109 protein-coding genes, 2 tRNA genes and 10 pseudogenes (1 of these 121 only partly in view) are annotated in these 114,447 nt (G+C 61.1%); 38 read left to right on the forward strand and 83 right to left on the reverse strand.

All coding sequences use genetic code 11. The annotated features are described in order from the left end of the window. Both E4P82_RS23490 and E4P82_RS02575 read right to left on the reverse strand, forming a co-directional pair. Positions 1–132 (reverse strand): transposase (locus tag E4P82_RS23490; RefSeq protein ID WP_169247436.1); only part of this gene is annotated, 132 nt, incomplete at its 3' end. Then, positions 80–277: a transposase gene (locus E4P82_RS02575; RefSeq protein WP_169247437.1), complete on the reverse strand. Its 198-nt coding sequence runs from the start codon at positions 275–277 to the stop codon at positions 80–82. The genes E4P82_RS02575 and E4P82_RS23490, both read right to left, overlap by 53 nt. Positions 278–441: 164 nt before the next feature. Here E4P82_RS02575 and E4P82_RS02580 point away from each other — a divergent pair. After that, positions 442–1,227, forward strand: a pseudogene (locus tag E4P82_RS02580) (IS5 family transposase). Positions 1,228–1,502: 275 nt separating this feature from the next. On the opposite strand, the gene E4P82_RS02585 reads toward E4P82_RS02580, so the two are convergent. From E4P82_RS02585 to ttcA, 6 genes are all read right to left on the reverse strand, one after another. Then, positions 1,503–2,129 carry a Uma2 family endonuclease gene (locus E4P82_RS02585; RefSeq protein ID WP_169247438.1) on the reverse strand — a complete coding sequence of 209 codons (627 nt, stop codon included), beginning with the start codon at positions 2,127–2,129 and terminating at the stop codon, positions 1,503–1,505. A 26-nt stretch (positions 2,130–2,155) separates the two neighbouring features. After that, complete coding sequence (locus E4P82_RS02590) at positions 2,156–2,968, reverse strand: ABC transporter ATP-binding protein (RefSeq protein WP_169247534.1); 813 nt, start codon at positions 2,966–2,968, stop codon at positions 2,156–2,158. Then, on the reverse strand, positions 2,968–3,921 hold the full coding sequence (locus E4P82_RS02595; RefSeq protein ID WP_169247439.1) for a branched-chain amino acid ABC transporter permease: 954 nt from the start codon (positions 3,919–3,921) through the stop codon (positions 2,968–2,970). Before E4P82_RS02595 ends, E4P82_RS02590 begins: the two co-directional genes overlap by 1 nt. A gap of 36 nt (positions 3,922–3,957) precedes the next feature. Further along, positions 3,958–4,863, reverse strand: coding sequence for a branched-chain amino acid ABC transporter permease (locus E4P82_RS02600; protein WP_169247535.1), 906 nt, complete (start codon positions 4,861–4,863; stop codon positions 3,958–3,960). Positions 4,864–4,973: 110 nt separating this feature from the next. Next, a complete protein-coding gene (locus tag E4P82_RS02605) occupies positions 4,974–6,104 on the reverse strand; it encodes a branched-chain amino acid ABC transporter substrate-binding protein (RefSeq protein ID WP_169247440.1) in 1,131 nt (376 codons plus the stop codon). A gap of 108 nt (positions 6,105–6,212) precedes the next feature. Continuing rightward, positions 6,213–7,163 (reverse strand): tRNA 2-thiocytidine(32) synthetase TtcA, encoded by a 951-nt coding sequence (gene ttcA / locus E4P82_RS02610; protein WP_169247441.1) that lies wholly within the window; start codon positions 7,161–7,163, stop codon positions 6,213–6,215. A gap of 209 nt (positions 7,164–7,372) precedes the next feature. Between ttcA and E4P82_RS02615 the strand changes: the two genes are divergently transcribed. Beyond that, complete coding sequence (locus E4P82_RS02615) at positions 7,373–7,579, forward strand: YdcH family protein (protein ID WP_169247442.1); 207 nt, start codon at positions 7,373–7,375, stop codon at positions 7,577–7,579. 124 nt (positions 7,580–7,703) lie between these two features. Here E4P82_RS02615 and E4P82_RS02620 read toward each other — a convergent pair whose 3' ends face one another. Then, on the reverse strand, positions 7,704–8,339 hold the full coding sequence (locus tag E4P82_RS02620; RefSeq protein WP_169247443.1) for a phasin family protein: 636 nt from the start codon (positions 8,337–8,339) through the stop codon (positions 7,704–7,706). A 279-nt stretch (positions 8,340–8,618) separates the two neighbouring features. Between E4P82_RS02620 and E4P82_RS21690 the strand changes: the two genes are divergently transcribed. The 3 genes from E4P82_RS21690 to E4P82_RS02630 all read left to right on the forward strand — a co-directional run bounded on the left by E4P82_RS21690 (position 8,619) and on the right by E4P82_RS02630 (position 12,398). Continuing rightward, positions 8,619–9,911: a hypothetical protein gene (locus E4P82_RS21690; protein WP_246327321.1), complete on the forward strand. Its 1,293-nt coding sequence runs from the start codon at positions 8,619–8,621 to the stop codon at positions 9,909–9,911. 76 nt (positions 9,912–9,987) lie between these two features. Continuing rightward, positions 9,988–11,487, forward strand: coding sequence for a DUF349 domain-containing protein (locus E4P82_RS02625; RefSeq protein ID WP_246327328.1), 1,500 nt, complete (start codon positions 9,988–9,990; stop codon positions 11,485–11,487). Between the two features lie 38 nt (positions 11,488–11,525). Beyond that, positions 11,526–12,398, forward strand: coding sequence for a DMT family transporter (locus E4P82_RS02630; protein WP_169247445.1), 873 nt, complete (start codon positions 11,526–11,528; stop codon positions 12,396–12,398). A gap of 12 nt (positions 12,399–12,410) precedes the next feature. On the opposite strand, the gene E4P82_RS02635 is transcribed toward E4P82_RS02630, so the two are convergent. The 24 genes and pseudogenes from E4P82_RS02635 to E4P82_RS02750 all read right to left on the reverse strand — a co-directional run bounded on the left by E4P82_RS02635 (position 12,411) and on the right by E4P82_RS02750 (position 35,323). Continuing rightward, complete coding sequence (locus E4P82_RS02635) at positions 12,411–13,280, reverse strand: phosphoribulokinase (protein ID WP_169247446.1); 870 nt, start codon at positions 13,278–13,280, stop codon at positions 12,411–12,413. Between the two features lie 240 nt (positions 13,281–13,520). Next, entirely contained in the window at positions 13,521–13,829 is a 309-nt protein-coding gene (locus E4P82_RS02640; protein ID WP_246327322.1) for a DUF2818 family protein, read from the reverse strand. A gap of 25 nt (positions 13,830–13,854) precedes the next feature. Further along, on the reverse strand, positions 13,855–15,294 hold the full coding sequence (gene nuoN, locus E4P82_RS02645; protein ID WP_169247448.1) for an NADH-quinone oxidoreductase subunit NuoN: 1,440 nt from the start codon (positions 15,292–15,294) through the stop codon (positions 13,855–13,857). A 42-nt stretch (positions 15,295–15,336) separates the two neighbouring features. Continuing rightward, positions 15,337–16,850: pseudogene (locus E4P82_RS02650) on the reverse strand (NADH-quinone oxidoreductase subunit M). A gap of 18 nt (positions 16,851–16,868) precedes the next feature. Continuing rightward, positions 16,869–18,830 (reverse strand): NADH-quinone oxidoreductase subunit L, encoded by a 1,962-nt coding sequence (gene nuoL / locus E4P82_RS02655; RefSeq protein ID WP_169247449.1) that lies wholly within the window; start codon positions 18,828–18,830, stop codon positions 16,869–16,871. Positions 18,831–18,834: 4 nt separating this feature from the next. After that, entirely contained in the window at positions 18,835–19,140 is a 306-nt protein-coding gene (nuoK, locus tag E4P82_RS02660; RefSeq protein ID WP_169247450.1) for an NADH-quinone oxidoreductase subunit NuoK, read from the reverse strand. Between the two features lie 99 nt (positions 19,141–19,239). Then, positions 19,240–19,842 carry an NADH-quinone oxidoreductase subunit J gene (locus E4P82_RS02665; protein ID WP_169247451.1) on the reverse strand — a complete coding sequence of 201 codons (603 nt, stop codon included), beginning with the start codon at positions 19,840–19,842 and terminating at the stop codon, positions 19,240–19,242. A 43-nt stretch (positions 19,843–19,885) separates the two neighbouring features. Next, positions 19,886–20,383 (reverse strand): NADH-quinone oxidoreductase subunit NuoI, encoded by a 498-nt coding sequence (nuoI, locus tag E4P82_RS02670; RefSeq protein ID WP_169247452.1) that lies wholly within the window; start codon positions 20,381–20,383, stop codon positions 19,886–19,888. Between the two features lie 12 nt (positions 20,384–20,395). Beyond that, on the reverse strand, positions 20,396–21,421 hold the full coding sequence (nuoH, locus tag E4P82_RS02675) for an NADH-quinone oxidoreductase subunit NuoH (protein WP_312914014.1): 1,026 nt from the start codon (positions 21,419–21,421) through the stop codon (positions 20,396–20,398). Between the two features lie 16 nt (positions 21,422–21,437). After that, entirely contained in the window at positions 21,438–23,798 is a 2,361-nt protein-coding gene (gene nuoG, locus E4P82_RS02680) for an NADH-quinone oxidoreductase subunit NuoG (RefSeq protein WP_169247454.1), read from the reverse strand. A gap of 37 nt (positions 23,799–23,835) precedes the next feature. After that, positions 23,836–25,128 carry an NADH-quinone oxidoreductase subunit NuoF gene (gene nuoF, locus E4P82_RS02685; protein WP_169247455.1) on the reverse strand — a complete coding sequence of 431 codons (1,293 nt, stop codon included), beginning with the start codon at positions 25,126–25,128 and terminating at the stop codon, positions 23,836–23,838. A 6-nt stretch (positions 25,129–25,134) separates the two neighbouring features. Further along, positions 25,135–25,633, reverse strand: a pseudogene (locus E4P82_RS02690) (NADH-quinone oxidoreductase subunit NuoE family protein). Beyond that, positions 25,633–26,892, reverse strand: a complete 1,260-nt coding sequence (locus E4P82_RS02695; protein ID WP_169247456.1) for an NADH-quinone oxidoreductase subunit D — start codon at positions 26,890–26,892, stop codon at positions 25,633–25,635. Before E4P82_RS02695 ends, E4P82_RS02690 begins: the two are co-directional and overlap by 1 nt. A 12-nt stretch (positions 26,893–26,904) precedes the next feature. Continuing rightward, a complete protein-coding gene (locus E4P82_RS02700) occupies positions 26,905–27,618 on the reverse strand; it encodes an NADH-quinone oxidoreductase subunit C (RefSeq protein WP_169247457.1) in 714 nt (237 codons plus the stop codon). 11 nt (positions 27,619–27,629) lie between these two features. Further along, complete coding sequence (locus E4P82_RS02705) at positions 27,630–28,106, reverse strand: NuoB/complex I 20 kDa subunit family protein (protein ID WP_169247458.1); 477 nt, start codon at positions 28,104–28,106, stop codon at positions 27,630–27,632. Next, positions 28,097–28,454: pseudogene (locus tag E4P82_RS02710) on the reverse strand (NADH-quinone oxidoreductase subunit A). The gene E4P82_RS02705 and the pseudogene E4P82_RS02710 overlap by 10 nt, the downstream one beginning before the upstream one ends. Before the next feature lie 301 nt (positions 28,455–28,755). Continuing rightward, positions 28,756–28,840 (reverse strand) — tRNA-Leu (locus E4P82_RS02715). Between the two features lie 12 nt (positions 28,841–28,852). Beyond that, entirely contained in the window at positions 28,853–29,200 is a 348-nt protein-coding gene (gene secG, locus E4P82_RS02720; protein WP_169247459.1) for a preprotein translocase subunit SecG, read from the reverse strand. 9 nt (positions 29,201–29,209) lie between these two features. Continuing rightward, positions 29,210–29,962, reverse strand: a complete 753-nt coding sequence (tpiA, locus tag E4P82_RS02725) for a triose-phosphate isomerase (RefSeq protein ID WP_169247460.1) — start codon at positions 29,960–29,962, stop codon at positions 29,210–29,212. Positions 29,963–30,024: 62 nt separating this feature from the next. Then, entirely contained in the window at positions 30,025–31,362 is a 1,338-nt protein-coding gene (gene glmM, locus E4P82_RS02730; RefSeq protein WP_169247461.1) for a phosphoglucosamine mutase, read from the reverse strand. Positions 31,363–31,458: 96 nt separating this feature from the next. After that, complete coding sequence (gene folP, locus E4P82_RS02735; protein ID WP_169247462.1) at positions 31,459–32,289, reverse strand: dihydropteroate synthase; 831 nt, start codon at positions 32,287–32,289, stop codon at positions 31,459–31,461. A 110-nt stretch (positions 32,290–32,399) separates the two neighbouring features. Beyond that, a complete protein-coding gene (gene ftsH, locus E4P82_RS02740; protein ID WP_169247463.1) occupies positions 32,400–34,325 on the reverse strand; it encodes an ATP-dependent zinc metalloprotease FtsH in 1,926 nt (641 codons plus the stop codon). A 118-nt stretch (positions 34,326–34,443) separates the two neighbouring features. After that, positions 34,444–35,064 carry a 23S rRNA (uridine(2552)-2'-O)-methyltransferase RlmE gene (gene rlmE / locus E4P82_RS02745; RefSeq protein ID WP_169247464.1) on the reverse strand — a complete coding sequence of 207 codons (621 nt, stop codon included), beginning with the start codon at positions 35,062–35,064 and terminating at the stop codon, positions 34,444–34,446. Then, positions 35,051–35,323 (reverse strand): hypothetical protein, encoded by a 273-nt coding sequence (locus E4P82_RS02750; protein WP_169247465.1) that lies wholly within the window; start codon positions 35,321–35,323, stop codon positions 35,051–35,053. Before E4P82_RS02750 ends, rlmE begins: the two co-directional genes overlap by 14 nt. Here E4P82_RS02750 and yhbY point away from each other — a divergent pair. Both yhbY and E4P82_RS02760 read left to right on the forward strand, forming a co-directional pair. After that, entirely contained in the window at positions 35,322–35,633 is a 312-nt protein-coding gene (yhbY, locus tag E4P82_RS02755; RefSeq protein ID WP_169247466.1) for a ribosome assembly RNA-binding protein YhbY, read from the forward strand. The genes E4P82_RS02750 and yhbY overlap by 2 nt on opposite strands. 652 nt (positions 35,634–36,285) lie before the next feature. Continuing rightward, positions 36,286–37,191: a transposase gene (locus tag E4P82_RS02760; protein ID WP_169247467.1), complete on the forward strand. Its 906-nt coding sequence runs from the start codon at positions 36,286–36,288 to the stop codon at positions 37,189–37,191. 197 nt (positions 37,192–37,388) lie between these two features. Here E4P82_RS02760 and E4P82_RS02765 read toward each other — a convergent pair whose 3' ends face one another. Continuing rightward, positions 37,389–37,988 carry a GGDEF domain-containing protein gene (locus E4P82_RS02765; protein ID WP_246327323.1) on the reverse strand — a complete coding sequence of 200 codons (600 nt, stop codon included), beginning with the start codon at positions 37,986–37,988 and terminating at the stop codon, positions 37,389–37,391. Beyond that, positions 37,889–38,980, reverse strand: coding sequence for a PAS domain-containing protein (locus tag E4P82_RS02770; protein WP_169247468.1), 1,092 nt, complete (start codon positions 38,978–38,980; stop codon positions 37,889–37,891). Before E4P82_RS02770 ends, E4P82_RS02765 begins: the two co-directional genes overlap by 100 nt. On the opposite strand from E4P82_RS02770, the gene E4P82_RS02775 reads away from it, so the two are divergent. Both E4P82_RS02775 and E4P82_RS02780 read left to right on the forward strand, forming a co-directional pair. Then, complete coding sequence (locus tag E4P82_RS02775) at positions 38,928–39,458, forward strand: hypothetical protein (RefSeq protein WP_169247469.1); 531 nt, start codon at positions 38,928–38,930, stop codon at positions 39,456–39,458. The genes E4P82_RS02770 and E4P82_RS02775 overlap by 53 nt on opposite strands. A 257-nt stretch (positions 39,459–39,715) precedes the next feature. Next, on the forward strand, positions 39,716–39,952 hold the full coding sequence (locus E4P82_RS02780) for a sulfurtransferase TusA family protein (protein WP_169247470.1): 237 nt from the start codon (positions 39,716–39,718) through the stop codon (positions 39,950–39,952). Positions 39,953–39,989: 37 nt separating this feature from the next. On the opposite strand, the gene pmbA is transcribed toward E4P82_RS02780, so the two are convergent. From pmbA to leuS, 13 genes are all read right to left on the reverse strand, one after another. Then, positions 39,990–41,366 carry a metalloprotease PmbA gene (gene pmbA / locus E4P82_RS02785; RefSeq protein WP_420887058.1) on the reverse strand — a complete coding sequence of 459 codons (1,377 nt, stop codon included), beginning with the start codon at positions 41,364–41,366 and terminating at the stop codon, positions 39,990–39,992. A 16-nt stretch (positions 41,367–41,382) separates the two neighbouring features. Next, on the reverse strand, positions 41,383–42,828 hold the full coding sequence (gene tldD / locus E4P82_RS02790; protein WP_169247537.1) for a metalloprotease TldD: 1,446 nt from the start codon (positions 42,826–42,828) through the stop codon (positions 41,383–41,385). A 7-nt stretch (positions 42,829–42,835) separates the two neighbouring features. Further along, positions 42,836–43,657 carry a carbon-nitrogen hydrolase family protein gene (locus E4P82_RS02795; RefSeq protein ID WP_169247538.1) on the reverse strand — a complete coding sequence of 274 codons (822 nt, stop codon included), beginning with the start codon at positions 43,655–43,657 and terminating at the stop codon, positions 42,836–42,838. Positions 43,658–43,671: 14 nt separating this feature from the next. Next, positions 43,672–47,556 carry a YhdP family protein gene (locus E4P82_RS02800; RefSeq protein WP_169247471.1) on the reverse strand — a complete coding sequence of 1,295 codons (3,885 nt, stop codon included), beginning with the start codon at positions 47,554–47,556 and terminating at the stop codon, positions 43,672–43,674. Then, on the reverse strand, positions 47,553–49,046 hold the full coding sequence (gene rng / locus E4P82_RS02805) for a ribonuclease G (RefSeq protein WP_169247472.1): 1,494 nt from the start codon (positions 49,044–49,046) through the stop codon (positions 47,553–47,555). The genes E4P82_RS02800 and rng overlap by 4 nt, the downstream gene beginning before the upstream one ends. Before the next feature lie 34 nt (positions 49,047–49,080). Next, positions 49,081–49,665, reverse strand: coding sequence for a Maf family protein (locus E4P82_RS02810; protein WP_169247473.1), 585 nt, complete (start codon positions 49,663–49,665; stop codon positions 49,081–49,083). Between the two features lies 1 nt (position 49,666). Then, positions 49,667–50,137 carry a 23S rRNA (pseudouridine(1915)-N(3))-methyltransferase RlmH gene (rlmH, locus tag E4P82_RS02815; protein ID WP_169247474.1) on the reverse strand — a complete coding sequence of 157 codons (471 nt, stop codon included), beginning with the start codon at positions 50,135–50,137 and terminating at the stop codon, positions 49,667–49,669. 24 nt (positions 50,138–50,161) lie between these two features. Next, positions 50,162–50,506 (reverse strand): ribosome silencing factor, encoded by a 345-nt coding sequence (gene rsfS, locus E4P82_RS02820; RefSeq protein ID WP_169247475.1) that lies wholly within the window; start codon positions 50,504–50,506, stop codon positions 50,162–50,164. Positions 50,507–50,521: 15 nt separating this feature from the next. Next, positions 50,522–51,211 (reverse strand): nicotinate-nucleotide adenylyltransferase, encoded by a 690-nt coding sequence (nadD, locus tag E4P82_RS02825; RefSeq protein WP_169247476.1) that lies wholly within the window; start codon positions 51,209–51,211, stop codon positions 50,522–50,524. A gap of 131 nt (positions 51,212–51,342) precedes the next feature. Continuing rightward, entirely contained in the window at positions 51,343–52,626 is a 1,284-nt protein-coding gene (locus E4P82_RS02830) for a glutamate-5-semialdehyde dehydrogenase (RefSeq protein WP_246327324.1), read from the reverse strand. 50 nt (positions 52,627–52,676) lie between these two features. Then, positions 52,677–53,711: a DNA polymerase III subunit delta gene (gene holA / locus E4P82_RS02835; RefSeq protein WP_312914018.1), complete on the reverse strand. Its 1,035-nt coding sequence runs from the start codon at positions 53,709–53,711 to the stop codon at positions 52,677–52,679. A 15-nt stretch (positions 53,712–53,726) separates the two neighbouring features. Then, positions 53,727–54,320, reverse strand: a complete 594-nt coding sequence (locus E4P82_RS02840; protein ID WP_312913988.1) for an LPS-assembly lipoprotein LptE — start codon at positions 54,318–54,320, stop codon at positions 53,727–53,729. After that, a complete protein-coding gene (gene leuS / locus E4P82_RS02845) occupies positions 54,245–56,836 on the reverse strand; it encodes a leucine--tRNA ligase (protein WP_169247540.1) in 2,592 nt (863 codons plus the stop codon). Before leuS ends, E4P82_RS02840 begins: the two co-directional genes overlap by 76 nt. A gap of 103 nt (positions 56,837–56,939) precedes the next feature. On the opposite strand from leuS, the gene purM reads away from it, so the two are divergent. Both purM and purN read left to right on the forward strand, forming a co-directional pair. After that, complete coding sequence (gene purM / locus E4P82_RS02850; RefSeq protein WP_169247479.1) at positions 56,940–57,995, forward strand: phosphoribosylformylglycinamidine cyclo-ligase; 1,056 nt, start codon at positions 56,940–56,942, stop codon at positions 57,993–57,995. After that, positions 57,992–58,660, forward strand: a complete 669-nt coding sequence (gene purN, locus E4P82_RS02855; RefSeq protein ID WP_169247480.1) for a phosphoribosylglycinamide formyltransferase — start codon at positions 57,992–57,994, stop codon at positions 58,658–58,660. Before purM ends, purN begins: the two co-directional genes overlap by 4 nt. Here purN and E4P82_RS02860 read toward each other — a convergent pair. From E4P82_RS02860 to E4P82_RS02875, 4 genes are all read right to left on the reverse strand, one after another. Further along, positions 58,650–59,261: a Uma2 family endonuclease gene (locus E4P82_RS02860; protein ID WP_169247481.1), complete on the reverse strand. Its 612-nt coding sequence runs from the start codon at positions 59,259–59,261 to the stop codon at positions 58,650–58,652. The genes purN and E4P82_RS02860 overlap by 11 nt on opposite strands. A gap of 26 nt (positions 59,262–59,287) precedes the next feature. Continuing rightward, a complete protein-coding gene (gene dcd, locus E4P82_RS02865) occupies positions 59,288–59,890 on the reverse strand; it encodes a dCTP deaminase (RefSeq protein ID WP_169247482.1) in 603 nt (200 codons plus the stop codon). 11 nt (positions 59,891–59,901) lie between these two features. After that, positions 59,902–60,990, reverse strand: coding sequence for an iron-sulfur cluster carrier protein ApbC (apbC, locus tag E4P82_RS02870; RefSeq protein WP_169247483.1), 1,089 nt, complete (start codon positions 60,988–60,990; stop codon positions 59,902–59,904). 79 nt (positions 60,991–61,069) lie between these two features. After that, the gene (locus E4P82_RS02875; RefSeq protein ID WP_169247484.1) at positions 61,070–61,366 is read right to left on the reverse strand and encodes a hypothetical protein; all 297 of its coding nucleotides are present in this window, start codon (positions 61,364–61,366) and stop codon (positions 61,070–61,072) included. Between the two features lie 118 nt (positions 61,367–61,484). On the opposite strand from E4P82_RS02875, the gene metG reads away from it, so the two are divergent. Continuing rightward, the gene (gene metG, locus E4P82_RS02880; RefSeq protein ID WP_169247485.1) at positions 61,485–63,515 is read left to right on the forward strand and encodes a methionine--tRNA ligase; all 2,031 of its coding nucleotides are present in this window, start codon (positions 61,485–61,487) and stop codon (positions 63,513–63,515) included. Here the strand turns inward: metG and E4P82_RS02885 are convergent, their stop codons facing one another. Then, positions 63,516–64,913, reverse strand: coding sequence for a TIGR03013 family XrtA/PEP-CTERM system glycosyltransferase (locus tag E4P82_RS02885; RefSeq protein WP_169247486.1), 1,398 nt, complete (start codon positions 64,911–64,913; stop codon positions 63,516–63,518). 201 nt (positions 64,914–65,114) lie between these two features. Between E4P82_RS02885 and tviB the strand changes: the two genes are divergently transcribed. Both tviB and E4P82_RS02895 read left to right on the forward strand, forming a co-directional pair. Further along, positions 65,115–66,392: a Vi polysaccharide biosynthesis UDP-N-acetylglucosamine C-6 dehydrogenase TviB gene (gene tviB / locus E4P82_RS02890; RefSeq protein WP_169247487.1), complete on the forward strand. Its 1,278-nt coding sequence runs from the start codon at positions 65,115–65,117 to the stop codon at positions 66,390–66,392. Between the two features lie 20 nt (positions 66,393–66,412). After that, complete coding sequence (locus tag E4P82_RS02895; protein WP_169247488.1) at positions 66,413–67,420, forward strand: NAD-dependent epimerase; 1,008 nt, start codon at positions 66,413–66,415, stop codon at positions 67,418–67,420. Here the strand turns inward: E4P82_RS02895 and dnaQ are convergent. The 4 genes from dnaQ to E4P82_RS02915 are packed head-to-tail and all read right to left on the reverse strand — an operon-like array spanning position 67,417 to position 71,375. After that, a complete protein-coding gene (gene dnaQ, locus E4P82_RS02900) occupies positions 67,417–68,154 on the reverse strand; it encodes a DNA polymerase III subunit epsilon (RefSeq protein WP_169247489.1) in 738 nt (245 codons plus the stop codon). The two genes, E4P82_RS02895 and dnaQ, sit on opposite strands and share 4 nt — an antisense overlap. A 14-nt stretch (positions 68,155–68,168) precedes the next feature. Next, on the reverse strand, positions 68,169–68,642 hold the full coding sequence (gene rnhA, locus E4P82_RS02905) for a ribonuclease HI (protein WP_169247490.1): 474 nt from the start codon (positions 68,640–68,642) through the stop codon (positions 68,169–68,171). Then, a complete protein-coding gene (locus E4P82_RS02910) occupies positions 68,642–70,270 on the reverse strand; it encodes an ABC transporter ATP-binding protein (RefSeq protein ID WP_169247491.1) in 1,629 nt (542 codons plus the stop codon). The genes rnhA and E4P82_RS02910 overlap by 1 nt, the downstream gene beginning before the upstream one ends. Before the next feature lie 34 nt (positions 70,271–70,304). Further along, entirely contained in the window at positions 70,305–71,375 is a 1,071-nt protein-coding gene (locus tag E4P82_RS02915; protein ID WP_312913996.1) for an aminopeptidase, read from the reverse strand. Between the two features lie 152 nt (positions 71,376–71,527). Here E4P82_RS02915 and E4P82_RS02920 point away from each other — a divergent pair. From E4P82_RS02920 to ahr, 5 genes and pseudogenes are all read left to right on the forward strand, one after another. Then, a pseudogene (locus E4P82_RS02920) lies at positions 71,528–72,771 on the forward strand (multifunctional CCA addition/repair protein). A gap of 352 nt (positions 72,772–73,123) precedes the next feature. Beyond that, positions 73,124–73,197: transfer RNA gene (locus E4P82_RS02925), tRNA-Met, on the forward strand. 441 nt (positions 73,198–73,638) lie between these two features. Then, entirely contained in the window at positions 73,639–74,787 is a 1,149-nt protein-coding gene (locus E4P82_RS02930; RefSeq protein ID WP_169247493.1) for a slipin family protein, read from the forward strand. Positions 74,788–74,865: 78 nt separating this feature from the next. Continuing rightward, the gene (locus E4P82_RS02935) at positions 74,866–76,125 is read left to right on the forward strand and encodes an MFS transporter (RefSeq protein WP_169247494.1); all 1,260 of its coding nucleotides are present in this window, start codon (positions 74,866–74,868) and stop codon (positions 76,123–76,125) included. Between the two features lie 59 nt (positions 76,126–76,184). Then, entirely contained in the window at positions 76,185–77,195 is a 1,011-nt protein-coding gene (gene ahr / locus E4P82_RS02940) for an NADPH-dependent aldehyde reductase Ahr (protein WP_169247495.1), read from the forward strand. On the opposite strand, the gene E4P82_RS02945 is transcribed toward ahr, so the two are convergent. Further along, on the reverse strand, positions 77,192–77,926 hold the full coding sequence (locus tag E4P82_RS02945) for a 16S rRNA (uracil(1498)-N(3))-methyltransferase (RefSeq protein ID WP_169247496.1): 735 nt from the start codon (positions 77,924–77,926) through the stop codon (positions 77,192–77,194). The genes ahr and E4P82_RS02945 overlap by 4 nt on opposite strands. 109 nt (positions 77,927–78,035) lie before the next feature. Beyond that, positions 78,036–78,302, reverse strand: a complete 267-nt coding sequence (locus E4P82_RS23055) for a hypothetical protein (protein ID WP_312914000.1) — start codon at positions 78,300–78,302, stop codon at positions 78,036–78,038. Here E4P82_RS23055 and glgA point away from each other — a divergent pair. Then, positions 78,234–79,382 carry a glycogen synthase gene (glgA, locus tag E4P82_RS02950; RefSeq protein WP_312914020.1) on the forward strand — a complete coding sequence of 383 codons (1,149 nt, stop codon included), beginning with the start codon at positions 78,234–78,236 and terminating at the stop codon, positions 79,380–79,382. The genes E4P82_RS23055 and glgA overlap by 69 nt on opposite strands. Before the next feature lie 200 nt (positions 79,383–79,582). After that, positions 79,583–80,383 carry a DUF2189 domain-containing protein gene (locus tag E4P82_RS02955; RefSeq protein ID WP_169247497.1) on the forward strand — a complete coding sequence of 267 codons (801 nt, stop codon included), beginning with the start codon at positions 79,583–79,585 and terminating at the stop codon, positions 80,381–80,383. A gap of 56 nt (positions 80,384–80,439) precedes the next feature. Here E4P82_RS02955 and E4P82_RS02960 read toward each other — a convergent pair whose 3' ends face one another. From E4P82_RS02960 to E4P82_RS21695, 4 genes and pseudogenes are all read right to left on the reverse strand, one after another. Further along, a complete protein-coding gene (locus E4P82_RS02960) occupies positions 80,440–80,871 on the reverse strand; it encodes a DUF1841 family protein (protein ID WP_169247498.1) in 432 nt (143 codons plus the stop codon). After that, positions 80,871–81,540: pseudogene (nth, locus tag E4P82_RS02965) on the reverse strand (endonuclease III). Before nth ends, E4P82_RS02960 begins: the two are co-directional and overlap by 1 nt. Next, positions 81,515–81,781: an META domain-containing protein gene (locus E4P82_RS02970; RefSeq protein WP_312914022.1), complete on the reverse strand. Its 267-nt coding sequence runs from the start codon at positions 81,779–81,781 to the stop codon at positions 81,515–81,517. Before E4P82_RS02970 ends, nth begins: the two are co-directional and overlap by 26 nt. After that, entirely contained in the window at positions 81,667–81,993 is a 327-nt protein-coding gene (locus E4P82_RS21695; RefSeq protein ID WP_246327335.1) for a hypothetical protein, read from the reverse strand. The genes E4P82_RS02970 and E4P82_RS21695 overlap by 115 nt, the downstream gene beginning before the upstream one ends. A 271-nt stretch (positions 81,994–82,264) precedes the next feature. Here E4P82_RS21695 and E4P82_RS02975 point away from each other — a divergent pair, with 271 nt between their 5' ends. The 8 genes and pseudogenes from E4P82_RS02975 to E4P82_RS03010 all read left to right on the forward strand — a co-directional run bounded on the left by E4P82_RS02975 (position 82,265) and on the right by E4P82_RS03010 (position 88,905). Further along, positions 82,265–82,888: a DUF2934 domain-containing protein gene (locus E4P82_RS02975; protein WP_169247500.1), complete on the forward strand. Its 624-nt coding sequence runs from the start codon at positions 82,265–82,267 to the stop codon at positions 82,886–82,888. 45 nt (positions 82,889–82,933) lie between these two features. Further along, the gene (locus E4P82_RS02980; RefSeq protein ID WP_169247501.1) at positions 82,934–85,846 is read left to right on the forward strand and encodes an ABC transporter substrate-binding protein; all 2,913 of its coding nucleotides are present in this window, start codon (positions 82,934–82,936) and stop codon (positions 85,844–85,846) included. Positions 85,847–86,329: 483 nt separating this feature from the next. Next, the gene (locus E4P82_RS02985; protein ID WP_169247502.1) at positions 86,330–86,797 is read left to right on the forward strand and encodes a hypothetical protein; all 468 of its coding nucleotides are present in this window, start codon (positions 86,330–86,332) and stop codon (positions 86,795–86,797) included. 99 nt (positions 86,798–86,896) lie between these two features. Next, positions 86,897–87,124: a hypothetical protein gene (locus tag E4P82_RS02990; RefSeq protein ID WP_169247503.1), complete on the forward strand. Its 228-nt coding sequence runs from the start codon at positions 86,897–86,899 to the stop codon at positions 87,122–87,124. 192 nt (positions 87,125–87,316) lie between these two features. Beyond that, positions 87,317–87,538 (forward strand): type II toxin-antitoxin system HicB family antitoxin, encoded by a 222-nt coding sequence (locus E4P82_RS02995; protein WP_169247504.1) that lies wholly within the window; start codon positions 87,317–87,319, stop codon positions 87,536–87,538. Position 87,539: 1 nt separating this feature from the next. After that, entirely contained in the window at positions 87,540–87,749 is a 210-nt protein-coding gene (locus tag E4P82_RS03000; protein WP_169247541.1) for a type II toxin-antitoxin system HicA family toxin, read from the forward strand. Between the two features lie 24 nt (positions 87,750–87,773). Beyond that, positions 87,774–88,449 (forward strand): annotated as a pseudogene (locus E4P82_RS03005) (MarC family protein). A gap of 113 nt (positions 88,450–88,562) precedes the next feature. Next, positions 88,563–88,905: pseudogene (locus tag E4P82_RS03010) on the forward strand (low molecular weight protein tyrosine phosphatase family protein). Positions 88,906–88,961: 56 nt separating this feature from the next. Here the strand turns inward: E4P82_RS03010 and E4P82_RS03015 are convergent. The 7 genes and pseudogenes from E4P82_RS03015 to argF all read right to left on the reverse strand — a co-directional run bounded on the left by E4P82_RS03015 (position 88,962) and on the right by argF (position 95,352). After that, positions 88,962–89,651, reverse strand: a complete 690-nt coding sequence (locus E4P82_RS03015) for an electron transport complex subunit E (protein WP_169247505.1) — start codon at positions 89,649–89,651, stop codon at positions 88,962–88,964. A 45-nt stretch (positions 89,652–89,696) separates the two neighbouring features. Continuing rightward, positions 89,697–90,356: an electron transport complex subunit RsxG gene (rsxG, locus tag E4P82_RS03020; RefSeq protein ID WP_246327326.1), complete on the reverse strand. Its 660-nt coding sequence runs from the start codon at positions 90,354–90,356 to the stop codon at positions 89,697–89,699. Continuing rightward, positions 90,353–91,384, reverse strand: a complete 1,032-nt coding sequence (gene rsxD / locus E4P82_RS03025) for an electron transport complex subunit RsxD (protein WP_169247506.1) — start codon at positions 91,382–91,384, stop codon at positions 90,353–90,355. Before rsxD ends, rsxG begins: the two co-directional genes overlap by 4 nt. Before the next feature lie 6 nt (positions 91,385–91,390). Then, positions 91,391–92,968, reverse strand: coding sequence for an electron transport complex subunit RsxC (rsxC, locus tag E4P82_RS03030; RefSeq protein ID WP_169247507.1), 1,578 nt, complete (start codon positions 92,966–92,968; stop codon positions 91,391–91,393). Then, the gene (gene rsxB, locus E4P82_RS03035; RefSeq protein ID WP_169247508.1) at positions 92,965–93,537 is read right to left on the reverse strand and encodes an electron transport complex subunit RsxB; all 573 of its coding nucleotides are present in this window, start codon (positions 93,535–93,537) and stop codon (positions 92,965–92,967) included. Before rsxB ends, rsxC begins: the two co-directional genes overlap by 4 nt. A gap of 4 nt (positions 93,538–93,541) precedes the next feature. Next, a pseudogene (gene rsxA / locus E4P82_RS03040) lies at positions 93,542–94,124 on the reverse strand (electron transport complex subunit RsxA). 306 nt (positions 94,125–94,430) lie between these two features. Beyond that, a pseudogene (argF, locus tag E4P82_RS03045) lies at positions 94,431–95,352 on the reverse strand (ornithine carbamoyltransferase). 223 nt (positions 95,353–95,575) lie between these two features. On the opposite strand from argF, the gene E4P82_RS03050 reads away from it, so the two are divergent. Then, the gene (locus E4P82_RS03050; RefSeq protein WP_169247509.1) at positions 95,576–96,067 is read left to right on the forward strand and encodes an NUDIX domain-containing protein; all 492 of its coding nucleotides are present in this window, start codon (positions 95,576–95,578) and stop codon (positions 96,065–96,067) included. Positions 96,068–96,144: 77 nt separating this feature from the next. Here E4P82_RS03050 and ptsP read toward each other — a convergent pair whose 3' ends face one another. The 13 genes from ptsP to ppdK all read right to left on the reverse strand — a co-directional run bounded on the left by ptsP (position 96,145) and on the right by ppdK (position 109,010). Further along, entirely contained in the window at positions 96,145–97,902 is a 1,758-nt protein-coding gene (gene ptsP / locus E4P82_RS03055) for a phosphoenolpyruvate--protein phosphotransferase (RefSeq protein WP_169247510.1), read from the reverse strand. 12 nt (positions 97,903–97,914) lie between these two features. Continuing rightward, positions 97,915–98,184, reverse strand: a complete 270-nt coding sequence (locus tag E4P82_RS03060; RefSeq protein WP_169247511.1) for an HPr family phosphocarrier protein — start codon at positions 98,182–98,184, stop codon at positions 97,915–97,917. Between the two features lie 45 nt (positions 98,185–98,229). Next, positions 98,230–99,096: an RNase adapter RapZ gene (gene rapZ, locus E4P82_RS03065; protein WP_169247512.1), complete on the reverse strand. Its 867-nt coding sequence runs from the start codon at positions 99,094–99,096 to the stop codon at positions 98,230–98,232. Beyond that, entirely contained in the window at positions 99,087–100,031 is a 945-nt protein-coding gene (gene hprK / locus E4P82_RS03070) for an HPr(Ser) kinase/phosphatase (protein WP_169247513.1), read from the reverse strand. Before hprK ends, rapZ begins: the two co-directional genes overlap by 10 nt. Next, the gene (locus tag E4P82_RS03075; protein ID WP_169247514.1) at positions 100,028–100,501 is read right to left on the reverse strand and encodes a PTS sugar transporter subunit IIA; all 474 of its coding nucleotides are present in this window, start codon (positions 100,499–100,501) and stop codon (positions 100,028–100,030) included. Before E4P82_RS03075 ends, hprK begins: the two co-directional genes overlap by 4 nt. A gap of 9 nt (positions 100,502–100,510) precedes the next feature. Then, positions 100,511–100,834, reverse strand: a complete 324-nt coding sequence (gene hpf, locus E4P82_RS03080) for a ribosome hibernation-promoting factor, HPF/YfiA family (RefSeq protein ID WP_169247515.1) — start codon at positions 100,832–100,834, stop codon at positions 100,511–100,513. Positions 100,835–100,996: 162 nt separating this feature from the next. Continuing rightward, complete coding sequence (locus tag E4P82_RS03085) at positions 100,997–102,451, reverse strand: RNA polymerase factor sigma-54 (protein ID WP_169247516.1); 1,455 nt, start codon at positions 102,449–102,451, stop codon at positions 100,997–100,999. A gap of 114 nt (positions 102,452–102,565) precedes the next feature. Beyond that, on the reverse strand, positions 102,566–103,291 hold the full coding sequence (lptB, locus tag E4P82_RS03090; protein ID WP_169247517.1) for an LPS export ABC transporter ATP-binding protein: 726 nt from the start codon (positions 103,289–103,291) through the stop codon (positions 102,566–102,568). Between the two features lies 1 nt (position 103,292). After that, on the reverse strand, positions 103,293–103,817 hold the full coding sequence (lptA, locus tag E4P82_RS03095) for a lipopolysaccharide transport periplasmic protein LptA (RefSeq protein WP_169247518.1): 525 nt from the start codon (positions 103,815–103,817) through the stop codon (positions 103,293–103,295). Then, the gene (gene lptC, locus E4P82_RS03100; RefSeq protein WP_169247519.1) at positions 103,798–104,388 is read right to left on the reverse strand and encodes an LPS export ABC transporter periplasmic protein LptC; all 591 of its coding nucleotides are present in this window, start codon (positions 104,386–104,388) and stop codon (positions 103,798–103,800) included. Before lptC ends, lptA begins: the two co-directional genes overlap by 20 nt. Positions 104,389–104,400: 12 nt before the next feature. After that, positions 104,401–104,922 carry a 3-deoxy-manno-octulosonate-8-phosphatase KdsC gene (gene kdsC / locus E4P82_RS03105; protein ID WP_169247520.1) on the reverse strand — a complete coding sequence of 174 codons (522 nt, stop codon included), beginning with the start codon at positions 104,920–104,922 and terminating at the stop codon, positions 104,401–104,403. 24 nt (positions 104,923–104,946) lie between these two features. Next, on the reverse strand, positions 104,947–105,918 hold the full coding sequence (locus tag E4P82_RS03110; RefSeq protein WP_169247521.1) for a KpsF/GutQ family sugar-phosphate isomerase: 972 nt from the start codon (positions 105,916–105,918) through the stop codon (positions 104,947–104,949). 323 nt (positions 105,919–106,241) lie between these two features. Then, positions 106,242–109,010 (reverse strand): pyruvate, phosphate dikinase, encoded by a 2,769-nt coding sequence (gene ppdK, locus E4P82_RS03115; protein WP_169247522.1) that lies wholly within the window; start codon positions 109,008–109,010, stop codon positions 106,242–106,244. A 343-nt stretch (positions 109,011–109,353) separates the two neighbouring features. Between ppdK and E4P82_RS03120 the strand changes: the two genes are divergently transcribed. From E4P82_RS03120 to hisG, 8 genes are all read left to right on the forward strand, one after another. Then, positions 109,354–110,199 carry an ABC transporter ATP-binding protein gene (locus tag E4P82_RS03120; protein ID WP_169247523.1) on the forward strand — a complete coding sequence of 282 codons (846 nt, stop codon included), beginning with the start codon at positions 109,354–109,356 and terminating at the stop codon, positions 110,197–110,199. Beyond that, positions 110,196–110,981: a lipid asymmetry maintenance ABC transporter permease subunit MlaE gene (gene mlaE / locus E4P82_RS03125; RefSeq protein WP_169247524.1), complete on the forward strand. Its 786-nt coding sequence runs from the start codon at positions 110,196–110,198 to the stop codon at positions 110,979–110,981. The genes E4P82_RS03120 and mlaE overlap by 4 nt, the downstream gene beginning before the upstream one ends. Before the next feature lie 2 nt (positions 110,982–110,983). Then, positions 110,984–111,466, forward strand: coding sequence for an outer membrane lipid asymmetry maintenance protein MlaD (gene mlaD / locus E4P82_RS03130; RefSeq protein WP_211203002.1), 483 nt, complete (start codon positions 110,984–110,986; stop codon positions 111,464–111,466). A 131-nt stretch (positions 111,467–111,597) separates the two neighbouring features. Then, a complete protein-coding gene (locus E4P82_RS03135) occupies positions 111,598–112,209 on the forward strand; it encodes an MlaC/ttg2D family ABC transporter substrate-binding protein (RefSeq protein ID WP_169247525.1) in 612 nt (203 codons plus the stop codon). Further along, entirely contained in the window at positions 112,209–112,505 is a 297-nt protein-coding gene (locus tag E4P82_RS03140) for an STAS domain-containing protein (RefSeq protein ID WP_169247526.1), read from the forward strand. The genes E4P82_RS03135 and E4P82_RS03140 overlap by 1 nt, the downstream gene beginning before the upstream one ends. 88 nt (positions 112,506–112,593) lie before the next feature. Continuing rightward, positions 112,594–112,839, forward strand: coding sequence for a BolA family protein (locus E4P82_RS03145; protein ID WP_169247527.1), 246 nt, complete (start codon positions 112,594–112,596; stop codon positions 112,837–112,839). 19 nt (positions 112,840–112,858) lie between these two features. Next, positions 112,859–114,118, forward strand: coding sequence for a UDP-N-acetylglucosamine 1-carboxyvinyltransferase (murA, locus tag E4P82_RS03150; RefSeq protein WP_169247528.1), 1,260 nt, complete (start codon positions 112,859–112,861; stop codon positions 114,116–114,118). 6 nt (positions 114,119–114,124) lie between these two features. Continuing rightward, a protein-coding gene (gene hisG, locus E4P82_RS03155; RefSeq protein ID WP_169247529.1) for an ATP phosphoribosyltransferase crosses the window boundary here: on the forward strand, positions 114,125–114,447 show its 5' portion. 310 nt of this gene lie beyond the right edge of the window; the window shows 323 of its 633 coding nt (coding positions 1–323); it begins with the start codon at positions 114,125–114,127; its stop codon lies off the right edge, out of view.

The raw sequence follows: 114,447 nt of genomic DNA on the forward strand, positions 1-114,447 counted from the left end.
TGTGTTGATTTGCTCGATAGTATGATTGTCAACCCATTTGTGATAATAGTAACTAATTAAGGTATAGTGGGGAAAATCTTTAGGCAAATGCCGCCATTGACAACCCGTCTTGTTCAGGTAAAAAAATGGCATTTATCACTTCGCGGAGATCGACTTTACGGGGCCGACCTGTCGTATAAGGATCGGCTTTTTTTAAAATCGGCTCCAAGATTTCCCATTCTTCATCTGTCAAATCACTGGGATACCTCTTACCAGGAATTTCTTTTGGCCAAGCCATGCAGCACCTCGAATAGAATCTCTGAAATTAAAATAATCGCCGGATTTTGGCTTATTTTATCAAAAATACTATAATAATATCAATTTGTTAATTTTTTGTACAGCTTCTAAGAAGCTGTTTGGAAATTCGCTCGTGTAAGTTAGCGTAGCGGCATTTTGACGGACATGAGCCAAAAAAAACGCAAGAAGCGCTATCCGAGCAACCGAGGGGGGCGTGGCGCTGCCTGAAGCCCCTGTTGCCGGCTTTCTCGGTCGGTAGGCCCAGGGAGGTGAGCTTGCGCCAAGTAGTGAACGCGATCCTCTACGTACTGAAGACCGGCTGCCAATGGCGGCAGATGCCCCGCGAGCTCCCGGCGTGGAATGCGGTCTACTACTACTTCCATCGCTGGTTGCGCGACGGGACCTGGGAGCGTCTCAACCACGCCCTGCGTTCGCGGCTGCGGCGGAAGGGCGGTCGGCACAAGCACCCGACGGCGGGCTGCTTGGACAGCCAGAGCGTCAAATGCACGACGGTGCCGGGGCCGAGGGGCTACGACGCCGGGAAGAAGGTCAACGGGCGCAAGCGCCACCTCCTGGTGGACACGCTGGGGCTGTTGCTGGCGGTCGTGGTGACCGCCGCCCGCGTGCAAGACCGCGACGGCGCCCGTCTGCTGCTGCGCCATCTGCCGGGCGGCTGCAAGAAGCTGAGGAAGGTCTGGGTGGATGGAGGCTGACGCGGGAGCGTTGGTGGACTGGGTCGCGGCGCGGTTCAAATTCCGCTTGGCGGTGGTGCCGCGCCCCAAGGAGAGCCGGAAGTTCGTGCTGCTGCCCCGGCGCTGGGTGGTGGAACGCACCTTCGGCTGGCTGAACCACTCCCGCCGCCTGAGCAAGAGCTACGAGCGACTCACTCGGACGGACGAGGCTTGGATCTGCATCGCCATGACCCGCATCATGTTGAAGCGCCTGGCTTGAGGCGGACATTTCCAAACAGCCTCTAAGATCAGGAATAACCGCCGGCTCTCCATCTTCGGTACGTTCGGAGTTCTGAGTTAAAACATCAACTTCGACTACTTTTACGGTACGGTCAAGCATTAGCGAAAACCACGCCTCCGCTGCGAATGGTTCCGTCTTCAGAATGTAAGCTATCGCTTCCGTGAGAAAATTCTCCCGAGGAGCATATCCATCCCGAGGATGATATTTAAAAAGAGCGTTGAAGAGATTTGGAGATTCGCCAACCATGATCTGCCTCAGTTCAGTGGCACCCAGCAAAGCCAAGAGACTATCAGGTGAACCATCAAGAAAGGGAGTAAAACGGTCACGTCCACAACACCCCCAACGAAAAACGAGATCGCTTCAAAAGGTGGGGCGCGCACTTCATCATCCTGCTGATAAACATGCTCCAGCAACCAGTACCCGTCGCGCAGTACAAATATCTCCAGGGTACATGGGGTCGGATCGACCAACCATAGAAACGAGATGCCCTGCACAGCATAAATAGGCATTTTATCCGCCCGGTCGATTCGGGCCGTGCCCGGCGAGAGCACTTCGCACACCCAGTCGGGGGGCAAAGTAAAGTAGGCCATGTCAGGCAACTCCGGCATCCGCTCCCGCCGCCAGCCGGCCAGATCGGGCACCAGGATATGCGGTCCCAAGTGCAACTCCGGCTCGAACAGGATCCACCAGCCACCGGGACCTCCGCGCCCTTTGTGGAAGGGACTGATCAACTCGTCGCCCATGGAAGAACTGGCCAAGGCATGTCTCGGCGCGGGGCGCGGTTGCGTGATCAATTGCCCGTGAATGATCTCGCCCACCAGATTCTCAGGCAGATCGAACAGGTCTTCGTAAGTCGCGAATTTGAGGGCGGTTGCGGTCATGGTCAGGGCTCCTTCACGGGTTCGCGTTACACCTCGTCCTCGGTGCCCAGATAAGCCTCGATCACCTTGGGATCGCGGCGCACCTGCTCCGGTGCGCCTTCGGCGATTTTGCCGCCGTTTTCCAGCACCACCAATTTTTCGCAGGCGCGCATCACCAAGCGCATGTCGTGTTCGATCAATAAAATGGTAATTCCGCGCTCTCGAATGCGGGCGATCAAGCCAATCAACGCCTCGGTTTCCTGTTCGTTCATGCCGCCGGCCGGTTCGTCCAGCACCAGCAATCGCGGTCGGGTCGCCAACGCCCGAGCAATTTCCAACCGCCGCTGATCGCCGTAGGCTAGATTTTTCGCCAAGGTCAGCGCCTGCTGGCGCAGGCCGACAAATTCCAGCTCCTTCAAGGCCCGGCCCATGGCGTCGTTTTCCTCGCGTCGCTGGGTTGGCAACCGCAACATGGCGGCGAGGATTCCACCCCGCATCTGGTAATGGCAACCGGCCAGCACGTTCTCCAGCACGGTCAAGCGCTGGAATAACCGAATGTTCTGGAAGGTGCGGGCAATACCAAGGGCGATGATGCGATGGGTGCGCAACCCGGCCAGCGAGGTGCCGGCGAATTCGATTCGCCCCCGGTCGGGTCGATAGTTGCCAGTAATCAGATTGAATACCGTGGTCTTGCCGGCGCCGTTGGGGCCGATCAGACCCACCACCGAGCCTTCCTCGACGACGAAGGACACCGCATCGACAGCCGTCAGACCACCAAAAGTTTTGGTCAACCCCTGGAGCGTCAGTAACGGCGTTACAGTAGCGGCCGGCCGACCGGATACAACAGAGGGCGCCCCCATCATCCACGCCCCCTAGCCAGGGTTATCGGTGAAAATCGCCCTCCCCTCGCCGGCAACAAACCCTGCGGTCGGAACACCATCATCACGACCATCACCAGACCGAACACCAACATGCGGGCGCTGGCAAACTCGCGGAATAATTCCGGCAAGCCGATAACCAAGAAAGCCGCCAGCAGGACGCCGACGATATTGCCTGCTCCGCCAAGAATCACGATCATAAACAGCACCACCGATTCCCAGAAATTGAACGACTCTGGGGAAATGATGGTCATTTTGGCCGCGAACAGGGTACCAGCCATGCCCGCCCAAGCCGCGCCTAGGCCAAATGCGGCCAGCTTGTAGTACGCGGTGTTGATGCCACTGCCCTCCGCCGCCACCTCGTCCTCACGCAGGTAGTTGAGCGCCCGTCCGAACCGCGACTGCTTCAGCCGCAGAAACAGAACAATGGTCAGCGCCACACAACCCCAAATCAGGTAGAAAAACTCCTGTGGCCGACGGATGACGATACCGAACAACTGGGGGCGGCTGATGCCAAAAATACCGTTGGCGCCACCGGTCATGCCGAAGATGTCATTCACCAGGGCGATGCGCACGATTTCGCCGACGCCGATGGTGACGATCAGCAGATAATCGCCACGCAGATGCACCACCGGCCGCGCCACCGCCAGCGCAAACAGACCGGCGGCCAAACCGCTCAGCGGCAAGGTCCACAAGATCGGAATCTGATAGCGAGTGTTCAGAATGGCGGCGGTATAGGCGCCCACCGCGTAAAAGGCGGCATGGCCCATATTGAACAAGCCAGCCTCACCCAGAATGAGGTTGAGACCCAGTGCCAGCAGCCCGTATAGACCGATGCTGTTGAGTACGTCCACCTGGTAGGCGTTGAGAAACAGCGGCGCGGCGGCCAATAGCGCGGCAAGCACCACCACGACGAATGGTTTACCGTGCTTCATCGGTTTTATCCGCCATGGCCTGTTCCCCTGCCCCCTTCATATCTTGTCCGCCACCCGTTCGCCCAGCAAACCGGTGGGTCGAACGATCAGGATCAGGATCAATACCAGAAAAGCAATGGCATCCTTCCAGGCGATGGAAATATAGGCCGCGCCAAGTGCTTCGATCACACCCAGCAACAGCCCGCCCACCATCGCGCCGGGGATATTGCCGATACCGCCCAGGATCGCGGCGGTGAAGGCCTTCATACCGTAGACCCAACCCATGGTGAAATTGATCTGGCCGTAGTACAGCCCCACCATCAACCCGGCGGCGCCACCCAGCGCCGGCCCCATCAGGAACACCAGCAGGATCACCCGGTTCACGTCGATACCCATCAGCCGCGCCGCGCCCTGATCGATCGCCGCCGCGCGGATGGCGGCCCCGATCCGGGTCTTCTGAATGAACAGATACAACGCAACCATCATCAGCACCGAGGCCAATACGATCAGCACCCGCATCAACGGCAGGTACAAGCCGAATACATTCAGCGTGGCGGTGGGCAGGATGTCGTCGGGATAGACCTGGAAACGTGCGCCATAAAGCAGCATCAACGCATTTTGCAGAAAGATCGACGCGCCCAGCGCCGACACCACCGCCGACAAGCGGGGCGATTCCCGTAAGGGACGATACGCGGCTCGCTCCAGAATCGCGCCGAGAACCGCCACCAACCCCATCACCATCAGTGCCAGCACCAGTACACCCAGGGCGAAACCCAAGCGGTCGGTGAGCGCCAGCGAAGTCAGCAGAGTCAACCCCAGGTAGGCCCCATAGGTGAACAGGTCACCATGGGCAAAGTTGATCAGTTTGAGCACACCATAAACCATGGTGTAGCCCAAAGCGATCAGGGCATAGATGCCGCCCACGGCAAGGCCATTGGTGAGTTGCTGGAAAAATTCTTCCACGAGTTCGCTGGGATTCAGGTTGGAGAACAGGGAACGTCGCGATGACGACAACTATTCGCGCGGTCGTGGCGGTTCCCTCCAAGCCAGGAGGAAGGAACCGCGACAACGACTTACAGCTTCTGCAACACGAAATTGCCTTCGGCATCCACCTTGTAGACCCGATACACCTCACCCTCGCGGTCGCCCTTGGCGTCGAAGGAGATCGGCCCACTCAAGCCTGGATAATCCTTGAGATCCTTATGCAGGTATGCGGCGATCTTGTCGCTATCGGTGGACTTGGCACCGGCGATGCCGGCCACCATCACCCGGAAACCGTCTCCGGCCAGCATCGCCCAGATCGAGGGAGGCAACTCGTTATATTTTTTCTGGTAATCGGCCAGAAATGCCGCCGCATCCGGCGTATCCAGATCCCGCGGTTGCGGCGGGCTGAGGAAGTAGAAACCTTCGGCGGCCTCCTTGCCGGCAATCTTGACCAGATCGACATTATTGGTGGCATCACCACCCAGAAACGGCACCTGCCAGTTCATGTCCTTCTTCTGGCGCAGCAGCAGACCGGCTTCGGGATAGTAGCCGGTGAACAGCACCACGTCGGGATTGGCGCCCTTCAGCTTGGTCAAAATAGCGGTGTAATCGCGTTCGCCGGGAGTCAGCGCATCGAAAAACACCACCTCCGCGCCTTGATCCTTCAGCAAGGCATTGGCTTCATCCGCCAAACCCTTGGCGTAGGAGGTATTGTCGTGCAGAATGGCGACCTTCTTGAAACCCAGCTTGTCGATGGTCCGCGCCGCCATGCGACCCTGTTCGTCGTCGCGCGGCGCGGTGCGGAAGAAATGCTTGAAGCCTTTTTCGGTCAGGCGGATAGCGGTGGAACCATTGGCGATCTGGGGTAACTTGACTTCATCGTAGATCGCCTGGCTGGCTTCAGTCACCGAAGAACCGTAGGTACCGATCACCCCCACCACGCCCCGAGTGGTCAGGCGTTGCGCGGCCAGCGAGGCGGTGCGCGGGTCGCCGCCATCGTCTTCGGTCACCACCTCGATCTGCTTGCCCAACACACCACCCTTGGCGTTCTGCTGTTCGGCCAGCAGTTCGACGATCTTCTTCATGCCCTGGCCTTCGCTAGCCCAGGATCCGGTCAACGGCGCCATCAGGCCGATCTTGACGGTATCGGCCGCCTGTGCGGTTACGCCACCCACGGCCAGACCGAGCGCCGCGACCAACGCCAACAATTGCTGCTTCATAGAGGGTGATCTCCTTGTGTGGAACCGGCTAACGGGGCGGGAAGGATGCGATCAGGCCAAGCCGGCGTGTCATAATCGGTGAAACATAGCAGCGAATTTCAAACAGCGTCAAACTCGCCGCAGGGTCGGCAAGGGCAATCGCACTTCCTTGACATGCGATTTAGCGCTCCCATCGACCAACAATGCCTCATTTTCCTCCTCATTCCATTCTTCCGCGGCGCCATCGCCTCCGCCGGGCAACCACTCCGGTACCCGGCCGCCGTTGCGCGCGCCCAACCCGGCGAAATCGAACAAGCCGGTATCGGCCAGATGCGAAGGCACCACGTTCCGCAGCGCGGCGAACAGGTTCTCGATCCGTCCCGGAAACTGCTTTTCCCACTGCCGCAGCATGGCTTTGATCGCTTGGCGCTGTAGATTGGGTTGCGAACCGCATAGGTTGCAGGGAATGATCGGAAATTGCCGGGCCTCGGCGTAGGCGGCCAGATCACGCTCCCGGCAATAGGCCAACGGCCGGATCACCACATGTCGACCGTCGTCGCTCAGCAGTTTGGGGGGCATGGCCTTGAGTTTGCCGCCGTGAAACAGGTTCAAGAACAGGGTTTCCAGAATATCGTCGCGGTGATGACCCAACGCGATCCGCGTCATGCCGTGCTCCTTGGCGAAGGTATACAGGGTCCCGCGCCGCAACCGCGAACACAAGCCGCAAGTGGTTTTGCCCTCCGGGACCACCCGCTTGACCACGCTGTAGGTATCCTGCTCGATGATATGGAACGGCACACCGATGCCTTGGAGATATTCCGGCAGCACATGCTCGGGAAAGCCGGGCTGCTTCTGATCGAGATTGACCGCGACCAGTTCGAAGCGCACCGGCGCCCGCGCCTGTAGCTTGCGCAGAATGTCGAGCATGACAAAGGAATCCTTGCCGCCGGACAGGCAGACCATCACTCGGTCGCCATCCTCGATCATGTTGAAATCCTGAATTGCCTGACCGACGCTCCGCCGCAACCGCTTCTGAAGCTTGTTGAAATTGACCTGCTGTTTCTTGATCGCAACCGTCATCGCCCCATCACCTCGGAAACCATGTTCAGCGCGCTGACTTTACCTGAAATCGACACGGTTGCGCCAAGTCGGACATCTTGCCGGTCGTTCGGCGTAGGACTAGACTCCCCCGGTTGTGATCACGATCAGCGCCGCGCGTCGGGAGCCTGCCCGGTCCCGCTTTGCCGCGCCTGACAAAAAAAAACCGCCCTGCTTCGGAGAACACCACAATGGAGAGCAGTGACATCGAACACTACAAACACCGGCTCGTCGAACTGCGGACAGAGCATCGCGATCTGGACGATGTGATCGCCCGCCTGGCCAAAGATCCGCTGGTCGACGAGCTTGAATTGAAGCGATTGAAAAAGCGCAAGCTAATGCTCAAGGACATGATCGCACATCTGGAAAGCAGGCTTATTCCCGACCTCAACGCCTGATCTCATTCCGTCAAATGCGGCTGCCCCAGCCCAATGGCGGGGCAGTTCTGGTCCCCGCCATTCGGGCCGACTTACGCGGACCGGATTGTTTCATCCAAGATCGGCGCTCCGATCGGACCAGGCCCTACAGTGCTTCGTCCCCGTATTTTCGAACGTGTAACGCCTTAGCCTGGCCGATCCAGTCATCGCGGTGAATCCGGCCACTGAGATGGATCACCTCGGCTTCCAAGCGATTGACGTCGGCATCGGTCAGATTGGCGATCTGCCGATAAGCGCAAAAGCCAGCAGCGTTCAACTTGCCTTCCAGCGCCGGGCCGATGCCGTTGATCATCTTAAGATCATCTTTCTCCTCCTCCGTACGGGTGGTCATCACGGCCACTTTCCGCTGATTGGCGATGGCCTGAATACGCTTATTAATACCCTCCAAACGCTTGGCGATAACCTGCAACTCATCGCGGGTCGGCACGCCTAACCGCGTCAGCGCCCGCGCCACCCGCTCCTCGAACAATTGCTCCAGGCTATCCAGCGTACTGCTCGTCTTATCCTTGGCATCTCCGAGCCGGCCACGGGCCTCACCAACCCATCTCTTGATCTTGCCAGTCTTCTCTTCGGTCATCTTCAACGCCTGACCCCGAAGCTTCTCGCCTTCCCTGACCAGCGAATCCACCAAATGGCCGGTTTCCCGCTGTGCCTGGTCCACCGCCGCCCTGACCGGACTGGTCATGGAGTCGGACTCATTCTCGTGGGTCTGCTCGCTCATGACATGCTCCTCAATCGGCTATCACCTTAATATCATTTCACTTTGCGCTTTCCGTGGATTTCACTGTATAGCAAACGCAAGTAGTGCAAACATCCTAAAGCCAACATCCGGCGCCACGCCGACCTTAAGAGGGTTGCGATACGGCAATACCTATCGCACCGCAGCACCAAATCCGAGCCGGTATGCTAAAGTAGGTGGCAAAATTAGCTGCCGGATATCGATCGAACCCACCCGAACCGGCAGGGCTTCACCCCACCCCCGAGCCATATCGATCTCCTCATGATCCTGAGCCGTTTCCTCAAACCCAAGTGGCAACAAGCCAACCCTGAAAGCCGTAAGCAATCCCTGCGGAATCTGGACAGCAATGATCCGAAACTGCTCGATCTGGCTCGACAGGACCCTGATCCGGCCGTCCGCCGCGCCGCGCTGGAGCGACTCGGCGATCTTGAGCTATTGCGCCGCATCGCCGACGAGGATACCGACGTGGACCTTCGGGATGCTGCCCAGGCGCGCTACCATGCGTTGTTAGCGGGCAAAGTCGCCGGTGGCCCGACACTGGCCAGCCGCTTGGAACGGCTGCGGGGCGACCCGGATGTCAACCTGGTGGAATTCTTACTGCAACAGGCGGTCGAGCCCGAATTGCGGTTGGCGGCGCTGGAGCGGATTGACCTGGAACCCACACTGGCCGACATCGCCACGCAGAATTCCTATCCAGACTTACGGCTGGCGGCGCTGGAACGCGTGCATGCTCCTGAACTGCTCGATCGGATCGCCCGCCAGAGCCGTAACCGCGACAAGCGCCTGCACCGCCGGGCACGGGAACGCTTGGATGCCCTGCACACCGAACAGGCGCGCACCTTGAGCCTGGAGCGACTGTGCGTCGAAATGGAATGTCTAAATTGGGATGGCGAAAGTGGCCTCAACGCGGGCCGATTTCCCAAACTGGAACAGGAATGGCGTGAGCAGGAAATCGACGCTTCGCCCGAACTTCAGGCACGCTACACGCAAGCTCGCGGCCGGTTTCTGGCCGAACGCCAAGCCAGCGCCAACCGCCGAACTCAACGGCTGGAACTGCTCGCCACGCTGGAATCCTTGCTGGAACGGCTGCGCCAACACAGCGAATCCAACTCAGAATTGGACGCGGAGATCCAATACGCCACCACCGAGGCCCCCACCACCTGGACCCCGTCACGGCCCTGCCCAAGACAGCGAAAGCCGACGGCAAACAACGCGGTTCCAACAACTGGTTCAAGACATCGAAGAACAAGAACGCCTCCTGCAGCGCAACCATGTTCGCACCGAACGCTTACGCGAAATGCTGGCGCAAGGCGAAACCTTGCTCCAGCAACCCAGCGAAGTGCGCGATACCGATTTGAAGCAACTGCGTCAGCGCTGGGAAGGACTGGAACGACCGGAGTCGCCGGCCCTCGCCAACGATCTGCAAAGCCGTTTCGACGGCCTACTCGACAAACTGCGCGCCCGCCAGCAACGACAGGTTCAGCATCGCGATCAGGAATGGCAAGACATCCAGGACCGAGTGAGCCAGCTCGAAACGGCGGTCGAGGATGGTGAATTGCAGCAGGCCACCCAATTGCAGGAACAAGTGCGCCACCAGATCAAACACAACATCGGCCTGAGTCGGGGGCAAATGGCGGCGATCGAGGAACGGTTGCAATCCTGCGCCGCGCGCATCGGCGAACTGCGCGGCTGGCGGCGCTGGGGTGCCAGTCAGGCTCGGGAGCAGCTTTGCGTTGCCGCCGAAAACCTGATCGACCTCGACATCGATCCGGCCGACATTGCCCAGCGCATTCAACAAATCCGTACGGCCTGGAAAGAACTGGATCATCACGAAGGCGGTGCGCCCAAGGGGCTGTGGAACCGTTTCAACAACGCCTGCGAGCGTGCCTACGCCCCGTGCCAAGCCTATTTCGAGGCCCAGACCCGCGAGCGCCAGCACAATTTCGACCAGAAAGTGGCGCTTTGCGAGCAACTGGAACAGTTCGAGGCGGCAACCGACTGGCGGCAAGTGGACTGGCGCGAGGCCGATCGACTGTGCCGTCGTGCCCGCGAACAATGGCACCAACTCGGACCGGTCAACCGCGCCGACCGCAAGACCATCGACCGTCGTTTCCAACAGCTCCTGCGGCGCTTGGACGCGCACCTTGACGTCGAACGTCAACGGGAGCTGGCACGGCGCCAGCAATTGATCCAACAGGTTCAGGACCTAGCGGACAACCCCGATCTGCGCGTCGCCGTCGAAACCGCCAAGCTCGCACAAGCCCAATGGCAGCCCACCGTGCAAGGCTCTTACCGGCAAGAACAAGCGTTGTGGAAAGCTTTCCGCACCGCCTGCGATGCGATATTTGCCCGCCGTCACACCGAACAGCAAGCCGCCGACGCCGAACGTCAAGCCAATTTGACACACAAGTTAGGCTTGTGCGAAGAGATCGAGTCGCTCGCCCTGATCGACCGCGAACAACTGGCACAGGCAAACACCCGACTGCAGGAAGCGCAACACGAATGGCAGATCATCGGACCGATTCCCAGAGCCGAACAACGCGCGCTCGACCAGCGCTTCGAAGCAGCCGTTCGGCGGTTCGGCCAACGAGAGAAACTCCTGCGCCAGGCCGATGTCCAGGAAAGCTTCCAGCACTTGCAACAACGCGGCCAACTATGCGCCCGGCTGGAGGCCGCGTTGGAAGCTCAGCGGGACGATACCCTGCTTCCATTGGCCCGCCAGGAGTGGGCGACCTTGCCGGATCCGCCAACGACGCTGGCGGCGGCGCTGCAACAGCGCTTCGACGCCGTCTGTCAGGCACTGGAGGGTACTCCCGAGCAAATGCAGGCCGCGCGCGCGCACCTGTCGCACAACCTGGAGCGCAAGCAAACCTGGTGTGTCTGCATGGAAATCGTGGCCGGCGTGGACTCACCGCCCGAGTTCGCGTCACTGCGGATGGAGTATCAGGTCGCTCGCCTGTCGGCCTCGCTGGCCGGCGGCGCCGTCAAAACCGAAACAATCTACGACCCTCGTCAATTGCAGGAACAGTGGTGGCTCACCGGCGCGCTGCCGGCTGAAGCGGCGGCGGAACTGGATAGCCGATTCCTGCACGCCGCAAGGGTCTGGTGGCAGCGGGAGGAAGAAGCCTGAACCCGTCGTCCGGCGACGACGCTCCAGCTCGTTACGGCATGCAGCCTGGAGATCTGCTGCTGGCGCTGCTCGCGAACACCGCTTGGGCGTTCAACTTCATTGCCGGCAAGGCGGGAGTCACCCACTTCCAGCCCTTCCTATTCACCAGCCTGCGTTTTGCCGTCCTGTTGCTGCTATTGCTGCCGTTTCTGCGCCGAATTCCGGGTCAGATGGGTGGTGTACTGGGCATTGCCCTGGTGCAGGGCGTTCTGCACTTCAGCCTGATCTTCGCCGGTCTGGAAGCTAGTGGCGACATCGCCTCGGTCGCCATCGCCAGCCAGCTCTACGTACCGTTTTCGACCGTGCTGGCCCTATTCCTGTTGGGCGAAACCCTGGATGCTCGGCGGGTGGTCGGTATTGCCCTGGCATTCGGCGGCGTGCTGGTGATCGGCTTCGATCCGGTGGTATTCCGCCATCTCGATGCCCTGCTACTGGTCACCGCCGGCGCGGCGGCGATGGCACTCGCCACCATCCAGATGCGGCGGTTGCGCGGGGTCGGCGTGTTCGCGCTGCAAGCCTGGATCGCGCTGTGCGCCACGCCGGCACTGGCACTGCTCTCGCTGCTGTTCGAACAGGGACAGTGGAGCGCCCTGCGCACGGCGAGCACCCTGGAACTGGCCGCGCCGGTCTATTCCGCCGTGGGCGCATCCCTGATCGGTCACGGCATCGTCTATTACCTGCTCGGCCGTTATCCGGTCGGGGTCACCACGCCACTACTGCTGCTGAACCCCGTGCTGGCGGTCGCCTTCGGCGTGCTGTTGTGGGGCGATATCCTGACCTGGAAGCTGGCTTTGGGCGGCGCGATGACCTTGGCCGGTATCGCCGGCATCACCATATCCCTACCGAACCGCAAGGGCGTGCGTACCGCCTGAGTGGGCCTTCCTTCATAGTTCCCGGCGAACCAACCGTTCGATCAACGGTTGCAGGATGATTTCCATGGCGAAACCCATCTTGCCACCCGGCACCACGATGGTGTTGCGGCGCGACATGAATGAGTCGTGAATCATGTGAATCAGATGAGGAAAATTCGGCTGGGTTTTACGGGCGTCCTTGAAACGAATCACCACAAAGCTTTCATCCAGCGTGGGGATATCGCGCGCGGTGAAGGGGTTGGAAGTATCCACCGTCGGCACCCGCTGAAAATTAATGTCGGTGCATGAAAACTGCGGCACGATATAGTGAGTGTAATCGTACATCCGCCGCAGAATGGCGTCGGTTACCGCTTCGGCGCTGTAGCCCCGCTCAGCGGTATCGCGGTGAATTTTCTGGATCCATTCCAGATTGACGATCGGCACCACCCCGATCAACAGATCCACATAGCGGGCGACATTGACCTTGTCGGTCACCACCCCGCCGTGCAAGCCTTCGTAGAATAGCAGGTCGGTCCTGGGCGGTAATTGCACCCAAGGCGAAAACGTTCCCGGCTCCTGGCCATAACGTCCAGCTTCTTCCCGGCTGTGCAGGTAATAGCGCCGCAGTCCGCTGCCACGCTCGCCATACTCCATGAACAGCGCTTCCAAGCGGTCGAACAGATTTCCCTCGGGGCCGAAGTGGCTAAGATTGCGGCCCTCCTGGTAAGCTTGTTCGCATTGCCGTTGCATTTCCAGCCGATCATGGCGATGGAAGCTGTCGCCTTCGACGATGACGGCATTGATCCCATCCCGGCGAAAAATATGCTCCATCGCGACCCGAACCGTCGAAGTGCCGGCGCCAGACGAACCGGTAATGGCGATAATCGGATGCTGTTTTGACATGACCGCCCTGACAGTGACTGAAAGGCACCGAAGACAGCCCCGCCTATATCGCGGTGCGGCAAATCAATGCGGAGGCACTCGCTCAGGGGCTGATCTGTTCCAAATTAGCGAAATCGTCGGTTTGACGAACGACAATAGCAAAAATCGGGGAAAACCAAGAATATCGGAGAGAAGTCAGGCGTCAGGCGGGTTTGCCAAGCATCGTCCGGCAGCGAAATGCCTGATCCAAATGCTTTGGTCTCATTGCCCATTCTGCCGTAATAAGCGCCGCAGTTGGTGACGATAGATAAAGCCGGGCATGGCGCTCACCGCAAACAGGCACAAAGTTACTACATAGAACTCCCACCCCTGCGTATGCAGGACACCGGTCGTCTTGTATTCGAAACCGAAGCCTATACCAACGACCAAGCCGTAGAGCAATCCCCACTCGACCAGCCTCAACCAAAAGGGCTTAGTCCGCTGACACGGAATCGCGAACAGCCAGCGCTCACTCAGCCAAGGCAGGTTGGCGGCCACCACCGCCAACCCCAGCCAAAACCCAACCAGCAAGCCTTGCGACACGCCCGAACGATGCCTAGTTCAGCAATGCCGTGGCACACCAACTCATCAGCGCGGTCGGATACAACCCCAGCACCACCAACAGCAACCCATTGGCACTGATGACAATTTCAGTGTCGCGACTGAGCTCGATCGGCGCGCTCTGTTCAGGTTTATCGAAGTAGAGGCACTTGACCACCCGCAGATAATAGAATGCACCGATCACCGAGAACACCACGCCGAGGATCGCCAACCACACCAGCCCCACATCAACCACCGCCTGCAACACGACCCACTTGGCGTAGAAACCGGCCATGAACGGGATACCGGCCATGGACATCATGACCACCATCATCAGGAAAGCCAGCCATGGATTGCGGTCGTTCAGCCCCTTGAAGTCATCGATATTTTCGGCTTCGAAGCCAGTCCGACTTAGTATGATGATCAGACCGAAGGCACCAACCGCCATCAACACGTAAACGATGGCGTAAAACATGGCTGCGGCGTAGCCCTCCGGAGTACCGGCCAGAATGCCCAACAGCAGAAATCCAACATGGGAAATAGTCGAATAGGCCAACATCCGTTTGATATTGGTCTGGACGATCGCAACCAAGTTGCCCAGCGCCATGGATAGTGCCGCCAGGATGATCAGCATCTGCTGCCAATCGCCCTGCAACGAACCCAAGCCATCCACCAGAACCCGCATGATCAAGGCGAAAGCCGCCAACTTGGGCGCCGAGCCGATGTACAGGGTCACCGAAGTGGGCGCACCTTGGTAGACATCCGGCAACCACATATGGAAAGGCACCGCGCCCAGCTTGAACGACAATCCGACCACCAGAAACACCAGTCCGAACACCAGGACCAGGTTGTCCGCGCCTTGCCTGGCAACGGCGTCGGCTACTACCTGGAGATCCACGCTGCCGGTCGCGCCGTAGATCATCGAGATACCGTACAGCAACATGCCGGACGCCAGCGAACCCAGGACGAAATACTTCATGGCGGCCTCGGAGGAAACCGGAGAATCCCGATCGGTCGCCACCAAAGCGTAAAGCGATAACGACAGCAACTCCAACCCCAGATACACACTGAGCAGGCTGTAGGCGGATACCATGACCATCATACCGAGCACACCAAACAGACCCAGTACATAGTATTCGCCCTTGAACAGATCACGCTGGCGCAGATAGTCGCGCGAGTAGAGAAAACCAGCGGCGGTGGTCAGGTAGATGAACAGCTTGAGCAGATCGCCCATCGCATCCTTGACATAGTGACCGAACATTGTGGTCACCGGCGCCTGCGCGTAGGTCAGCAACGTCAGCAGGGCCGCGCCCAGCAAGGTCAATTGCGCCAATCCATAGCTAATGTGGCGTTGCCGCTGTTCCAGGAACACATCGACGACCAGCACCAAACACGCCATGGCCAGCACGAACAGTTCCGGCAACACCGGCACGAAATCAGGGGCGACGAAGTTCATGGGGTTTCCCTATTCTCCGATTCTTCTCTGCGACAGGAGGCCTTACAGCTTGGAGGCAGTGACATGCTGCAGTAGGTTCTCCACCGAGGCATGCATCACGGATGTCAGTGGGTCGGGCCAGACGCCGAGCAACAATACCGCCGCCGCCAGCAGGCTCAGTATGATAATTTCCCGGCTATTGACATCCTTCAGCTCGGCGACGTGACTGTTGCCGATGTCGCCGAAGATCACCCGCTTGATCAGCCACAGCGTGTAAGCCGCGCCGAGAATCAAGGTGGTCGCCGCCAGGAAAGCAATCCAGAAACTGGCCTTGAAACTGCTCAAGATCACCAGAAACTCGCCGATGAAACCCGAGGTGCCCGGCAAGCCCGCGTTAGCCATGCCGAACAGCACCATGAACGCGGCGAACACCGGCATGGTGTTGACTACCCCGCCGTAGTCCTTGATCTGGCGGGAATGCATCCGGTCGTACAACACGCCCACGCAGAGGAACAACGCGCCGGAGATAAACCCGTGCGACACCATCTGCACCATGCCGCCCTCAACACCCATGGCCGCGCCGCTCAGGCTGCCGGTGTGGCGGTAGATGCCGAACACGATGAAGAAACCCAAGGTGACGAAACCCATGTGGGCAATTGAGGAATAGGCGATCAGCTTTTTCATATCCTGCTGAATCAGCGCCACCAAGCCAATGTACACCACCGCCACCAGCGACATGGTAATCACCAACCAGTCCAGCATGCTCGCCGCGTCCGGGGTGATCGGCAGGGCGAAGCGCAGGAAGCCATAACCGCCGATCTTCAAGGTAATTGCCGCCAGAATCACCGAACCACCGGTGGGCGCTTCGACATGGGCGTCCGGCAGCCAGGTATGCACCGGCCACATCGGTACCTTGACCGCGAAGCCGAGCATGAAGGCGAAGAAAATCAGCACCTGCTCGGTCAAGCTGAGCGGCAATTTGTGGAAATCGAGAATTTCGAAACTACCGGCCTGGTTGTACATGTAGATCAGAGCGATCAACATGAACACCGACCCCAGAAATGTGTACAGGAAGAACTTGAGGGTGGCGTAGACCCGGCGCGGCCCTCCCCAGATCCCGATGATCAGGAACATCGGGATCAACATCGATTCGAAGAGACGTAGAACAGAATGGCGTCCAGCGCGGCGAATACACCGATCATCAGGCCTTCCATGATCAGGAAGGCAGCCATGTATTGGGCAATCCGATACTGCACCACCTCCCAGCCGGCGATCACCACCAGCAGGGTCATGAACGCGGTGAGCAGGATCAGCGGCATGGAGAACCCATCCACGCCCAAGTGATAATTGGCATTGAGGGCCGGAATCCAGGGTATGAATTCCTGAAACTGCATCGCCGCTGTCGCGGGGTCGAACGACGAGTACAAGGGGATACTGATCAGCAAGCTCAGGATTGCCACCGTCAGCGCCAGCGCCTTGGCGCGCCCGGGGTTTTCATCGCCCACGAACAACACCGCGACGCCGCCCAGAATCGGGAACCAGATGACAAGACTCAGCAGAGGCAGTTCCGACAGCATGGTTTTTCTTCTTCCAGGTTAGCGGGTGACGAACCAGGTCAACAGGACCAGCAGGCCGACGATCATGGCAAACGCATAGGTATATAGATAACCGGTCTGCACCTGCCGAGTGATGGCGCCGAACCAGCCCACCAGCCGTGCCGTACCGTTCACCATCAGACCATCGATCAAGCCTGCGTCAGCGTACTTCCACAGCGCGGTACCCAAGCTCCGACTACCGCGCATGAACACCGCCTGGTAAATCTCGTCGAACAGATACTTACGCACCATGATGTCGTACAGCGTGGCGAACTTCCGTTGGATCAGATCCGGCAGATCCGGCCGTATCATGTACAGATAGAACGCCGAACCAAGCCCGATGAGAACCAAGATGAAGGGCAGACCAATCACGCCATGCAAAGCGAAATTGAATGCTCCACCGACTTCATGAAAGTGTTCCCTGAGATGCTCCAGCACGTTATGTGCAGGGGATACCACGATGGGTCCGTCGAACACCGTTCCAAACAACAACGGTCCGATCGCCATGGCACCGATCACCACCGAGGGAATCGCCAGCAGGATCAGCGGCACGGTCACCACCGCCGGCGTCTCGTGCAAATGTTCCTGGGTGTGATGGTCCATGCGCTCCTTGCCGTGGAACACGAGGAAGTACAACCGGAATGAGTAGAACGAGGTCACGAACACGCCCAGCATCACCGCGAAGTAGGCAAAGCCGGCACCAGCGATATGCGAGTAATGCACCGCTTCAAGGATACTGTCCTTGGAGTAGAAACCGGCGAATCCCGGCGTGCCGATCAGCGCCAAGGTACCCAACAGAAAGGTGAACCAGGTAATGGGCATGTACTTCCACAATCCACCCATCTTACGGATATCCTGCTCATGGTGCATGGCGATGATCACCGAGCCGGCACCCAGGAACAGCAACGCCTTGAAGAAGGCGTGAGTCATCAAGTGGAAAATAGCGGCGGAATAGGCGGACACACCCAGCGCCACAGTCATATAGCCTAGCTGCGACAGCGTCGAGTAAGCCACCACCCGCTTGATGTCGTTCTGGACGATACCAAGGAACCCCATGAACAAGGCGGTGATCGAACCGATGACCAGCACCACGCTCAGCGCCGTTTCCGACAACTCGAACAATGGCGACATGCGAGCCACCATGAAGATACCGGCGGTCACCATGGTGGCGGCGTGGATCAGCGCCGAGATCGGGGTCGGGCCTTCCATCGAATCCGGCAGCCAAACATGCAGCGGTACCTGCGCCGATTTACCCATCGCGCCGATGAACAGCAGGATGCAGATCAGGGTCATCAGCGACCAATCGACGCCAGGAATCACCTGCACGGTCATATCGGCCATCAGCGGCGCGGCGGCGAACACGTCGGCGTAGTCGATGCTGTTGAAAGCCATCAGCACCGCGGCGATGCCCAGCATAAATCCAAAATCGCCAACTCGATTAACCAGAAAAGCCTTGAGACTGGCGAAAATGGCGCTCTCGCGTTTGTACCAGAAGCCGATCAGCAGGTAGGACACCAAGCCCACCCCCTCCCAGCCGAAGAATAGTTGCAGGAAATTGTTGGACATCACCAGCATCAGCATGGCGAAGGTGAACAAGGCGATATAGCTGAAGAAGCGTTGATAACCGTCGTCGTCGTGCATGTAACCGATGGTGTAGATATGGACCATCAACGACACGAAGGTTACGGTGGAAATCATCACCGCTGTCAGGTTATCCACCAGAAAGCCGACTTCCATGCGAATGCCTTCGACCACCATCCAGGTGTAGAGCGATTCGTTGTAGGGCTCGGCGCCGTTCAAGACATGATGGCGGAGCACCACCAGCGACAGCAGAAAGGAAACCGCCACGCCGATGATGGTCACCCAGTGGGCGCCGGCTCGGCCGATTTTCCGGCCGAACAGACCGGCGACGATGGCGCCAAACAGTGGGGCAAGCACAATCCCGAGATAGACGTTTTGCATGCGGCTAACCCTTCAGCGTATCAAGGTCGGCGACGTTGATGGTACGGCGGTTGCGGAACAGCACCACCAGGATGGCCAAGCCGATAGCCGACTCAGCCGCCGCCACCGTCAAAATGAAAAAGACGAAGACCTGGCCGGTGGTATCGCCGAGAAACCTTGAAAAAGCGATGAAATTAAAATTCACCGCCAGCAGCATCAACTCGATCGACATCAGCAGGATAATGACGTTCTTCCGGTTCAGAAAAATGCCGGCCACGCTGAGACAAAAGAGGATCGCCCCCAGCACGAGATAATCAGTCAGCGCGATCATCTATCCCCCGCCTTGTATTTTTGAAATGGGTGAAAATAGGTCAGACAACTGAGCGGGTACACGGGCGACACCGGATCTCCCCGCCAAAAAACCACACTACTACTTCTTCTCCGGCGCCATGCGCACCAACCTCACCCGGTTGTCGCGCGACGATACCCGAACCTGCTGGCCAGGATCTTGGGACTTGGTTCCCTCGCGACGACGCATCGTCAGCGAGATGGCGGCAATGATCGCGACCAGCAAAATCACGGATGCGATTTCGAACGGATAGACGTAGAAAGTGTATAAGACACTGCCCAGTTCCTTGGTATTGCTGTAATCGGCCGTGTGCGAAATCAGATGGTACTGCTCGGTGGTAAAGTAGCCGGATCCGACCACCAACCCCATTTCGATCACGATCAACAACGCCACCGTCGCGCCGACCGGCAAGTACTTGATGAAACCCTCTCGCACTGGGTCGACATTGAGATCCAGCATCATGACCACGAACAGGAACAGCACCATGACCGCGCCCACATAGACCAGCACCAAAGTGATGGCCAGGAACTCGGCCTCAATCAGCAACCACAGGGCAGCGCTGGTAAAAAAGGCCAGCACCAGGAACAACGCGGCATGTACCGGGTTCCGGACCGTGATCACCCGCACCGCCGCGAATACCAGGATCAGCGCGAAGACGTAGAACAGAAACTTTTCAAATCCCATGAGCGAACCTGTCTTCTTCTTTGCTTAGGCAAGTGGGAGTCGGCTAGCGATAGGCCGCGTCGGCGGCCCGATCGGCGGCGATTTGCGCTTCCCAGCGGTCGCCGTGAGCAAGCAACTTCTCCTTGGTCATGATGTGCTCGCCACGCTTCTCAAAATGGTAATCGAATACCCGGGTCTCCACGATCGAGTCCACTGGGCAGGCCTCTTCGCAAAACCCGCAAAAAATACACTTGAATAGATCGATATCGTAACGGGTGGTGCGGCGGGTGCCGTCCTCTCGTTGCTCGGACTCGATGGTAATCGCCAACGCCGGGCAGACCGCCTCGCACAACTTGCAGGCAATACAGCGTTCTTCACCGTTGGGATAACGGCGAAGCGCATGCAGGCCGCGGAAGCGCGGCGACAGCGGGGTACGCTCCTCGGGATACTGCACCGTGATCTTTTTGGCAAACAGATAACGGCCGGTGACTCCCAAGCCGAGCAATAGCTCCCACAGCACAAAACTCTTGAAATAGTGCCGAAGGGTGTTGAGGGTATTCATCGCTTTCTCCGCTCAATCGAACCACGGGCCAACCTGCGCCAACACACCCAATCCAATCACCAGCAACCAAACCAGCGTCACCGGGATAAAGACCTTCCAACCCAAGCGCATGATCTGATCGTAGCGATAGCGCGGGAAGGTGGCGCGGAACCACAGGAAAAACAGCAGCAGGACCGAAATCTTGATCACCAGCCAAAGCGCGCCGGGCACGAAAGAGAACAATTCGCCGAGCACCGGGATACCCTCGAACGGCGACAGCCATCCACCCAGAAACAGGGTGGATGCCAACGCCGACACCAGGATCATGTTGGCGTATTCCGCCAGAAAGAAAACCGCGAAGGCCATGCCGGAATAATCCACATGGAACCCGGCCACGATCTCCGATTCGCCCTCGGCCACATCGAAGGGAGCGCGGTTGGTCTCGGCCACGCCGGAGATGAAGTACACAAGGAACAAGGGCAACAGCGGCAACCAATACCAGTGCAACAGACTGCCCTGCTGGGCCAGCACAATCTGATTGAGATTGAGGCTGCCGGCGGCCATCAGCACGCCGACCAAGGCGAAACCCATGGCGATTTCATAGGAGACGATCTGGGCCGCCGAGCGCATCGCGCCCAGGAAAGCGTATTTGGAATTCGAGGACCAACCGGCGATGATCACACCGTACACACCGAGTGACGTCAAGGAAAGCAGGTAAAGCAAGCCGGCGTCCAAATGGGAAATCTGCATGCCATCGCCGAAGGGGATCACCGCCCAAGCCGCCAGCGCCGGCCCGAACGCAGTCACCGGCGCCAGCAGGAACAGGAATCGATCGGCGCGGGTGGGGATAATGATCTCCTTGAACATCAGCTTCATGGCATCGGCGATGGGCTGCAACCACCCCTTGGGACCAACCCGGTTCGGACCGATCCGAACTTGCATGTAGCCAATGACCTTGCGCTCGGCGAAAGTTAGATACGCCACCCCTAGCAACAGAGGTGCCAGCAGGGCGACGATTTTCAGCAGGATAATAACGAGCGTCAGCAGCGTTTCCACGATCCAGGATTCCTTGTTGTTATTGGATAGCCACCGGGCCAACCGCCGGACCGAGTGCCACGCTGGCGTACAATCCCGCCGGAATCCAGGCACAACCCTTGGGCACGCTTTCATCCAATACCAGCGGTAGGTCGACCGCCGCGCCGTTCTGGCGTACCTGGACTTGTTCGCGCTCGGCCACGCCCAGATCCCGCGCCACATCTGGATGCAGCCGCACCTCGACCGGCCGCACCAGCGGGCTTAGTTGCAGAGATCGCGCACGCCGGACCAACGAATCAGCGGCATAAATCGGCACTTCCGCTACCCGATATAACCCTTCGGACTTGAAGGGGACCAAGGATTTACCGGAATCCAACGTATTGTCAGGCTGAACCCGAGTACAGGCATTCTCAGCTTCGGCTCGTATTTCTTCGGAACTGACGTAATCGAAACCGGCCACGCCAGCCAGATTGCCCAAAACCCGCAGCACTTTCCAGGCGGGTCTTGCCTCGCCAAACGGTTTGCTGGCTCCCGAAAAACTCTGCCAGAGACCTTCGGCATTGACATAACTACCGGAAGTTTCAGCGAAAGTAGCCACCGGCAAAACGACATGAGCATAAGTCTTACTGGCGGCACTGGCGAACGGACTGAGCGACACCACCCATTCAGCCGCTTGCAGGGCCTTCAGCGCCGCGGCGCCATCCCAGCAATCCAATTCCGGCTCCACTCCCAGCAGCACATAAGCTTTGCGGGGTGCCTCCAACATCGACCGCGTATCCAGACCCACCGTTGGTGCCGACGCCCCCCCTGGCAAGCGATGCGGCAGCGCGCCGGCCAGCCACCCACCTGCCGAGTTGGCGGCTTCGGGCAGATACCCCAGGCGCGCACCACTGCAAGCAGCCACGAAGCTGGCCAACGCCCGCAGTTGCGCGAAGGCTGGATGGGCGACGGCCAGATTGCCCAGTAGCACGGTGGCGGGCGCCTGATTGACCAGATGCTCGGCAATGGCGCGCTCGGTTTCCCCGGCGGACACGCCGCCGGCTAGGGCAGCGAGTTCCGTCGGCAGGTCCTGGCCTTTCAATTCCGCGACCGCCAGCGCCACGCCAACCAACGCCGCCACCATGCCGGCGGGATCGGCGATCACTTTGGCGGCGACTGGGAAAAGAAACTCAAAGTCACGGGGATTGATCAACAGGATTCGACCACCCGCCAACGCCGCCTTGCGCAAGCGATGGCCAGCCAGCGGTTGTTCCATCCGTACGTTGGAGCCAATCAGCAACGCCGCTCCGACCTTCTCCAAGTCCGCCAGCTCCTGCCCCAGCCAAGGGAATACCGGCGCCGCGTCCTGATCGCTGAAATCGGCCTGCCGCAGCCGGTGGTCGATATTCGCCACACCCAAGCCACGCGCCAGCTTCTGCGCCAGATACAATTCCTCCACGGTGGCGGTCGGCGACAACAGGAATCCAACCGCTTCGGCACCATGCTGGGCGATCACCTCCCGCAAACCCTTGCTCGCCGTTTCCAAGGCCACTTCCCAATCGGCTTCCCCGCCTTTTACCCAAGGACGGACCAAGCGATCATCGCTGTAAATGCCTTCATAGCTGAATCGGTCGCGATCGGAAATCCAGGTTTCGTTGATTGCCTCGTTCTCGCGCGGCACCACCCGCATGACTTGACCACGCAAGGTGTGAATGAAGATATTGGACCCGACGGAATCGTGCGGCGCGATGGCGGGATGCTGCACATATTCCCAGGAACGCCCCCGGTAGCGGGACGGCTTGGCGGTCAGCGCGCCCACCGGACATAGATCGATGACGTTGCCGGACAGTTCCGAACCGACGCTATGAGCCACGTAGGTACCGATTTCCACGGATTCGCCTCGCCCGGTGGCGCCCAATTCGCGCAGGCCGGCGACTTCCTCGCCAAAACGCACACAGCGAGTGCAGTGAATGCAGCGTGTCATGTCGGTGGCGATCAATGGCCCGATGTTCTTGTCCCTGACCACCCGTTTGCGTTCGGCGAACCGCGATACATCGGCACCGTAGCCCAGCGCCATGTCTTGCAATTCGCATTCGCCACCCTGGTCGCAAATCGGGCAATCCAGCGGATGGTTGATCAGCAAGAACTCCATGGTGCCCTTTTGCGCGGCGAGCGCTTTGGGCGACTCGGTATAGACTTTCATGCCTTCCATCACCGGCGTGGCGCACGCGGGCAAGGGCTTGGGCGCCTTCTCCACCTCGACGAGGCACATCCGACAATTCGCGGCAACGGACAGCTTCTTGTGATAGCAAAAACGGGGGATGGCAATACCCGCCGCATCGGTGATTTCGATGAGCATCGCGCCTTTACGCGCCTTCAGCGGGATGCCGTTGACTTCGATGTTGACCTGTTCCTCGCTCATCTCTTATCCACTGCAACCGTGTTATGGATTTTGTGGCTCAGGCGGCCAACGCCGTCGCGCCGGCGATCATGCTGCGCTTGTGCTCGATGTAGTAGGCAAATTCGTGGCGGTAGTGTTTGACGAAGCTGCGCACCGGCATGGCCGCGGCATCGCCCAGAGCGCAGATGGTGCGTCCTTCGATTCGGCTGGCCACGCTGTCCAGCAACTCCAGATCCTCGGGGCGACCCTTGCCTTCGACGATGCGGGTCACCATCCGGTACAGCCAGCCGGTGCCTTCGCGGCATGGAGTACATTGGCCACAGGACTCGGAGTAGTAGAATCGGGAAACACGCTGCAGCACCCGCACCATATCCGTGGTTTCGTCCATCACGATCACCGCGCCCGAACCCAGCATCGAGCCCGCCTTGACCACGGAATCGTAATCCATGTTGGCCTTCATCATGACCTCGCCCGGCACCACCGGCACCGAGGAGCCGCCTGGAATCACCGCCTTGAGCCGACGCCCCTTCCAGATTCCGCCGGCCATGGCCAGCAGATCGGCAAAGGGCGTTCCCAGGGCGATTTCGAAGTTGCCCGGTTTGTCGACGTGGCCAGAGACCGAGAAGATCTTGGTACCTCCGGCATTGGCGGTACCAAGCCCGGCAAACCACTCACCGCCGTTGCGGATGATCGACGGCACCGAGGAAAACGATTCGGTGTTGTTGATGGTGGTCGGCCGGCCGTAGAGGCCGTAGTTAGCCGGAAACGGCGGCTTGAAGCGCGGTTGGCCCTTTTTGCCCTCCAGCGATTCCAGCAGGGCGGTTTCCTCGCCACAGATATACGCACCGGCGCCCAGAGTTGGGTACAGATCGAAATCGATGCCGCTGCCCTGGATGTTTTTACCTAGCAATCCGGCGGCGTAGGCTTCCTTGACCGCGTTTTCGAAACGCTGGTAGGGTTCGTCCAGGAATTCACCGCGCATATAGTTATAGCCGACCGTGGAACCGGTGGCGAAACCGGCGATCGCCATACCTTCGACCAGGGCATGAGGGTTGAATCGTAGGATATCGCGATCCTTGCAGGTGCCCGGTTCGGACTCATCGGAATTGCAAACCACATACTTTTGGACGGGTGCGTTGCGCGGCATGAAGGTCCATTTCAGGCCGGTCGGGAACCCCGCGCCGCCGCGACCACGCAGACCGGATTTCTTGACCTCGTCGATCACCTGCTCGAATGTCAGTTGTCCGGCAAGAATCTTCTTCCAAGCCTCATAACCACCCAAGCCAGTGTAAGTCTCGATCGACCACGGCCGGTCCAAACCGAGCGTCCGGTAACAAACCTCATTGGCCATCGCGGTTCACTCCAGGCTATCAAGTACCTGATCCACTTTCTCGGGGGTCAGGTGCTCGTAATAAACGTGATCGACCTGCATCATCGGCGCCCCACAGCATGCCGCCAGACATTCTTCTTCCCGCTTCAGAAAAAAACTTGCCATCCGTCGTGCTTTCGCCCAGTCGAATACCTAGTTTCTTCTCGATATGCGCCAGGATGGCATCGCCCCCACGCAACATACAGGAAATATTGGTGCAAACCGAAATGCTGTGTCGACCAACTGGTTTCAATTCGAACATCGAATAAAAGGTCGCCACCTCATAGACGGCGATCGGCGGCATCTCCAGATATTCGGCCACCGCATCCATCAATTCAGTGGTGAGATAGCCGCCATTCTCGTGCTGGACCTCGCGCAGAGCCGCCAATACGGCGGACTGTTTCCGATCGGCGGGATAGCGGGTAACCCATTCATCGATTTCCGCGCGGGCATGAGCGGACAACAAATCACTCTTAGGTGCGCTCATCAGCGGTCGACCTCCCCAAACACGATATCCTGGGTACCAATGACGGCGACGACGTCGGCCAGCATGTGGCCGCGAGTCATCTCATCCATGGAGGACAAATGGGCGAAACCCGCCGCCCGAACCTTGAGCCGGTAAGGCTTGTTGGCGCCGTCGGAAATCAGGTAGACCCCATACTCGCCCTTGGGATGCTCGGTCGCCACGTAAACCTCGCCCTCGGGCACGCAGTAGCCTTCGGTGAAGAGTTTGAAATGATGAATCAGCGCCTCCATATCCTCTTTCATCTTCTCCCGTGGTGGTGGCGCGACCTTGTGGTCATCCAATATCACCGGACCGGGGTTTTCCTTCAGCCATTGCATGCACTGTTTGATGATGCGATTGGATTGGCGCATCTCCTCGACCCGCACCAGATAGCGATCATAGCAGTCGCCGTTGACGCCAACCGGAATGTCGAAATCCATCTGATCGTAGACGTCGTAAGGCTGCTTCTTACGCAAATCCCAAGCGATGCCGGACCCCCGAAGCATGGGACCGGAAAAACCCAGTTGCAAGGCACGTTCGGGAGTCACCACGCCGATACCGACCGTCCGCTGCTTCCAGATGCGGTTGTCGGTCAGCAGGGTTTCATACTCGTCCACACGACCGGGAAAACGCTCGGTAAAGGCTTCGATGAAATCCAGTAATGATCCTTGGCGTGTGGCGTTCCGCGCATCCACATCTTTCTTGCTGTGGCACTTGGAATGCTCGTACTCGTACTTGGGTATCGCATTCGGCAGATCGCGATAAACACCACCGGGCCGGAAATAGGTTGCGTGAAACCGCGCCCCGGATACCGCTTCGTAGCAATCCAGCAAATCTTCCCGCTCGCGGAAAGCGTAAATGAACATGGTCATGGCACCGATATCCAGACCATGCGCGCCGATCCACAACAAGTGATTGAGAATTCGCGTTATTTCCGCGTACATGACCCGAATATATTGGGCTCGCGGCGGTGGCTGGATACCCAACAGCTTTTCGACGGCCAGTACGTAACCATGCTCGTTGCTCATCGCCGACATGTAGTCGAGCCGATCCATGTAACCAATGCTCTGGTTGAACGGCTTGCTCTCCGCCAGCTTTTCGGTCCCGCGATGCAACAGGCCGATATGCGGATCGGCGCGCTGCACTACTTCGCCATCCATCTCCAGCACTAGGCGCAGCACGCCATGGGCGGCCGGATGCTGCGGCCCAAAGTTCAAAGTGTAATTGCGAATCTCAGGCATCAGCGGTTTTCCTCAGTGAGACTCGGACAGATAACGGCTGTCATTGCGAATGACGCGGGGCACCAACACGCGCGGTTCGATGCTGACCGGTTCGTACACCACGCGACCGCGTTCGGGGTCGTAGCGCATTTCGACGTGACCGATCAATGGGAAATCCTTGCGGAACGGATGACCGATAAACCCGTAATCGGTCAGAATGCGCCGCAGGTCCGGGTGACCTTCGAACACGATGCCGTACAGATCGAACGCCTCGCGCTCGTACCAGTTGGCCGACGCCCACAACGCCACCACCGAGGGTACCACTGGCAGTTCGTCATCCGGCGCGAATACGCGTGCGCGTAGCCGCTGGTTGCGCGACACCGACAGCAGTTGGTAGACGGCGGCAAAGCGCCCCTTGCCGGAGAACCGGCGATCGGCAACGACGTGCTGGATGGCTGCGGCGGCACGCCCGGTCGCCCGTTCGACCACCCCACGGCTAAAACCTTTATTGGAGGATTCGCCGGTCGCCCATTCCACGGCACCGTAAGCCTGATAGTCGACACCGCAAATATCCATGACCTGCTCGAACACAAAATCCGGTTCGTCGCGTAGCGCGGTAAACACTTCGATCAGCCTTTCTGGCGGAACTTCGATGGTCACTTCCCCATTATCCAGTTTACATTCCAACAGAATGTCGCCAAACCGGGCTTGGAGTTTTTCCACGAGATTTTGGAGAGCGTCGGCCATGGGGCATTATCTCAACGGGCTATGGTATTGGTGCGTCGTATTTTATCGTGTAATTGCAGGATTCCGTACAACAACGCCTCCGCCGTCGGCGGACAGCCAGGCACGTAAACGTCCACCGGCACGATACGATCACAACCGCGCACCACGGAATAGGAATAGTGATAATAGCCACCTCCATTGGCGCAAGATCCCATGGAGATCACCCAGCGAGGCTCGGCCATCTGATCGTAAACCTTACGCAAGGCCGGCCCCATTTTGTTGCACAGGGTACCGGCGACGATCATCACATCGGATTGGCGAGGACTGGGCCGGAACACAATGCCGAATCGGTCCAGATCGTAGCGAGACGCGCCAGCGTGCATCATCTCCACCGCGCAGCAAGCCAAACCGAAGGTCATCGGCCACATCGAACCCGTGCGTGCCCAGTTGATCAGTTTGTCGGCCGTGGTGGTCACCACGCCTTTTTCAAGAATACCTTCTATTCCCATTCCAAGGCTCCTTTTTTCCACTCATAAATGAAACCGATCACCAGGATGCCGAGAAAAACTGTCATCGCCGCAAAACCGAACAAGCCGATTTTGTCGAGCACGACCGCCCAAGGAAACAGAAACGCAATTTCCAGATCGAAGATAATGAAAAGAATTGCCACCAGATAATAGCGGACATCGAATTTCATCCGGCTATCTTCGAACGATTCAAAACCACACTCGTAGGCAGACGATTTTTCGCTATCGGGGCGACGTGGTCCGAGGAAAAAAACCGAGGCTGATGGCAATCGTGGCGATTGCAATGGCGATGACGACGAAAATCAGGACTGGGAGATAATTGGACAACATCAGGATCGCACCTTCGACATGGCGGGCCGGAAGAAAGCGCTGCGGCAGCTAGTTAGGGTTTTGGATCGGCGACGAAGGTTCCGACAAGCTCAGCGGTACGGTTCCGGAATATTTCGTGGGCGCTATACGCAAGACAGTCGAGGCGTGTCGCTTATTGTAGTTAAAACGCCGCATGACTCATAAACCTCATGGTGATGGCCGCACTTCATTCCCTAGCGTGAGCCAATAAACAACATCAAGGTGTCCAGAAATATCGAAAGTATCTTGGCTGCGGTCCTAAGATACTTTCGCCCTGTAATTTTGGTACCGATGGCCGGACTCGAACCGGCACGGCTTGCGCCACTACCCCCTCAAGATAGCGTGTCTACCAGTTCCACCACATCGGCACGAGCAAGTCGTTATTTTCGCGGCAACTGAGGCACATCCGCAGGACCGCCGCCCACATCGGACCGTGGCTGTGGGGCCTTGGCTTCCTCAACCTGCAACCGTTCGACGACGCTCTTGGGGACACTGGTCTGCGTGGCAAAGTAAGCCAGTGTCAGGCTGGTCAGAAAGAACACGGTCGCCAACACGGAGGTCGTCCGACTCAGAAAGGACGCGGCACCGCGCGCCCCAAACATCGTCGCGGACGACCCACTACCGAACGCCGCGCCGGCATCGGCGCCCTTGCCCTGTTGTAGCAGCACCAAGGCGACCAAGGCGACGGCGGCGATGATGTGCGCGACGAGAATCAGAGTGTGCAGCATGGCGGCAGTTTAACAGCCTGCCTTGGCAATCGCCAGAAACTCCTTGGCTTCGAGCGAAGCGCCGCCGATCAAACCTCCGTCGATGTCCGGCATGGCCAGCAGCTCCGCAGCATTGGCGGCTTTCATGCTGCCGCCGTACAGAATGCAGACCTGGCTCGCCAGCGCCGAATCCAGTTGCGCCAACTTGGCGCGAATGAAGGCATGGACCTCCTGAGCCTGTCCGGCGGTGGCGGTCCGACCGGTACCGATCGCCCATACCGGCTCGTAGGCAATCACCGCATCGGCAAAACCACTGATGCCTTCCAGATCCAACACCGCCTTGATTTGCCGTTCGACCACCGCCTCGGTCACCCCCTGCTCGCGTTCCTGCAGAGTCTCTCCGACGCAGAGGATGGGCTTGAGTCCAATCTTGCGGGCGGTGGCAAACTTCCGCGCGACGATCTCGTCGGTTTCGCCGTACAGGGTGCGCCGCTCCGAGTGACCGACGATGACGTAGTCGCAATGAAAATCCTGCAACATCGAACCCGCCACCTCTCCGGTGTGCGCCCCCGAAGCATGCTCGGACAGATTCTGCGCGCCCCAGCCGACCGAGGAGTCAGACAACTGCTGCTCGACCAGCCCCAAATACACGAATGACGGAAACACCGCCAGTTCGACGGCCGCAACCTCGGCGGCGCCTTCACGAATGCCTTGCAGCAACTCGCGAATGCTGTTGGCCGAGCCATTCATTTTCCAGTTTCCAGCCACGAACTTACGGCGCATATCGCTATCTCTCCCACTTTGAAAATCCTAAAGAGTTTACGTTTTTTGCCCTCGAAAATCAATCACACCGACAATGCGTCCCGCACCACGTCGGCCAATTCGCGGGCGTGGCGTTCGACGATTCCAGCATCCATGCCCTCAACCATCACCCGAACCACCGGCTCGGTTCCGGAGGACCGCAGCAGTACTCGGCCGTTGTCACCCAACTGATTCTCGACGGCCCGGACCGCTTCCTGGATCGATGCTCGCTGCAAATCCACGCGCCCGGCAACCGACACATTGATCAGCGTTTGCGGGCACTTGCTCATGCCGGCCTTGAGATCGTGCAGACTCTTGCCGGAACGCAGCATCGCCGACAAAACTTGCAGCGCGGAGATGATGCCATCGCCGGTCGTGGTCCGATCCAGACAGATGATGTGGCCGGAGCTTTCGCCTCCCAAAATCAAATTCTCAGCCAGCAGGCATTCCATCACATAACGATCTCCAACCCGGGCGCGGCGCAGTTCGAGCCCCAGAGCCCGCAGCGCCACCTCAAGACCCAAATTGGTCATCAATGTGCCGACCACGGCGTTGAATCGGGCACCGATGCGTAAACGGTCGCGAGCGATGATGAACAGCAGTTCGTCGCCATCCAAAATTTCACCGCGATGATCCACCATGATCACACGGTCGCCATCTCCGTCAAAGGCGATGCCCAGATCGGCGCCCTGCTCCTTCACCGTCGCGCAGAGCGCCGCCGGCTTGGTGGAGCCGCAGTCCAGATTGATGTTGAGCCCGTCGGGAGCGACACCCAGGGGAATCACGGTCGCGCCCATTTCCTCAAAGACGCTCGGAGCGATATGGTAGGTCGCGCCGTGCGCGCAATCCACCACCAGCCTGATACCCGCCAGACTGGTATAGGCGGGAATCGTGCTCTTGCAGAACTCGATGTAGCGGCCGGCGGCATCGACGATGCGTTCGGCCTTGCCCAGGGCATCGGGTTCGGCGGTTTCCAGCGGTTGCGCCAGCAACTCCTCAATCCGCTCCTCGACCGCATCGGGCAATTTTTGTCCGTCGCGGGAGAAAAACTTGATGCCATTGTCATAGTAGGGGTTGTGTGAGGCACTGACCACGATGCCCGCGCAGGCGTGCAGGGTGCGGGTCAGATAGGCGATACCTGGCGTGGGCATCGGACCCAGCAGAGCGATATTGACCCCAGCCGCCGACAGCCCCGCCTCCAGCGCCGATTCGAACATGTACCCGGAAATACGCGTATCCTTGCCGACGACGACCTTGTTGAAACCTTTGGTCTGGAGCACTCGCCCGACCGCCCAGCCCAGCTTCAACACGAACTCCGCCGTAATCGGATATTCGCCGACCCGTCCCCGAATACCGTCCGTACCAAAGTAACTCTTCTCCATGCGATTTCCTCTAAAATCAGCAACATTAAACTATTGTAGCGATGAGCATGGGCAAGGCGCACATCGCTGGGCGGTCGGCGGAAACCGCTTCGCCCTCTAGTCGACCGCCAGCACGGCGGCACAGATGCGCAAGGCTTGGACCGTCTCCCGAACATCGTGAGCACGAACGACACGAGCTCCCCGCCAAACGGCGATCGTCGCTGCCGCCAGACTGCCAACCAGCCGCTCGCCCACAGGCACATCCAGCAACGCGCCGATCATGCTCTTACGCGAGATGCCGACCAGCACGCTGGCCGCCAGGTCGGTAAACCGATCAAGGTGGCGAAGCAGTTGTAGGTTGTGCGCCAAAGTCTTGCCGAAACCGAAACCGGGATCGACCAAAATCCGCTCGCGGGCAATGCCGGCCGCTTCGCAGGCACCAACCCGTGCTGCTAAATAATCGCGGACCTCGGCGACCACATCAGCGTAAACAGGCCCTCGTTGCATGGTGATGGGTTCACCCCGCAGGTGCATCAGACAGACCGGCAGGCCACTGGCCACTGCCGCCGCCAGCGCTCCAGGCATCTGTAGTGCTCGCACGTCGTTGATCAAGCCAGCGCCGGCTCGCGCCAGCTCGCGCATAAGTTCAGGTTTGCTGGTGTCCACCGAAATCGGCACGGGCAACTCGCGCGCCAGCCGTTCCACCACCGGCAGCACCCGATCCAGCTCTTCCTGTACCGATACCGGCGCCGCGCCCGGCCGGGTGGACTCCCCGCCGACATCGACCAGCGCCGCGCCCTGCGCCACCATGATTTCCGCGCGACGCAACGCTGCATCCAGCTGCAAATAGTGCCCGCCGTCGGAAAACGAATCGGGGGTGACGTTGAGCACCCCCATCACGGCCGGCTGGCTCAGATCAAGCGTCTTTCCCGCGCAATTTATTAGCATGGTTGACACACTCCCACAAAAAAAACCCTCTTCCGTTAGCGAAAGAGGGTTTTCTCCACAAAGAGCCCTGCTCCCGTTGGGGAGAAGGGCAAAAAGAACCAGCGGAAAACTCAATGCTGCTGGGCAGGTCCGCCAATCGGCTTTTCGCCTCGCCGATCCTTGTCCAGACTCACCGACGAACCGGTGCTGGGCGGGTCCGAATCGGCATTCGAATCCGTCGGCTCGCGCGGCGGCCGACCAGCCATGATGTCGTCGATCTGCTCGGAATCGATGGTCTCGAACTTGATCAACGCCTCGGCCATGGTGTGCAGCTTGTCGAGATTATCGCGTAACAACTGTTCGGCACGCCGGTAATTGCAGTCGATGATCGAGCGAATTTCCTCGTCGATGACATGGGCGGTTTCATCAGATACGTTCTTATGCCGGGTCACCGACCGTCCCAGAAACACCTCGCCATCGTCTTCGCTGTAGGTCAGCGGTCCCAGCCGTTCAGACAATCCCCACTTGGTCACCATATTGCGGGCGATGTCGGTGGAGCGTTCGATGTCGTTCTGCGCGCCGGTGGTGACGAAATCCGCTCCGAAAACGATGGCCTCGGCGATCCGCCCACCGAACAGGCTGGAAATCTGGCTTTCCAGCCGCTGCTTGCTGAAGCTGTAACGGTCGCCCTCCGGCAAAAACATGGTCACGCCCAACGCCCGGCCGCGCGGGATGATGCTGACCTTGTATACCGGGTCATGCGCCGGCACCAGTCGTCCAACGATGGCATGGCCGGCCTCGTGATAGGCCGTGAGCTTCTTTTCCTCCTCGCTCATCACCATCGACTTGCGCTCAGCGCCCATCATGATCTTGTCCTTGGCCTTCTCGAAATCCTCCATGTCCACATCGCGCTTGTTGGCGCGAGCGGCGAACAGCGCCGCCTCATTCACCAGATTGGCCAAGTCCGCTCCGGAAAAACCGGGAGTGCCACGAGCGATAACCACCGGTTTGACATTGTCGGACAGCGGCACCTTGCGCATGTGGACCTTAAGAATCTGCTCGCGGCCCCGCACGTCGGGCAACGGGACCACCACCTGCCGATCAAATCGGCCAGGACGCAGCAGTGCCGGATCGAGCACATCGGGACGATTGGTGGCGGCGATGACGATGATGCCTTCGTTACCCTCGAAGCCATCCATTTCCACCAGCAACTGGTTCAGGGTTTGCTCGCGCTCGTCGTGACCGCCACCCAGACCGGCGCCGCGATGCCGGCCCACGGCGTCGATTTCGTCGATGAAGATAATGCAGGGCGCGTGCTTCTTGGCTTGTTCGAACATATCGCGCACCCTGGATGCGCCGACGCCGACGAACATTTCCACGAAGTCCGAACCGGAGATGGAGAAGAACGGTACCTTGGCCTCGCCAGCGATGGCCTTGGCCAGCAGCGTCTTGCCGGTGCCGGGCGAACCGACCATCAGCACCCCGCGCGGAATCTTGCCGCCAAGTTTCTGGAATTTGCCAGGATCACGCAGGAATTCCACCAATTCGGCGACTTCTTCCTTGGCCTCGTCCACGCCAGCGACATCCGAGAACGTGACCTTGATCTGATCCTCGCTCATCATCCGGGCACGCGACTTACCGAACGACATCGCCCCTCGGCCAGCACCACCCCCCTGCATCTGCCGCAGGAAGAACACCCAGATCCCGATCAATAACAACATCGGGAACCAGGAGATGAAGATCTGCATCAACAGCCCCTGTTTCTCCGGTGGTTGCCCCTCGATATCGACACCGTGCTTGAGCAGCTCGCCGATCATGGCGCTGTTATCAGTTTCCGGGCTATATGTGGTGAAGCGCTCGCCACCACCAGTCCGACCCTGAATGGCGCGCCCGTCGATCATCACCTGCGCAATTCGCCCTTCCTTGGCTTCCTGCAGGAACTGCGAGTAAGACATTTGGGCGGATGGCGCCACCTTCGGACCAAAACTATTGAAGACGGACATCAGCACCACCGCGATGACCACCCACAGAAGGATGTTTTTTACCATGTCATTCAAGGTGCGCACCTCAACGCTGCAAAAGCGCTTGTAATCTTGATACTGGAAAGAGAGATTGCTCGCTTCTCCCGAGCTTAAGAGCTTAACGGGTTAAAAAAATACCAGATTTTAGACTCGCTCACCCACGATAGTTCCTAGCCAGCCAGTACCGTTCGGCACTGCGGGCGCGTGACGCTTTGGGCTTGCGGGGCAAAACAGCGGCAAACGCGGCACGCAGTTCCCCAAGAAACGGATCGATACCTTCGCCCTGAAACGCCTTGACCAGGAAATCTCCGCCAGGCCGCAAACATTGTCGGGCAAAATCCAGCGCCAGCTCAGCCAAGTACATGCCGCGCGGCTGATCCACCGCCTTGATGCCTGTGGTATTGGGGGCCATATCGGATATTACAAGGTCCACGGGCCGGCCGTTCAGCACATTCAACAATCCTTCCAGCACCGCTGTCTCGCGGAAATCGCCCTGGATGCATTCCACGCCAGCCAGCGGCTCGATCGGCAGTACATCCAACGCGATCACCACGCCCCGAGGACCAACCAGCCGCGCCGCTAGCTGCGACCAGCCTCCGGGTGCCGCGCCCAGATCCACGACTGTGGCGCCAGGCCGCAAAAACCGGTCTTTTTCCTGTATTTCCAGCAGCTTGTAGACCGCACGGGAACGGTAACCTTCCGCTTGGGCACGGCGCACGTATTCATCGGTGAAATGCTCCCTTAGCCAGCGGGTGCTGCTCTTACTGCGGGCCATCCTGATTTCGTTCCCTTTCGTGGTTGAATTGGGCCATGATCCGGTGGACCCGGATGACGATCCAAAGCATGCCCAACAACCCATAGCTCAGCAGCAGCAACAATTGCAGGGACAGGCTTTCAAGCGCCCGCCCCTGCACCAGCAGCAGCAACACACCGATCGCCAGGATAATCCCTAGATCCAGCTTCACCTCGTTCAAAGGGCTCGGGGCTACCGTCAAACCCTTGCCGCCAGTTACACTGTCGAAATCTTTCGCCATGTCCGATTATCCCGTGCCCATCCTGACCAACCCGCAAAAGCGTCATCTCAAAGCCTTGGCCCATCACCGCAAGCCGGTTGTGATCATCGGCGACAACGGCATCACACCGGCGGTCATCCATGAAATCCTGCTGGCTCTCGACCATCACGAACTGATCAAAATCCGAGTTAATGCCGAAGATCGCCAAGCGCGGGAAGCGATGATCGCGGAGATTTGCGCGGCGACCGACGCGGCACTGATCCAGCGGATCGGACATATTGCCACGCTGTTCCGCCAAAATCATGAAAGCCCATGCATCGAACTACCGTGAACCATCGAAGGATTGTCAACGGTTCAGCGGCGTGGCGTCAATTGCGGATCGTGCGTTTTTACGCGCTGGCTCGAGCGAACCGCCGAACCATTCAGGGCTTACGAGCAAGAACCGCTCTTTTTGCTCGCCGCCGCCATCGGCCCGCGCCCTGCCCCGTTGGCTTCGCCAAGCTGAAGCATCTTGCTAATCAGGATGGCAAATACTGAATGATGCATTGCTACCGGAACCAATGGAGCGTGCGGGCACGGTGGGGAGGGACCCGGGCTTACAAGTGTAGGTTTTTCCAGAAAGAGCAAGCGAGACATAAAGTTGCGATAAAATAGCTGATAGGGAAATCGCCTGATTACCGGAGGAACCGTCATGCCTCGCGCCCCCGAACTGGAGCAATGGCGCACCGAAATTGCCAAACACTTTCCCCATCTCAGCCAGCCAATGGTGATGGGATTGGCTCTGTGGAGTTTGGGCATGATCCTTGTGCGCTCCTGTAGTTTGACGGCGATCACCGACTGGTGGTCGTGCCGACTCGGTCAGCCCTCCCACACCGTGCGGGAACGCTTACGCGATACCTATCGCGAAGCGGAGGCGAAAGCCGGGGGGGCATCGGGCCGAGCTCGACCTGAGTGCCTGTTGGGCGCCGTGGTGCACTTGGGTCTTGGGCGGGTGGTCCGGCACCCAACTGGCCGTGGCTTTGGATGCGACCACCCTGGGCCAACGCTTTGTGCTCTTGGTCATCAGTGTGGTTTATCGGGGGTGTGCCGTGCCGCTCATCTGGAAGGTTTTGCCGGCGGGCGGCAAACACCCGTGGAAGCCGGAGTGGCTGGCGTTGTTACAGGCTTTGCGCGGGCGGGTTTCACCGACTTGGACGGTCATCGTCCTCGCCGACCGGGGGTTGCATGCGAAGTGGTTGTTCGAGACCCTCTTTCAGATGGGATGGCATCCGATGCTTCGGGTCAATGTCGGCGGTTCGTTTCGCCCCGAAGGGTGGTATCACTGGGTGCCGTTTCGCCAGTTAGTCCTGGCGGTCGGTGATCGCTGGCAAGGCTCCGGGACCGCCTTTACCCACCCCAAGACACGCTTGAACTGTACGCTGTTAGGCTGCTGGGAGGCCGGTCACGACGCCCCATGGCTGATCTTAACCAACATTCCGCCACAAGCGGCCGAGGCGTGTTGGTACGGGTTGCGCGCATGGATTGAGCAAGGCTTCAAAAAGATCAAGGGCGGCGGGTGGCAATGGCAGTATACGCGGATGACCGACCCGAACCGGGCGAAACGCCTGTGGTTGGCGATCGCCATCGCGACGTGGTGGTTGCTCTCCATCGGCGGTGAGGCCGAAGCGGCCCTCCCGAGCGCAACGTTTCCGCCCGTGCCCGGTTCGCCTCGACAGCAAGGTCGACGCTGGCGGCTGGTGAGCGTCTTCCGGCATGGTTGGTCGCTCATTATGGCGGCACTCTTCAAGCATCAAGCTCTGCCCACCGGCCATGGCCGCCCTGAACCATGGCCCACCTGCTCCACCGTCCCTCATGGCCCACCGTTGGCTATGTCCGTAGGAGAACCATGAAAAAACCTACACTTGTAAGAGGGACCCGGGGAGGCATGCGAAGAGTACGTAACGCTGTTCCGGCTTGTCGACATCATCAACGAGCGTTTCGGCTTGGCGGTTCGAAGGGAAACAGGGTTCTCCGTAAATCGCGATAGCGGCGCCAAATCGAACGAAGCCAGTCCTTGTGCCCATCGCTCCCATCGGCTCTTGCGTTTTCAGCCATCGTCCTGCAACGCATCTTCCAGCGGCTGCTCGAACAGCATTTTTTCTCCCGCGATCTGTTTCCTCCATACCACCGCTGGTGGCGAATATGGCGCTTCGGTCCGATCCACCGCCACGATTTCTGACCCAGGCATGGTCTCCACCGGCCACACGCACACCCGATTCCTACCGGCCCGTTTAGCCGCGTACATGGCGATATCGGCGTACTGGACCAAGGTTTCGGCTTCAACGGCGTGCTGAGGATACCAGGCCATGCCGATGCTGGCCGAAATCCGCGCCGGGCCTTGCGGCAGATCGAAAGGCTCGGACAAACTGGCCACCAGTTCGGTCGCCACCCCGACCACCGCCTCGGAATCGGTGACATCCGGCAGGATCAGGGCAAATTCATCGCCGCCTACTCGCGCCACGGTATCGCTGTCGCGCATGCGGTGGCATAACCGTCGGGCCACCGCGCGCAGCAGCGCATCGCCGGCGGCATGGCCCAGTCGGTCGTTCACGGCCTTGAAGCCGTCCAGATCGACCCACAATACGGCCACGCTCCGAGCCGTGCGCTTGGCGCGGAGCAACTCCTGTTCGAGCCGATCCCAATACAATGCGCGGTTAGGCAGCCCAGTGAGCGCGTCGCAATGCGCCAGCAACCACAACCGCTCGTCCTTTTCCCGACGCTCGGTGGCGTTGGCCAACACCAAAATCGCACCCTCCGCCGATCGATCGCGCCGCAACGATTGATCCAGTGAGCCGCGCACCACAGATCGGTGTCGTTGAGACGGAATTCCAGCCAGTGCGTTTCCTCGCTATGGCGATTGATCTGCCAAACAAACCCAAAGTAGTCGCGGTCGTTGGGATGCACGAACTCCAGCACATTCCGTCCCATGGCTTGCTCTAGCGTACAACCGCACAGGGTGCAGCCAATGGCGCTGATGTAGCGACAGCGCTCGCTGGCATCGAACTCCAGGATCCCGACCGGCGCTGCCCTCAGTAATACTTGCAGGTGTTGCTCCGTGGTCACCAGTTCGCGTTGTAAAGCTTCGTTGTAACTACGCAAACGTCCGAGCGCTTGGTTGCGGGCCTCCATTGCGCCACCCAGTAACAACCCGGTCAGGGCGATGGCGATCATGCCCATCTGGTATTGCAGTACTGCGTTGGGGTTGCCGTACAGCGCGACCAACAGCACCAGTCCGCCCTCCAGCACCACCGTCCCCAATACCGCGCCACGCAGGCCGCCGCGCAGCGCCACACCAGCCAGCGGCAACAGGAGAAACAACGGGGCGAACGGAAAATACTGCTCCAGATCGAAACCCCATAACATCCCCACCCACCCCAGCAGCGCGGCGCCCAACAGTGCCGCGCTCAACAGTAGGCTATCGATCAGACACGCGGAACATGGTCGCGCCAATACAACATAAGGAGCGCGTCGCTCGCGCCAGTGGCCTTGGCGTAGATACCGATCGAGCCCAGGCAACACCCACACCAGCAACAACGGCGCAAGGGTAATGATGGCGATGAAATTGCCGATCAGCCAGGACAGAAAAATGGCCTGGGCTTGGGTTTGGTCGAGCAGAGTCGGGACGGCACCAAAAGCCATCAGCGCGCTGACGATCAAGGAGGCGGAAAAAAAACAGGGCAAAATGGCTGGGCATGGCGAAATTTCGGATCTCGGGAACCCATCGCCGCAGTGGCAGAATGACGGCGGCACAAGCAAGGAGCGCAAGTATCTGTTGCCAATCCCAGAACCGGAACGGCTCATCACCCGCATCCAACAACCACGACAACACGCCATACGCCACGAGGGCAAGCAATTCCAACAGCACGCCGGCCCAACCAAACGCCAGCAGCAGAAAGAAACGCAACCCTGCCGGGGGAAACCACAGGTTGGCCACATCGGACCCAAACGAATCGAGCAGGGAAGAACCGGCAAAAGTTGCCGCCCACAAAGCAAGGTAAACGCTGCCAGCAAGCAAAACGCGCCCGCTTCCATTCAATGGTGGAAATGGTGCCCGGCTCGTGCTCGTTGGTTTTTTTGTCATATTCTTCAACCAATCGCCATCCTTGCCAAAAAATAGGCCGAATTGTGCTCGATTTGATTTTGTGATGGAAACACCATTAACAAAAATTGTCTCTTTAGACTACCAAAAAAAATCGTTAATGTTACACTCAACACGCGATAACCCCAAAGACACCAAAGTGCCTATTATTAGAGAATATTGTCTTATCAAAGAAACGTTCAACCGAGAATCTGTAGACGGCGCGCCGTGGATCCAAACGAAAACATGATTCGATCCGGTAAGCTAAGAGCATCTTGAACCACTGGATAATCGCCATGACCACGATCGATGCCGAACTCGATACGTCCGGATTGAGCTGCCCGCTACCGATTCTCAAAGCCAAAAAGGCCCTGGCTGGCCTACGCGGCGGTCAGGTGCTGCGCGTGATCGCCTCCGACCCGGAATCGGTCCGGGATTTCGAGACCTTCAGCCAACAGATGGGCCACGTCTTGCTGGAAGCGCGGGAAGAGCTTGGACAATTCTACTTTCTATTGCGCAAGCGGGAGGATTGAAGCCCGGTCGGCTGGAGCCAGTCGCCGGTGTTCGCTTCTACTCCCCGGCCACTGTCATCCGCTCTAGCAGCAGCGAACCGCAGCGGATACCGCCGCGCATATCCACGTCAGCACCGACCGCCACCACACCTCGGAACAGATCATTCAGATTGCCGGCGATGGTGATTTCGTGGACCGGATAGCGAACCTGGCCCTGCTCCACCCAAAACCCGGACGCCCCGCGCGAATAGTCGCCGGTCACCAGATTGACCCCATGGCCGAGCAATTCGGTCACCCACAAGCCGGTATCCAGTTGCCGCAGCAGCTCCTCCTGCCCCAACGAACCGGGCTCGACGATCAGATTGTGGGTACCGCCGGCGTTGCCGGTAGTTTGCATCCCCAAACGGCGTGCCGAATAGCTATCCAGCACGTAACCCCGCAATACCCCATCGCTGACCACATCCCGGTCGGCGGTGGCCACGCCTTCGCTGTCGAACGGGGCGCTGCCCAAGGCCTTGGGCAAGCGCGGCCGTTCGCGCAGGGTCACGAAATCCGGGAACACGGGCGTGCCGAGTCGATCCAGCAGGAACGAGGACTTGCGATACAGCGCCCCACCCCGAATGGCGGCGATAAAGTGCCCGATCAAGCCGCGCGCCAGTTCTGGCGCGAATAAAACCGGCACCTGCCGGGTACCTAGTCGGCGGCTGCCTAGCCGGCGCAGCGCCCGCCGACCGGCCTTTTGCCCAACCGCGACCGGCGTTTCCAGTTCAGTGCGGTCGCGCGCCACGGTATGCCAATGATTGCGCTGCATACCCTCCGCATCCTGAGCGATCACCGAACAACTCAGCGAATGGCGGGTGGTCGGATAGCCGCCACAAAACCCGTGCGAGTTGCCGTACATGACCAGCCCGGCACGGGTGGCGACGCTGCCACCTTCGGAGTTGCGGATACGTGGGTCCAACGCCAGCGCCGCCGCTTCGCACTCACGGGCCAAGTCGATCGCTTCCTCGGCGGACAGCGCCCAGGGATGGTATAGGTCGAGATCGGGAATCTCCCGCACCAGCCGTTCGGGATCGGCCAATCCCGCGTACGGATCGGCGGCGGTATGACGAGCGATGGCGCAGGCGCTTTGCACGGTGTCGCGAATCGCCTCCGGTCGCCAGTCGGCGGTACTGGCCGAGCCGCGACTCTGACCGAAGTAGACCGTGACCGCCAAGCCGCGCTGGCGATGATGTTCCAGGGTCTCGACCTCGCCCAGCCGGACGGTCACCGACAGGGCACTGGCGAAACTGACCGCCGCTTCGGTGGCGGTGACGCCCTGGACCTGCGCCTCGGCCAGAATGTCGGCGATCAGGGTTTCCAGTCGTTCGCGCGCCGGCATTGGCGCAATGGTGGGGGCAATGGCTTCGGGCATGGATTGGAATTCGGGGTTCATGATTCGGGATTCGAGCTCAGGCTTGCGTACCGCCCACGGTCAACGATTCGATCTTCAGGGTCGGCTGACCGACCCCCACCGGCACGCTCTGCCCGTCCTTGCCGCAGGTGCCGACCCCGGCATCGAGCTTCAGATCGTTACCGACCATCGAAACCTTGGTCAGCACGTCCGGACCGTTGCCGATCAGGGTGGCGCCCTTGACCGGGCGGGTGACGCGACCGTTTTCGATCAGATAAGCCTCGCTGGCCGAGAACACGAACTTGCCGGAGGTGATGTCCACTTGGCCGCCACCGAAGTTGACGGCGTACAGCCCTCGCTCCACTGAGGCGACGATCTCCGCCGGGTCGTGCTCGCCCGGCAGCATGTAGGTGTTGGTCATCCGTGGCAGCGGCAGGTGGGCGTAGGACTCGCGGCGACCGTTGCCGGTCGGCGTAGCCTTCATCAATCGGGCATTGAGCTTGTCCTGCAAATAGCCCTTGAGCACCCCGCGCTCGATCAGCGTGGTGCACTGAGTCGGGGTGCCCTCGTCGTCGATGTTCAAGGAGCCGCGCCGGCTGGCCAGGGTGCCGTCGTCCACCACTGTGCACAGCGAGGTGGCGACCCGCTCGCCGATCCGCCCGCTGAAGGCCGAGGTACCCTTGCGATTGAAATCGCCCTCCAGCCCGTGACCGATGGCCTCGTGCAGCAAGACACCCGGCCAGCCCGGTCCCAGCACCACGGTCATGGTTCCGGCCGGAGCGGGAACGGCCTCCAGGTTGATCAGCGCCTGCCGCACCGCTTCCCGCGCGTGCCCCAAGGCGCGATCCTGATCGAGGAACCAGCCGTAGCCGACTCGGCCACCGCCACCGGAACCGCCCTGCTCGCGACGGCCGTCGTGTTCGACGATCACGCTCACGTTCAGCCGCACCAGCGGTCGCACGTCGCCGGCCAGCGTGCCGTCGCTGCCGGCGATCAGGATCGTGTCCCGCACGGCGGCCAGGCTAACCATGACCTGGGTCACGCGCGGGTCCTGACGACGCGCCTCGGCGTCCACCGCTTCCAGCAAGCAGACCTTGGCGTCGGCCGACAGCGTTTCCAGCGGATCGAGCGGTTCGTAAAGCGCCGGCCGTTGGGTGGAACGCCAGACCTGCAAGCGAGTACCGCCGCCATCCCGAGCGATGGCGCGGGCGGCGGTGGCCGCTTCCAGCAACGCCGGCAACACGATCTCGTCGGAATAGGCAAAGCCGGTTTTCTCGCCGCTTGTCGCCCGGACACCGACACCCTGCTGGATGGCGTGGCTGGCGTTCTTGACCTGTCCGTCCTCCAGTCCCCAGGATTCGGCGCGGCGCTGCTGAAAATACAGGTCGCCGCCGTCGATGGCGTGGCCCAACAGACAGGACAGGGTTCGATGCAAGGCGTCCTCGCCGAGACCGGCGGGTGCGAGCAGTTGTTGGCGGGCGAGGGCCAGCGTATCGGTCGTCATCATTTCCTCAAGTTTCGCAGTGCACACGATGTTCTAGGACCGGGAATTGCCGTCGAACGTTCTCCAGCCGCTCCCGGTCGAATTCGGCCAGCACCACGCCCGGCCCGTGTGGCAAGCGGTCGAGGATCGCACCCCACGGGTCGATGATCAGACTGTCGCCATGGGTCTCGCGGCCGTTGGCGTGCCGGCCACCCTGGGCGGAGGCGATCACGTAGCATTGATTTTCGATGGCGCGTGCCCGCAACAGCGTTTCCCAGTGCGCCAATCCGGTGGCGGCGGTGAATGCCGCCGGCAGGGCCAGAATTTCCATGCCGCGCTCCATCAGGGCGCGAAACTGCTCGGGAAAGCGCAGGTCGTAGCACACCGCCAACCCCAGCCGACCCAATGGCGTCTCGGCAAAAACGTAGCGGTCGCCCGGTTCGATGGTGGCCGACTCGGCGTAACGCTCCCGGCTGCCCACCACCTGCACGTCGAACAGATGCACCTTGTCGTAGCGGGCCACCCGCTGGCCGCGATCGTCGAACAGCAGGCAGGCCGCGCGCACTCGCCGCGCGTCGCCGGCGGTCCGCAGCGGGATCGTGCCTCCAATCAGCCACAGCCGGTGACGAGCGGCCTGTTCGGCCAGAAAAGATTGAATCAGCCCATCGCCTTCCGTTTCCCGCGCCGCCACTTTTTCCTCTTCGCGACGGCCCATCAGGGCAAAATTCTCTGGCAGCACCGCTAGTCGAGCGCCTTGGTCGGCGGCTCGGGCCAGCAGTTCGGCGGCGGTAGCCAGATTTTCGGCGACATCGGGTCCGGAAACCATTTGGATGGCGGCCATGCGCGGCATGTCGGGCACCTCGTTCATTGGTCGCCCACGAGCTTTTTGGGCGAGGTGGCGGGCGATGGTTCCCGCAGCGGTTCCAACACCGGATCTTCCCAGGAGCCGGTCAGCGTATAACGGTAGCGGGTTGCTTGTTCGATGCCTTTTTGCAGCAAGCGTTCAGCGACCAGCACCGCCGCGCCGATCGCCGGGCCACCAGCCAACGCACCCGCGACCGGCAAAGCGCCACCCAAATTCGGCGTCACCGTGATCTGCTGGTCGTAATCACGGTCCCGCAATCCGGTCCGGCCCCGGATATCGATCCGCGCGGCCGGCGCTTCGACCGTGAGATCGTCGGTGAAGGCTTGCCCATGCTTGAAAACGAATTCGCCGGTGATCTGATCGAAACTGGTCCCTGGCTGGAACAGATCGCTGAAATCGAGACTTAGGCGCCGCATGATGTTCTGCAAACTAAATAACCCGACCACCCGACCCAAACCCGGATCGATGTTGAGCAACTGTCCTGAGTCGATGTGAAATTTCAGACTGCCATCCATGCGCTCCAGAGTGAAGGCGGGCAACTCCCCCGCCCACTCGGCGCGTAGTTCCGCTTCGGTCTCACCGCCGGTGATACCGGTATCCCGATAGCCGAATGCCGCCAGGGTTTCTCCCAACGTCTGGCTCCACAAGGTCGCTCGCAACTGGGCAAGCTGACCGCCGAGGGTCCAGTGCCATTCGCCACTGGCGGTGAAATGCTGCCATTCGGAATTCAGGTCCATCTCGGACAGGCGAACACCGCTCTCCATCGGCATGACGACCACCCGTAACCGGCCCAGAGCTTTGTCGTCCAATCGAAACTCACTGGCGGTCAGCACCAGCGGCGGCAAGTGACGCGGATCGGAGGCAACGGACGGGCGGGCAACGGCGTCCTTCTCCAGCTCTCGCCGCCACGATAAGCGCTGCAACGCCGCGTTGATCGGCTGCGTTGGAGTCGGCTGATCTGGCAAGGTAAGACGCCCAGCCAGCTCATTGCTCTCCAGTTCGACTTGTAGGCCGCCATTCCGGCGGGTCGCTCCCATTTTCAGCCGGGTCACCGAATGATCGCCGATCGTCAACTCACCGATTTGAGCATCGATACCCTGTAACAAGCCCCACCATGTCGCAGGTTTTCGTTCATCACCGGCGGTGGAATTGGTCGAATCGGGAGTGGCGTTGGGCCAATCCAGTCGCCAACGCGGCAGATCGGCGACAATGAACAAGCCCGACGCCTCCGGCAATTGAGCCGCGCCAGCATTGATGCGGAGCTCACCCCGATCCAGTCGAAGTTGTTGCGGATAACCGTCCAAGGCCAACACCGCCCGCACGTTCGCGTCGTATTTCAGGTCCAATTCCAGGGTATCACGCTCGCGCGGACGCACGGTCAGGGCGAAGGGGCGAGCCTGGTCGGCATCCTTGCCAAAGGGTTCCGGCAACCGGATAGCGGTGCCACGCAAATCCGAACTAAGGCTCAAAGTAAAAGCGGATTTCAGATTGTTCTGCTTGTCCTGACCGGTTGGAACCGTCAGCACGGCTTTCCAGAGGCTCTTGCCGTCGATAAACGACTCCACTCCCACAGGCTTTCCGGTGAAGGTTTGCGGTTCCAAGCAGCCTTGCAATTGGCCACGCAATTCGCGGTGACCCACATCGTCGATCAAATCCAGGTCGATCCGAACCGGCTCTCCGCGCAGCAGCGCCCGCACGTCCTCGGCTTTCAGGTCGGTTTCCGTAAACGCCACTTCGCCCTTCAGCCGACTGAATTCGAGCGTCCGGGATGGCAAGGCCACGCTATTGTCCGACAAATCGATCCGCCCGCGCGCGTGGCTGGGCCGCGAGTCGGCTGGAACGGCGAGTTCGAACTCCACGGTATTGCGGCCGGCGATCCGCAAATCCGGCAGATCGTCGCCCAGCTCCTGGCCGATCGGACTCTCTCTGAGCCCGCGCCACAAACTGGCGCCGGGTCCATCGATCCGCCCCTTGGCCTGGGCAACCACCTTCTCAAGATCGTCGATCCAGACCGCGAGATTTTCGATCTTGGCATTGAGCAGGCGACCGGCGCCGGGCTCCATCTCGATCCGCATGCCGCGATTGCGAAACGTCACGCTCCCCCGCAATCCTTCCAACCGGGGCCAACCGGGCGCGTAGTTCACCACCGCATCCTCGATCCGAAAGTGGGTCTCGAACAAACCTTCGTCGCGGTCGAAAGGGAAATGGGCCGGCGGGCCGCGCAAAAGCAGATCGCCGGCCACCACCCGACCGCCGACCAGCGCCTGATCCAGCCAGGCGATCCCCGCGGGCGGAATCACCGTCACCGGCAGGTAGCGCCGCGCCTGGTCGCGCCCGATGCGGACATCCCGATAATGCCCACGCAAATCCAGCACCGGCTCGCCCCGATCGGGCAAGGTGACGCTACCCCAAAACCGCCCGTTGAAATCGGGGTTGGCCATCTCCAGACTGGCGCTGTCGAGCCGCAATCCGTCCATATCGCGTTGCCAGACGATCGTCCCGTGCAAGCGGTCGAGGTCAAGCGGGAGCCGTAGCAAACCGGCGGTATCGATCCGGACCCGCTGGCTGTCCAGCTCAAGCTGGCCTCGCGCCGGGGAAAAGGTCAACAGGCCGGTCAGGTTGTCGAATCCCGGCAAGCCATGGGTCGATCGTCCGGCCACTCCGTGCAAGCGCGCGGTCGCCGCATAGGTATCGAAACCGGACTCGGCTTCCAACGCGATTTCCGGCAAGTCGCCACGCGGATCAAGCGACGCCAGCCAGTTTCGGGCCGACTCGTCCAGCCACGGCGTCACCCAGGCCAGCACGTCCTGAACACGCCAGTCGCGGCCTTCCCCGCGCCAGCGCTCACCGGCGCGGCTCAGCTCGAAACAGGGTTGCGCCTCGCCCTGGGAATGACCATCGCCAAACCGGGTCTGGCCCCGCAAGCGCCAACCGGCATCCTGTGTATTCCACTCGAAATCCAGTTCACTGTCCGGCGTCGCCGCCAACCAGGACGCCAACAAAGCGGTACGCGGCTCGGGCTTCAAACGCGCTTGTCGCACGCGCAACTGACCTTGTAAGCGGACGGGACGCCAGTCCCGCCAGTCGCCGCTGACCACCAATCCGACTTGGCCGGCGCTGAACGGTAAGGGTAACGGCCAGCCCGCCAGACTCAAACGACCGGCCTCGAACCGAAAGGTCCCTCGCCCAGCCTCGGGATCGGCATCGTCGACGCGTTGCCGCTCCACATTCAATTGCAAGCGGTCGCCCAAGCCGGACGGCAACTCGGCGGTGAAAGTCAGTCGCTGACCTTCGGCGGTGTCCCGCACCTGAAAATAGGGACGCAGAATGTTGATCGCCCCGCCATCCAGGCGGCGCACGGTCAACCGCTCGCCGATGATGTCCAGCCGATGCACGGCGAACAGCCAGCGGGCGGCTTTCTCCAAGGGTGACGTGGCATTTTCGGAATCGGCATTCGCCCGCAGTCGCAAGGCTCCATCCGGCCCCTGCTCCAAGGTCAGGTTCAAACCCTCCAGCCGGACTTGGCCGAACGCCGGCCGCCATTCCCGCAGCGAACGCCACAGGTTCAGGCTCACCGTCGCCTGGGCGAAACTGGCCCAGGCAGCGCTGCTGTCGGGATCGCGCAGGCCGACGTCCCGCAATCGCAACCGAAGCCGCCAACCATCCCGAACCGCATCCACCGACCCGATCCGTACCGGTGTCCGCAGCGCTTCTCCCAAAGCATCCGCCAGTGGCTCACGGTAGTCGTTCAAACGCGGCAGCAGCCACCATTGCCCGAACGCCAGCAATAGTAGCAACGGCAACAACAGCGCCAGAATCAGCCGACGCGCCCACCGCAGGGTCCGCCGCGTCGTGCCGGCCGCATGCCAAAACCCTTGGCTCACATCAACACCACGTCATACTGCTCGCGGGTGTAGAGGGCTTCCGCCTGGAATTTGATGGGAATACCGATAAAGGCCTCCAGTTGCGCCACGCTGGTGGATTCCTGGTCCAGCATGGCGTCCACCACATCCGGCGCGGCCAGCACCATGAACTGACGCGGCGAATATTGGCGGGCTTCGCGCAACAGTTCGCGGAAGATGTCGTAGCATACCGTCTCGGCGGTCTTGATCGAGCCCCGACCGTTGCACAAGGGGCACGGCTCGCACAACACCTGTTCCAGGCTCTCCCGGGTGCGCTTGCGGGTCATTTCCACCAGACCGAGCGGCGATACCTGCGAGATGTGGCTCTTGGCGCGATCTTTTTCCAGATGTTTCTCCAACGCCTTGAACACCGCCTGACGGTGTTCCTCGCTGGCCATGTCGATGAAGTCGAGGATGATGATCCCGCCCAGATTGCGCAGCCGCAATTGCCGGGCGATGGCGGAGGCGGCCTCCAGATTGGTCTTAAAGATGGTTTCCTCAAGATTGCGATGTCCCACGTAGGCGCCAGTGTTGACGTCGATGGTGGTCATCGCCTCGGTCTGATCGACGATGAGGTAGCCGCCGGACTTGAGCGGCACCTTCTTGCTTAGCGCCCGCTGGATCTCGTCCTCGATGCCGTACAGTTCGAAAATCGGCCGTTCGCCGGGATAGTGCTCCAGGCGCGGCACCATCTCCGGCACGAACTTGTCGGCGAACTCCAGCATCCGCTGGCAGGTTTCGCGCGAATCGACGCGCATTCTCTCGACACTGTCGCCGACGAAATCGCGCAACACCCGCAGGATCAGGGGCAGATCCTCGTACAGGGTCGCAATGCCGCTGGTCTCCTTGATCCGCTCCCGGATCGAACCCCACAAGCGTTGCAGAAACTGCATATCTGCCCGCAGCGCCCAGGGCTCCGCGCCTTCTGCGGCGGTGCGCACGATGTAGCCACCGCCGAACTCGGCCCGGAAAACATTGATCATTTCCTTGAGCCGCTGCCGCTCGCGCTCGCCGTCGATCTTGACCGACACCCCCGCCATGTCCGAATCGGCCAGGAACACCAGGAAGCGGGACGGCAGAGTGATATGCGTAGTCAACCGCGCGCCCTTGGTGCCGATCGGGTCCTTGATCACCTGCACCACCAATTCCTGATTCTCGCGCACCAGTTCGGTAATGACCGGCCAGCGTTCGCCGGCGACCGCTCCCCCTTCGACCATGGTTTCTGGACGGATATCGGAAACGTGCAGGAACGCGGCTCGCTCCAGGCCGACGTCCACGAACGCCGCCTCCATGCCGGGCAATACCCGACAGACTCGCCCCTTGTAGATGTTACCGACCAACCCGCGCCGGCCGACTCGTTCGAGCAGGATTTCCTGCAGGACGCCGTTCTCGACCACGGCGACTCGGGTTTCGCGGGGCGTCACGTTGATCAGAATTTCGTCGCCCGTGCCGCCTTCGGCGCGTGTGGCCATGAATGGTCGTTCCCGTCAGGAGATGAAAGTAATGTTAGAGAGGGAGGATGCCGAACTCTCGCAGCAGTTCGGCGGTTTCGAACAGCGGTAGTCCCATCACCCCGGAGTAGCTGCCGCGCAACTCCACGACGAAGGCCGCCGCTCGCCCTTGAATGCCGTAGCCGCCGGCCTTGTCCCTCGGTTCGCCGCTGTCCCAGTAAGTCTCGCATTCCGCCGGCGACAGATCCCGGAAGCGAACCCGGCTTTCCTGGATCTTGAACGCGTCGCGCGCCTCGGTGGCCAAGGCCACCGCGCTCAAGACCCGATGCTCCCGCCCGGACAAGCGCGCCAGCATCGCCAAGCCCTCGTCCCGGTCGTCGGGTTTACCGAGAATCGCGTCGTCCACCACCACCGCTGTGTCCGCGCCCAGCACCGGCGCGGGTCTGCGTCGGCCCAATGCGCACACGCCCGCTTCCGCCTTGGCCCGCGCCAGTCGAGCCACGTAGGCGTGGGGTGTCTCATTCGGCAGCGGCGTCTCGTCCACCGCAACCGGCAACAAACGGTAGGCAACGCCGATCTGACGCAGCAGTTCGCGACGGCGAGGGGAAGCGGAAGCCAGATAGATTTGGAAGGTGGCCATGTCAGGCACGGTGGTAGGGATGATGATGCAGCAGGCTCCAGGCCCGATAAAGCTGTTCGGCCAGCACCACCCGCACCAGCGGATGCGGCAAGGTCAGCCGCGACAGCGCCCATAATCGCCCGGCGCGGGCATGACAGGCCGGGTCCAACCCGTCAGGACCACCGACCAGCAGACTGAGATCGTGGCCCTCTCGCAGCCAACCGGCCAATTGTTCAGCCAGTTGCACGGTGCTCCATTCCTGCCCCCGTTCGTCCAGGGCGATCACCTGGGACCCCGCCGGTATCGCCGCCAGCAAGCGTTCGCCCTCGGCGCGGACCAGACGCGCCAAATCGCTGTTCGCGCCACGCTTGCCGGGTGGAATTTCGACCAGGTTCAGCGCGCACTCCCGCGGCAACCGCCCGGCATATTCCTCATAACCGGCCTTGACCCAGCTCGGCATGCGGGTTCCCACGGCGAGCAGATGGATCTTCATGGGCACCGCGCCAGAATCGATTGCTCAATGTTCCAACGCCCTGACGGCATCCACCGACCACAACTTCTCCAGATTGTAGAAATCGCGGGTCTGCGGCAACATGACGTGCAGCACGATGTCGTTCAAATCCACCAGCACCCATTCCGCCTCCCGCTGGCCTTCGACGCCCAAGGGCCGTACGCCGACCGCCGCGCATTTTTCGATCACCTTATCAGCCAGCGCCTTGACCTGGCGGTTGGAGGAACCGCTAGCGATAACCATCAAGTCAGTGAAACTGGCGATCTCGCGCACATCCAGAATTTTGATGTCCTGAGCTTTCACCTCTTCCAGGGCAGCCACAACAATGTCTCGTAAAGCCTCAAGTTGCATGAATTTCATTGATCCTCATGAAGTCACGGAGGTCAGGGTAGGCAACGACCGGTACAGCGCCCGCTCGTGGATATGGGCCAGTGCCGTCTCCGGCAACAGAAAACGAGGCGACTGGCCACGCGCCAGCAAAGCGCGAATGTACGTCGCGGAGATGTCCAACTGGGTCACTGGCTGGAACAAGATACCGCCGGCAAGCCGCTGGCGTAGGGCGGCGGAGTCCGCCATGCGTGGGGCGATGAATTCCTCCAGTACCGGCACGAACGACTTCGACGGCCCAGGCCGTTGCATCACCACGATGTGGGCGAACTGGCTCAATTCCCGCCAGCGATGCCAGGTGTGCAGTTCGCGGAAGGCATCGACGCCGACGATCAGACACAGGGGGATATCCTCGAAGTCCTCGCGCAACGAGGCCAGGGTATCCACCATATAGGAAGGTCCCTCCCGACGCAGTTCCCGATCGTCGACCACGAAGCCCGTTTGCCCGGCCGTGGCCAAACGCACCAGCGCCAGCCGCTGCTCGGCGGTGATTTGCGGCGCACCGCGATGCGCCGGAATCCGGCAGGGCACGAAGCGGATTTCCGCCAGATCCAGCGCCTCCAGCAACTCCAACGCCGGTCGCAGGTGACCGTAATGGATCGGGTCGAAGGTACCGCCCAGAACGCCGATGGGATGTGGACACGGCGGAAAACGGGGGGCCACCGGCATTGAATTCACGGTTTATCTCGCTCGCCTGGTATTTCGCGCGCCGTACCCGCAAAAAATTCGATGGATGATCGGGTCATGATGACATCGTGGTCAGCCATGACCGTTCGCCCGGTGCTCGCAAATTTCACCCCTTATTCTCGAACATGCCCATCACCCAGCACCACGAACTTCAGGGTGGTCAAGCCCTCCGCGCCGACCGGGCCACGGGCATGCAGCTTATCGGTGCTGATGCCGATTTCCGCGCCCAAGCCATACTCGCCACCGTCGGCGAAGCGGGTGGAGGCGTTCACCATCACCGAGCTGGAATCCACCTCGCGCAGAAAACGCCGTGCCCGACTGTAATCCTCAGTCACGATGGCGTCGGTGTGGGCGGAACCGTAGACGGCGATATGGTCCATGGCCTGGTCGATATCGTCGACGATCCGAACCGCCAGAATCGGCGCCAGATATTCCGCATACCAGTCTTCCTCGGTGGCCACCCCGATCTCCGGCAGCAGGTCGCGGGTCTGCGGACAACCGCGCAATTCCACGCCGGCCTCCCGGTAGCATCGACCCAGTTCGGGCAATACCCGGCCGGCGATACCCGTCGCCACCAGCAGGGTTTCCATGGTATTGCAGGTGCCGTAGCGTTGGGTCTTGGCGTTGTAGGCGATCGACACCGCCTTATCGGGATCGGCACGGTCGTCGATGTAGACGTGGCAAACCCCGTCCAGATGTTTGATCACCGGCACCCGCGCCTCGCGGCTGATCCGCTCAATTAGGCTCTTGCCACCGCGCGGCACGATCACGTCCACGTATTCGGCCATGCCGATCAGCACACCGACGGCGGCGCGATCGGCGGTATCGACCACCTGTACCGCGTCGGCCGGCAAGCCAGCAGCGGCCAACCCTCGCTGGATGCAGGCAGCAATGGCGCGGTTGGAATGCAGTGCCTCGGAACCACCGCGCAGAATGGCGGCATTGCCGGCCTTCAAACAAAGCGCGGCGGCGTCGGCGGTTACGTTCGGCCGCGACTCGTAGATGATGCCGATCACCCCCAGCGGCACCCGCATTTGTCCCACCTGGATTCCCGATGGGCGGTATTTGAGGCCGGTGATTTCACCCACGGGATCGGGCTGGGCTGCGATTTCCCGCAGACCCTGGGCCATCGCCCGAATACCCTTGGGCGTCAGCTCCAAGCGGTCCAGCAGGGCAGCGTCCAACCCGTTGGCGCGGCCGGCGTCCATGTCCAGGCGATTGGCCGCCAGCAACCGTTCCTCGTCCACCTCCAGGGCGGCGGCGATGGCGAGCAGGGCGCCGTTCTTGGTCCGGGTCTCGGCGCGACCGACGACGCGGGACGCGGCACGGGCACGGCGGCCCACATCCAGCATGTAGCGCTCGATGGCGTTGGCGGTTTCCATGTGGGTATCGTTCATCGGCAAAGCGTCCTCATGACCGACGCCGCCTCAAGCGCCGGGCTATGACATTACAATTCGTCGGGCAACAATCGCCGACCGGCCAGCCGCAAACCTGCCATCAGCAGCGCATCCCACGGCGAGCCGGGCTCGATGCCCTTGATCGCGCGGTCGGTGCGGGCGCACGCGTCCAGCAGCGACCGGCAATCGGCCAGCGTCAGCCGTTGCAGCGCCTGAAGCAGGGACGGCTTACGTTTGTCCCAGACGATTTCCTTGCGGGCGGCGAACGCGGCAAACACGGTTTCGGGCGGTTGGCGCTGGTCGCGGGCGAAAGCCAGTGCGTTCAGTACCCGCAGTTCCCGGTGCAAGGCCCAGTTCGCCAACACCGGCTCCACGCCTTCGCCGCGCAACCCGTTCAGAATCCGCGCGACGCGCTCCGGCTGGCCGCGCAGGGCGGCATCCACGAAATCATAGATGCTGTATCGGGAGCTGTCGCCGACCGCCGCCAATACCCTGTCGACGGTTAGCGGCTGGTCGCCGGCCAACAACGCCAGCTTCTCGATTTCCTGGGCGGCGGCCAACAGATTGCCCTCCACCCGCTCGCCCAGCAGCAGCACCGCTTCAGGGGTAGGTTTCAGACCACGTTCCCGTAGCCGGCGTTCGATCCAGACCGGCAATTGTCCCGACTCCACCGGCGCCGCTGGCACCACCACCCCAGTCGCATCCAGGGCGGCGAACCAGCGGCTTTTCTGGGTATTCCAGTCGAGCTTGCCGGCGGTGACCAACAACACCGCGTCGTCGGCGGGACGGGCCGCATACTCGCTCAGCGCCTTGGCGCCGGCGTCGCCCGGTTTGGCGTTGCCCAGGCGCAGTTCCAGCAGCCGCCGGTTGGCGAACAGCGAAGGGCTGGCCGCCAGTTGGCGCAGCGCGTTCCAGTCGAAGCCGGCATCGACCGTCAGGCATTCCCGCTCGGCATGGCCGCGTTCGCGGGCGGCGGCGCGGAGTGTGTCGGCGGATTCCTGCGCCAGCAAGGTTTCTTCGCCAAAGACCAGATAGAGCGGCGCCAGAGTCTTGCGCAAATGCGCGGCAAGCTGTTCAGGACGCACTCGCAAGCGACGTCCTCAAGAACCGATGGTTTGCAAGCGGCGGACAATCTGCCAAGCCAGATCCTCGGCCATGCTGTCCACCAGGATTTCCTGCGCGGCCTCGAAACCGAGCACTGCGTTCTCGTCGAACAACAGGGTGCGGTTGGCGCTGAGTCCTTCCAATGGAATCAGGGTCTTGCCGTTGGCCAGCGTCACCTGGTAAGCGGCATCGTAAGCCAGGAAATACTGTCGCTTGACGTTGATACGGTCGACGGCGACCACGCGGCGACCACTGCCCTCGCGCAAGATGGTAATGGTCGCCTTGGCCTGGGCCGGATCGCGGGTGACGGTCACGCCGTTGTTCGCCAGCAGCAACCGCAGCTTGCGGCTCAGGGCGCCGGGCGGTGTTCCAATCGCGGTCTGGCTTTGCAAGTACACCACCGACAGTTCTGGCGGCAGTTGGGCTTGCCCGCGCAACTGGAAGCCGCAGCCACCCAACAACAACACCCATAACCCCAAGCCGCTCAGTACGATCCGGCGCATGTTCGCCTCGCTCAGCACACCAGGTTGACCAGTTTGCCGGGCACGATCACGATCTTGCGCGGTGGCTTGCCCTCGACGAAGCGCCACACGTTCGGCTCGGCCCGCGCCGCCTGTTCGATAAACTCGCGGTCGGCGCTCACCGGCACCTCGATCTGGCCACGCAACTTGCCGTTGACCTGCACCACCAGCGTCATCAGGTCACGGGCCAGCGCCGTTTCGTCGGGCGCCGGCCAAGCGGCGTCCAGCACGTCGTCGCCATAACCCAGTTCCCGCCAAAGCGCGTGAGTGACGTGCGGCACCACCGGCGACAGCAGCCGTAGCAGGATGCTCAAGCCCTCGCGGCGCACGGCGGCGGCGCACGGATCGCCATCGGACTCGATCCTACTCAGCGCATTCAGAATCTTCATGCCGCCGGAAACCACGGTGTTGAACTGGTGGCGACCGAAGTCGTACAGCGCCTGCCGCAGCGCTTCATGCACCTCGCGGCGCAGCTCGCGCAACGGCCCGGACAGCGCGGCGGCGTCCGGGTCACCGGCGACGCGGATCGCCTCCTGATGCTCGGCGGCATGGAACCACAACCGGCGCAGAAAGCGATAGGCGCCGGCCACGCCGGCATCGGACCATTCCAGCGCCTGATCGGGCGGCGCGGCAAACATCATGAACAGGCGGGCAGTATCGGCGCCGTACTGTTCGATCAGTGACTGCGGATCGACACCGTTGTTCTTGGACTTGGCCATTTTCTCGATGCCGCCGATCGCCACCGGCTGGCCGTCGGCGCTCAGCGTCGCGGCCAGCGGTCGGCCCTTGTCGTCGGTCTGTACCTTGACGTCGGCCGGATTGATCCATTGCTTGCGGCCGTCCGAGGTCTCCCGGTAGAAGGTGGGCGCCACCACCATGCCTTGGGTGAGCAACTTGGCGAACGGTTCCGCCACCGGGGTTAGGCCCAGGTCGCGCATTACCTTGGTCCAGAACCGCGAATAAAGCAGGTGCAGGATGGCGTGCTCAATGCCACCGACGTACTGATCGACTGGCATCCAGTAATCGGCGCGGGCGTCGGTCATCGTCGTCGCACCCGGTGTGCAGTAGCGGAAAAAGTACCAGGACGAATCGACGAAGGTGTCCATGGTGTCGGTTTCGCGCCGGGCCGGCTTGCCGCAGCGCGGGCAGGCACAGTCCAAGAATTCGGCGTATTTGTTGAGCGGGTTGCCGGAACCGTCTGGAATCAAGTCGCCCGGCAACACCACCGGCAGATCCGCGTCCGGCACTGGCACCGCGCCGCAATCTTGGCAATGGATGATCGGGATCGGCGTACCCCAGTAGCGCTGCCGGGAGACACCCCAGTCGCGCAGCCGCCAGATTACCTTCTTTTCGCCCAAGTCCTTGGCGCTCAGATCGGCGGCAATGGCATCCACCGCCTGCTCGAAGCCCAAGCCGTCGTATTGGCCGGAATTGATGCACACGCCGTAATCGGCGTAGGCGTCCTGCCACGGCGCGAGTGTTTCGTCGCCAGCGCGGGTGCGAATCACCGGCTTGATTGGCAACTCGAATTTGTGCGCGAACTCGAAATCGCGCTCGTCGTGGGCTGGCACCGCCATCACCGCGCCCTCGCCGTAGCCCATCAGCACGTAGTTGGCGACCCACAGCGGTAGCAGCTCGCCGGTCAGGGGATGGGTGACGGTCAAACCGGTTGGCATACCCTTCTTTTCTTGGGTGGCCAACTCCGCTTCGGTGACACCGCCGTGCCGGCATTCTTCGATGAACGCAGCCAGATGCGGATTGGTTTGCGCGGCGTGCAGGGCCAGGGGATGTTCGGCGGCCACGGCGACGTAAGTGGCGCCCATGAGCGTGTCGGCGCGGGTGGTGAACACCCAAAGAGTGCCTCCCTCGCCCACCATATGCGGAAAGCCGATCCGTACCCCGTGGCTCTTGCCGATCCAGTTCTTCTGCATCAGCTTGACCTGTTCGGGCCAATCGGGCAGTTGATCCAACGCCGCCAGCAGTTCCTCGGCGTACTGGGTGATCGCCAGGTAATACATCGGGATTTCGCGCTTCTCGACCAGCGCGCCGGTGCGCCAACCACGACCATCGATCACTTGCTCGTTGGCGAGCACGGTCTGGTCCATCGGGTCCCAGTTGACCACGCCGGTCTTCAGGTAGGCGATGCCCTTTTCCAACATCCGCAGGAACAACCATTGGTTCCAGCGGTAATACTCCGGCTGGCAGGTGGCTACCTCGCGTTCCCAGTCCACCGCGAAACCCAGCAGCCGCAACTGTTTTTTCATGTAGGCGATATTGTCGAAAGTCCACTGCGCCGGGGCGACCCCGGAAGCCATGGCCGCGTTCTCCGCCGGCAGGCCGAAAGCGTCCCAGCCCATCGGTTGCAACACGTTCTTGCCCAACATGCGCTGGTAGCGGGCGATCACGTCGCCGATGGTGTAGTTGCGCACATGGCCCATGTGCAACCGCCCGCTGGGATAGGGGAACATCGACAGACAATAGAACTTTTCGCGGCCCGGCTCTTCGCGCACGGCGAAGGTCCGCTGCTCGTCCCAATAGCTTTGCGCTTCCGCTTCAATGGCTTGCGGGTTGTACGACTCGGCGATCACGGCTGTTACCTGGCTTTAAAACGAAGTGCGGTAAGATAGCATAACTTTTCAGCCGCCCGCATGGTCTGGACCGGACCGCGCCATTGAGGTCAATCAATCCGTGAACGACTCCCATCCGCACTCCCCCACCCTCAGCTACCGCGACGCCGGCGTGGACATCGAAGCCGGTAACCGGCTGGTGGACCGCATCAAGCCGCATGCCAAGCGTACCCACCGGCCCGGCGTACTGGGCGGACTGGGTGGCTTCGGCGCGTTGTTCGAACTGCCGCTGGACCGCTATCGCCAACCGGTGCTGGTGTCCGGCACCGACGGGGTCGGCACCAAGCTCAAACTGGCGCTGGAGCTGCGCCGCCACGACACCATCGGCATCGACCTGGTGGCGATGTGCGTCAACGACGTGCTGGTGGTCGGGGCCGAACCGTTGTTCTTCCTCGACTATTACGCCACCGGCCATCTGGATGTGGAGGTAGCCGCCGCCGTGATCCAGGGCATCGCCGACGGTTGCGAACAAGCCGGCGCGGCGCTGGTGGGCGGCGAAACCGCCGAGATGCCGGGAATGTACGGCGAGGGCGATTACGACTTGGCCGGCTTCTGCGTTGGCGTGGTGGAAAAGAGTCGGATCATCGACGGATCGCGAGTCGCGCCGGGCGATGTGTTACTGGGACTGGCCTCCTCCGGGCCGCATTCCAACGGCTATTCGCTGATCCGCAAGATCCTGGCGGTCGGCGGCGCGAAGCTGGATCAGCCATTCGAGGATCGCACGCTAGGCGAAACCTTGCTGGCCCCGACCCGGATCTACGTCAAGCCGGTGCTGCAACTGCTGACGCAAGTCGAAGTTCACGCTATCGCCCACATCACCGGCGGCGGCCTGACCGAAAATCTGCCGCGTGTTCTCCCGCCTCGCACCAAGGCGATCATCGACACCGCCAGTTGGCCACGACCAGCCATTTTTCAGTGGTTGCAACAACAGGGTGGCGTGGCCGAAACGGAAATGTGGCGTACCTTCAATTGTGGAGTGGGCATGGTGATCGGCGTCGCGGTGGAAGACGTGGAGCGGGCACAAGCGATCCTGCGCGATGCCGGCGAAACGGTCTGGACGCTGGGCCGGATCGCTGGTGGCGTGCAAGATGAACCATTCGTGGAGTTTCAAGCGTGAGCGCCATTCAAAAAATCCGGCTGGTGGTGTTGATCTCGGGGCGCGGCAGCAATTTACAAGCGATCCTGGATCAAGCTGTCAGCGGAGAATTACCGGTCGAGGTGGCGGCCGTCATCAGTAACCGGCCCGGCGTTCACGGCCTGGAGCGGGCACGGCAAGCCGGCGTTCCCGCCCTGGTACTGGATCATAAGCGTTTCGCCGACCGGCCGGAGTTCGAGGTGGCCCTGATCGAAGTGATCGACCGTCAGCAACCGGATTTGGTGGTGCTAGCGGGCTTCATGCGGGTACTGACCGCCGGTTTCACCGAACACTATCGAGGACGGCTGCTCAACATCCATCCCTCGCTACTACCCAAGTTTCGCGGCCTGCACACCCATGAACGGGCCATCGCGGCCAGCGAAACCGAACATGGGGCCAGCATCCACTTCGTCACCGCCGAACTGGATGGCGGGCCGGTCATCGTGCAGGCGCGAGTCCCGGTGCTGCCAGGCGACGACCCCGACGTGCTGGCGGCGCGGGTTCTGGAGCAGGAACACCGGTTGTACCCCTTGGCGATTCGTTGGTTCGCGACAGAGCGGGTACGGCTGGAGGGAAAGCGAGTATTCTTCGATGGCATGCCGCTGACGGAGCCGTTGAGGCTGGAGGAAACACCACTCAGCCGATGAACAACTCATCCAGGTGGATTTCCACCGTTGGCAACAAAGTAGGCACCAGCACACCTTCTCGTAGCTGCGAACGGCTTCGATAAGTGCCGCACTCCGGCTGTGGATCGCGGTAGATCTCGACATGACGGCGGCGCGGCCCCATCACCAGCCAAACTTCGGGGATACCGTGCCGGGCGTAGAGCGGCACCTTGGTCTTGCGGTCGAATTGCGCCGTGCTGTCGGAAACTTCGATGAGCAGCAGCACATCTTGGGCACGAGGATGTTCGTTCAGGTAATAATCCGCGCGCGGACGCAGCAGGACCAGATCGGGCTGAGGTTCGGAATGGTCGTCCAGCACAACGGGATTTTGCGAATCCACCAGTGCCGCGTTACCTGCTCCAAGCCTCAGCTTCTCCGCCAGGATACGGACAATACCCGCGTGAAAACTGCCGATCGGCGCCATCTCGAACAACTCCCCCTCGATCAATTCCAGTCGCGCCTCGGGATCGAGGAAACCGGTCTCTCCCATCCGATGAAAATCGGCCACGCTCCAAAGACGCCGAACGGGACTGGTCCTGGCGGTGGGCTGACTTGTTGGCGACAACGACGCAGACGCGGACATCACTTTCTCCTCAATCGACGATTCGTTCACGACCCCTTGTCGAGCGGCTCGTCATCGCCGATCCGGCTCGGAGTCGGGCCACTCTGCCGCTTGTACTTGGCATCCTGCCGCTTGTGGTAGGGGCGAATGGCGGGACCGGTCAGGGTCTCGAAGCTAATGGCGCAGATCGCCATGCCGGGACGCAACGCCAGCGGCAGCTTGCCGCTGTTGAAGCATTCCAGCACGATGGCGCCGCTCCAGCCGGGATCAATGCGATGGGCGGTAACATGCACCATCAATCCCAACCGGGCCAGACTGGAGCGACCATCCAGCCAACCGACCAAATCGTCCGGCACGGTAATGGTCTCGACGGTGGCCGCCAGCGCCAACTCGCCGGGATGGATGAAAAACGCACCATCCGCGCCGATGCGGATCTCCTTGCCCATGATCTGGTTGATGGCGTGATCGACTTCCTCCCTCGGCCCGCTGAGGTCGATATGCGACGCGGCGTGATCGTTGAACACCCGGAACCGGTTACCCAGATGCAGATCCACGCTGACTCCGTTGATCCGGCCGGACGAGGGGCGCGGCTCGATACGGATCTTTCCCTCGTCCAGACAACGTTCGATATCGCGGTCGCACAGCCGCATGGGACGAAACCTCAGGTGTTTTGAATCACGATGTTGGGGAACTTGTGACTGTAGTTTCGGGCTTGCAACGACAGTCGGGCGGCGGCGCGGCGGGCGATCTCCCGATACAGACTGGCGATGCGGCTGTCCGGCTCCGCCGCCACCGTGGGCCGGCCGCCATCGGTTTCCTCGCGGATACGAATATCCAACGGCAAGGACCCCAGGAAGGGCACCTCGTATTCTTCCGCCATCCGCTGGCCGCCGCCCGCGCCGAAGATGTGTTCCTCGTGACCGCATTGCGAACAGATGTGAATACTCATGTTCTCGACGACACCCAATACCGGTACCTCCACTTTCTCGAACATCTTCAGTCCCTTGCGAGCGTCCAACAAGGCGATGTCCTGCGGCGTGGTGACGATGATCGCGCCGCTGACCGGCACTTTCTGCGACAGGGTCAACTGAGTGTCGCCGGTGCCCGGCGGCAGGTCGATGATCAGATAATCGAGATCGTGCCAGCGAGTATCGCGTAGCAATTGTTCGAGGGTCTGGGTCACCATCGGTCCGCGCCAAACCATCGGCGTGTCTTCCTCGATCAGATAGCCGATCGACATGGACTGCACGTTGTAGCTGACGATCGGATTCAGCGTCTTGCCGTCCGGTGATTCCGGCTGTTGGCGCGCGCCCAGCATGCGCGGCTGACTGGGACCGTAGATGTCGGCGTCCAGCAAGCCGACCCGCGCCCCTTCGACGCTGAGCGCCAGCGCCAGGTTGACCGCCGTGGTGGATTTGCCGACCCCACCCTTGCCGGAGGCCACGGCGATGATGTTGCGCACGCCCGGCATCGGTTTCAGCCCCTTTTGCACTTCGTGGGCGATCACCTTGCACTCCACCCGAACCACCGCCTCACCGGCGCCCAGCGCCGCGAGCCGCTCGCCCAGGGCCACGACCAACGCATCCCGATAGCCCGCCGCCGGGAATCCCAGTTCCACATCGATCTCAATGCGATCAGCTCCGATTTGGATGTTCTTGATGCATTTGGCGGTCACCAGATCCTGTTCGAGATAGGGGTCCACATAGCCTTTGAGGGCGGTTTCCACATCGGCGCGTGATACAGCGGTCATAAGCGAGGTTTCTCCTGCAAGATTAAGTTCGATTCAGTATCGGAAAATCGGGCGCTTCGGTTCGTGCCCGGCACCGCGTTCAATAGCCGACCAAGCACTTCTGTCGGGCCACTTCCAACTTGAGGCGGGCATCCGCCTTCAGGGCCGCGAGCACGCATTGCCAGTACGAGGGCTGGTAATTATCCGCCATTCCCTGGCAATTGACCTGATTCAAGGCTTGCGGCGATTCACCATGCTGTTGGGCCAGGGATACCGCTTGCTGGCAAAAATTCGCGCTCCAAATTTCCTCCGCCAGCGCCCCCTGGGAGTGGGCTGGACCTGCGGCCATCAGTCCCGCAACCGCCACGATCCCGCTGAAAGCCAGGTTGATTCGCATAAATACCTCCTCGTTTCCACCCAAACTCGCATGGCGGACACTCCGCTCGGCGGATGACAGCCATGCGGCAATACTGCTAACGTAGCGGCCTTTCCGAGCGACCGCAACGATCCCGACCATGAGCGACCAAATCCGCCGCATCCTCGTCACCAGCGCCCTGCCCTACGCCAACGGCCCGATCCATATCGGCCACCTGGTCGAATACATTCAGACCGACATCTGGGTCCGCTTCCAGAAACTGCGCGGCCATGAATGCTACTACCTTTGCGCCGACGACGCTCACGGTACGCCGATCATGTTGCGCGCCGAACAGGATGGTGTGACCCCGGAACAACTGATCGAGCGGATCTGGCGCGAGCATCACGCCGATTTCACCGATTTCCTGATCGAGTTCGACAACTATTACTCCACGCATTCACCGGAATGCCGTCATTACGCCGAACTGATCTATCAGCGGCTGAACGAAGCCGGGCACATCAGCCGCCGGGTCATCACCCAGGCCTTCGACCCGGAAAAGCAGATGTTCCTGCCGGACCGTTTCATCAAAGGCGAATGTCCGCGCTGCGGCACGCCGGACCAGTACGGCGACAGTTGCGAGAACTGCGGCGCCACCTATTCCCCCACCGACCTGAAAAACCCGCGCTCGGTCCTGTCCGGCGCGACGCCGATCACCAAGGAATCGCTGCATTTCTTTTTCAAGCTGGTCGATTTCGAGACCATGCTGAAGGACTGGATCGCCAGCGGGCCGATCCAGCCGCAGATGATCAACAAGCTCAACGAGTGGTTCACCGCCGGCTTGCAGGAGTGGGACATCTCCCGCGACGCGCCGTACTGGGGCTTCGAAATCCCCGACGCGCCCGGCAAGTATTTCTACGTCTGGCTGGATGCGCCGATCGGCTACATGGCCAGCTTCCAAAACTTCTGCGACCGCGCCGGTCTGCGTTTCGACGATTTCTGGGGGCCGAACAGCGACGCCGAGGTCCATCATTTCATCGGCAAGGACATCGCCTATTTCCACATCCTGTTCTGGCCGGCCGAGTTGACCGGCGCCGGCTTCCGCAAACCGACCGCTGTGCATTGCCACGGTTTTCTGACCGTGGACGGCCAGAAAATGTCGAAGTCGCGCGGCACCTTCATCAAGGCCCGCACCTATCTCAATCATCTGCGGCCGGAATATCTGCGCTACTACTTCGCCACCAAGCTGAGCGACGGCGTCGACGACCTCGATCTCAACTTCGAGGACTTTCTGCAGCGGGTCAACAGCGACCTGGTCGGCAAGCTGGTCAATATCGCCAGCCGCAGCGCCGGCTTCATCACCCGCCGTTTCGGTGGCCGACTGGCCGACCATCTGGCCGAACCGGCGTTACATGCCGAATTCGTCGCTGCCGCCGACTCCATTGCCCAAGCGTACGAACGGCGGGAATTCGGCCGGGCCATGCGCGAGATCATGGCGCTGGCCGACCGCGCCAACCAGTACATTGACGAGAAGAAACCCTGGACGCTGGCCAAACAGCCCGGCGCCGAGGCCGAAGTACAGGCCGTTTGCAGCCTAGGATTGAACCTGTTCCGGGTGCTGACGCTGTATCTCAAGCCGGTGCTGCCCGGCCTGGCGGCACAGGTCGAACAGTTCCTGCAAATCCCGCCGCTGCGCTGGAGCGATGTCGACCACCCGCTGCTCGGCCATGCCATCGCCGAGTTCAAGCCACTGATGCAACGCGTGGAGATGGCGCAAATCGCGGCGATCATCGAGGAATCCAAGGAAGGCGCTCCAAGCGGCGAAGAGACGCCCGCGCCGAGTGGGCCGCTGATCGACGACCCGATCGGTCCCGTCATCACCATCGAGGATTTCGCCAAGGTGGACTTGCGGGTGGCGCGGATCATCAAGGCCGAAGCGGTGGCGGGGGCCGATAAGCTGCTGCGGCTGGAACTGGACCTCGGCGGCGAAACCCGCCAAGTTTTCGCCGGTATCAAATCCGCCTACCCGCCGGAAGCGCTGCAAGGTCGGCTAACCGTGTTGGTCGCCAACCTTGCCCCGCGCAAGATGCGCTTCGGTGTTTCAGAGGGCATGGTGCTGGCGGCTGGCGGTGGGGACGGTATCTACCTGCTCGGCCCGGACACCGGCGCGGAGCCGGGCATGCGGGTCAAATGATCAGCGCGCCCCCCGACCCCACAGGATGGTGTGCACGGTCTGCAGCAGGATGACGACGTCGAAGAAAAAGCTGTAGTTCTTGATGTAGTACAGATCGTACTGCAATTTCTCGCGCGCATCCTTCTCGGACGCACCGTAGGGATAGCAAATCTGCGCCCAACCGGTGATGCCCGGCTTGACCATATGCCGCATGGAATAGCAGGGGATTCCCCGGCGCAGATCGGCCACAAACTGCGGCCGTTCCGGCCGCGGGCCGACGAAGCTCATATCGCCGCGCAGCACGTTGAATAACTGGGGCAGTTCATCGATGCGGGTTTCGCGCAGCACCGCGCCGACTCGCGTGATCCGCGAATCATTTTTTTGCGCCCAGACTGCCTTCCCTCCTTTCTCGGCGCCGACCACCATGCTGCGAAATTTGATGACCTCGAACAAGCGATCCTTGAACCCAACCCGGCTCTGCCGGTACAAAATCGGTCCGTGACCACCCGACTCCAGCCAAATGGCCAAGACCGCCACCAACATCAGCGGCCAGGTCAATGCCAGCAACAACAGGCTCACGGTGACATCGAACATCCGCTTTACGGTACTTCTGAGCCCCATTCCCTGAAAACCTTCGGCAAAGATGATGCTGCTCGGCCTTAACGCCTCCAGTTGAACCTTGCCGGTCTGCCGTTCGAAAAAACCCAGAAAATGACTGATCGCAACTCCATTGATTTTGCAACTCAGAATCTCGTCGATGGGAAACCCCTTGCGTCGGTCGTCCATGGCCACCACGATCTCATCGACACGCAACTCATCCGCCAGATTGGCCAGGTTGCTGGTCACCTGCAACATGCGGCCAGCCGGCACTCTCGGCGTTTCGTGCTCGTGGACCTGAATATAACCGGGGACCAGGAAACCCATGGTTCCCTGCTGCTGCAACGCTTCGATCTCGGCCGCATGTTCGCCCACGCCCAATACCAGCACCCGCTGCTTGAGCTGATCGTGCCTGGTGATCTTGAAGAAGATGAAGCGCAACGACAGCACGCTTAGAAAGGCGATCCCAATCGCGAGGCTGAACTCACCGCGACCGAGAGCAAGATCGGGAACCAGGTAGTACAGCAAGGTCATCGCGAATAGCCCGAACAGGAAGCTGACGCCGACCCGCAGCAACATCTCGCCCTTGCCGCTCCAGAAATTGCGCTCGTACAAGCCCAGCGAGATCATGATCGTCAACATGACGAACATAAATGCCGACGCGCTCGGAATCATCTCATCCACGCGCAACCCAACTTTGCCCTGGATCAGCATAAAATGCAGCGCGCGACCGAGATAGATCGACCCAAACAAGCTGAGCGCTTCCACCCCCAACAAGGTCAGCAACGCCTGAGAAATATAGTGTCTGAGCAGGCGCATCATAATGGGGGGATATCCATAACCGGATGTGTCTTTGCTTTTTCCATAAGGCATGGAAGGCCGAATTCAATCTCTAAGTCCATATTGCCCGAAACGTAACGACAGTAGAGCTTGCGCCGCGATAAAAGTACGCTCACCAGTTCCGGTTCCTCCTCTATACTTGCCAGCATTTGCAGCTTTTCCCCGCGAACGGAGCACCCATCCATGTTTGATCTCGCCAATACTCGCATCGGCATCGTCGGCCTCGGTTATGTGGGCTTACCTTTGGCGGTCGAATTCGGCAAGCAGTTCCCGACGATCGGTCTGGATATCAACGCCGCCCGCATCCGCGAACTCCAGGTCGGTCACGACAGCACGCTGGAAGTCGCGGCCGAGGAACTACGGCAAGCCAACCATCTGCGTTATACCGATCGCGCCGAGGATCTGGCAGCCTGCAACGTCTACATCGTTACGGTGCCAACTCCGGTGGACGGCTACAAGCGTCCTGATTTTAGCCCACTGATCGGCGCCAGCACCACGGTGGGCCGGCTATTGAAACCGGGCGACGTGGTGATTTACGAATCCACGGTCTACCCCGGCGCCACCGAGGAAATCTGCGTGCCGATCTTGGAACGGGAATCCGGCTTGCGTTTCAACGCGGATTTTTTCGCCGGCTATAGCCCGGAACGCATCAACCCCGGTGACAAGGATCACCGGGTTACCAGCATTCTCAAGGTCACTTCAGGCTCCACACCGGAAGCGGCGGCGTTCGTGGACGCACTGTACAGGCGCATCATTACCGCCGGAACTCACCGCGCCTCCAGCATCCGCGTGGCGGAAGCCGCCAAGGTGATCGAAAACACCCAACGCGACGTCAATATCGCCTTGGTCAACGAACTGGCGCTTTTGTTCGAGCGCTTGGGAATCGATACCGAAGAAGTGCTGCTCGCCGCCGGCACCAAGTGGAATTTCCTGCCGTTTCGGCCGGGCCTGGTGGGCGGCCATTGCATCGGCGTCGATCCTTATTATCTGACCCACAAGGCCCAACAGATCGGTCATCACCCGGAAATGATCCTGGCCGGGCGACGCATCAACGACGGCATGGGCACCTACGTGGTGCAACGGGTGGTGAAACTGATGAATCAGCGCCGGATCGCGGTGATGGACGCCAAGATACTGGTGCTGGGTCTGACCTTCAAGGAGAATTGCCCGGATCTGCGCAACACCCGAGTGGTGGACATCGTTCGGGAATTTGGCGACTACCACGCCTGTGTCGATGTATATGATCCGTGGGTGGACCCTCAGGAGGCCCGGCATGAATACGGCATCGACCCGGTCGCGGAACTGAAGTCGGGACATTACGATGCCATCATCCTGGCGGTGGGACATCGCCAGTTTCGCGAAATGGGGGCGAAGGGCATCCGCGCCGCCGGCAAACCCAACGCGGTGTTGTTCGATGTCAAATATCTGCTGCCCGCCGGCAGCGTGGACGGTCGCTTGTAAGGACCGATGCGGAGTCCGCCATGAAAATTCTGGTCACGGGCAGCGCCGGCTTCATCGGCTCGACGCTGTCTCAACGGCTGCTGGAGCGCGGTGACGAAGTCATCGGTTTCGACAATCTGAACGATTACTACGACGTGAACCTGAAACGGGCGCGCTTGGCCCGTCTGCAACGGTATCCCGGATTTACCGAGATGTGCGCCAACTTGGAGGATCGACCAGCGCTTACCGAGACTTTCGTTCGACATCGGCCGCGGCGGGTGGTGAATCTGGCCGCCCAAGCGGGAGTGCGCTATTCGATCCAGAACCCGCATGCCTATGTCGATTCCAATCTGGTCGGCTTCGTCAACCTGCTGGAAGCCTGCCGCCACCATGAGGTCGAACACCTGGTCTATGCCTCGACCAGTTCGGTGTACGGCGCCAATACTCGGATGCCGTTCTCGGTGCACGATAACGTCGATCATCCGCTCAGCCTGTACGCCGCCACCAAGAAAGCCAACGAACTGATGGCGCACACCTACAGCCATCTGTACCGGCTACCGACCACTGGCTTGCGCTTCTTCACCGTGTACGGTCCCTGGGGCCGGCCGGACATGGCGCTGTTCCTGTTCACCCGCGCCATCCTGGCCGGCGAACCGATCGATGTATTCAATCATGGCCATCACCGCCGTGACTTCACCTACGTCGACGACATCGTCGAGGGGGTGATCCGGGTGTTGGATCGGGTGGCGACGCCGAATCCGAATTGGTCGAGCGACGCGCCGGACCCGGCCACCAGCACCGCACCTTATCGCCTCTACAACATCGGCAGCAACCGGCCGGTGGAACTGCTGCGCTATATCGAAGTGCTGGAACAATGCCTGGGGCAGGTGGCGATCAAGAACATGCTGCCGATGCAAGCCGGTGACGTGCCGGATACTTATGCCGATGTCGATGACCTGGTCGAAGACGTTGGTTACCGGCCGTCCACGCCGGTCGAGGAAGGCGTGGCCCGCTTCGTGGCCTGGTATCGGGACTATTATCGGGTCTAGGCTGAGCCGGCCGCCTCATCCAATCGCCGCCACACGCAGGCACCGCCGCTTTTCTTATCCAGCATGTCGAGATACTGGTCGTGAGCGGCACGCTCCTCGGCGCTGGCGCGGAGCACCGGCAGCGGCGGCCGGCTTCGAGGCACCGCCGCCCGTCGGCTCTCCTGCTTGCCCCGCACCGTGGCCGCGCTCTCCTGAACGAACAGCGAATCCTGCTGGCGGGTCATCGCCAGATAGACGTCGGCCAGAATCTCCGCGTCGAGTAGGGCGCCATGCAGGGTACGCTGGGAGTTGTCGATGCCGTAGCGCTTGCACAGCGCGTCCAGGTTGTTGCGCTGACCGGGATGACGCTGGCGGGCCAATAGCAAAGTATCCTCGACCGTGCAAAGCTGCTCCAGCGCGCTGTGGCCGCGCCCGCAGCGTTGCAGCTCGCGGTTGAGAAAGCCCAGATCGAAAGGCGCGTTGTGGATGATCAGTTCGGCGCCCCGGACGAATTCCAGAAATTGCTCGGCGATCTCGGCAAAGCGCGGCTGATCGGCGAGGAATTCGTTGGTGAGACCGTGGACTCTGATGGCCCCTTCGTCGATGGCGCGCTCCGGTCGCAGGTAGACGTGGAATTGACGCTCGGTCAGCCGCCGGTTCCGCAGTTCGATGCAGCCGATTTCGATGACCCGGTGCCCTTGGCCGGGATCGAGACCGGTGGTTTCGGTGTCGAGTACCACTTGACGTTCGCGCATGCCCTTCGCTCCGTTCAAACCTTGCTTGACTTGAGGCGGGTAATCGCTTCCCGCGCCAGTTGATCCACTCGTTCGTTTTCAGGATGGCCACTGTGGCCGCGCACCCATTCCCACTCCACTTGATGCGGGGTCAGGGCCGATTCCAGCCGTTGCCAGAGATCGACATTCTTGACTGGCTGACGGTCGGCGGTTTTCCAGCCGCGCCGCTTCCAGGACGCCAGCCATTCGGTGATGCCGCGCATGACGTACTGGCTATCGGTGCAGATCCGCACCTGGACCGGGCGTTTCAGGGCCTCCAGGCCATGGATGACCGCCAGCAACTCCATGCGGTTGTTGGTGGTGTCCGCTTCGCCGCCAGACAGTTCCTTTTCATGCCCCTGGTAGCGGAGTAAGGCACCCCAACCGCCAGGGCCGGGATTGCCGGAGCAAGCGCCGTCGGTGAATAGTTCCACCCATTCCGGCTCGGTATTCCTGGTTCCGTTCGTCATCAGACCGCCACCACCCCATTACCCATCGCTTCCAGATTCAAGGCCGCCGCCAACAGCGCCTGGGTGTAGGGATGTTCTGGATTTGCAAACACCCGCCGCGCCGGACCCGCTTCCACCACCCGGCCGTTCTTCATCACCAGCAGATGATTGGCCAGCGCCCGCACCACCCGCAAATCGTGGCTGATGAAGATGTAAGCCAGCCGATAACGACGCTGCAACTCGCGCAACAAATCGACGATCTGGGCCTGCACCGACACATCCAAGGCGCTGGTCGGCTCGTCGAGCACCAACAGTCGGGGCTGCAAAGCCAGGGCGCGGGCGATGGCGATGCGCTGGCGCTGGCCACCGGAAAATTCGTGCGGATAACGGTCCTGGGTGTCCGGGTCCAGCCCCACTTCCTCCAGCGCCCGAGCGATCCGGGCACGGCGGGCGGTGCGGTCCCCGGCCAAGCCATGCACCAACAAGCCTTCCTCAACGATTTCGCCCACCGACAACCGAGGACTGAGCGAACCGAACGGGTCCTGAAACACGATCTGCATGGACTTGCGCAACGGCCGCAGCGTCTTGCCGGACAGCTCATCGATGCGCTGACCTCGGAAACAAATCGCGCCCTTACTGGACAACAACCGCAGCAGCGCCAATCCCAAGGTGGTCTTGCCGGAACCGCTCTCCCCCACCACGCCCAAGGTTTGTCCTTCCCTCACCCGGACATTGACCCCATCGACCGCCTTGACATGATCGGCCACTCGCCCCAGCCATCCGCGCTTGAGTGGAAACCAAACCTTGAGATCGTCGCCGGCCATGACTTCCGGCGCATCGTCGCTTTCCGGTGGTGGCTCGCCCCTGGGTTCGGCGGCCAGCAATTGCCGGGTGTAGGGATGTCGCGGGTTGGCGAACAACTCGGCGACCGCGCCGGTTTCCACCACCTCGCCGGCCTGCATCACGCACACCCGGTCGGCCATCTTGCGCACGACGCTCAGATCGTGGGTGATAAATAGAATGGCCATGCCGAGCCGCCCCTGCAATTCCTTGAGCAGCTTCAGGATTTGCGCCTGGATGGTGACATCCAACGCCGTGGTCGGCTCGTCGGCGATCAGGATATCGGGATCGTTGGCCAGGGCCATGGCGATCATCACCCGTTGACGCTGGCCACCGGACAATTCATGCGGCAAGGCGTTCAAGCGCTGCGCGGCGTCGGGCAAACCGACCAGGTTCAGCAGCTCGACGATCCGCCCCTTGAGCTTGTCGCCGCTCAATCCCTTATGCAACCACAGCGTTTCCCCGATCTGCTTTTCGATGGAATGCAGGGGGTTGAGCGAGGTCATCGGTTCCTGAAACACCATGGCGATCTGATTGCCGCGCACCTCGCGCAGGCGTGCCGGCGCCGCACCCAGCAATTCCTCGCCACGCAGGCGGATGCTCCCGCCGGGATGGCGAGCGTGCGGATATGGCAGCAATTGCAGGATGGAAAGCGCCGACACCGACTTACCGGAACCGCTCTCCCCGACCAGCGCCAAGGTTTGGCCACGCTCCAAGGTGAACGACACCTGCTTGACCGCCGTGGTCGCGCCGAAAGCGACGGCCAGATCGCGAACTTCGAGAAGGGGTACCACGTCGCTTGCCTGCATGTTCGATCCAGTGGGCTTTATGAATGGGCCGTTATCAGTCCGATGAAACCAGCGGGACCGGTTTTCCCGCGAGCCGGAACGGCGCCGACAACATCCGCAACCGCGCTTCCCGTTCCGGCGGCGGCAACTGTCCGATGGCTTCCGCCACCCGATAAAACGCCGCGAAATCCCGTCCTTCCCGCTCGAACAGGGTCAGAAACGCCGGCACTTGTCGATAGTAGGTACTGACCCCGGCCAACTTGGCGTTGTTCAGATCCTGTTCGAACCAACGATCATAGCCCGTGTAGCCGCCCCAACCTTGCTTGAGTTCCCGATACTGCTCGCGCAGTTGCGTCAAGATACGTTGTTTATCGGTCCGTTTCGCCGCTTCGTCGCCAGACGAAGCATAGACTGCCGCCAATCGTTCGCGGGCGTCCGCCGTCAGTCGCAGAAACTGCTCGCGGCGGCGGATATCGGTGGCATATTCCTCCCGCTCACGCGGCGTGCCGTGCCGTTCCAGCCAGCGTTCCGCGCCCAAGCGGCCCATCGCGGTCGCGAATGCTTCGTTGAAGGCGGTATCGTCGGCCACGTACAAACGCTGGTGAGCCAGTTCGTGAAACATCAGCTCCGCCAGCCGCCCGACCGGCCAGCCGATGAAGGTGTTCAGCAGCGGATCGTCGAACCAGCCCAGCGTCGAATAGGCGGAAATATCGGCGACGTATACATCGTCGCCACCGGCCCGCAGCTCCTCGGCCAAGCCTTGCGCGGCCCCGGCCTCGAAATAACCGCGATAGCTCAGGCAACCAGCCACCGGGAAACACCAGCGGCGTGGCTCCAGACTTAATTCAGGCGCGGCGAAAACGTTCTTGACCACCCAGGGTCGCCCGAGATCGGCGTAGCTCCGATAGCTGCCGTTGTCGGGAAGGGCCAGATCGGTGCTGGCGAACGCGCGCAAGTCACGGGCGGTTTCCAAGCGCTGGCGCAGTTCCACGGAGAGCGTCGGATCGGCCAGCACCGCCGCCACCGGCTGGCTGGCTTGGAACAAGGTCCACTGCCCCACCGCCGCCTGCCGGTAATAAGCCAGTTCGGCGCAACCGGGCAACCCCAGCGCGAACCCGGTTCTCACCGCCAGTGTCCAGAGTATCGATCGTATCGTTCGCGGCCGCATTGCATTTCCGAAAATTCGCCGGGCCAGCGGACCACAAAACCCGCATGACGGCCCATCAGGTATCATGACAACTGTCCAACATGATCGAACAAGCGATGCGCATGAACAACGTGGAAATTTATCTGGTCGGCGGCGCGGTGCGCGACGAGTTGTTAAAGCTGCCGGTCCGGGAACGCGACTGGGTGGTGATCGGCGCCACGCCGGACGCATTGCTGGCGCGCGGCTTCCGGCCGGTCGGCAAGGATTTTCCGGTGTTCCTGCACCCGGACACCCACGAGGAGTATGCACTGGCCCGCACCGAGCGCAAGACCGCGCCCGGTTATCACGGTTTCAGCGTTCATGCCGCGCCGGAGGTCACGCTGGAGGACGATCTCCGGCGTCGCGATCTGACCATTAACGCCATGGCTCGCGACGCTGACGGCCACCTGATCGACCCTTACCACGCGCCCGCGATCTCGAAGCCCGCTGGTTGCGCCACGTCTCGCCGGCTTTCGCCGAGGACCCGGTGCGGATTCTCCGCGTCGCCCGTTTCAGCGCCCGCTACGCGCCGCTGGGCTTTCGGGTCGCGCCGGAAACCCTGGACCTGATGCGGGCCATGGTCGCCAATGGCGAAGTCGATCATCTGGTGCCGGAGCGGGTCTGGACGGAAACAGCGCGCGCCCTGAGCGAATCGCGGTCGGAGCGCTTTTTCGAAACCCTGCGCGACTGCGGCGCACTGGCGCGAATCTTTCCTGAACTGGACCGGCTGTTCGGCGTTCCCCAACCTCCCGTCCATCACCCCGAGATCGACACCGGTATTCATACCTTGATGGCGCTGGCCCAAGCTGCACGGTTGGGGGCGGACATGGTCACCCGCTTCGCCGTGCTAGTCCACGATCTCGGCAAGGGCACCACCCCGCCCGAGGAATGGCCTCATCATCATGGTCATGAACAGCGCAGCGCCGATCTGGTCCAGTCGTTCTGCCAGCGCTTGCGGATTCCGCATCTGTATCGCGAACTAGCTGTGGCGACCGCTCGCTACCATACGCATTGCCATCGCGCGCTGGAGTTGCGTCCGCAAACCCTGCTCAAGACCTTGCTGGGTTTGGACGCCCTGCGCAAACCGCAACGCTTCGAACAGTTCCTCCTGGCCTGCGAAGCCGATGCACGCGGCCGGCTGGGACTGGAAAACCGAGACTATCCGCAGGCCGACCTGCTGCGCCAGGTTCACCAGGCCGCCGCCGCCGTACAGGCGCGACCGCTGGTGCAACAGGGTTTGAGCGGACTGGCGCTAGCCGAGGCGCTGCGGCGGGAACGGCTGGCGGCGGTCACCGAGGCGCGGCGGGCCTTTGAAACTTGTCAACGCAATGCTTGACCGGAGTTTTTTTCCGGCTATAATCCGCCACCCTATGAACCAGAAACTTCGTAATCCCCATTTCTCATCCATCGCCGACCGGCGTTTGCCGGCCCCGCGCGGTTGCGCGCCAGCGGTGGACCCGACGTAGACCCCACGAGATTCAGCTCGAAGGGTTCGCGCCAGGCAACCCTTCGAGCGGGAACATAAAGAACCCCGGTCGGCGGTGCGCCTTCCGGGGTTTCGTTTTTTTCGTAACCAGTTCGAAGCAGCCCCACCGCCGCACAGCGGTACCGGTTCCGAATGCCGGTCCGGCGCGCTCAGGCTAACCATCGCACGGCGTGTATCGGGCAGTGGTGGGACTTCGAAGCGAGGAAATGTAGCTCAGTGGGTAGAGCAGCTGACTCATCATCAGCCGGTCGAGGGTTCGACTCCCTCCTTTTCACTGGATAAAGCCCTGTCACGGCTTGCGGTTCGAATCCGCCCATCCTCGCAGTACCCAGGGACCGCCCCGGCGGGCGGTCGCCGCTCCGACGCTTCGGCAAGGGAACGGTGATCGACCCGCAACGACCGCGTGATCTTGCGCAATGGGCTACGGACCGACGCCGATCATCGGCCAGCCGGTTGCGATGACAAATCAGGATGATGCGTCTCGCCGCTGGTCCGCCGATGATCCGCTCGGTCCGCCCCATGGCCCGTCATGCGGGCGTGGGGCGCTCCCACTTTCTTCAACCTGAATTTCATGCAACCGGCAGGAGCCTCGACACGATGACCTTTTGAACTTCGGCGGTGGCGGACCGGATTCGGTGCCGATAGCAACACGCCACGCTCACCCGCCGGATGCGGCGGAACAGGAAGACTGAGAATATACCCACAAGGAGAATCAACATGTTGGGATTCCAACGAATCGTCATTGCCCAAAACGAGCGTGGGCTTCACCTGTACGACCGCCGGCTGGCGGCCATTCTGGAACCGGGAGTCTACCGCTGGTTCGATCCGCTGCGCCGCCACGAGGTACAGCGTTACGACCTGAGCGTGGCCGAGTTCGATCACCCGTGGCTGGATGTACTACTACGGACCGAACCGGCTTTGGTGGCACGACACTTCCAGGTCGTGGAAACCGGCGAACATCAGGTCGGCCTGATTTACAAGAACGGCCGCCTGGCAGGCGTGTTGCCGCCGGCGACCCGGCAGGCGTACTGGCGCGGTCCGGTCGAGGTCAAGGTGGAGCTGCTGGACATCGGTAGCGATTACGCCCTGTCGCGGGCACACGCCGCACTGCTGGCGCGACCCTCGGCCACGCTGGCCAAGACCCTGAACGGCTTCACTCTGGCCGCCGAGGTCGAAGACCAGCACATCGGTCTGCTGCTGGTGGATGGCGAACTGGTCCGCACCCTGCCACCCGGTCTGCACGCCTTCTGGCGCTTCAACCGGTCGGTCAAGGTGGAAACCGTGGATCTGCGTTTACAGACCGTGGAAGTCTCCGGCCAGGAAATCCTGACCAAGGATAAGGTCAGCCTGCGGGTCAACCTGTCGGCGGTCTACCGCATCGCCGACCCGGTCAAGGCGCGCGGCGACCTGGGCAACATCGCCGAGTACCTGTATCGGACCTTGCAGTTCGGTTTGCGGCAGGCGATCGGCACCCAGCCACTGGATGGCCTGCTCGGCGACAAGGACCAACTGGATCGGGTCGTGCGGAACTACGTGGCGGAACGGGTCGAACCGCACGGGCTGGCGCTGGAAACCGTCGGCATCAAGGACGTGATCCTGCCCGGTGAGATGAAGGATATTCTCAACCAGGTGGTGACCGCCGAAAAGGCGGCACAGGCCAACGTCATCCGCCGGCGCGAGGAAGTCGCCGCCACCCGCTCGCTGCTCAACACGGCGAAGCTGATGGAAGAGAACCCGATTCTGTTGCGCCTGAAGGAACTGGAGGCGCTGGAGAAGGTGGTCGATAAGGTCGAACGGCTGACCGTGTTCGGCGGCCTGGATGGCGTGTTGCGCGATACGGTGCGCATCGACCTACCGACTCATTGAGGGATGCTTCCCTTACCCATGCCCCTCTCCCTCAGCCGGGAGAGGGGCCTTAATTCCACCGCCAAAAGTTGAACTTGCATGTCCGGCACCATCGCCATGCTGTTATTGGGCCTGGGCACCTTGCTGGTGGGAAACGGCCTGCTGGGGACTCTACTGGGCATCCGGGCACGGCTGGAAGGTTTTACCAACACCGCCATCGGCGCATTGATGGCGGCCTATTTCCTGGGCTATGTCATGGGCACCTTTCTGGTGCCGGCGTTCATTCGCCGGGTGGGTCATATTCGCAGCTTTGCGGCTCTGGCGGCGATCGGCTCGGCATCCGTGCTGTGCTATGGATTGATAGTCCATCCGTTGGTCTGGGCGGCGCTGCGCGTGATCACCGGCATTGCGGTCGTCGGCGTCTACACGGTGGTGGAAAGCTGGCTCAACGAACAGTCCTCACCCCATACGCGCGGCCGCATCTTCGCCATCTACATGATGGTGACGCTGGCTAGCCTGGCCGCTGGACAATACCTGATCCTGACCGGCGACACTGGCGCTCTGACACTTTTCGCCGTTGCATCCATGCTGTTCACCTTGGGACTGGTGCCCATCGCCGCCACCCGCATCCATGCTCCGCAACCACTGGCGACCCCGCCGGTGCGCCTGACTCGTCTGTTCTGGCTGGCGCCGCTGGCCGCCGGCGGCGCGTTCATCGCCGGCATCGTCAGCGGCGCTTTCTGGAGCCTGGGCGCCGTATTCGCGCAACGGGTGGGATTGTCGGAGGAAAGCATTGCCTTGTTCATGAGCGCCACCATTATCGGCGGCGCACTGCTGCAATGGCCGATCGGTCGATTGTCCGATCATTACAGCCGGCGCTTCATGCTGACTCTGGTCAGCTTCGCCGCCGCCCTGGTCGCGTTGCTGGTGCTGCGGGTCATGTATGCGTCGCTGGTGGCGCTGACCGCCTGCGCTTTCTTGTACGGCGGCCTGATGTTTTCGATCTACAGCCTGAGCGTGGCGCATATGAACGACCGTTTGAGCGCCCCCGGTGATGTGCTGGACGCCACTCGCGGCTTGTTGCTGATCTTCGGCATGGGTTCGATTGCCGGTCCGGCGATCGGCGGCCCGCTGATGGACGGGTTTGGACCCGGCACCCTCCCCGCCTACTCCGCGACCGTACTCGGTCTATTGGGCCTGTTTGGGTTGCTGCGCTTGATCTGGGCCGTGCCGATTCCGCTGATCGAGCAAGGCCGGTTCGTGCCGATGGTACGTACCACACCCGTGGTCCTGAAAATGCTGCCGCGGACTGACACTCAAACGGAACTGGACCTGCCGTCGTCGTCTAAGCATCTTTGAAAGCGATCACCATTGCCCTCTCCATTCGAAACGTCGTTCACACTTTCGGAGGACCTCCCATGATTCGAGCCTATGCCGCCCATGAAGCCAAGGGCAAACTCACTCCCTTCGAGTACGATCCGGGCGAACTGAAGCCGGATCAGGTCGAGATCGACGTCATCGCCTGCGGCGTCTGCCATTCCGATCTCTCCATGCTGCACAACGATTGGCATAACAGCAGCTATCCACTGGTGCCGGGTCATGAAGTCGTCGGCACCATCGCCCAAATCGGCAACCACGTCACCCACCTCAAGGTCGGTGACACGGTCGGCCTGGGCTGGTTCAGCGGCAGTTGCATGACCTGCGACCAGTGCATGGGCGGCGACCACAACCTGTGCCCCAGCGGCGAGCAAACCATCGTCGGCCGCCACGGCGGGTTTGCCAACAAGGTGCGTTGCAACGCCGAGTGGGCCACCCTGTTACCGCCTGGCCTGGATATAAAGAAGGCAGGGCCCTTGTTCTGCGGCGGCATCACCGTGTTCAATCCCATCGTCCAATTTGACGTAAAACCCACCGACCGGGTCGGCGTGGTCGGCATCGGCGGGCTGGGTCACTTGGCCATTCAGTTCCTGAATAAATGGGGTTGCGAAGTAACGGCCTTCACCTCCAGCGATTCCAAGCGGAACGAAGCCTTGGGCATGGGCGCGCATCAGGTCGTCAATTCCCGCGACGACGGACAACTTGACAAGATCGCCGGTTCGCTGGATTTCGTCCTCTCAACCGTCAACGTCGATCTGAACTGGCCGGCCTTTCTGAACGTTCTCAGGCCGAAAGGACGACTGCATACGGTCGGAGCGGTCCTGTCTCCGATCCCGGTCGCCGCTTTTTCCCTCATCGGTGGGCAAAAGAGCCTCTCGGGTTCTCCACTCGGTTCGCCAGCCACCGTCCGCAAAATGCTGGATTTCTGCGCCCGGCATCAAATTGCGCCCGTGACCGAACACTTCCCGATGAGCCAGGTCAACGAGGCGCTGGCGCATCTGGAAGCCGGCAAGGCCCGTTATCGGATCGTGCTCGAAAACGACTTTGCCTAATCCCAATCACCCCACAGCGCTTGCACCGCCGCCAGCGCCGCCACGCCGGCGGTTTCGGTCCGCAAGACGCGCGGTCCCAGACGGACGCCGCTGAATCCCGCCGTCCGCGCCTGGGCGATTTCCGCCGGACTCAAGCCGCCCTCGGGACCGATCAGCAACGTGATCGCCCCTGTGGGCGGATCCAGATCACGCAAGCCTTGTTCCGCCAAGGGATCGAGCAACAAGTATGGACCCGGCGCCATCGGCGACGTCAACCAGGCGGCCAGCGCCAAGGGCTCCCGCAATTCCGGTAATCGGTTGCGACCACATTGCTCGCAGGCGCCGATCACGATGCCTCGCCAATGCTGGATCTTGCGCGACAAGCGCTCGCCGGACAGACCGACTCCGCCGCGTTCCGCAAACAACGGCTGGATCGCGGCGACGCCCAATTCCACCGCCTTTTGCACCGTGTGATCCATCTTCTCACCGCGCGAGACGCCTTGCGCCAACACGATCCGCAGCGGAGGCTCCGCCTCCTCGGGCAGCGCTTCCGCCACCCGCGCCCATGCCTCCCGTTTGCCGACCTCGCCCAGCGTCGCCGCGAACGCCTCGCCTTCGCCGTCGAACAACACCAGCGGCGCGCCGGGCTTGAGTCGCAAGACGCGCACGGCGTGGTTGAACGCATGCTCGTTTAGCGGCACGGTCGCACTGGTCACTAGCGACATGGGCAGATAAAATCGGGGAACGCGCATTCGATCCGACCTTGCGGGTTTATCGTTAGCCTGAAGTTTACGCCTTGCGAGCAAGCTGTTGGCGTTCCGAATCCCGCCCGCAACCGCCGCCGATCACGACACCGCCCTTTCAAAAACCGTGCTGGGCTTGGCATAATTCACCGTCAAACTCGTTCCGACCAAACGCACCGTCGGAATCCCTCCAATTTCCGCCGCCCGCCCGACCAAGGGAGCACAACAACAATGCGTGTCCTGCTGACCACCAACGAATACCCCCCCCCACGTTTACCGGCGCGCCGGCGTTCACGTCGAATATCTGTCGCGCGAGCTGGCCAAGCTGACCCCAGTCGAGGTGCGGAGTTTTCACGACCAAACGGTCGACGAAGGTCAGTTGCATGTACGTGGCATCAAGATGGATACCACCCACTTCGCCGGTTGTCCGCAATCCTTCGTCTCGCCGCTCAAGGCCCTGAGCACCTGTCTGGCCTTTGTAGGTCAGGGGCTCGGCGACGATCTGGACGGCTGCGCCGAGATCATCCACTGCCACACCTGGTACGCCCACTTCAGCGGTATCCTTGCCAAGATCCTCTACAACATCCCGATGGTGATCACCGTCCATTCGCTGGAACCGTTGCGCCCCTGGAAACGCGACCAACTCGGCCACGGTTACGATCTCTCATGCTGGATCGAGAAAACCGCGCTGGAAATGGCCGATGCCATCATCGCCGTTTCGCGCAGCACCCGCGACGATATCCTGCGTCTATTCGACGTCGAACCGACCCGGGTGGTGGTGATCCCTAACGGCATCGACACCGAGGAATACCATCCGGTTCACGAACCCGAAACTCTCGCTCAGCTCGGCATCGACCCCGATCGCCCCTTCGTGCTGTTCGTCGGTCGAATCACCCGGCAAAAGGGGCTGTACTACCTGCTGCAAGCCATCCCGCGACTCGATCCGAAACTGCAAGTGGTGTTATGCGCCGGCGATGCCGATACCCTGAGCATGCAGCGCGAGATCGAGGAAATCGTGCAGGAATTGCAAGCCCAGCGCTCCGGCATCGTCTGGATTCCCAAAATGCTGCCGCGTTCGGCCACCATCGCGCTGTACTCGCATGCCACCATCTTCTGCTGCCCCTCGATCTACGAGCCATTCGGCATCATCAATCTGGAAGCCATGGCCTGCGGCACGCCGGTGGTGGGCAGCGCGACCGGCGGGATCTGCGAGGTGGTGGTCGAGGGCGAAACCGGCTTGCTGGTGGACCCGCACCTGTCGCCCGCGCCGCCGCACGATCCCGTCGCTCCCGCCAAGTTCGAACGCGGGCTGGCTGACGCCATCAACCGTCTCGCCAACGACCCGGAGCTACTGCAACGCATGGGTCAGGCGGGCCGCGAGCGGGTCGAACGGCACTATAGCTGGCGCAGCATCGCCCAGCAGACTTACGATCTTTACCGCCGGCTGCGCCCGCAGCGGAGCTAGCCCGAGCCGGCGGTTCCACGCGGTTTCCCGACCTTCCCAGTCCCAGGGGCTCCACCGAGCCCCTGTTCCATTGTTGCAACTCTTTTGCCTTCATATAGTCTTTGCTGTATGGAACCACAGCCGCGATATGTGGCGCCATCCACGCTTGAACCTAATAACAACTCATTGTTTTGCATTGCAACATCATTGAGGAGGATTTGATGGTGACTTCCATTCCCGTTGTCGAAAGTTCCCTGACCACACCCCGGGTACGCCTCGTCTCGTTCGACCAGCCTTGGGAGTGGCTCGCCGCCGGCTGGAAGGACCTGTGGCGGGCACCCGTCGCCAGTATCCCTTACGGCTTGCTGTTCGTGGTCATGGGCTATGTCCTGGTCTACCTGGTCGAGTCGAGCTTCCAGTACGCGCTGGCGCTGACCACCGGCTTCCTGCTGGCGGGTCCGTTCCTGGCCATGGGTTTGTACGATATCAGCCGCCGCCTGGAAGCCGGCCAACCGGCGACCTTGGGCCGCGCACTGACGGCTTGGCGGCGCAACGTGCTGCCGATCGCGCTGTTCGGCATCCTGATCGGCATCCTCATGATCATTTGGGCTCGGCTATCGACGCTGCTGTTCGCCTTGATCATCGCGGGCCAAAGCACGACCCTCGACACCTCGACCGCGCAACTGTTTTTCTCGGGCAGCGGCCTGACCTTTCTGATCGTCTTCACCTTGGTGGGCGCGGTCATCGCCGCCGCCGTGTTCACGATCAGCGTGGTGTCGATTCCGATGATGCTGGATCGGAAAGTCGATTTCATCACCGCCGTGTTGACCAGCATTACCGCCGTGAAAGCCAATCCGGCGCCCATGGCCTTGTGGGCGGGGCTGATCGTGATCTTCACCGGCATCGGACTGGTCACCTTCTATCTCGGTCTGGCCGTCACCCTGCCGCTGATCGGTCACGCCAGTTGGCACGCCTACAAGGATCTGGTCGAGGATAACGATCTCGAACAACAACCGCTGTAACCCTTCGCAACCATGAAAAACGCCAGCCGATGCTGGCGTTTTTTCATGCGCGACCATCAGGTTTTCCGTGCCAGTCGCCGCAATCGTTCCAGGTAAACCCGTTCGTCCGGTTCGCCGCCGCCACGCTGCGCCTCCCACAAGGTTTCGCCCAGACATTCCATCATCAGATGTTCGGCGGCGTGGCTGTCCAGCCGCCGACAAAGCCGCTGGTGAACCGCGAGAATGCCGGCCGGGCGGTCGCCACCCAGTTGCTCCCGAATCGCGATGTGCATGCCCATGTGCAGGAAGGGGTTGGTTTGCCCCATCTCCGGGGTGTAGTCGCGCGACAGGGCGCTCTCGCCGCCGGCCAATACCGGCTGATATTCGGGATGCTCGCGGATCACCTCGGCGATGAGGCGTTCCAGCGGTTCCAGCGGCTGATCGGAGCCGGCTTTTTCCCACACCGTGCGGTAGTAGCGACGCAGGCCGTCGCGGTCGCTGCCGAACATCAATTCACCTCGCTCTTGTCGGGATAGGCACAGAGATCGCGGATCGGGCAGGCCCAACACCGCGGCTTGCGGGCGGTGCAGACATAGCGGCCATGCAGGATCAGCCAGTGATGGGCGTCGTGCCTGAACTCCTCCGGCGTCGCGGCCAGCAAGCCTTCTTCCACGGCCCGCACGGTTTTGCCCGGCGCCAGTCCGGTGCGGTTGGCGACCCGGAAGATATGCGTATCGACCGCGATGGTCGGTTCGCCGAAGGCGGTGTTGAGGATGACGTTGGCGGTCTTGCGGCCGACACCCGGCAACGCCTCCAGCGCCGCCCGGTCGCGCGGCACCTCGCCATCGTACCGTTCCAGCAACAACGCGCAGGTTTTGAGAATGTTGGCGGCTTTGCCGTTGTACAGGCCGATGGTCTTGATGTGCGCCTTCAATGCCGCCTCACCCAAATCCAGCAACGCTCGTGGAGTATTGGCGAGCGGAAACAGCCGGGCGGTGGCCTCGTTGACTTTTTTTATCGGTGGATTGCGCCGACAGGATCACCGCCACCAGCAATTCGAACGGGCTGAGATAACGCAGTTCGGTGGTCGGCTTTGGGCAGGCGGCTTGCAGGCGGCTGAAGAGTAGATGAACTTGCGCGGCCTCCACCCCTTCACCTCGGCATCGGCTCGAACTCATAGACGCCGCCGTCCGCCATCAGCGACAGATAGAGCCGCCCGCCCCGGAACAGATAGGAGCGCACGTCGCCCAAGCCACGGATGAAGCGATCGGACAAGGACTTCGACGGGCACATCACCCGCGTGGTTACCAGCCGACCGAAGCGCAGTTGGCCCGGCGCTGGCTCGGACCAGCTACCCTGACCGCGATTGCAATCCGCCCGCAGCTCGACCCGCCCGTCCGCCGCAGAAGCATGGTGTATTTCGAGCGCTCGTCCGGCGTATAGACCCGATCGTCCATCATCAGAATCCTGACCAGACGCCACGAGGTACCGGCCAGACCATCGCCCGCCGTGGAATCCGCCGGCCGAGTGTCGTCCATCGTCCCGTGATCGGGCGCGCTCGAACACGCCACAGACAGCGCCAACCAAGGGAAAAACACCAGCATGAAAACCATCGCCACTCGATTTCTCATCGGTATTTCCTCGCATGTTCGCCCAGATTGCGTTCCGCTCGAACCCTCCGCTCGGTTCAAGCACCGTTCCATCGGAAGATAGCAAACTCGCCCGATCCGCCGGCAATTTTTATACGGGATTTACCCGTCAAATATTACTTCCCAATAGAGGGTGCCGTTGCCATCAGCTAAAGTTGTGAGGGTAACCGCTCGGGCCTCAACCGCCTCGTTGACCTGTTGGCGAGGCCGATTGATCCCATGTAGACCGACAACGAACAGGCGTATCAGGCTCATGGAAAACGATCTAGAACAAGAAATTCACAACCTTGCTTATCATATCTGGCAATCGGCTGGCAACGAGGTCGGCCGTGCTCTCGATTTCTGGTTGATGGCGGAACGGATGGTCATTGAGCTGGCGGCCGACTCGGCCCGGCTGGCGAATACCACCGCGACCTCGGCCTGGGAAGCAACGACTAATTGGCCCTCGGCCTTGCGCAGCCTTTATTTCTACCGTATCCGCGATCTCGCTCGCCAAATGTGGCTGGCCAGCAACGAGCGGCAAGAGCGTTCGCTGGATTACTGGCTTGCCGCCGAAAAACACCTGCGACTCCTCATGCATTCCACGCTGCGCGCCGCCGGCGCCAGCATCGGCAAGGAGGAAGCCCTGGCCAAGACCTTCGAGGCATTTTCGCCGGCGGATTACCTGGAGCAAATCCGCAAGACGGCCTACCAGCTTTGGGAGGCGGCGGGACGCCAGTACGGTTCGGCGCTCGATTTCTGGCTGGCGGCGGAAGAAAAGACCCTGGAGTCGGCGGGCGCAAGCGCGACGACCGCCACCGCCAACAGTGCCAATCCCCCCGTGCAAGCCAGCCCGGCCCCAACAAAGTCGCGACGACGTTCGTCCAAGCAGAAATAGGAACGCATTCAGATCGAACCAATCCCCTGGGTTTCCTTCCGGTCATTGCCGCGCAAGACGCTGTTCGTCGCCGTGTTTGCGGCGATGTTCGTGCTGGTCGTGGCGCTACTGTTGTGGCGGTTCAGCGCTTCGCTGGCCGGCCTGTCTTCGCGTCAAGTATCCCTGGAAGCGGAACCGATCAGGATCGCCGTCGCCAATGCCTTCAGCGGACCCAATGCGCCTTCCGGCATCGCCATGCTGCGCGGCGCTCAACTGCTGGCCGACAAAATCAACGCCGAAGGCGGTATCCACGGCCATCCACTCGTTCTTCAACCGTTCGACGATCGGCGTAACGCCGAACAAGCCGAGAAAGTCGCCGAACAGATCGGCACCAGCAAGGATATCGTCGCCGTGATCGGCCACGGTTCCAGCACCGCTTCCCGCGCCGCCGGCAATCTATACCGACTGTACAAGGTACCCGCCGTCACGCCGACCTCGACCAACCCCAACGTGACCCTGTTCAACCCTTGGTATTTCCGGGTCATTTTCAACGATGACCTGCAAGCAAACATTCTCGCCCACTACATCAGATCGGTGCTGAATGATTCCTCCATAGCCGTGGTGCATCTGGAGGATCTCTACGCCACCACCTTGAACCGGACTTTCACACTGACGGCGGATGCCATCGGATTGCGCATCCGCCACCAGATCGCGCTGCCCAGCCAACCCAGCCCGGAAGACATCGAGACGGCGGCGACGCTGCTGGCGGCGGACGGTAAGACCCAGGCCATCCTGCTGATCCTGCGTCCGCCGCAAGCCAAGCCCCTGGTGCAGGCGCTGCGCAAGCGCGGCGTCAAAGCCCAGTTGCTCGGCACCGATTCGCTGGCGCTGGCCGGCTTTGCCGCCGAGCAGGATGAAGCGCCGATGGCCGACCTGGACCCTCCCCCGCATTTCACCGACGGCATGTACATCGCCGCGCCGTTCATCCCGGATACGGCGACGGCGGCGGCCCGGCAGTTTCTCGACGATTACGCGGCGATCTACCGGGAAGATCCGATCTGGAGCGCCATTTACGCCTACGACAGCGCGCTGGCCATCGCCGAAGCCCTGCGACGCTTGCCCAGCGTCGACTTGGACGATGTGCCCGGCCTACGCAACGCCGTGCGCGAGCAGCTCGCGGTCATGAATACTCCGGCGCGTGCCGTGTCGAGTCTGATGGGGCCGCTGTATTTCGATGCGGAGGGCGACGCGATTCGGCCCATCTACATCGCTCGCGCCAAAGACGGGCACATCACCCCCGCCACCCGGCAGTTGCGACTGGTCAAAGACCCGGAATTGATCAGCACCCTGCGGGCACAGGGCGAGAACATCATCGATCTAGGCAACAGCTTGTTGCAGATCGTGCAGGTGGTCTACACCGGCATCCATTTGAACAAGCTGCACGCCATCGACGAAAAAGCACGCACCTTTCAAGCCGATTTCGATTTGTGGTTCCGCTTTAGCGGCGAATTGGATACCGAGAACATCGTGTTTCCCAATGCCGTCACCCTCCTTCGGCTGGCAAAGCCCCTTGTCGCTCGGGAGCTGCTGGGGGAACAGTATCGCGCGTTCCGGGTACAGGGCACCTTCCGTTACACCACCACGCACCGCAATCTGATCGACGGCAACGAAGATTTCATGATCCAGTTCCGCCATGCCCACCTCGACCACAGCCGGCTGGTGTTCGTGACCGACAGTCGGAACATGGGCTTGAGCGAGGGCCGCAGCGGTTGGGGCCGAATCCTGCGGGCGGAACAGGTGTTGGCGGCGGATTCGGGCTGGGTGATCAGGGACGCGACCGTGTATCAGGAAATCCATAATCGCAGTACCCTCGGCGATCCTTTGTTTCCGATGATCGCGCTGCCGTATTCCTATTTTTACGCCAACATTCAGGGGCACCATGGCGAAGTTTCCCTGCAGCGCCAGCTTGCCCGATTCTTACCGGATCGCTTCAGTTGGCCATGGTTCCTCTTTTTCGGCGCGCTGTTCCTGATTACCTGGACACCCTGGCTGCAACACCGCTATCCGGTGCCGATGGCCTTGGTGCGCCTAGTGGCCAGCGCCTGCCTGCTGTATCTGCTGGAAAACCTGTTCAACGCGCTGTATGCCGAACGCCTGGAACTCTACCAACTCGAATTGATGCTGCTGTTCTTCAAGAGTCTGTGGTGGCTGCTGCCGGCGCTGTTCGTGGTGGCCCTGTTGCCCCCACTGGTCTGGCGTCCCATCGAGCGGCGAACCCGCTATCCGGTGCCGAACGTCGCTCGAACCTTCGTCAATCTGGTGGTGTTCGGTGTTGCCGGCGTGTGCATTCTGGCGTTCGTGTTCGAACGACCACTGACCACGATCTTGGCGGCTTCCGGGTTATTGACGTTGATTCTGGGTATCGCCCTGCAGAATCTGATTCTCGATGCATTCAGCGGTTTGGTGTTGAATCTGGAGCAACCCTTCGCTTTGTCGCAATGGATCGGTATCGCCACCCGCTGGCATGGTCGCCAGTTCGGCCGGGTCGAGGAACTGAACTGGCGCACCACCCGCCTCTGGACCCGGGACAATAACCTGGTGGTCATCCCCAATAGCATCATCAGCAATGCGGCAATCACCAATTATTCCCGCCCCACCTATCCCAGCCGGATGGAAATTCCGGTGGTGCTGGAGTTTTCCGTGCCGGTCGAACGTGCCCAGCAAGTATTGGAGGAAAGCGCCCGCCAAGCCGTGATGACCGGGGCGGTGCTGGGAGAACAGCCGATTCGCGCCGTGGTCGATACGCTGGAAAGTTATGGGGTTCGCTACAAGATTCAGGTGTACCATCATCCCGAGATCGTTTCGCCGGAGGTGGTGAAGACCGCCGTGAATCGGGCGGTGATGACACGCCTCCAGACGGAAGGACTGAAAGTGGCCGTACCGTTGGAACCTCTGGTAATACGACGAAGAACAGATTGAAAGCGTGGCTTCGATGTTACACCATTTTCCGGAGCCTGACACGTAGCGCTTGATCCTGCCCAACCGGCTTGCTCAATGCGGATACCGTCATGTTTCAGAAATGACGCTTTCGATAAACCGATTATAGTTATTGCTAGAATGCAACTTATTAGATTTAACAATGAGTTGGCGTTGATTTATCATAACTATACGTCGAATTTGACGTAAAATAAGGCGTCATTTATGAGGTCTACTTCTTGTTCATCGGCGCTACGCGCCGATGAACGGCCGCGAGTTGTTCCCAATAGCGGGTTCTCGGCGCGCAGCGCCGTCGAACCCTCATTGGAGCGTCACCCCTTCGGGGCGACTTCGTCGTCCCGTACTCACGTCCCCGCCGCCCATCACCGCCCGGAAAAACTCCAGCGTTTTTTCGGCGAGGCGGTGGCTCCGCTCAGTGCGGGATGACGCTCAACTCGCGCCCGTTATGTGTAAAAAGGAAGTCACATGACCATCCATCAATTCGAACTCTTCGCTGATTATTTTCAGCTGTACTTGATGGATGACAGTGCAAACGACGACACCTCCGAGATTTGGTCAGATTCGGCTTTGGAGGCAAAGCTAGCCGTCTCTTCAAACACACTTGCCGTAGGTACTTTTCGAAATGTCGATGTAAATGTCGAAGTGGAGGTTCTCGAAAAGGAGCCTAGTATCGATCTCGAAGGCTGGGATCACGCGTCTATAGGCTATATCGATCTCCCAACAGGAAGATGCGCAGTTTTCGGGTGTACTGATTACCTGTCAGATGCAAAGCGTATCGAATTACCGAAAGGCTCTTATGCTGCATTGTCGTTAGCGAAAGGTCTCGATTCAATCGAAACTGAATGGGAAGAGGCGGATGATTTCTATAAGGTTATCTTGTGGCCATCAAAAGTCAGAGAGTTGAAAATACTCAAACGCTATGAAAACACATAACAAGGCGTTCAAGGCGCTCGCTATGCTCGCTGGGACGCCCAGTTAAGCGGCGCCTCACAACCTGCTAACCATCTGCTTTTAGCATACAGAGGACTGAATGTGAACTGGACATCTATCGCAATTGGCGCGGCTGCAATTGGGTTCGGTCTGTTCGCCGCCTACGCTCGCCACTTCGCCCCACATCTGGTGAGCAAACTCGGCCACATGCAGCAGCAATATGGCAACACGGCCGGCTACGTTGTTCATTTTGTTGCTTACTCACTTATCCCGATTGTGATCGGTGCCACCGCACTCTACATGGGATTTCACGGAAGGTCGTTTTTATGATCACATCACCGTCTAACCAGCCGCCCCATCAAACGCTTCGCCCTAGCGCGCTCGGCTCGGGTGAGCGCCGCTCATCACCGCCGGAGAAACTCCAGTGTTTCTCGGCGAGGCGGTGGCTTCGCTCCGTGCGGGATGACCCTCAACTCGCGCCCGTTAGGCAGACAAAGAATGAACCTTAGAGAAGCAAAAAAGATGAACAGACGGCTAACTATAATTATAGAAAAGGAGGATGATGGTTATGTTGCACTGTGCCCCGAAGTAGATATAGCAAGCCAAGGAGACTCTATTCTTGAGGCGAAAGATAATTTGAGAGAAGCCCTAGAACTCTTTTTCGAAACTGCTTCAGCACAGGAAATCAGCGCGCGATTACGCAAAGAAGTCTATATAACGCAATTAGAGGTGGCAGTTAGTTAAGCTGAAGGCCTTACCCGGAAAAGAAGTCTATGTGATCCTTGAAAACCACGGATTCAATAAAACGCGCCAACGTGGAAGCTACATAGTAATGCAAAAGCAGGTTCCAGGAAATACTATCACAGTTCTGGTTCCCGATCACAAAGAAATTCGGATAGGAACATTGTTGTCGATAATTCGCCAGTCCGGGCTTAGTCGCTCAGAGTTCGAGTAAAGAAAAAAAGAGGTGATAAAAATCGTGGATTCCTTCATCAATCATGCTTTCACGGTATTTATGGGATTTTTCGCCATCATGAATCCCATTGCCAACACGCCGGTATTTCTAGGGCTCACTGCTGAAGATGACCCCAACGTCAGGCGTAAGATTGCCGCCAAGGCACTATTCTTAAGCCTCGTTATCATTATCATTTTCTCAGCCGCAGGCAAGTTGATATTCGATCTATTCGGAATTACCCTGTCGTCCTTTCGTATCATGGGTGGAATCCTGGTCGCCCTGGTCGGCTACCACATGCTTCAAGGAGGCGAACACTCCCCGATTCAACATCCCAGTCAGGAGGACAAGCAAAAATGCTTGGACGACAAATTGGAGATCGCCATCACACCACTCGCCATGCCGATCCTAGCAGGACCCGGCACGATTGCCACCGCCATGAACTTCGCATCGGCCGGCGGGGTATCGGAATTTATCGTAACGGTCGGGGCTTTCTTCGTGCTCTGCGTCATCAGTTATGTGTTTTTTTGTTTCTGGTGAACGCTTCGTCAATTACATCGGACACAATGGCATAAAGGTCGTTACACGACTAATGGGCCTGATTCTCGCCGTAATCGGTGTGCAAATGCTGATTCTCGGTGTCGGTGGGGCTGTCAACGAGTTCCATAAGATCGGGGGGTGGTTGAAGCGTAAGCCAGAATAATCTTATGCTGAATTACGGATGATTAGATGAGCCGCTGCAAACCAGGAAACGGGCGGAGCTGTTGATTTTCTTGCCATATATATCAACTTTCCGCAGCACTACTTTGGATCCAAATGAATTTATTATTTGTATGCAGTGAAAACAGATTGCGCAGCCCAACCGGCGAAGAGGTATTTTCCAATTACGAAAGTATCTCCGCAATTGGCTGCGGAACAAACGCGGATTCGAAAACGCCCGTCAGCGGTGATCTCATTGAGTGGGCGGATATTATCTTTGTTATGGAGCGTAGCCACCGCAACAAGGTCTCAAAAAAAGTTCAAGGATCTACTCAAAGGAAAGAAATTGGTTTGTTTGGATATTCCCGATGAGTATGATCGAATGGATCCAATCCTGGTAAGATTGTTGGAAAGCAGGGTAATGAAACACCTGCCGCCATCGATACGTAAAAATTCATAATCAAGCCATCAGGCCGAAGCCGCACAAAACGCGGCTCCGCTGATGGCAACGTTCCTTCAGACACCCGCTTCGTGCAACACGCCCACCGGCCTGGCTTCAGCCCGGCGCTTGGCGCGGGCGTCGAGCACATTCTTGACGGCGATCAGGCAACCCAGACCGATGAACGCCCCCGGTGGCAGAATCGCCAACAGAAAGCCGCGATAATCATCGATCAGATGCAGGGTCAAACCTTTGCCAAATTCTCCGAACAGCAAATCGGCCTGTGCGAACAGCGTCCCCTGCCCCACCGCCTCCCGCAGCGCACCCAACAGTACCAGCGCCAGCAGAAACCCCAAGCCAGTGGCGATCCCATCCACCGCCGCCTTCGCCACGCCGTTCTTGAACGCGAACGCCTCGGCGCGGCCGATCACGCAGCAGTTGGTAACGATCAGCGGGATAAAAATACCCAGTACGGTGTAGAGCCCCGGCAAAAAGGCATGCATCGCCAGTTCCACGGCAGTCACCACACAGGCAATCACCATGACGAACACCGGAATTCGCACCTCCGGCCGCACCAGATTGCGGATCAGCGACACCGCCATGTTGGAGGTCAGCAGCACCAAGGTGGTCGCCAGACCGAGTCCCAGACCGTTGACCACCGAACTCGACACCGCCAGCAGTGGGCATAAACCCAGCAGCGCCACGAAGCCCGTGTTCTGGGTCCACATGCCGTCCTTGAGAATCTTCCCATAACTCGTTTCGCTCATGATCGCTCCTCTCGCACAGATCGCCCTCGCGCCCTCGGATTCTTTTCAGGGGCGGGAAGACTGGCCGGCCGTCTTCGCACCAACCGCCGGGGCAAACAATTGTTCGTGGTGGGTCTGGACATACTCCAGAAACTTATGGGTAGCCTTGACCACCGCGCGCGGGGTAATGGTCGCGCCGGTGAACTGGTCGAACACGCCACCATCCTTTTTGACTTTCCATTTTTCCGGCGTCGGATCGGTCAGCGAGCGGCCCGCAAACGCCAGGATCCACGATGAACGTTTCTCGTCGATGGCGTCACCCAGACCCGGCGTTTCCTTGTGCGCCAGCACTCGCACTCCGGCCAGGGTTCCGTCAGCATACACCCCGACCAGCAACTGGATCGGCCCACTGTACCCGTCCGGCGCGGTGGGCGTGGCGAACAGCGCCACCGGCTGGCCGTCGCGACGGGCTCGGTAAACGGCCACCGGCTGATCGGTGCCCAACCACTCCGGCGCCACCACCTCGATACGGTCATCGATCACATGGTTATCGTAGCGTTCGGCCGGCACCAACCGATTCAGGCTCGCTTCTAGCGCCGCTCGGTTGGCTGCGGCGATGATGTCCTTGGTGCCGCTATGGGTCACAGCGACCAGTCCGGTGCCAACCACGGCGAAGCTGGTCAGGATCAGGGCGGCGATCCCCATGCTACGCACAATGGTTTTCATCGACCCCGTGCTCCAAACACCCGAGGTTGGGTATACAGATCGATGGTGGGCGCGGCGATGTTCATCAGCAGCACGGCAAACGCTACCCCGTCGGGATAACCGCCAAACGCCCGGATGACGTAGACCAGCACGCCGATTCCGGCTCCGTAAATCAGTCGGCCGCGCGGCGTGGTGCTGGCCGTGACCGGGTCGGTGGCGATGAAGAAAGCGCCGAAGATCGCCGCGCCGCTCCAGACGTGAAACCAGGGCGGTGCGTAGCGTTGCGGGTCCACCAAGTAGAACACGGTGGCGATCGCCGCCAATCCGCCCAGCATCCCGGCCGGAATCCGCCAGTCGGCGGCACGGATGTAAACCAACCACAGCCCACCAGCCAGAAAACCCAGTGCCGCCCATTCCCAGCCGCTGCCGGACACGATCCCGAACACCGGGCTGTTGCGGATCTCGGTCACCGTCAATCCCAGACCCAATTGGGTGCGCAACACATCGAGCGGCGTCGCGCCGGTCAGTCCGTCCACAACCAGGCGTCCCGCGCCGCCGAACACGATCTCCAGCGTTTCCGGCAAACCCAGTACGTGCGCCTGCCCAACCCCGTGGGGAATCGGCCAAGTGCTCATCTCGCGTGGAAACGAGATCAGCAGCACCACGTAGCCGACCATGGCCGGATTGAAGGGGTTATAGCCCAAGCCGCCGTAGAGATGCTTGGCGACCACGATGGCGAAGGCGACGCCCAGGGCGGTCAACCACCACGGCGCCAGCGACGGCAGCGCCGCCGCCAGCAGCCAGGCGGTGACCACGGCGCTACAGTCGCCCAGATGCAAGGCCAGCGGCTTGCCGCGCGCCGCCAGCATCAGCGTTTCCGCCACCAGCGCCACCACGGTGGCCAGCGTCAGATTGACCAGCACGCCCCAACCGAAAAACCAGGCCAGCGCCGCGATGCCGGGCGCCATCGCATACAACACCCGGCGCATCACTTGACCGACGCCGGTTTCGCGTAGGATATGCGGAGAAGTCGCGGTCTTGAAACGCATCGCCGCTCAGCCGTCCCGCTCGGCACCATCGGCGGTGACCGCAACCGATGGTTGTGGCTCGTCCACTGGCGCCGCGCCTCGCTCCGGCCGGGCGCGGGCGACCGCCGCCTCGATGGGCAACTGATCCACTTCGAGCGCCTTGGCCGCCGGCACGGGCCGAGGTGGCGTTTTCTGGCGCAGTTTGGCCTCCCGTTCCTTTTGCTCGCGTTCCAGCCGCTCCAGCCGGGCCTGATGCCGCTGCCGGGCCAGCTCAGCTTTTTGCTTCTCCTTTTCCTGCGCCCAGATTTCGTTCTTGGCGTAGCGGTAGAACTGCACCAACGGGATGTGGCTGGGGCAAACAGTGCTGCAACAGCCGCATTCGATGCAACTGAACAAGTGATAATCCTGCGCCTTGTCGAACTCCTTGGCGCGGGCATGCCAGTACAACTGCTGCGGCAGGAGGTTGGCCGGGCATACTTCGACGCAAGCCCCGCAACGGATGCAGGGCATCGGCGGCTGTTCGGGCGGCAACGCCTCGGCGCCGGCGGCGAGGATGCAGTTGGTGGCCTTGGTCACCGGGACCCCGTCGTCGTGCAGGGCAAATCCCATCATCGGCCCGCCCATGATCAGCCGCTCGACTCCATCCCAATAGCCACCGCACAACTCGACCAGCGCCGCGAACGGCGTACCGAGCAGGACCTCGACGTTGCCCGGCTGGGCGACTTGGCCGGTCACGGTGACGACGCGGGACAGCACCGGCTCGCCAAAATCGATGGCGCGGTGAACGGCATGGGCGGTGGCGACATTGAAACACTGGACGCCAATATCGGCCGGCAGGCCGTCGAACGGGATTTCCTTCCCGGTCAGTAGATGGACCAGTTGTTTCACGCTGCCGCTGGGATAGCGGGTCGGCACCACTCGGACCTGATAACCGGTGCCGGCGCAAGCCGCGGTCATGGCGGCGGCGGCATCCGGTTTGTCGTCCTCGATGCCGATCAACACCTCGCGCGGTTCCAGCAGATGCACCATGACGTGCAGACCGGCGACGATCCCAGCCGCGCGCTCGCGCATCAGTCGGTCGTCGCAAGTGATCCAGGGCTCGCACTCGGCGCCGTTCAAGATCAAGGTGTCCAGCGACTTGTCATGGCCACCCGGATTCAGCTTGACCGCGCTGGGAAACACCGCGCCGCCCAGTCCGACCACGCCGGCATTGCGCAACGCGCCGCGCACCTCGCTCGAATGCAGCCGACGGTAATCCACCGCTTGCCGCTCGATCCAGCGTTCCTCGCCGTCGGTGTCGATGATCACGCACGCATCCGGCAGGCCGGAGGGGTGCGGCACCGGCCGCGATTCCACCGCCGTCACCATGCCCGAGCTCGGCGCGTGCACGGCGGCGCTGATATAGCCGTCGGCCTGGCCGATCATCTGACCTTTCAGCACCCGGTCGCCGGCCTGCACCAGAGGCTTGGCGATGGCGCCGATATGCTGACGCAGCGGCACCGTCAACTGCCGGGGCAAGGGACCGGCCAGGATCGATCCTTGGTTGGATTCGATCTTGTGACGGACGGTCTTGAGCCCGCCGTGAAACGGAAACAAGGCGCTCATGCGGCGGCTCGATCCGTTGGCCGGTGGATCTCGGGGGTCGGATTCGGATAGGCCCACTTCCAGTTCGCAATGGTTTGCACGACCGGCACCATGTCGATGCAATCCACCGGACACGGCGCCAAACACAGCTCGCAACCGGTGCACTCCCGGTCGATGACCGTATGCATATGTTTGGCCGCGCCGAGAATGGCGTCCACCGGACAAGCCTGGATGCACAAGGTGCAACCGATACAGTTCTGCTCGTCGATGACCGCGACCATCTTCGGTTTTTCGATCCCATTGTCCGGATTGAGCGGCTTGGGATCGCAGCCTAGCAGTTCGGCCAAGGCGACGATGCCGTTTTCGCCGCCCGGCGGACACTGGTTGATGTCCGCCTCGCCAGCGGCGATGGCTTCGGCATACGGCCGGCATCCGGCATAACCGCATTGACCGCACTGGGTCTGCGGCAGGATGGCGTCGATCTTGTCCACGATGGGATCGCCTTCGACCTTGAAGCGCACGGCGGCAAACCCCAGCAGCAGGCCCGAAATCCCCGCCAGGGCGCTCAGCACCACAATTGCCGCAATCATTGTCTCAACCTCTGGCCAAACCGGAAAAACCCATGAACGCCAGCGACATCAGCCCGGCGGTCACCAAGGCGATCGCCGCCCCGCGAAACGGCACCGGCACATCCGCCACCGCGATGCGCTCGCGCATGGCCGCGAACAGCACCATCACCAGCGAGAAACCGATCGCCGCCCCGAAGCCGTACAAACCCGACTCGACGAAGCCGTGTCGAGTCTGCACGTTGAGCAGCGCCACCCCCCAGCACCGCGCAGTTGGTGGTGATCAGCGGCAGATAGATCCCCAGCACCTGATACAGCAAGGGACTGGTCTTGTGCACCACCATCTCGGTGAATTGCACCACCACTGCGATCACCAGAATGAAGGCGATGGTGCGCAGATACTCCAGCCCCAGCGGCGCCAGCAGATACTCGTCGGCCAGATAAGCGCAAATCGACGACAGCGTCAGCACGAAGGTGGTGGCCAACCCCATGCCCATGGCGGTTTCCAGCTTGCGGGAAACCCCCATGAAGGGGCACAAGCCCAGAAATTTCACCAAAACGAAATTGTTGACCAGGATCGTCCCGATCAGAATCAGCGCATATTCTTTCATGGCGCGCGATGTCCGGACAGTAATATTCCGGGCCGTGGAAAATAGCCCGCGAATCTGGAGAAGAGCTCGTAAGAAACGCTCGCGGTTGCGAATGCGACCCCGACAGGCGGTGGCGACGGGAACAGCGTAGGCATGCAAGAGGGCGCGAAACAACGACGATTCGCGTCGGTTAATCTATCAGATTCGCCCGCGCTTCCGCCAGACGGCTTCGGCGCAAGCTTATAGCATCCGGCTATGTAGGCCGTCGTTCCACTTGCGCGGTCGCCGGCCAGACGCGGAAACCGCGACTGGCCCGTTCCAGCCATTTCAAGCGGAAACCGGCGCATCCGACAACAGAAATTCCATCAGCGCCTTCTGAGCGTGCAGGCGATTTTCGGCCTCCTCCCACACCTGGCTTTGCGGTCCGTCGATGACCTCGGCACTGACCTCCTCGCCTCGATGCGCCGGCAGGCAATGCAGGAAAATCGCCTCGGGCTTGGCCTGGGCCATGACCTCGGCGTTGACCTGATAGCCCTTGAAATCCTGTAGCCGTCGTTGCTGCTCCTCTTCCTTGCCCATGCTCGACCATACGTCGGTGGCGATCAGATCGGCTCCTCGGGCCGCGACCAGCGGATCGCGCAGCAACACCACCCGGCCGGCCGCCTGTTCGAGTAAATCCGCGTCCGGCTCATAGCCGACCGGCACGGCGATCCGCAACTGGAAATCGAACTGGCAGGCGGCGCTAAGATAGCTGTTGCACATATTGTTGCCGTCACCGATCCAGGTCACGGTCCGCCCGCGAATGTCGCCGCGATGCTCGATGAAGGTCTGAATGTCGGCCAGCAATTGGCAGGGATGGTTGTAGTCGGTCAGCCCGTTGATGACCGGCACGCTGGAATACGCGGCGAAATGCTCTACCTTGGCATGCTCGTAAGCACGGATCATCACCAGATCCACCATGCTCGACAACACCCGCGCGGTATCCTCGATCGGTTCGCCTCGACCCAGTTGCGTATCGCGCGGCGACAGGAAGATGGCGCCGCCTCCCAATTGCACGATGCCGGCCTCGAAGGAAATCCGGGTGCGAGTCGAGGCTTTTTCGAAAATCATGCCCAACACCTTCTGGGGAAACGGCACATAGCGCTCCCCCCCGACGGTATTGCGTCTTCAACTCGCCGGCGCGCCGCAGTACGTGCCGCAACTCCGCGGGCGCCAGATCGAACAGGCTGAGAAAATGGCGTGGTTTCATGAATAGGGATCGCTGAAAAATACGGATTGCCGGCAATCCGTTCTGGTGGTCGCACAGCGGCTTGGGGAACATTCGCTCCGGCCCGGTGCGGAAATTCCGCAATCCGCTTTCCAAAATCAAAAACGGCGGCACTGGTGAGCCGCCGTGAAAAAATATTATAAGTCAGAAGTCGATTTTTTGGCGGATGGACGCTGCCCTCCTCCACGCTACCGGACGATTCGCGATGTCAGTCAATTTTTGCCCGCAATGCGGCAACTCCTTGCAAAGCGCCGCCATCGACGGCCGCTCCCGACAGCACTGCAACGCCGCCAACTGCGGCTATGTGCATTGGGACAACCCGGTGCCGGTGGTCGCCGCCATCGTCGAATTGGACGGCGCGGTCATTCTGGCCCGCAACCGGGGCTGGCCGGAGAAAATGTATGGGCTGATCACCGGTTTTCTGGAGCGGGGCGAAACCCCGGACGCCGCCGTTCTGCGCGAGGTGCGCGAAGAACTGGGCCTGGACGTCGCCACCGCCCGCTTCATCGGCTATTACCCGTTTTTCGAGATGAACCAGTTGTTGCTGGCTTTCCATGTGCCGGCGCACGGACCCATCACCCTCGGCGAGGAACTGGCCGACATCAAACGCGTGCCGATCGAACGGCTGAAGCCGTGGACCATCGGCACCGGTCCCGCCGTCCGCGACTGGCTGGCAAGCCGTCGATCCGCCGTCTAGACAACAGGAGCGGCCACCAACGCTCGCCATCCGGCCGGCGGCGGCCCTGAAAGCCCTGAAAGCCCTGAAAGTAAGGATCAATTCTGGGCGACGCTCTTGAGCGCTTCGGTGTATTTCTCGGCGTCGGTGGTGCGCAGCAGGCGGCGGACCACCGACACCAACTCAGCGACCTCGCTACTCTGAATGACCCGCTTGATCTCCAGCAAGGCGGTGGGGTGCATGCTGAACTGAGTCAGACCGAGCCCCAGCAACAACCGGGTGTAGCGGGGATCGCCGGCCATCTCCCCGCACAGGCTGACCGGAATGCCGGCTTTGTGACCGGCGAGGATGGTGTTGTGGATCAGCATCAGCACCGCCGGATGCAACGGATCGTAGAGATAGTTGATCTCGTCGTCCACCCGGTCGATGGCCAGGGTGTACTGGATCAGATCGTTGGTGCCGATCGACAGAAAATCCAGATAGCGGGCGAATTGGGGCGCGCACACCGCCGCCGCCGGCACTTCGATCATGCCGCCGACCGGCATCTTCTCGTCGAAAGCCAGACCCCGATCGCGCAATTCCTGCTTGGTCTCCGCCACCAGCCGCAGCACCTGGAAAACCTCCTGAATGGCGGACAGCATCGGAATCATCATCCGCACTGGCCCGTGCGCCGAAGCCCGCAAGATGGCGCGCAACTGCGGGCGGAACATCGCCAGATCCTTGAGACACATCCGAATCGCTCGCAAGCCGAGCGCCGGGTTGGTGCAGACCGGGCCGCCGCCACGGCCGCCGTCCACCTGCTTGTCGGCGCCAAGGTCGGCGGTGCGAATGGTGATGGGGCTGCCTTCCAGCGTCTTGATTACGTGCAGATAGGAAGCCAGATGCTCTTCCTCGTCCGGCACGTCCGGACGATTCATGAACAGGAACTCGGTGCGGTACAGACCGACCCCGTCGGCCACCACGTCCCGCACCGCCGCGGCATCCTCCGGCAATTCGATGTTGGCGTACAACGCGATCGTCAGCCCGTCGCGAGTGATCGCCGGCTTGCCCTTGAGCTTGTTCAACTCACGTTGCTGCTGGCGCTCCTCCTTCTGCTTGTGGCGGTAATAGCGCAAGATCCGCTCGTCCAAACCGAGCAGAATCACACCTTGGCGACCATCGACGATCACCGGTTCGTCATGGCCCAGGTAAGCGCGGGCGTTACGCGCGCCGACCACCGCCGGGATGCCCAGGCTGCGCGCCAGAATGGCGGTGTGGGACAACGGGCCACCGTACTCGGTCACAAAAGCCAGCACCCCCTGATGTTGCATCAGGATGGTGTCGGCCGGAGTCAGATCGTCGGCGACGACGATGCGTCCCTCCAAACGACTGGACGCCAGTTCGGTGTAGTCGGGGTCGTTCAGATAAGACGGGTCCTCGGTCACCAGCACACGCTGCACCCGCCGCACCACATGCTCCACATCGTCCTTGCGGGTGCGCAGATACGGGTCGTCCATGTCCTCGAATACCTGGACCAGCAGATCCCGCTGGATCTTCAACGCCCATTCGGCATTGCACTTGCGTGTGCGAATCAGCTTGATCGGCGCCTCGGTGAAAGTCGCGTCTTCCAGCATCAGCAAATGGGTGTCGATAAAGGCGGCAACCTCCGTCGGCGCCGTCGGAGGAACCTGGACCCGCACATCGCGCAATTGCCGCCTGGCTATCTCCAGACTATTCAGAAAACGCTGGACTTCATCCTCGATGATGGCGTCGGGGATGGTGTACTCGGTGATTTCCGGCTGGTTGCGCTGCAGCAGGTAGGTTCTGCCGATCGCATACCCCCGGGAAACCCCGATGCCATGCAGCGAAAACGGCATGCGGAAGCCCTCTCATTCGCTCTCGTCGAAACGGCGGCGCACCAGATCTTCGAGATGTTCGAGCGCCTGCTCGGCCTCGGGACCGCTGGCGCACAACTCCAATTGGGCGCCACGCGCAGCCGCCAGCATCATGACACCCATGATGCTTTTACCGTTGACTTCGCGCCCGTCGCGCAGCAGCCGGATTTCGGCGTCGAATCCGGCCGCCAGAGTCACGAACTTGGCGGCGGCTCGGGCGTGCAACCCCAGTCGGTTGATGATGACAATTTCCCGCTTCAACACCTTGACGCTCCCTCTATTCCCCAGCCGATCCAATCGCTCATTGGGCTACACCGTCAATTTTAGTTCTCGATGACGGACCATGACATAGTCACGCAGTCCGCCGAAATGGCGGGCCAGGGCCTCGGCGACGAACACCGAGCGATGCTGGCCGCCGGTACACCCGATGGCGACGCTCAGATAACTCCGCTCGCTGCGCTCGAATCGCGGCAACCATCCCTCCAGAAAATGGCCGATGTCGGCGATCATCGCGCCGACGTCCGACTGGCGGCCGAGAAAATCGATCACGGCCGCGTCCAATCCGGTCAGCGGACGCAACTGCGGCTCCCAGTGCGGGTTGGGCAGACAACGCACATCGAACACGAAATCGGCGTCGGCGGGTACGCCATTCTTGAACCCAAACGATTCGAACAGCAGCGACATCGCTTCGCCGGGCGTCTCGTGCACGCGGGCGCGAATCAACTCGCGCAATTGGTAGAGATTGGTGTCGCTGGTATCGACGATCAGATCGGCGCAGGCGATGATCGGCTCCAGCAAGCGTCGTTCCTGCTGGATCGCTTCCCGCAGCGGAATGTCGCCCAACGCCAGGGGATGCCGACGCCGGGTTTCGCTGTAGCGCTTGAGCAGCGTCTCGTCGTCGGCTTGCAAAAACAACACATCCACCCGCAGGTCGCTGGCGCGCAGTTCGGTCAACGCAGTGGGAAACCGGTGCAATTCATCGATGAAATTGCGTGCGTCCACCCCCACCGCCACGGTCGGCGGCAACAGGTCGCTGGCGGCGGTGATTTCCCGCGCCAAGGGTAGAATCAGCTTGAAGGGCAGATTGTCGACGCAGTAGTAGTCCAAGTCTTCCAGGGTTTGCAGCGCGATGGTCTTGCCGGAGCCGGACAAACCGCTGACGATGATTATTCGCATGGCATGGCCCTCGCCATGGTTTTTTCCATGCGCGCCATCAGATCCTGTTCGGCGCGATATCCGCCCAACCGCAGGATGTGATCACGCACCGCGCATTCCACCAGCACCGCCAGATTGCGGCCGGGCGCGATCGGCAGGGTGATCGCCGGTACCCCGACGCCCAGAATCGCCCGGTTTTCCCGCATTCCCTGCAATCGGGCATCGGCCGGCGGCGAGATCTCCTCCATCTTGACCAGGTGGAGAATCAATCGGACGCGCTTGTTGCGCTTGATGGCACTGTCTCCAAACATACGGCGGATGTTGAGAATGCCGAGCCCGCGCACTTCCAGCAGATCGCTCAGCGCGGGCGGACAGGTCCCTTCCAGGACCGTCGACGCCACCCGGGTCAGGGTTGGGGTATCGTCGGCGATCAGACGATGACCGCGACTGATCAGTTCCAGGGCTAGCTCGCTCTTGCCGATGCCGCTACCGCCGGTGATCAGCACTCCCAGGCCGAACACTTCAAGCAGCTCGCCGTGCACCACGGTGGAAGCATCCAGACCATGCCGGTAATGATCGAGTTGCTCCAACACTACTTCGGGCGTGGCCGAACTGGACCAGAGCGGAATGCCGGCCTTCTCGGCGCCGACCCGCAGCGCCTCGACCGGCTCCACGCCGCCGCACACCAGCACCGCGCCGGTGGGAAATGCCAGCAGATCGCGAATCAATGCCTCCCGCACCGTCGATTCGAGTCGACCGAAAAAATCACTTTCCTCCGGACCGCAGATTTGCAACCGGGGCGCATGGACCCAGTTCAGTCGGCCGTACAGGGGTACGCCGGCTTCGGCCGGCGGCCACAAGATGTGTTCCGCCCCCGCCGCGCCGCCGGCCCAGCTCAGGTTCAGCACGGTTTCCAGCGCCTGGAATACCTCCTTCACCCGCGCCGGCTGGTTCATGGCAAGATCGTGACGGCCGGCTTCCAAGTCTGGAACCGGGTAAACAACATCTGGTCGGAATCGGTTTCCCGCAATTGCTGGCAAAACGCCTGGTCGCTGAACATTTCCGCCAGATAGGAAAGAATCTTGAGATGTTCGTCGGTGTAATGATCCGGCACCAGCAGACCGAACACCAAGTCCACGGGCTGCCGGTCGATGGCGTCGAAATCCACACCCTTCCTCAACTTGACGAACGCGCCAATGGCCTGCTGGCTGTGCTCGAAGCGACCATGGGGCAGGGCGACCCCATGGCCCAGACCCGTACTCCCCAAACGCTCCCGGCCGATCAGGCTATCGAAGATCGGCCGGACCGCCAAATCGGGCTGACCGGTGGCGAGCAGCTCGCTCATGATCTCGATGACCCTTTTCTTACTGGCTACTTCGCTGTCGCAAACGATCCGGTCGGAGGTAATCAGGTCTGTAATATCCATAAGACTCACTCAAGGCTGGGGATAGCTGCGCGCCTTTTCGCCACGATGCTTGTCCGTCAGTTTTTCCTTGTGTTTCTTGATCTGACGGTCGACCTTATCGATCAGGGCATCAAGCGCGGCATACATATCCTCGTCGATGGCATCGGCGAAGATTTCGTTACCGGCCACATGGATCGTCGCTTCGGCCTTCTGGCTCAGTTTATCGACGCTGAGAATCACCTGGGCGCTGGTCACGTTGTCGAAATGCCGCTCGATGCGCTCCAGCTTGTCGTGCACGTAGTCGTGCAGCGCCTGGGTGATTTCCACATGGTGTCCGCTCAGTTTGATTTGCATGACATGGGCTCCTGACTGGCAGGTCTTGTTTGGGTCGGGCGTCGGAACCGTCGAGCGGCGCGCGATCCATGGCGGTCGCTCGACCGTTGCGGATTCGAACCGTCCGGCATGCCCCGGGCTCCCGTTGCAATGCCCCTTGCGGGGCGGGTATTCCCCGTCCGGTCAGACGAGGCGTTTACGATCCGAAGAAGAGGGCACGGACATGGCTTCCCGATATTTTGCCACCGTGCGCCGGGCCACCTGAATTCCATCGGCCTCCAGCAGTTTGGCGATCTTATCGTCGCTGAGCGGCTTGCCGGGGTTTTCCGCCTGGATCAGCTTGCGGATCATGGCACGGATGGCGGTGGACGAACACTCGCCGCCGTCGCTGGTGCCGACATGGCTGGAAAAGAAATATTTCAGCTCGTAGATCCCTCGCGGCGTATGCATGTATTTCTGAGTGGTCACCCGCGAGATGGTCGATTCGTGCATGCCCAGTGTCTCGGCGACATCCCGCAGAATCAGCGGCTTCATGTACTCGTCGCCCTGCTCCAGAAATTCCCGCTGACGTTCGACGATGCAGGTGGCCACCTTGAGCAGGGTCTCGTTGCGATTTTGCAGGCTCTTGAGAAACCAGCGCGCCTCCTGCAAATGGTTTTTCAGATAGGCCGCATCGCCGTTCGAGCCGCTTTGCCGCGCCAGGGCCGCGTATCGGGCGTTGATGCGCAGCTTGGGCATGTTATCGGGGTTCAGCTCGACCCGCCAGGTATGGCGCTGGCGGTAGACCAACACGTCCGGCACGACGTACTGCGGCGCGGCGTTGGACAGGCGGGCACCCGGATGCGGGTCCAGCGACTGAATCAGGCTCACGATACCCTGTAGCGCCTCGCGCGTCACCTTGAGCCGGCGCATCAAGCCGGTGAAATCGCGCTCGGCCAGCAGTTCCAGATGATGCTCGACCAGACGGCGCGCCTCGGCCAGCCACGGGGTATCGGCCGGCAGTGTCTCCAGTTGCAGCAACAGGCATTCGGCCGGGCCGCGGGCGCCGACGCCCTGCGGATCGAATCGTTGAATCCGCCCCAAGACTTTCTCGGCTTCGGCCGGCGTCATCGCAATTTCATCGGGCAAACCCTGGCAAATCTCCTCCAGCGACAAGGTCAAATAACCGGATTCGCCGATCGCGTCGATGATGGCGGTGGCGACCGCCAGTTCCCGCTCGTCGAACGGCGTCAGCCGCATCTGCCAGTACAAATGGTCGCGCAACGATTCCCCGGCGCCGGCATAGCGCTCGTAGGGATCCCATTCCTCGTCCTCGCCGCGGGAATAGTTGGTCGCGCCGTCATACGATTCGTAGACATCCTCCCAGGCGCTGTCCACCGGCAGTTCGTCCGGCAGGGTACTGGCCGCCGCGTCGATTTCGGTCTCGGAGCCGTCCGCCGTCTGAGCGGCGGAGGTTTCCGGCCGCACCGGCAGATCCTGCAGCTCGTCGGCCTGCTCCAGCATCAGGTTGGAGTCGAGAACCGCCTGCACCTCCACCTGCAAGTCCAGGCTGGACAATTGCAGCAGGCGAATCGCCTGCTGCAATTGGGGAGTCATGGTCAGTTGCTGACCCAGGCGTAGCTGTAATGACTGTCTCATAACCATTCAAGCCTGCATCAAGCCGCTTCACTTAACCTAGCTATAATCCTAGCGGGTTTTCGGCTAGAGTGGCTAACGTGGCGGACATTTGCCAGCCGACCGATTCCCGTTGGGTCAAAGCTGGAACGATTCACCCAGATAGACCCGACGGACTTGCTGATCGGCGAGAATCGCGCCGGGATCGCCTTCGGCGATCACCCGGCCCTCGTTGAGAATATAGGCGCGGTCGCAAATCCCCAGGGTCTCCCGGACATTGTGATCGGTGATCAACACGCCGATCTGGCGCTCGCACAGGTGGCCGATGATGCGCTGGATATCCAGCACCGACAACGGGTCGACTCCGGCAAACGGCTCGTCCAACAACATGAACGCCGGCCGCGCCGCCAAGGCCCGGGCAATCTCCACCCGTCGGCGCTCCCCACCCGACAAGCTGATGCCGGAACTGTCGTGCAAGTGACCGACATGCAGCTCGTGCAACAGTTCCTCGGCCAGCGGTCGACGCTCGGCTTTGGTGAGATCCGGCCGGGTTTCCAGAATCGCCATCACATTGTCCAACACCGTCAGCCGCCGGAATATCGACGGTTCCTGAGGCAGGTAGCCGACCCCCAACCGCGCCCGCGCGTGCATCGGCAGATGGGTCAGGTCACGGTCGTCCAACAACACCCGCCCTTCGTCGCAATGAATCAGACCGACCATCATGTAAAAGGTGGTGGTCTTGCCGGCGCCGTTCGGCCCCAGCAGACCGACCACTTCGCCGCTGGCGACCGTCAGCGAGGCGGCGTCCACCACCACCCGCTTGCGGTAGCGCTTGACGACCTCCTTGGCAATCAACTGGGCCATATCAGGGCTTCTTGGTGGCGGGGAGCACGCTTTGCCCGCGCGGCTGGATGGTGAACTGGATGCGACCGTTCGCGCCGGCGCCGCGCGCCCGCACCACATCGCCCTTGAGATCGTATTCCACCTGATCGCCGGTAAACACATCCTGTCCCTGCACCAACCGGGCATCGCCGCTCATGACCACTTTGGCGCTGCCGACGTTGTATTCGACCCGCTGGCTGGTGCCCAGGATTTCCGGCTTGTCGGCCGCCGGCTTGTAGCGCAGGTTGACGGGCTTTCCCACCGCTTCCATCCGTTCGAAGCTGCTGTCCTTGACGTGGATGGTGGCGGTGTCGGCGGTCAGTCGCATCGAACCCTGGCTGATCACCACGTTGCCTTCGTAAACGCTCACGCCGGTCTTCTGGTCCAACTGGCCACGGCTGGCTTCCAGATGAATCGGCTGCTCGCGATCCTCCGGCAGGGCGGCGGCCGGGGACGCCACCAGCGTCAGCGTCAGCGCCAGTCCGAATTTACGGCTTGGGGGATTCATAGACACCTCGCACTTCGGAAAGCAGTTCCAAGCGCTCCTGATCCAGATAGGCGCGCACGCCGACCGCACGCAACTCGCCGCCCGGCGTCACCGCCCGCGCCGGCGCGGCGGTTTCGGCGTAACGGCTGTCGGGCCGCACCAGCACGTCGCGGGTAGTCATGGTGACCGGTGGCTGGCCGCTCTCGGCGGTACGGATCATCACTACCTTGCCTTCCAGTCGAACCTGCTCCTGGTTGGGGGCGATCCAACCTTGTTCGGACCGCAGCCGCCATTCGCGGGTCCGGCCATCCGGCTGATACCAGTCCATTTGCGGCTGCTCGACCTGAGTACCGAGCTGACCCGGCAATTGCTTCAACAAAGGGGCCTCAAGCACATACTCCGGCAAGCCGGCAACCGTCATGCGCACCGCCCGAAACCGCTGGATCACCAGCACCGGTTCCTGACTCTCGACTGGAACCGGTTCGCGCAACGAGGATTCCACCCAGCGCAACAGGCTGTAGCTCAACCCGGCCAACAACGCCAGACCGGTCAGATACAGGCTGCCGCGCACCGTGCCACCGCCCTCTTTCACCCGGCCGCCGCCCTACAGATACCGGCCGCGCAGGGCCGCCAATTGGCCGCGCGCTTCCAGCAGCAGCTCGCAGACATCGCGCGCCGCGCCGCGCCCACCGCAACTGGGCGTCTGCCAGTGGGCGTGCTGTTTGACGAACGGGTCGGCGTCCTGCACCGCGATGGCCAAACCGACCCGGGTCATCACCGGCAGATCGATCAGATCGTCGCCCACGTAAGCCACCTGTTCCGCATCCACACCCAGCCGCGCCCGCAGGCTGTTGAACACCGCCAATTTATCCTGCACACCCAAATAGGCATGGCGGATGCCCAAATCGGCCATGCGCCGCTCCACCGAGGCGGCGTGACGACCGGAGATGATGGCCACCTCCACGCCGGCCTCAAGCAGCATCTTGATGCCATGGCCGTCCCGAATATGGAAGACCTTGTATTCGTCGCCATCGTTACCCAGGTAGAGGTGGCCATCGGTCAACACGCCGTCCACGTCGAAGATGACCAACTGAATCTGGGTAGCCTTGCTCAGGATATCGCGCATGATCGATCTTCCGCCGGATGGAGATTACAACACGCCGGCGCGCAACAGATCGTGCATGTTGAGGATGCCGGCCAGCTTCCCAACGGAGTTTACCACCGGCAGGGCGTTGATCTTGTACTGTTGCATCATCCGCAGCGCCTCGGCGGCCAAGGTGCCGGACGCGATGGTCTTGCAGTCGCGGATCATCACTTCGGCGACCCGAGCGGCATGCACGTCCACCTGCCGGTCCAGTGCCCGGCGCAGGTCGCCGTCGGTAAACACCCCCAGCACCCGCTCTTCGCCATCCACCACCACGGTTGTGCCCAGACCTTTTCGGCTCATTTCCAGCAAGGCATCTTTTAGCAGATCGTCGGGCACGTTGCGCGGTATTTGCGCGCCGATGTGCATCACATCGTCGGTGAGCAGCAGCAGGCGGCGGCCCAATCGGCCACCGGGGTGGGAACGGGCGAAATCCTCGGCGGTGAAGCCGCGCGCTTCCAGCAGCGCGACCGCCAGGGCGTCGCCCATGGCCAGCGTGGCGGTGGTGCTGGAAGTCGGCGCCAGCCCGAGCGGACAGGCTTCCTGGGAAACGCTGACGTCGATATGCACATCCGCATTGTTCGCCAGTGTCGAAGCAGGATTGCCGGTCAGGGCGATCAGCGGCACGCCCAGCCGCTTGAGCAACGGCAGCAGGGTCAGAATCTCGTCGGTTTCCCCAGAATTGGACAACGCCAGCACCACATCCCGAGCGGTGATCATGCCCATGTCGCCGTGGCTGGCTTCGGCCGGGTGAACAAAAAAGGCCGGGCTGCCGGTGCTGGCCAGCGTCGCCGCGATCTTGCCGCCGATGTGCCCGGATTTGCCAATACCGAGCACCACGATGCGGCCCTGGCAGTGCAACATGAGATCGCAGGCATTGACGAAGTCGCCATCAATGCGGCTTTTGAGTTGTTCCACCGCTTGGGCTTCAATCGTCAAAACCTGGCTGGCCAGTTGTCTCAACTTATCGGGGTGCATGGTAATTCCAAAATGCTCCTTTCATCTTCGCGCCGATCCCGCGGAATCGGCAAGATCGCCGCAATCAGGTTTGCTCGCGCTTTTTCCTTGGCGCGATCCCGTGCACTACGGGTATTTCCAAGCAACCAGCGACGAACCACTGTTCATCGCCTTCGATCATCGCCATGGATTCATTAGCCCATTAAAAGACCCGGCTTCGGCTGATCGTCAAACCCAAACAAGCCTGCTGGATTCGACAGTGGCTTTCACACGAAAAAAAGGGCGGCCAGCGCCGCCCTTGGCATTTCCGATAGCGGCACCGCCCGAAGCGGTGCCGCCCGTTCTCAGCCGGTTGTGGCCGGCTTGAACTCCTCTTCCAGCAATTTGGCGTGCGCCGCCGCCAACCGGGCAATCGGCACCCGAGGCGACGAGCAGGACACGTAGGTCAGGTTAGCATAGTGGCAGAAGCGCATCGAAGCCGGATGACCGCCCTGTTCGCCGCAAATGCCGACCTTGAGACCACCGCGAGTCTTCCGGCCATTTTCGACCGCGAACTGCATCAACTGACCGACGCCCGCCGTATCCAGCGCTTCGAACGGATTGTCCTTGAGGATCTTGGCGGAGTTGTAGAACGGCAGGAACTTGTTCTCGGCATCCTCGCGCGAGAAAGAGAACGTGGCCTGGGTCAAGTCATTGGTGCCGAACGAGAAGAATTCGGCGACACCGGCAATTTCACCGGCGCGCAGACAGGCCCGCACCACTTCCATCATGGTGCCGAACTCGAAATGCACCTTGACCGCGTACTTGGCCTCGACCTGGGGCAGCACTTCGTCGACCAACGCCTTCACCCGCTTCAACTCTTCCACGGTGCACACCTGCGGCACCATGATTTCGGGATGGACGTTCACCTTCTCTTGGATACATTCCGCCGCCGCTTCCAGAATGGCGCGGATCTGCATCTTGTAAATCTCGGGATAGGTCAGACCCAGGCGGACGCCGCGATGACCCAGCATCGGGTTGATTTCGTGCAGGGCGCGCGCCTTCTGCAGGATTTCTTCCTTCTTGGCCAGCACGTCGGCAACCAGGTGGCTGTCGTTGAGAATACCGAGCTGCTCGACGGCCTTCGGGTTGACCTGGCTGAGAATCTGGCTGATCGCTTCCAAGCCCTGGGCGGTATGGCGCAGATGGCGCAGATGCTCGATGTCGTCGATCAGGGTCTGCTCGGAAGGCAGGAACTCGTGAATCGGCGGATCGAGCAGGCGCACCGTGACCGGACGCGGCGCCATCACCCGGAAGATTTCCTTGAAATCGCTGCGCTGCATCGGCAGCAGCTTGGCCAGCGCCGCTTCGCGGTCCTCGGTGGTCTCGGCCAGGATCATCTCCAGGACCAGCGGCAACCGCTCCTTGGCATTGAACATGCGCTCGGTGCGGCACAGGCCGATACCCATCGCGCCGTAGTTGGAAGCGCGCTGCGCCGCTTCCGGGGTGTCCGCGTTCGCCATCACCTTGAGAGTGGCGATCTCATCGGCCCAGCTCAGCAAGGTACGCAATTCCGGGGTGAACTCTGGCTCGACGGTGGGAACGGCGCCCAGATAGACTTGGCCGGTGCCGCCGTCGATGGTGACCACGTCGCCCTCATGCAGCACCTTGTCGCCGATGATGGCTTGGCGCTGATGCACGTTGACCAGGATGTCTTCCGCGCCGACCACGCAGGGCTTGCCCATGCCGCGCGCCACGACCGCCGCGTGGGAGGTCTTGCCGCCGCGACTGGTCAGAATACCCACGGCGGCGAAGAAGCCATGGATGTCTTCCGGCTTGGTTTCCTCGCGCACCAGAATGATTTTCTCGTTGGCGCCGCGCCCGCGTTTCACCGCGGTGTCGGCATCGAACACGATCTTGCCCGACGAAGCACCGGGAGATGCACCCATTCCCAGCGCCGCCGGCGCCACTTTTTGCTTGGGATCAAGCTGCGGGAACATCATCTGTTCGAGCGACTCGGGATCGATCCGCAACAACGCCTTTTCGCGGGTGATCAAACCTTCCTTGGCCATTTCCACCGAGCTACGCACCATGGCCTGGGCATTCATCTTGCCATTGCGGGTTTGCAGGCAGTACAGCACACCCTTCTCGATGGTGTACTCGTAGTCCTGCACTTCGTGGTAATGACCTTCCAGCTTGTTACGTAGTTCGACGAGTTGCGCATACAGTGACGGCATTTCGTCCTTCATCTCCGCGACCGGCTTCGGGGTGCGGATACCGGCGACCACGTCCTCGCCCTGGGCGTTGACCAGATACTCGCCGTACATGACGTTTTCGCCGGTGCCGGGGTCGCGGGTGAAACCCACGCCAGTCGAGCAATCGTTACCCATGTTGCCGAACACCATGGTCACGATATTGACGGCGGTGCCGTTGGCCTGCTCCGGGGTGATCTTGAACTCGCGGCGGTAGTCCACGGCGCGCTGACCCATCCACGAGTTGAACACCGCCTTGACCGCCAGCTCCAACTGCTCATAGGGATCTTGCGGGAACGGCCGCCCGGTCTGCTCCTGGACGACTTGCAGGAACAACTGGCCGATATCGCGCAGATCTTCGGCGCTCAGGGCCACATCCACCTTCACCCCGGCGCGGCGCTTGATCGCCTCGAAGTGCTCGTCGAAGTAATGGTCATCCACGCCTAGCGCAATCTTGCCGAACAACTGGATAAAGCGGCGGTAGGCATCATAACCAAAGCGCTCGTTGCCGGTCAGCTTGATCAAGCCGGCAAGTGTCTTTTCGTTCAACCCGAGATTGAGAATGGTGTCCATCATGCCCGGCATGGACATGGCGGAACCGGAGCGCACCGAAACCAGGAGGGGATTGCCGGCGCCGCCGAATTGCTTGCCGGTTTCCTGCTCCAGCCAAGCCATGTGTTCGCGCAAGTCGCTCATGATCCCATCGGGCAGGCGATTGTTGGCGTTGATGTAGTCCAAGCAGGCTTCGGTGGAAATCACGAAGCCCGGCGGCACCCGCAGGCCGATCTGGGTCATCTCGCAAAGGTTGGCGCCCTTGCCGCCCAGCAACATCTTATTTTTGCCATCGCCTTCGGTGTATTTGTAAATGTACTTCTTCGCCATGATCCTACCTTCACAAGTGGTTGAGGGAGTGTCGGACCCATCCGACTTCGCAACAGCATAGACTATCCGGCGCCGTCTTGAACGATCCGCCGGGCTGGTTTCTGCCACCGGGGTTACGCGCGCGGAAATAAGGTATAGCCAGTCAGGGAATATGTTCGCCGGCCGACCAATCGACCCGTATCGCTCCCAAAGATAGCCATATACCTCGGAAATTGCCAAGAACATCTGGGGCGGCGGCGGCTAGGAGCCGATAGCGGTCATTTGACTTGCCGACGACTTGGCCGGAAGATAGCAATCCTTTTATGCATCCGCTCCAGCCGTTATTCTCAAGTTTAACAAAAAGATGCTCGCAATCAGCGCCCGTTCGGACTTCGCTCCGCCCCACGACGACCCTCTGGTAACCATGCGCCGCCTATCGTTCAGTCGCGGCGAACACCGTATCTTCCGAGAGTTGGATCTGACCATCCCGCGCGGCAAGGTCACCGCTATCATGGGGCCGAGCGGCACCGGCAAGACCACGCTGCTACGGTTGATCGGCGGCCAGATCCGCCCCGATGCCGGTCGCATCGAGGTCGATGGCATCTGTGTCCACGAACTCGGCCGCAAGGAACTGTACCAACTGCGCAAGCGCATGGGCGTGCTGTTTCAGAGCGGCGCGCTGTTCACCGACCTGAGCGTGTTCGACAACGTCGCCTTCCCGCTGCGCGAGCACACCCGCCTGCCGGAATCCCTGATCCGCACCCTGGTGCTGATGAAACTGGAAGCGGTCGGCCTGCGCGGTGCCCACGCCTTGATGCCGTCGCAACTGTCGGGCGGCATGGCTCGTCGGGTGGCGCTGGCCCGCGCCATCGCGCTCGACCCGACGATGATCCTGTACGACGAACCGTTCGCCGGTCAGGATCCGATCTCGATGGGCGTGCTGGTGAAATTGATCCGCACCCTCAACGACGCGCTCGATCTGACCAGCATCATCGTCTCGCACGATGTCAAGGAAACCGCCGCCATCGCCGATTATCTTTATCTGATCTCCGACGGTCAGGTGGTGGAGCACGGCACGCCACAGGATTTGAGCCACTCCGCTTCGCCTTGGGTGGATCAATTCATGCATGCCCTGCCCGACGGTCCGATGTCCTTTCACTATCCGGCGCCGCCTTACGAAACCGATTTGCTGACGGGCACTCCGTCATGATGGCGTCGCTGGCGGAATTGGGGCGCTTCGCACTGGATCGGTTGGCTCGGCTGGGCCGGGCCAATCTGTTCCTGCTGCAACTGCTGCGCGCGCTGTCGTTTCTGTTCCGCCGCCCCGGTCTGCTGGTCAAGCAACTGCACGCGGTCGGCGTGCTGTCGCTGCCCATCATCCTGGTCTCCGGCTTGTTCGTCGGCATGGTGCTGGGCCTGCAAGGATACGCCAACCTGGTGGATTTCGGCGCGACCTCCTCGCTGGGCACGGTGGTGGCGCTGTCCCTGATCCGGGAGTTGGGGCCGGTGCTGACCGCGCTGCTGTACGCCGGCCGGGCCGGCTCGGCGCTGACCGCCGAGATCGGGCTGATGCGGGCCACCGAACAACTGGCCAGCATGCAGATGATGGCGGTCGACCCGTTTCCCCGGGTGCTGGCCCCGCGCTTCCTGGCCGGCTGCATCGCGGTACCCCTGCTGACCGGCATTTTCACTGCGGTCGGCATCCTGGGCGGCTACCTGGTCGCGGTGGTGCAACTGGGCGTGGACGGCGGCTCGTTCTGGGCACAGATGCAAGCGAAAGTGCAGTTGCTCGCCGACGTCGGCAACGGCGTCCTCATCAAGAGCACCGTGTTCGGGCTGGTAGCCAACTGGATCGCCTTGTTCGAAGGCTATCAGGCGCAGCCGACTTCGGAAGGCGTCAGTCTCGCCACCACCCGCACCGTGGTGGACACCTCGCTGGCGGTGCTGGGCCTAGATTTCCTGCTGACCGCCCTGATGTTCGGAGAGTGGTAATCATGAAACAAAAGAATCTGGAGCTGGCGGTCGGCCTGTTCGTCGCGCTGGGACTGGCGGCGTTTTTCATGCTGGCGATCAAGGTGAGCGACCTCAGCAGCTTGGGAAACGATGAAGGCTACCGCGTCACCGCCCATTTCGAAAACATCGGCGGCCTCAAGGCCCGCGCCCCGGTCACGCTGGGCGGCGTGCGTGTCGGCCGGGTCGTCGGCATCGGCCTGGACCCGCAAAGCTACGAAGCCGTGGTCACGATGTCCATCGATCCCAAGTACGACCGCTTGCCGACGGACTCCAGCGCCAGCATTCTGACCTCGGGATTGCTGGGCGAACAATACGTCGGGTTGGAACCCGGCGGCATGGATAGCTATCTCAAGGAGGGCGGGACGCTCAAGCTGACCCAATCGGCACTGGTGCTGGAAAAACTGATCGGGCGGGTGTTTACCAACATGGCGTCGGGCGAATCCGCGCCACCCAAGACGCCCTGACCGACCGCGCCCTTTCCGATCCGGGCTCGCCGGCGTGAACATGAGACAAATTCCCGTCATTGACGATGCGGCCAGCGGCATCCCCGCGAACGCCGCCCCCTGTTTCCTAGATTAAAGAGTGAGCCAATCCGATGAAACGAGTGATCGCTCTCGGCCTACTGCTGCTGGCGTTGGGCGGCGGCGCCATCGAAGCCGCCGTCAAACCCCCGCAGGATGTGATCCAGGACACCTCGACGCGAATGATCGATGCCTTGCGGCAAAACCGCGCGAAGCTCGACCGGGACCCAGGGCAGATTTACGGACTGGTCGATCAGATCGTGTTGCCCAATTTCGATTTCGAACTGATGTCGCGCTGGGTGTTGGGCCGGGCCTGGCAACAGGCCAGCCCCGATCAGCGCCGTCGCTTCACCGAGGAATTCCGCACCTTGCTGGTCCGCACCTACGCCAAGGCGTTGCTGGAGTATTCCGGCGAAGACATTCGGCTGCTGCCGCAACCGACCGTGGGGGACGGCAGCGAGGTGACGGTCAAGACCGAAGTGCAACTGAAAGCTGGGCGACCGATCCAGATCAACTACAGCATGCATCTCAACAACGATGGCTGGAAAGTCTACGATGTGAAGGTGGACGGGGTCAGTCTGGTCACCAACTACCGCAGCACCTTCGCCAGCCAGATCCGCGCCAACGGCATGGACTCGGTCATCGCCGATCTCCAGCAGCGCAACACCGCCCAAGGACCGCGCTGATGACCTCGGCGCGGGTCAGCCGTGACGGCGACATCCTGCGCGTCCAGGGCGAGCTGAATTTCGATTCCGTCGCGGAGCTGTGGGAAACCACCGAAGCGCTGTTCGCGGACACTCCGCTGCTCCGCATCGATCTCAGCGGGATCAGCCGCTCCAACAGCGCGGGAGTGGCTCTGCTGGTGCAATGGCTACGCCAAGCGCGCCGCCGCCAGCGGGAACTGCTCTTCGTCGACATCCCGGCACAGATGCGCGCCATCATCCGAGTCGTCGATCTGGAAACGTTGCTGCCCACCGCCTGACGGCGAACTGCCCTGCGCTCCGCTTCTCACGTTCCGACCCCAACCGCTCCCCCAATCACCCTTTCTCATCGAGCCAGGATTGACCGCGATGCAAGCACAAGACATCGAACGTCTGATCGAAGAACAACTGCCGGACGCACGGGCCACGGTCCGCGGCGATGACGGCGTCCATTTCGAGGCGGTGGTCATCAGCACAGCCTTCGCCGGCAAGTCGCTGTTGCAGCAGCACCGGCTGGTGTACGCGGCGCTGGGCGGGCGCATGGAGCGCGAGGAAATCCACGCCCTGTCCCTCAAGACCTATACGCCGGACGCTTGGCAAAAACTACCATCCTGACCCGGCGGACCATGCCTTCATGAGCAAACTCATCATCAATGGCGGCGTACCGCTGTTCGGCGAACTGCGCGCTTCCGGCGCCAAGAACGCGGTGCTGCCGATTCTGGCCTCCACCCTGCTGGCCGACGAGCCGGTCATCATTCGCAACGTCCCGCACTTGCAGGATGTCACCACCACCATGGAGCTGTTGGGCCGCATGGGCGTGGACCTGGTGGTCGACGAGCGGATGAACATCCAGGTGGACCCGCGCACGATCCAGAGTTTCCAGGCACCCTACGAATTGGTACGCACCATGCGCGCCTCGATCCTGGTACTGGGACCGCTGCTGGCTCGCTTCGGTCAGGCCGAAGTGTCGCTGCCGGGCGGCTGCGCCATCGGCTCGCGGCCGGTCAATTTGCACATCAAGGGACTGGAAGCGATGGGCGCCGACATCAAGGTCGAGAACGGCTATATTCGCGCCCGCTCCGGCCGCTTGCAAGGTGCGCACATCGTACTGGATCTGGTCACGGTGACCGGCACCGAAAACCTGCTGATGGCCGCCACGCTGGCTCAGGGCACCACGGTGATCGAGAACGCCGCCCGGGAACCCGAAGTGGTGGATTTGGCCGACTGCCTGACAGCGATGGGCGCGCGGATCGACGGGGCCGGCACCGATACCCTGGTGATCGAAGGGGTCGAGCGTCTCGGTGGCGCCCACTATCAGGTGCTGCCGGACCGGATCGAAACCGCCACCTACCTGCTGGCGGGGGCGATCACCGGCGGCCGGGTCAAAATGAAGGACACTCGCCCGGAAATCTTGGAAGCGGTGCTGCTCAAACTGGAAGAGGCCGGCGCCCAAGTCAACACCGGTCCCGACTGGATCGAAGTGGACATGCTCGGCCGCCGACCCAAGGCCGTACGCATCCGCACCGCGCCCTATCCAGCCTTTCCCACCGACATGCAAGCCCAGTTCGTCGCGCTCAACGCCGTCGCCGAGGGAACCGGCGTGATCACCGAAACGGTGTTCGAAAACCGCTTCATGCACGTCAACGAACTACAACGGATGGGCGCGCAAATCGAGCTGGAAGGCAACACCGCCGTCAGTATCGGGGTACCCCGACTGACCGGAGCGCCGGTCATGGCCACCGACCTGCGCGCCTCGGCCAGCCTGATCCTGGCGGCGCTGGTCGCCGACGGCGATACCGTCCTCGACCGCATTTATCACATCGACCGCGGCTACGATTGCATCGAGGAAAAGCTATCGCATCTGGGCGCGCGCATCCGCCGGACACCGGGCTGAACGCCAATGACCCCAACGCTGACCATCGCCCTATCCAAGGGCCGCATCTTCAAGGAAACCCTGCCGCTGCTGGCGGCGGCGGCCATCGTGCCGACCGACGATCCGGAAACCAGCCGCAAGCTGATCCTCGACACCAACCAGCCCGACGTGAAACTGGTGATCATCCGCGCCACCGACGTACCGACCTATGTGCAGTACGGCGCCGCCGATCTGGGCGTGGCCGGCAAGGACGTGCTGCTGGAACACGGCGGCGAAGGGCTATACGAACCGCTGGATCTGAAGATCGCCCGCTGCCGGTTGATGGTGGCCGGCGATCCCGAGCACCGGCC

This window comes from Candidatus Competibacter phosphatis, from assembly GCF_012939995.1.
Taxonomy (GTDB): Bacteria; Pseudomonadota; Gammaproteobacteria; order Competibacterales; family Competibacteraceae; genus Competibacter; species Competibacter phosphatis.

What these genes read in the sequence shown, in the direction of transcription:
- E4P82_RS02575 (WP_169247437.1), bottom strand. Translation starts at nt 277, where the DNA reads ATGGCTTGGCCAAAAGAAATTCCTGGTAAGAGGTATCCCAGTGATTTG.
- E4P82_RS02585 (WP_169247438.1), bottom strand. Translation starts at nt 2,129, where the DNA reads ATGACCGCAACCGCCCTCAAATTCGCGACTTACGAAGACCTGTTCGAT.
- E4P82_RS02590 (WP_169247534.1), bottom strand. Translation starts at nt 2,968, where the DNA reads ATGGGGGCGCCCTCTGTTGTATCCGGTCGGCCGGCCGCTACTGTAACG.
- E4P82_RS02595 (WP_169247439.1), bottom strand. Translation starts at nt 3,921, where the DNA reads ATGAAGCACGGTAAACCATTCGTCGTGGTGGTGCTTGCCGCGCTATTG.
- E4P82_RS02605 (WP_169247440.1), bottom strand. Translation starts at nt 6,104, where the DNA reads ATGAAGCAGCAATTGTTGGCGTTGGTCGCGGCGCTCGGTCTGGCCGTG.
- ttcA (WP_169247441.1), bottom strand. Translation starts at nt 7,163, where the DNA reads ATGACGGTTGCGATCAAGAAACAGCAGGTCAATTTCAACAAGCTTCAG.
- E4P82_RS02615 (WP_169247442.1), top strand. Translation starts at nt 7,373, where the DNA reads ATGGAGAGCAGTGACATCGAACACTACAAACACCGGCTCGTCGAACTG.
- E4P82_RS02620 (WP_169247443.1), bottom strand. Translation starts at nt 8,339, where the DNA reads ATGAGCGAGCAGACCCACGAGAATGAGTCCGACTCCATGACCAGTCCG.
- E4P82_RS21690 (WP_246327321.1), top strand. Translation starts at nt 8,619, where the DNA reads ATGATCCTGAGCCGTTTCCTCAAACCCAAGTGGCAACAAGCCAACCCT.
- E4P82_RS02625 (WP_246327328.1), top strand. Translation starts at nt 9,988, where the DNA reads ATGGCGGCGATCGAGGAACGGTTGCAATCCTGCGCCGCGCGCATCGGC.
- E4P82_RS02630 (WP_169247445.1), top strand. Translation starts at nt 11,526, where the DNA reads ATGCAGCCTGGAGATCTGCTGCTGGCGCTGCTCGCGAACACCGCTTGG.
- E4P82_RS02635 (WP_169247446.1), bottom strand. Translation starts at nt 13,280, where the DNA reads ATGTCAAAACAGCATCCGATTATCGCCATTACCGGTTCGTCTGGCGCC.
- nuoN (WP_169247448.1), bottom strand. Translation starts at nt 15,294, where the DNA reads ATGAACTTCGTCGCCCCTGATTTCGTGCCGGTGTTGCCGGAACTGTTC.
- nuoL (WP_169247449.1), bottom strand. Translation starts at nt 18,830, where the DNA reads ATGCAAAACGTCTATCTCGGGATTGTGCTTGCCCCACTGTTTGGCGCC.
- nuoK (WP_169247450.1), bottom strand. Translation starts at nt 19,140, where the DNA reads ATGATCGCGCTGACTGATTATCTCGTGCTGGGGGCGATCCTCTTTTGT.
- E4P82_RS02665 (WP_169247451.1), bottom strand. Translation starts at nt 19,842, where the DNA reads ATGGGATTTGAAAAGTTTCTGTTCTACGTCTTCGCGCTGATCCTGGTA.
- nuoI (WP_169247452.1), bottom strand. Translation starts at nt 20,383, where the DNA reads ATGAATACCCTCAACACCCTTCGGCACTATTTCAAGAGTTTTGTGCTG.
- nuoG (WP_169247454.1), bottom strand. Translation starts at nt 23,798, where the DNA reads ATGAGCGAGGAACAGGTCAACATCGAAGTCAACGGCATCCCGCTGAAG.
- nuoF (WP_169247455.1), bottom strand. Translation starts at nt 25,128, where the DNA reads ATGGCCAATGAGGTTTGTTACCGGACGCTCGGTTTGGACCGGCCGTGG.
- E4P82_RS02695 (WP_169247456.1), bottom strand. Translation starts at nt 26,892, where the DNA reads ATGCCTGAGATTCGCAATTACACTTTGAACTTTGGGCCGCAGCATCCG.
- E4P82_RS02700 (WP_169247457.1), bottom strand. Translation starts at nt 27,618, where the DNA reads ATGGCCGACGCTCTCCAAAATCTCGTGGAAAAACTCCAAGCCCGGTTT.
- E4P82_RS02705 (WP_169247458.1), bottom strand. Translation starts at nt 28,106, where the DNA reads ATGGGAATAGAAGGTATTCTTGAAAAAGGCGTGGTGACCACCACGGCC.
- secG (WP_169247459.1), bottom strand. Translation starts at nt 29,200, where the DNA reads ATGCTGCACACTCTGATTCTCGTCGCGCACATCATCGCCGCCGTCGCC.
- tpiA (WP_169247460.1), bottom strand. Translation starts at nt 29,962, where the DNA reads ATGCGCCGTAAGTTCGTGGCTGGAAACTGGAAAATGAATGGCTCGGCC.
- glmM (WP_169247461.1), bottom strand. Translation starts at nt 31,362, where the DNA reads ATGGAGAAGAGTTACTTTGGTACGGACGGTATTCGGGGACGGGTCGGC.
- folP (WP_169247462.1), bottom strand. Translation starts at nt 32,289, where the DNA reads ATGCTAATAAATTGCGCGGGAAAGACGCTTGATCTGAGCCAGCCGGCC.
- rlmE (WP_169247464.1), bottom strand. Translation starts at nt 35,064, where the DNA reads ATGGCCCGCAGTAAGAGCAGCACCCGCTGGCTAAGGGAGCATTTCACC.
- yhbY (WP_169247466.1), top strand. Translation starts at nt 35,322, where the DNA reads ATGTCCGATTATCCCGTGCCCATCCTGACCAACCCGCAAAAGCGTCAT.
- E4P82_RS02750 (WP_169247465.1), bottom strand. Translation starts at nt 35,323, where the DNA reads ATGGCGAAAGATTTCGACAGTGTAACTGGCGGCAAGGGTTTGACGGTA.
- E4P82_RS02775 (WP_169247469.1), top strand. Translation starts at nt 38,928, where the DNA reads ATGGCCTGGGCTTGGGTTTGGTCGAGCAGAGTCGGGACGGCACCAAAA.
- E4P82_RS02770 (WP_169247468.1), bottom strand. Translation starts at nt 38,980, where the DNA reads ATGGCTTTTGGTGCCGTCCCGACTCTGCTCGACCAAACCCAAGCCCAG.
- E4P82_RS02780 (WP_169247470.1), top strand. Translation starts at nt 39,716, where the DNA reads ATGACCACGATCGATGCCGAACTCGATACGTCCGGATTGAGCTGCCCG.
- pmbA (WP_420887058.1), bottom strand. Translation starts at nt 41,366, where the DNA reads ATGAACCCCGAATTCCAATCCATGCCCGAAGCCATTGCCCCCACCATT.
- tldD (WP_169247537.1), bottom strand. Translation starts at nt 42,828, where the DNA reads ATGACGACCGATACGCTGGCCCTCGCCCGCCAACAACTGCTCGCACCC.
- E4P82_RS02795 (WP_169247538.1), bottom strand. Translation starts at nt 43,657, where the DNA reads ATGCCGCGCATGGCCGCCATCCAAATGGTTTCCGGACCCGATGTCGCC.
- rng (WP_169247472.1), bottom strand. Translation starts at nt 49,046, where the DNA reads ATGGCCACACGCGCCGAAGGCGGCACGGGCGACGAAATTCTGATCAAC.
- E4P82_RS02810 (WP_169247473.1), bottom strand. Translation starts at nt 49,665, where the DNA reads ATGGCCACCTTCCAAATCTATCTGGCTTCCGCTTCCCCTCGCCGTCGC.
- rlmH (WP_169247474.1), bottom strand. Translation starts at nt 50,137, where the DNA reads ATGAAGATCCATCTGCTCGCCGTGGGAACCCGCATGCCGAGCTGGGTC.
- rsfS (WP_169247475.1), bottom strand. Translation starts at nt 50,506, where the DNA reads ATGCAACTTGAGGCTTTACGAGACATTGTTGTGGCTGCCCTGGAAGAG.
- nadD (WP_169247476.1), bottom strand. Translation starts at nt 51,211, where the DNA reads ATGCCGGTGGCCCCCCGTTTTCCGCCGTGTCCACATCCCATCGGCGTT.
- E4P82_RS02830 (WP_246327324.1), bottom strand. Translation starts at nt 52,626, where the DNA reads ATGAACGATACCCACATGGAAACCGCCAACGCCATCGAGCGCTACATG.
- E4P82_RS02860 (WP_169247481.1), bottom strand. Translation starts at nt 59,261, where the DNA reads ATGTCCGCGTCTGCGTCGTTGTCGCCAACAAGTCAGCCCACCGCCAGG.
- dcd (WP_169247482.1), bottom strand. Translation starts at nt 59,890, where the DNA reads ATGCGGCTGTGCGACCGCGATATCGAACGTTGTCTGGACGAGGGAAAG.
- apbC (WP_169247483.1), bottom strand. Translation starts at nt 60,990, where the DNA reads ATGACCGCTGTATCACGCGCCGATGTGGAAACCGCCCTCAAAGGCTAT.
- E4P82_RS02875 (WP_169247484.1), bottom strand. Translation starts at nt 61,366, where the DNA reads ATGCGAATCAACCTGGCTTTCAGCGGGATCGTGGCGGTTGCGGGACTG.
- metG (WP_169247485.1), top strand. Translation starts at nt 61,485, where the DNA reads ATGAGCGACCAAATCCGCCGCATCCTCGTCACCAGCGCCCTGCCCTAC.
- E4P82_RS02885 (WP_169247486.1), bottom strand. Translation starts at nt 64,913, where the DNA reads ATGATGCGCCTGCTCAGACACTATATTTCTCAGGCGTTGCTGACCTTG.
- tviB (WP_169247487.1), top strand. Translation starts at nt 65,115, where the DNA reads ATGTTTGATCTCGCCAATACTCGCATCGGCATCGTCGGCCTCGGTTAT.
- E4P82_RS02895 (WP_169247488.1), top strand. Translation starts at nt 66,413, where the DNA reads ATGAAAATTCTGGTCACGGGCAGCGCCGGCTTCATCGGCTCGACGCTG.
- dnaQ (WP_169247489.1), bottom strand. Translation starts at nt 68,154, where the DNA reads ATGCGCGAACGTCAAGTGGTACTCGACACCGAAACCACCGGTCTCGAT.
- rnhA (WP_169247490.1), bottom strand. Translation starts at nt 68,642, where the DNA reads ATGACGAACGGAACCAGGAATACCGAGCCGGAATGGGTGGAACTATTC.
- E4P82_RS02910 (WP_169247491.1), bottom strand. Translation starts at nt 70,270, where the DNA reads ATGCAGGCAAGCGACGTGGTACCCCTTCTCGAAGTTCGCGATCTGGCC.
- E4P82_RS02930 (WP_169247493.1), top strand. Translation starts at nt 73,639, where the DNA reads ATGTTGGGATTCCAACGAATCGTCATTGCCCAAAACGAGCGTGGGCTT.
- E4P82_RS02935 (WP_169247494.1), top strand. Translation starts at nt 74,866, where the DNA reads ATGTCCGGCACCATCGCCATGCTGTTATTGGGCCTGGGCACCTTGCTG.
- ahr (WP_169247495.1), top strand. Translation starts at nt 76,185, where the DNA reads ATGATTCGAGCCTATGCCGCCCATGAAGCCAAGGGCAAACTCACTCCC.
- E4P82_RS02945 (WP_169247496.1), bottom strand. Translation starts at nt 77,926, where the DNA reads ATGCGCGTTCCCCGATTTTATCTGCCCATGTCGCTAGTGACCAGTGCG.
- E4P82_RS23055 (WP_312914000.1), bottom strand. Translation starts at nt 78,302, where the DNA reads ATGCAACTGACCTTCGTCGACCGTTTGGTCGTGAAAACTCCGCACCTC.
- E4P82_RS02955 (WP_169247497.1), top strand. Translation starts at nt 79,583, where the DNA reads ATGGTGACTTCCATTCCCGTTGTCGAAAGTTCCCTGACCACACCCCGG.
- E4P82_RS02960 (WP_169247498.1), bottom strand. Translation starts at nt 80,871, where the DNA reads ATGTTCGGCAGCGACCGCGACGGCCTGCGTCGCTACTACCGCACGGTG.
- E4P82_RS21695 (WP_246327335.1), bottom strand. Translation starts at nt 81,993, where the DNA reads ATGAGAAATCGAGTGGCGATGGTTTTCATGCTGGTGTTTTTCCCTTGG.
- E4P82_RS02975 (WP_169247500.1), top strand. Translation starts at nt 82,265, where the DNA reads ATGGAAAACGATCTAGAACAAGAAATTCACAACCTTGCTTATCATATC.
- E4P82_RS02985 (WP_169247502.1), top strand. Translation starts at nt 86,330, where the DNA reads ATGACCATCCATCAATTCGAACTCTTCGCTGATTATTTTCAGCTGTAC.
- E4P82_RS02995 (WP_169247504.1), top strand. Translation starts at nt 87,317, where the DNA reads ATGAACAGACGGCTAACTATAATTATAGAAAAGGAGGATGATGGTTAT.
- E4P82_RS03015 (WP_169247505.1), bottom strand. Translation starts at nt 89,651, where the DNA reads ATGAGCGAAACGAGTTATGGGAAGATTCTCAAGGACGGCATGTGGACC.
- rsxG (WP_246327326.1), bottom strand. Translation starts at nt 90,356, where the DNA reads ATGAAAACCATTGTGCGTAGCATGGGGATCGCCGCCCTGATCCTGACC.
- rsxD (WP_169247506.1), bottom strand. Translation starts at nt 91,384, where the DNA reads ATGCGTTTCAAGACCGCGACTTCTCCGCATATCCTACGCGAAACCGGC.
- rsxC (WP_169247507.1), bottom strand. Translation starts at nt 92,968, where the DNA reads ATGAGCGCCTTGTTTCCGTTTCACGGCGGGCTCAAGACCGTCCGTCAC.
- rsxB (WP_169247508.1), bottom strand. Translation starts at nt 93,537, where the DNA reads ATGATTGCGGCAATTGTGGTGCTGAGCGCCCTGGCGGGGATTTCGGGC.
- E4P82_RS03050 (WP_169247509.1), top strand. Translation starts at nt 95,576, where the DNA reads ATGTCAGTCAATTTTTGCCCGCAATGCGGCAACTCCTTGCAAAGCGCC.
- ptsP (WP_169247510.1), bottom strand. Translation starts at nt 97,902, where the DNA reads ATGCCGTTTTCGCTGCATGGCATCGGGGTTTCCCGGGGGTATGCGATC.
- rapZ (WP_169247512.1), bottom strand. Translation starts at nt 99,096, where the DNA reads ATGCGAATAATCATCGTCAGCGGTTTGTCCGGCTCCGGCAAGACCATC.
- hprK (WP_169247513.1), bottom strand. Translation starts at nt 100,031, where the DNA reads ATGAACCAGCCGGCGCGGGTGAAGGAGGTATTCCAGGCGCTGGAAACC.
- E4P82_RS03075 (WP_169247514.1), bottom strand. Translation starts at nt 100,501, where the DNA reads ATGGATATTACAGACCTGATTACCTCCGACCGGATCGTTTGCGACAGC.
- hpf (WP_169247515.1), bottom strand. Translation starts at nt 100,834, where the DNA reads ATGCAAATCAAACTGAGCGGACACCATGTGGAAATCACCCAGGCGCTG.
- E4P82_RS03085 (WP_169247516.1), bottom strand. Translation starts at nt 102,451, where the DNA reads ATGAGACAGTCATTACAGCTACGCCTGGGTCAGCAACTGACCATGACT.
- lptB (WP_169247517.1), bottom strand. Translation starts at nt 103,291, where the DNA reads ATGGCCCAGTTGATTGCCAAGGAGGTCGTCAAGCGCTACCGCAAGCGG.
- lptA (WP_169247518.1), bottom strand. Translation starts at nt 103,817, where the DNA reads ATGAATCCCCCAAGCCGTAAATTCGGACTGGCGCTGACGCTGACGCTG.
- kdsC (WP_169247520.1), bottom strand. Translation starts at nt 104,922, where the DNA reads ATGCGCGATATCCTGAGCAAGGCTACCCAGATTCAGTTGGTCATCTTC.
- E4P82_RS03110 (WP_169247521.1), bottom strand. Translation starts at nt 105,918, where the DNA reads ATGCACCCCGATAAGTTGAGACAACTGGCCAGCCAGGTTTTGACGATT.
- ppdK (WP_169247522.1), bottom strand. Translation starts at nt 109,010, where the DNA reads ATGGCGAAGAAGTACATTTACAAATACACCGAAGGCGATGGCAAAAAT.
- E4P82_RS03120 (WP_169247523.1), top strand. Translation starts at nt 109,354, where the DNA reads ATGCTCGCAATCAGCGCCCGTTCGGACTTCGCTCCGCCCCACGACGAC.
- mlaE (WP_169247524.1), top strand. Translation starts at nt 110,196, where the DNA reads ATGATGGCGTCGCTGGCGGAATTGGGGCGCTTCGCACTGGATCGGTTG.
- mlaD (WP_211203002.1), top strand. Translation starts at nt 110,984, where the DNA reads ATGAAACAAAAGAATCTGGAGCTGGCGGTCGGCCTGTTCGTCGCGCTG.
- E4P82_RS03135 (WP_169247525.1), top strand. Translation starts at nt 111,598, where the DNA reads ATGAAACGAGTGATCGCTCTCGGCCTACTGCTGCTGGCGTTGGGCGGC.
- E4P82_RS03140 (WP_169247526.1), top strand. Translation starts at nt 112,209, where the DNA reads ATGACCTCGGCGCGGGTCAGCCGTGACGGCGACATCCTGCGCGTCCAG.
- E4P82_RS03145 (WP_169247527.1), top strand. Translation starts at nt 112,594, where the DNA reads ATGCAAGCACAAGACATCGAACGTCTGATCGAAGAACAACTGCCGGAC.
- murA (WP_169247528.1), top strand. Translation starts at nt 112,859, where the DNA reads ATGAGCAAACTCATCATCAATGGCGGCGTACCGCTGTTCGGCGAACTG.